Annotated in this window: 101 protein-coding genes, 5 tRNA genes and 1 other RNA gene (2 of these 107 cut by a window edge); 51 read left to right on the plus strand and 56 right to left on the minus strand. The window is 72.0% G+C overall.

The genetic code is table 11. The annotated features are described in order from the left end of the window. A protein-coding gene (gene acs, locus C7S10_RS03815) for an acetate--CoA ligase (RefSeq protein WP_108343034.1) crosses the window boundary here: on the plus strand, positions 1-1611 show its 3' portion. 336 nt of this gene lie to the left of the window's left edge; 1611 of the gene's 1947 nt are visible here — the last part of the coding sequence; its start codon lies off the left edge, out of view; it ends in the stop codon at positions 1609-1611. Positions 1612-1676: 65 nt separating this feature from the next. On the opposite strand, the gene nhaA is transcribed toward acs, so the two are convergent. Next, entirely contained in the window at positions 1677-3113 is a 1437-nt protein-coding gene (nhaA, locus tag C7S10_RS03820) for a Na+/H+ antiporter NhaA (RefSeq protein ID WP_207769213.1), read from the minus strand. Between the two features lie 118 nt (positions 3114-3231). On the opposite strand from nhaA, the gene C7S10_RS03825 reads away from it, so the two are divergent. After that, positions 3232-3642: a phage holin family protein gene (locus tag C7S10_RS03825; RefSeq protein WP_108343035.1), complete on the plus strand. Its 411-nt coding sequence runs from the start codon at positions 3232-3234 to the stop codon at positions 3640-3642. 10 nt (positions 3643-3652) lie between these two features. On the opposite strand, the gene C7S10_RS03830 is transcribed toward C7S10_RS03825, so the two are convergent. From C7S10_RS03830 to nth, 4 genes are read right to left on the minus strand one after another with little or no spacing between them, the layout of a single operon-like run. Beyond that, the gene (locus C7S10_RS03830) at positions 3653-4828 is read right to left on the minus strand and encodes a MarP family serine protease (protein ID WP_108343036.1); all 1176 of its coding nucleotides are present in this window, start codon (positions 4826-4828) and stop codon (positions 3653-3655) included. A gap of 6 nt (positions 4829-4834) precedes the next feature. After that, positions 4835-5536: an NUDIX hydrolase gene (locus tag C7S10_RS03835; RefSeq protein WP_243395182.1), complete on the minus strand. Its 702-nt coding sequence runs from the start codon at positions 5534-5536 to the stop codon at positions 4835-4837. Then, complete coding sequence (locus C7S10_RS03840; RefSeq protein ID WP_165807039.1) at positions 5533-6039, minus strand: TlpA family protein disulfide reductase; 507 nt, start codon at positions 6037-6039, stop codon at positions 5533-5535. The genes C7S10_RS03835 and C7S10_RS03840 overlap by 4 nt, the downstream gene beginning before the upstream one ends. After that, positions 6036-6752: an endonuclease III gene (gene nth, locus C7S10_RS03845; RefSeq protein ID WP_243395183.1), complete on the minus strand. Its 717-nt coding sequence runs from the start codon at positions 6750-6752 to the stop codon at positions 6036-6038. Before nth ends, C7S10_RS03840 begins: the two co-directional genes overlap by 4 nt. A gap of 162 nt (positions 6753-6914) precedes the next feature. On the opposite strand from nth, the gene C7S10_RS03850 reads away from it, so the two are divergent. Together C7S10_RS03850 and C7S10_RS03855 are read left to right on the plus strand one after the other, a co-directional pair. Next, the gene (locus C7S10_RS03850; protein WP_108343037.1) at positions 6915-7592 is read left to right on the plus strand and encodes a Crp/Fnr family transcriptional regulator; all 678 of its coding nucleotides are present in this window, start codon (positions 6915-6917) and stop codon (positions 7590-7592) included. A 7-nt stretch (positions 7593-7599) separates the two neighbouring features. Further along, positions 7600-8619, plus strand: a complete 1020-nt coding sequence (locus tag C7S10_RS03855) for an aminotransferase class V-fold PLP-dependent enzyme (protein WP_108343038.1) — start codon at positions 7600-7602, stop codon at positions 8617-8619. 100 nt (positions 8620-8719) lie between these two features. On the opposite strand, the gene C7S10_RS03860 is transcribed toward C7S10_RS03855, so the two are convergent. The 5 genes from C7S10_RS03860 to sp36 all read right to left on the minus strand — a co-directional run bounded on the left by C7S10_RS03860 (position 8720) and on the right by sp36 (position 11599). Further along, on the minus strand, positions 8720-9247 hold the full coding sequence (locus C7S10_RS03860; protein WP_108343039.1) for a TIGR03086 family metal-binding protein: 528 nt from the start codon (positions 9245-9247) through the stop codon (positions 8720-8722). A gap of 40 nt (positions 9248-9287) precedes the next feature. Next, positions 9288-10064 (minus strand): MBL fold metallo-hydrolase, encoded by a 777-nt coding sequence (locus C7S10_RS03865; RefSeq protein ID WP_243395184.1) that lies wholly within the window; start codon positions 10062-10064, stop codon positions 9288-9290. A gap of 64 nt (positions 10065-10128) precedes the next feature. After that, positions 10129-10977, minus strand: coding sequence for an NUDIX hydrolase (locus C7S10_RS03870; RefSeq protein WP_114327779.1), 849 nt, complete (start codon positions 10975-10977; stop codon positions 10129-10131). A 2-nt stretch (positions 10978-10979) separates the two neighbouring features. Further along, positions 10980-11441 (minus strand): RidA family protein, encoded by a 462-nt coding sequence (locus C7S10_RS03875; RefSeq protein ID WP_108343040.1) that lies wholly within the window; start codon positions 11439-11441, stop codon positions 10980-10982. Continuing rightward, complete coding sequence (gene sp36, locus C7S10_RS22120) at positions 11441-11599, minus strand: Sp36 family protein (RefSeq protein ID WP_165807040.1); 159 nt, start codon at positions 11597-11599, stop codon at positions 11441-11443. Before sp36 ends, C7S10_RS03875 begins: the two co-directional genes overlap by 1 nt. A gap of 81 nt (positions 11600-11680) precedes the next feature. Here sp36 and C7S10_RS03880 point away from each other — a divergent pair, with 81 nt between their 5' ends. From C7S10_RS03880 to C7S10_RS03900, 5 genes are all read left to right on the plus strand, one after another. Further along, on the plus strand, positions 11681-12844 hold the full coding sequence (locus C7S10_RS03880; RefSeq protein WP_108343041.1) for a sensor histidine kinase: 1164 nt from the start codon (positions 11681-11683) through the stop codon (positions 12842-12844). Then, positions 12841-13503, plus strand: a complete 663-nt coding sequence (locus C7S10_RS03885; RefSeq protein ID WP_108343042.1) for a response regulator — start codon at positions 12841-12843, stop codon at positions 13501-13503. The genes C7S10_RS03880 and C7S10_RS03885 overlap by 4 nt, the downstream gene beginning before the upstream one ends. Positions 13504-13812: 309 nt before the next feature. After that, the gene (locus C7S10_RS03890; protein WP_108343043.1) at positions 13813-14565 is read left to right on the plus strand and encodes an ABC transporter ATP-binding protein; all 753 of its coding nucleotides are present in this window, start codon (positions 13813-13815) and stop codon (positions 14563-14565) included. Beyond that, the gene (locus tag C7S10_RS03895) at positions 14565-16952 is read left to right on the plus strand and encodes an ABC transporter permease (protein WP_108343044.1); all 2388 of its coding nucleotides are present in this window, start codon (positions 14565-14567) and stop codon (positions 16950-16952) included. Before C7S10_RS03890 ends, C7S10_RS03895 begins: the two co-directional genes overlap by 1 nt. Before the next feature lie 9 nt (positions 16953-16961). Then, a complete protein-coding gene (locus C7S10_RS03900) occupies positions 16962-17360 on the plus strand; it encodes a low affinity iron permease family protein (RefSeq protein WP_108343045.1) in 399 nt (132 codons plus the stop codon). Positions 17361-17367: 7 nt separating this feature from the next. On the opposite strand, the gene C7S10_RS03905 is transcribed toward C7S10_RS03900, so the two are convergent. Together C7S10_RS03905 and C7S10_RS03910 are read right to left on the minus strand one after the other, a co-directional pair. Next, a complete protein-coding gene (locus C7S10_RS03905; RefSeq protein WP_108343046.1) occupies positions 17368-18792 on the minus strand; it encodes a purine-cytosine permease family protein in 1425 nt (474 codons plus the stop codon). Between the two features lie 100 nt (positions 18793-18892). Further along, entirely contained in the window at positions 18893-19930 is a 1038-nt protein-coding gene (locus C7S10_RS03910) for an LLM class flavin-dependent oxidoreductase (RefSeq protein WP_108343047.1), read from the minus strand. 85 nt (positions 19931-20015) lie between these two features. On the opposite strand from C7S10_RS03910, the gene C7S10_RS03915 reads away from it, so the two are divergent. After that, a complete protein-coding gene (locus C7S10_RS03915; protein ID WP_207769214.1) occupies positions 20016-21359 on the plus strand; it encodes an MFS transporter in 1344 nt (447 codons plus the stop codon). An 87-nt stretch (positions 21360-21446) separates the two neighbouring features. Here C7S10_RS03915 and C7S10_RS03920 read toward each other — a convergent pair whose 3' ends face one another. From C7S10_RS03920 to C7S10_RS03930, 3 genes are all read right to left on the minus strand, one after another. Continuing rightward, positions 21447-22601, minus strand: coding sequence for a DUF418 domain-containing protein (locus tag C7S10_RS03920; RefSeq protein ID WP_243395185.1), 1155 nt, complete (start codon positions 22599-22601; stop codon positions 21447-21449). Continuing rightward, entirely contained in the window at positions 22598-23266 is a 669-nt protein-coding gene (locus tag C7S10_RS03925; protein WP_108343048.1) for a 3-oxoacid CoA-transferase subunit B, read from the minus strand. Before C7S10_RS03925 ends, C7S10_RS03920 begins: the two co-directional genes overlap by 4 nt. A 79-nt stretch (positions 23267-23345) precedes the next feature. After that, complete coding sequence (locus C7S10_RS03930; RefSeq protein ID WP_108343049.1) at positions 23346-24113, minus strand: CoA transferase subunit A; 768 nt, start codon at positions 24111-24113, stop codon at positions 23346-23348. A gap of 127 nt (positions 24114-24240) precedes the next feature. On the opposite strand from C7S10_RS03930, the gene C7S10_RS03935 reads away from it, so the two are divergent. The 3 genes from C7S10_RS03935 to bagB are packed head-to-tail and all read left to right on the plus strand — an operon-like array spanning position 24241 to position 27248. Beyond that, positions 24241-25002 (plus strand): IclR family transcriptional regulator, encoded by a 762-nt coding sequence (locus C7S10_RS03935; RefSeq protein ID WP_108343050.1) that lies wholly within the window; start codon positions 24241-24243, stop codon positions 25000-25002. Positions 25003-25035: 33 nt separating this feature from the next. Beyond that, a complete protein-coding gene (gene bagA / locus C7S10_RS03940; protein WP_108343051.1) occupies positions 25036-26055 on the plus strand; it encodes an ATPase BagA in 1020 nt (339 codons plus the stop codon). Then, on the plus strand, positions 26052-27248 hold the full coding sequence (gene bagB / locus C7S10_RS03945; RefSeq protein WP_108343052.1) for an ArsA family ATPase: 1197 nt from the start codon (positions 26052-26054) through the stop codon (positions 27246-27248). The genes bagA and bagB overlap by 4 nt, the downstream gene beginning before the upstream one ends. Before the next feature lie 98 nt (positions 27249-27346). On the opposite strand, the gene C7S10_RS03950 is transcribed toward bagB, so the two are convergent. After that, positions 27347-27634, minus strand: coding sequence for a WhiB family transcriptional regulator (locus C7S10_RS03950; protein ID WP_108343318.1), 288 nt, complete (start codon positions 27632-27634; stop codon positions 27347-27349). A 242-nt stretch (positions 27635-27876) separates the two neighbouring features. Between C7S10_RS03950 and C7S10_RS03955 the strand changes: the two genes are divergently transcribed. Beyond that, complete coding sequence (locus tag C7S10_RS03955) at positions 27877-30210, plus strand: transglycosylase domain-containing protein (protein ID WP_165807041.1); 2334 nt, start codon at positions 27877-27879, stop codon at positions 30208-30210. 24 nt (positions 30211-30234) lie between these two features. Here the strand turns inward: C7S10_RS03955 and C7S10_RS03960 are convergent, their stop codons facing one another. Then, the gene (locus tag C7S10_RS03960; RefSeq protein ID WP_108343054.1) at positions 30235-30693 is read right to left on the minus strand and encodes a GatB/YqeY domain-containing protein; all 459 of its coding nucleotides are present in this window, start codon (positions 30691-30693) and stop codon (positions 30235-30237) included. A 25-nt stretch (positions 30694-30718) separates the two neighbouring features. Between C7S10_RS03960 and C7S10_RS03965 the strand changes: the two genes are divergently transcribed. The 4 genes from C7S10_RS03965 (at position 30719) to C7S10_RS03980 (ending at position 34817) form a co-directional block, all read left to right on the plus strand. After that, positions 30719-31654: a metallophosphoesterase gene (locus tag C7S10_RS03965; protein ID WP_243395186.1), complete on the plus strand. Its 936-nt coding sequence runs from the start codon at positions 30719-30721 to the stop codon at positions 31652-31654. Between the two features lie 78 nt (positions 31655-31732). Beyond that, positions 31733-31806: transfer RNA gene (locus tag C7S10_RS03970), tRNA-Pro, on the plus strand. Between the two features lie 123 nt (positions 31807-31929). Continuing rightward, the gene (locus C7S10_RS03975) at positions 31930-34017 is read left to right on the plus strand and encodes a catalase (RefSeq protein ID WP_108343056.1); all 2088 of its coding nucleotides are present in this window, start codon (positions 31930-31932) and stop codon (positions 34015-34017) included. Positions 34018-34046: 29 nt separating this feature from the next. After that, the gene (locus tag C7S10_RS03980) at positions 34047-34817 is read left to right on the plus strand and encodes a hypothetical protein (protein ID WP_108343057.1); all 771 of its coding nucleotides are present in this window, start codon (positions 34047-34049) and stop codon (positions 34815-34817) included. On the opposite strand, the gene C7S10_RS03985 is transcribed toward C7S10_RS03980, so the two are convergent. The 7 genes from C7S10_RS03985 to ffs form a co-directional block, all read right to left on the minus strand. Continuing rightward, positions 34818-35873, minus strand: coding sequence for an aspartate-semialdehyde dehydrogenase (locus C7S10_RS03985; protein ID WP_108343058.1), 1056 nt, complete (start codon positions 35871-35873; stop codon positions 34818-34820). 1 nt (position 35874) lies between these two features. Beyond that, positions 35875-37146 carry an aspartate kinase gene (locus tag C7S10_RS03990; RefSeq protein ID WP_108343059.1) on the minus strand — a complete coding sequence of 424 codons (1272 nt, stop codon included), beginning with the start codon at positions 37144-37146 and terminating at the stop codon, positions 35875-35877. Between the two features lie 74 nt (positions 37147-37220). Beyond that, complete coding sequence (locus C7S10_RS03995) at positions 37221-37835, minus strand: DUF5063 domain-containing protein (protein WP_243395187.1); 615 nt, start codon at positions 37833-37835, stop codon at positions 37221-37223. Next, on the minus strand, positions 37828-38427 hold the full coding sequence (gene recR / locus C7S10_RS04000) for a recombination mediator RecR (protein ID WP_108343060.1): 600 nt from the start codon (positions 38425-38427) through the stop codon (positions 37828-37830). Before recR ends, C7S10_RS03995 begins: the two co-directional genes overlap by 8 nt. A gap of 8 nt (positions 38428-38435) precedes the next feature. Beyond that, a complete protein-coding gene (locus C7S10_RS04005) occupies positions 38436-38846 on the minus strand; it encodes a YbaB/EbfC family nucleoid-associated protein (RefSeq protein ID WP_108343061.1) in 411 nt (136 codons plus the stop codon). A 40-nt stretch (positions 38847-38886) separates the two neighbouring features. After that, positions 38887-41142, minus strand: coding sequence for a DNA polymerase III subunit gamma and tau (locus C7S10_RS04010; RefSeq protein ID WP_279303152.1), 2256 nt, complete (start codon positions 41140-41142; stop codon positions 38887-38889). 69 nt (positions 41143-41211) lie between these two features. Next, positions 41212-41302, minus strand: an RNA gene (ffs, locus tag C7S10_RS04015) — signal recognition particle sRNA small type. Positions 41303-41418: 116 nt separating this feature from the next. Here ffs and C7S10_RS04020 point away from each other — a divergent pair. Continuing rightward, a tRNA-Ser gene (locus C7S10_RS04020) sits at positions 41419-41508 on the plus strand. Positions 41509-41520: 12 nt separating this feature from the next. On the opposite strand, the gene C7S10_RS04025 is transcribed toward C7S10_RS04020, so the two are convergent. After that, positions 41521-42564 (minus strand): helix-turn-helix transcriptional regulator, encoded by a 1044-nt coding sequence (locus C7S10_RS04025; RefSeq protein WP_207769215.1) that lies wholly within the window; start codon positions 42562-42564, stop codon positions 41521-41523. 137 nt (positions 42565-42701) lie between these two features. Here C7S10_RS04025 and C7S10_RS04030 point away from each other — a divergent pair, with 137 nt between their 5' ends. Beyond that, positions 42702-43250 carry a hypothetical protein gene (locus tag C7S10_RS04030; protein WP_108343063.1) on the plus strand — a complete coding sequence of 183 codons (549 nt, stop codon included), beginning with the start codon at positions 42702-42704 and terminating at the stop codon, positions 43248-43250. Here the strand turns inward: C7S10_RS04030 and C7S10_RS04035 are convergent. Next, on the minus strand, positions 43240-45693 hold the full coding sequence (locus C7S10_RS04035) for a GcvT family protein (protein ID WP_108343064.1): 2454 nt from the start codon (positions 45691-45693) through the stop codon (positions 43240-43242). The genes C7S10_RS04030 and C7S10_RS04035 overlap by 11 nt on opposite strands. Next, the gene (locus C7S10_RS04040; protein ID WP_108343065.1) at positions 45683-46594 is read right to left on the minus strand and encodes a choline/ethanolamine kinase family protein; all 912 of its coding nucleotides are present in this window, start codon (positions 46592-46594) and stop codon (positions 45683-45685) included. The genes C7S10_RS04035 and C7S10_RS04040 overlap by 11 nt, the downstream gene beginning before the upstream one ends. A 70-nt stretch (positions 46595-46664) precedes the next feature. On the opposite strand from C7S10_RS04040, the gene C7S10_RS04045 reads away from it, so the two are divergent. From C7S10_RS04045 to C7S10_RS04070, 6 genes are read left to right on the plus strand one after another with little or no spacing between them, the layout of a single operon-like run. Further along, positions 46665-48248, plus strand: a complete 1584-nt coding sequence (locus C7S10_RS04045; protein ID WP_108343066.1) for an amino acid permease — start codon at positions 46665-46667, stop codon at positions 48246-48248. 35 nt (positions 48249-48283) lie between these two features. After that, on the plus strand, positions 48284-49018 hold the full coding sequence (locus C7S10_RS04050) for a FadR/GntR family transcriptional regulator (RefSeq protein ID WP_108343067.1): 735 nt from the start codon (positions 48284-48286) through the stop codon (positions 49016-49018). Between the two features lie 7 nt (positions 49019-49025). Then, positions 49026-50384, plus strand: a complete 1359-nt coding sequence (locus C7S10_RS04055; protein ID WP_108343068.1) for a glutamine synthetase family protein — start codon at positions 49026-49028, stop codon at positions 50382-50384. A gap of 1 nt (position 50385) precedes the next feature. After that, on the plus strand, positions 50386-51756 hold the full coding sequence (locus tag C7S10_RS04060; RefSeq protein ID WP_108343069.1) for an aldehyde dehydrogenase family protein: 1371 nt from the start codon (positions 50386-50388) through the stop codon (positions 51754-51756). A gap of 26 nt (positions 51757-51782) precedes the next feature. Further along, positions 51783-52565 (plus strand): 3-oxoacyl-ACP reductase, encoded by a 783-nt coding sequence (locus C7S10_RS04065; RefSeq protein WP_108343070.1) that lies wholly within the window; start codon positions 51783-51785, stop codon positions 52563-52565. Continuing rightward, positions 52562-53266: a gamma-glutamyl-gamma-aminobutyrate hydrolase family protein gene (locus C7S10_RS04070; RefSeq protein ID WP_108343071.1), complete on the plus strand. Its 705-nt coding sequence runs from the start codon at positions 52562-52564 to the stop codon at positions 53264-53266. The genes C7S10_RS04065 and C7S10_RS04070 overlap by 4 nt, the downstream gene beginning before the upstream one ends. 195 nt (positions 53267-53461) lie before the next feature. Here C7S10_RS04070 and C7S10_RS04075 read toward each other — a convergent pair whose 3' ends face one another. The 6 genes from C7S10_RS04075 to C7S10_RS04100 all read right to left on the minus strand — a co-directional run bounded on the left by C7S10_RS04075 (position 53462) and on the right by C7S10_RS04100 (position 59870). Further along, positions 53462-54697 (minus strand): S8 family serine peptidase, encoded by a 1236-nt coding sequence (locus tag C7S10_RS04075; RefSeq protein ID WP_108343072.1) that lies wholly within the window; start codon positions 54695-54697, stop codon positions 53462-53464. Further along, positions 54694-56112: a type VII secretion protein EccB gene (locus C7S10_RS04080; protein ID WP_108343073.1), complete on the minus strand. Its 1419-nt coding sequence runs from the start codon at positions 56110-56112 to the stop codon at positions 54694-54696. Before C7S10_RS04080 ends, C7S10_RS04075 begins: the two co-directional genes overlap by 4 nt. 3 nt (positions 56113-56115) lie before the next feature. Beyond that, positions 56116-57498, minus strand: a complete 1383-nt coding sequence (gene eccD, locus C7S10_RS04085; RefSeq protein ID WP_108343074.1) for a type VII secretion integral membrane protein EccD — start codon at positions 57496-57498, stop codon at positions 56116-56118. A gap of 182 nt (positions 57499-57680) precedes the next feature. After that, entirely contained in the window at positions 57681-57971 is a 291-nt protein-coding gene (locus tag C7S10_RS04090; protein WP_108343075.1) for a WXG100 family type VII secretion target, read from the minus strand. A 35-nt stretch (positions 57972-58006) separates the two neighbouring features. Next, entirely contained in the window at positions 58007-58315 is a 309-nt protein-coding gene (locus tag C7S10_RS04095; protein WP_108343076.1) for a WXG100 family type VII secretion target, read from the minus strand. Between the two features lie 175 nt (positions 58316-58490). Next, on the minus strand, positions 58491-59870 hold the full coding sequence (locus C7S10_RS04100) for a hypothetical protein (protein ID WP_108343077.1): 1380 nt from the start codon (positions 59868-59870) through the stop codon (positions 58491-58493). A gap of 137 nt (positions 59871-60007) precedes the next feature. Between C7S10_RS04100 and eccCa the strand changes: the two genes are divergently transcribed. Further along, entirely contained in the window at positions 60008-64006 is a 3999-nt protein-coding gene (gene eccCa, locus C7S10_RS04105) for a type VII secretion protein EccCa (protein WP_243395188.1), read from the plus strand. Positions 64007-64094: 88 nt separating this feature from the next. Here the strand turns inward: eccCa and C7S10_RS04110 are convergent, their stop codons facing one another. Next, on the minus strand, positions 64095-65816 hold the full coding sequence (locus tag C7S10_RS04110; RefSeq protein ID WP_108343079.1) for a helicase HerA-like domain-containing protein: 1722 nt from the start codon (positions 65814-65816) through the stop codon (positions 64095-64097). A 63-nt stretch (positions 65817-65879) separates the two neighbouring features. On the opposite strand from C7S10_RS04110, the gene C7S10_RS04115 reads away from it, so the two are divergent. Together C7S10_RS04115 and C7S10_RS04120 are read left to right on the plus strand one after the other, a co-directional pair. Beyond that, complete coding sequence (locus C7S10_RS04115; protein ID WP_108343080.1) at positions 65880-66179, plus strand: type II toxin-antitoxin system VapB family antitoxin; 300 nt, start codon at positions 65880-65882, stop codon at positions 66177-66179. Continuing rightward, positions 66176-66682 carry a LytR C-terminal domain-containing protein gene (locus C7S10_RS04120; RefSeq protein WP_108343081.1) on the plus strand — a complete coding sequence of 169 codons (507 nt, stop codon included), beginning with the start codon at positions 66176-66178 and terminating at the stop codon, positions 66680-66682. Before C7S10_RS04115 ends, C7S10_RS04120 begins: the two co-directional genes overlap by 4 nt. 7 nt (positions 66683-66689) lie before the next feature. On the opposite strand, the gene C7S10_RS04125 is transcribed toward C7S10_RS04120, so the two are convergent. After that, the gene (locus C7S10_RS04125) at positions 66690-68237 is read right to left on the minus strand and encodes a potassium/proton antiporter (protein ID WP_243395189.1); all 1548 of its coding nucleotides are present in this window, start codon (positions 68235-68237) and stop codon (positions 66690-66692) included. A gap of 161 nt (positions 68238-68398) precedes the next feature. Here C7S10_RS04125 and C7S10_RS04130 point away from each other — a divergent pair, with 161 nt between their 5' ends. From C7S10_RS04130 to C7S10_RS04140, 3 genes are read left to right on the plus strand one after another with little or no spacing between them, the layout of a single operon-like run. Next, positions 68399-68830, plus strand: coding sequence for a hypothetical protein (locus C7S10_RS04130; RefSeq protein WP_108343083.1), 432 nt, complete (start codon positions 68399-68401; stop codon positions 68828-68830). A 4-nt stretch (positions 68831-68834) separates the two neighbouring features. Then, entirely contained in the window at positions 68835-69761 is a 927-nt protein-coding gene (locus tag C7S10_RS04135; RefSeq protein ID WP_133176418.1) for a hypothetical protein, read from the plus strand. Beyond that, entirely contained in the window at positions 69758-71092 is a 1335-nt protein-coding gene (locus C7S10_RS04140; protein WP_108343085.1) for a PGAP1-like alpha/beta domain-containing protein, read from the plus strand. Before C7S10_RS04135 ends, C7S10_RS04140 begins: the two co-directional genes overlap by 4 nt. Here C7S10_RS04140 and C7S10_RS04145 read toward each other — a convergent pair. The 4 genes from C7S10_RS04145 to C7S10_RS04160 form a co-directional block, all read right to left on the minus strand. Continuing rightward, positions 71077-72474 (minus strand): vWA domain-containing protein, encoded by a 1398-nt coding sequence (locus tag C7S10_RS04145; protein ID WP_108343086.1) that lies wholly within the window; start codon positions 72472-72474, stop codon positions 71077-71079. The two genes, C7S10_RS04140 and C7S10_RS04145, sit on opposite strands and share 16 nt — an antisense overlap. A gap of 10 nt (positions 72475-72484) precedes the next feature. After that, positions 72485-73351, minus strand: coding sequence for an AAA family ATPase (locus tag C7S10_RS04150; protein ID WP_108343087.1), 867 nt, complete (start codon positions 73349-73351; stop codon positions 72485-72487). Between the two features lie 52 nt (positions 73352-73403). Next, positions 73404-73491: transfer RNA gene (locus C7S10_RS04155), tRNA-Ser, on the minus strand. Positions 73492-73540: 49 nt separating this feature from the next. Then, entirely contained in the window at positions 73541-73915 is a 375-nt protein-coding gene (locus C7S10_RS04160; RefSeq protein WP_108343088.1) for a hypothetical protein, read from the minus strand. 114 nt (positions 73916-74029) lie between these two features. On the opposite strand from C7S10_RS04160, the gene C7S10_RS04165 reads away from it, so the two are divergent. From C7S10_RS04165 to C7S10_RS04175, 3 genes are all read left to right on the plus strand, one after another. Further along, complete coding sequence (locus C7S10_RS04165; RefSeq protein WP_133176419.1) at positions 74030-74479, plus strand: hypothetical protein; 450 nt, start codon at positions 74030-74032, stop codon at positions 74477-74479. Between the two features lie 70 nt (positions 74480-74549). Then, a tRNA-Ser gene (locus tag C7S10_RS04170) sits at positions 74550-74640 on the plus strand. 166 nt (positions 74641-74806) lie between these two features. Beyond that, positions 74807-75007 (plus strand): hypothetical protein, encoded by a 201-nt coding sequence (locus C7S10_RS04175; protein ID WP_108343090.1) that lies wholly within the window; start codon positions 74807-74809, stop codon positions 75005-75007. A 20-nt stretch (positions 75008-75027) separates the two neighbouring features. Here C7S10_RS04175 and C7S10_RS04180 read toward each other — a convergent pair whose 3' ends face one another. The 3 genes from C7S10_RS04180 to C7S10_RS04190 form a co-directional block, all read right to left on the minus strand. Further along, complete coding sequence (locus tag C7S10_RS04180; protein ID WP_243395190.1) at positions 75028-76077, minus strand: TrmB family transcriptional regulator; 1050 nt, start codon at positions 76075-76077, stop codon at positions 75028-75030. A 132-nt stretch (positions 76078-76209) separates the two neighbouring features. Continuing rightward, the gene (locus C7S10_RS04185) at positions 76210-78039 is read right to left on the minus strand and encodes a phosphoenolpyruvate carboxykinase (GTP) (protein ID WP_108343091.1); all 1830 of its coding nucleotides are present in this window, start codon (positions 78037-78039) and stop codon (positions 76210-76212) included. Positions 78040-78270: 231 nt separating this feature from the next. After that, a complete protein-coding gene (locus C7S10_RS04190) occupies positions 78271-80109 on the minus strand; it encodes a phosphoenolpyruvate carboxykinase (GTP) (RefSeq protein ID WP_108343092.1) in 1839 nt (612 codons plus the stop codon). A gap of 200 nt (positions 80110-80309) precedes the next feature. On the opposite strand from C7S10_RS04190, the gene C7S10_RS04195 reads away from it, so the two are divergent. Further along, positions 80310-80382 (plus strand) — tRNA-Arg (locus C7S10_RS04195). A gap of 341 nt (positions 80383-80723) precedes the next feature. After that, entirely contained in the window at positions 80724-81326 is a 603-nt protein-coding gene (locus C7S10_RS04200) for a uracil-DNA glycosylase (protein ID WP_108343322.1), read from the plus strand. A 6-nt stretch (positions 81327-81332) separates the two neighbouring features. Here C7S10_RS04200 and C7S10_RS04205 read toward each other — a convergent pair whose 3' ends face one another. Continuing rightward, on the minus strand, positions 81333-82496 hold the full coding sequence (locus C7S10_RS04205; protein ID WP_108343093.1) for a TDT family transporter: 1164 nt from the start codon (positions 82494-82496) through the stop codon (positions 81333-81335). A gap of 92 nt (positions 82497-82588) precedes the next feature. On the opposite strand from C7S10_RS04205, the gene C7S10_RS04210 reads away from it, so the two are divergent. From C7S10_RS04210 to C7S10_RS04220, 3 genes are all read left to right on the plus strand, one after another. Then, the gene (locus tag C7S10_RS04210; RefSeq protein ID WP_108343094.1) at positions 82589-83518 is read left to right on the plus strand and encodes a LysR family transcriptional regulator; all 930 of its coding nucleotides are present in this window, start codon (positions 82589-82591) and stop codon (positions 83516-83518) included. A gap of 217 nt (positions 83519-83735) precedes the next feature. Next, entirely contained in the window at positions 83736-84272 is a 537-nt protein-coding gene (locus C7S10_RS04215) for a hemerythrin domain-containing protein (protein WP_165807042.1), read from the plus strand. A gap of 69 nt (positions 84273-84341) precedes the next feature. Further along, a complete protein-coding gene (locus C7S10_RS04220; RefSeq protein WP_108343096.1) occupies positions 84342-84650 on the plus strand; it encodes a helix-turn-helix domain-containing protein in 309 nt (102 codons plus the stop codon). A 2-nt stretch (positions 84651-84652) separates the two neighbouring features. Here the strand turns inward: C7S10_RS04220 and C7S10_RS04225 are convergent, their stop codons facing one another. After that, on the minus strand, positions 84653-85255 hold the full coding sequence (locus C7S10_RS04225; RefSeq protein ID WP_108343097.1) for a ClpP family protease: 603 nt from the start codon (positions 85253-85255) through the stop codon (positions 84653-84655). Further along, complete coding sequence (locus C7S10_RS04230) at positions 85252-85866, minus strand: ClpP family protease (protein ID WP_108343323.1); 615 nt, start codon at positions 85864-85866, stop codon at positions 85252-85254. Before C7S10_RS04230 ends, C7S10_RS04225 begins: the two co-directional genes overlap by 4 nt. An 87-nt stretch (positions 85867-85953) precedes the next feature. Here C7S10_RS04230 and C7S10_RS04235 point away from each other — a divergent pair, with 87 nt between their 5' ends. Then, positions 85954-86742 carry a chitosanase gene (locus tag C7S10_RS04235; protein ID WP_279303153.1) on the plus strand — a complete coding sequence of 263 codons (789 nt, stop codon included), beginning with the start codon at positions 85954-85956 and terminating at the stop codon, positions 86740-86742. Here the strand turns inward: C7S10_RS04235 and C7S10_RS04240 are convergent. Beyond that, positions 86730-87770: a matrixin family metalloprotease gene (locus C7S10_RS04240; protein WP_108343098.1), complete on the minus strand. Its 1041-nt coding sequence runs from the start codon at positions 87768-87770 to the stop codon at positions 86730-86732. The genes C7S10_RS04235 and C7S10_RS04240 overlap by 13 nt on opposite strands. 197 nt (positions 87771-87967) lie before the next feature. Here C7S10_RS04240 and C7S10_RS04245 point away from each other — a divergent pair, with 197 nt between their 5' ends. After that, positions 87968-88696 (plus strand): AAA family ATPase, encoded by a 729-nt coding sequence (locus C7S10_RS04245; RefSeq protein WP_108343099.1) that lies wholly within the window; start codon positions 87968-87970, stop codon positions 88694-88696. Here the strand turns inward: C7S10_RS04245 and C7S10_RS04250 are convergent. Both C7S10_RS04250 and C7S10_RS04255 read right to left on the minus strand, forming a co-directional pair. Further along, a complete protein-coding gene (locus tag C7S10_RS04250; protein WP_243395220.1) occupies positions 88693-89697 on the minus strand; it encodes a thrombospondin type 3 repeat-containing protein in 1005 nt (334 codons plus the stop codon). The genes C7S10_RS04245 and C7S10_RS04250 overlap by 4 nt on opposite strands. A gap of 16 nt (positions 89698-89713) precedes the next feature. Continuing rightward, positions 89714-90457 carry an ABC transporter permease gene (locus C7S10_RS04255; RefSeq protein WP_243395191.1) on the minus strand — a complete coding sequence of 248 codons (744 nt, stop codon included), beginning with the start codon at positions 90455-90457 and terminating at the stop codon, positions 89714-89716. A 263-nt stretch (positions 90458-90720) separates the two neighbouring features. On the opposite strand from C7S10_RS04255, the gene C7S10_RS04260 reads away from it, so the two are divergent. The 5 genes from C7S10_RS04260 to C7S10_RS04280 all read left to right on the plus strand — a co-directional run bounded on the left by C7S10_RS04260 (position 90721) and on the right by C7S10_RS04280 (position 100167). After that, positions 90721-90894, plus strand: a complete 174-nt coding sequence (locus C7S10_RS04260) for a CsbD family protein (RefSeq protein WP_108343102.1) — start codon at positions 90721-90723, stop codon at positions 90892-90894. Between the two features lie 204 nt (positions 90895-91098). After that, a complete protein-coding gene (gene recC / locus C7S10_RS04265) occupies positions 91099-94446 on the plus strand; it encodes an exodeoxyribonuclease V subunit gamma (RefSeq protein ID WP_108343103.1) in 3348 nt (1115 codons plus the stop codon). Between the two features lie 3 nt (positions 94447-94449). Continuing rightward, complete coding sequence (locus C7S10_RS04270) at positions 94450-97773, plus strand: UvrD-helicase domain-containing protein (protein WP_108343104.1); 3324 nt, start codon at positions 94450-94452, stop codon at positions 97771-97773. Beyond that, complete coding sequence (recD, locus tag C7S10_RS04275; protein ID WP_243395192.1) at positions 97770-99521, plus strand: exodeoxyribonuclease V subunit alpha; 1752 nt, start codon at positions 97770-97772, stop codon at positions 99519-99521. Before C7S10_RS04270 ends, recD begins: the two co-directional genes overlap by 4 nt. Positions 99522-99567: 46 nt before the next feature. Beyond that, the gene (locus C7S10_RS04280; protein WP_108343105.1) at positions 99568-100167 is read left to right on the plus strand and encodes an ACT domain-containing protein; all 600 of its coding nucleotides are present in this window, start codon (positions 99568-99570) and stop codon (positions 100165-100167) included. A gap of 27 nt (positions 100168-100194) precedes the next feature. Here C7S10_RS04280 and C7S10_RS04285 read toward each other — a convergent pair whose 3' ends face one another. Beyond that, positions 100195-100635, minus strand: a complete 441-nt coding sequence (locus C7S10_RS04285) for a nitroreductase family deazaflavin-dependent oxidoreductase (protein ID WP_108343106.1) — start codon at positions 100633-100635, stop codon at positions 100195-100197. Between the two features lie 123 nt (positions 100636-100758). Between C7S10_RS04285 and C7S10_RS04290 the strand changes: the two genes are divergently transcribed. The 3 genes from C7S10_RS04290 (at position 100759) to C7S10_RS04295 (ending at position 102609) form a co-directional block, all read left to right on the plus strand. Next, entirely contained in the window at positions 100759-101694 is a 936-nt protein-coding gene (locus C7S10_RS04290) for a 1,4-dihydroxy-2-naphthoyl-CoA synthase (RefSeq protein ID WP_108343107.1), read from the plus strand. A gap of 89 nt (positions 101695-101783) precedes the next feature. Next, positions 101784-101915, plus strand: a complete 132-nt coding sequence (locus C7S10_RS22975) for a hypothetical protein (RefSeq protein WP_279303154.1) — start codon at positions 101784-101786, stop codon at positions 101913-101915. Between the two features lies 1 nt (position 101916). Then, positions 101917-102609, plus strand: a complete 693-nt coding sequence (locus tag C7S10_RS04295) for an NAD-dependent deacylase (RefSeq protein ID WP_207769217.1) — start codon at positions 101917-101919, stop codon at positions 102607-102609. Between the two features lie 37 nt (positions 102610-102646). On the opposite strand, the gene C7S10_RS04300 is transcribed toward C7S10_RS04295, so the two are convergent. From C7S10_RS04300 to C7S10_RS04310, 3 genes are read right to left on the minus strand one after another with little or no spacing between them, the layout of a single operon-like run. Continuing rightward, positions 102647-103687, minus strand: coding sequence for a glutathione synthetase (locus tag C7S10_RS04300; RefSeq protein WP_108343109.1), 1041 nt, complete (start codon positions 103685-103687; stop codon positions 102647-102649). A gap of 37 nt (positions 103688-103724) precedes the next feature. Then, on the minus strand, positions 103725-104882 hold the full coding sequence (locus C7S10_RS04305) for a peptidase MATCAP family protein (RefSeq protein ID WP_108343326.1): 1158 nt from the start codon (positions 104880-104882) through the stop codon (positions 103725-103727). Then, positions 104875-105681: an N-formylglutamate amidohydrolase gene (locus C7S10_RS04310; RefSeq protein ID WP_108343110.1), complete on the minus strand. Its 807-nt coding sequence runs from the start codon at positions 105679-105681 to the stop codon at positions 104875-104877. Before C7S10_RS04310 ends, C7S10_RS04305 begins: the two co-directional genes overlap by 8 nt. Before the next feature lie 171 nt (positions 105682-105852). On the opposite strand from C7S10_RS04310, the gene C7S10_RS04315 reads away from it, so the two are divergent. Then, entirely contained in the window at positions 105853-106608 is a 756-nt protein-coding gene (locus C7S10_RS04315; RefSeq protein WP_108343111.1) for a hypothetical protein, read from the plus strand. Between the two features lies 1 nt (position 106609). Here the strand turns inward: C7S10_RS04315 and C7S10_RS04320 are convergent, their stop codons facing one another. The 4 genes from C7S10_RS04320 to C7S10_RS04335 form a co-directional block, all read right to left on the minus strand. Then, complete coding sequence (locus tag C7S10_RS04320; RefSeq protein WP_108343112.1) at positions 106610-108436, minus strand: sensor histidine kinase; 1827 nt, start codon at positions 108434-108436, stop codon at positions 106610-106612. A 67-nt stretch (positions 108437-108503) separates the two neighbouring features. Then, a complete protein-coding gene (treY, locus tag C7S10_RS22700; protein ID WP_108343113.1) occupies positions 108504-112613 on the minus strand; it encodes a malto-oligosyltrehalose synthase in 4110 nt (1369 codons plus the stop codon). A gap of 30 nt (positions 112614-112643) precedes the next feature. Then, positions 112644-114866 carry a glycogen debranching protein GlgX gene (gene glgX / locus C7S10_RS04330; RefSeq protein WP_108343114.1) on the minus strand — a complete coding sequence of 741 codons (2223 nt, stop codon included), beginning with the start codon at positions 114864-114866 and terminating at the stop codon, positions 112644-112646. 70 nt (positions 114867-114936) lie between these two features. Beyond that, on the minus strand, positions 114937-115103 hold the final stretch of the coding sequence (locus C7S10_RS04335) for a M15 family metallopeptidase (RefSeq protein ID WP_108343115.1). The gene runs 685 nt beyond the window's last position; 167 of the gene's 852 nt are visible here — the last part of the coding sequence; its start codon lies beyond the right edge, outside the window — the gene reads right to left on this strand; the stop codon is at positions 114937-114939.

Genomic DNA, 115103 nt, shown 5'->3' on the forward strand with positions numbered 1-115103 from the left:
TCCCAGCTCAAGGACGAGGTGTCGAGGGCGGCCAACGCGCTGACGGAGCTCGGCGTGCAGAAGGGCGACCGGGTCGCCATCTACATGCCGATGATCCCCGAGGTCGCGATCGCGATGCTCGCGTGCGCCCGCCTCGGGGCGCCCCACACGGTGGTGTTCGGCGGCTTCTCCGCCGACGCCCTCGCCTCCCGTGTCGTCGACTGCGAGGCGAAGGTCATCATCACCGCCGACGGCGGCTACCGCCGAGGCGCGCCCAGCGCGCTCAAGCCGGCCGTCGACGAGGCCGTGGAGAAGACTGGCGACCTCGTGCGCAACGTGCTCGTCGTGCGCCGTACCGGACAGGACGTCGACTGGAACGACAGCCGCGACGTGTGGTGGCACGACGTCGTGGACGGTGCGTCGGCCGAGCACGAGGCGCAGATGCACGACTCCGAGCACCCGCTCTACGTCATGTACACCTCCGGCACCACCGGCAAGCCGAAGGGCATCCTGCACACGACCGGCGGCTACCTCACCGGCACGTCCTTCACCCACTGGTCGGTCTTCGACCTCAAGGACGACGACGTCTACTGGTGCACCGCCGACGTGGGCTGGGTGACGGGGCACAGCTACCTCGTCTACGGCCCGCTCGCCAACGGCGCGACGCAGGTGATGTACGAGGGCACGCCCGAGAAGGGCCGCTGGTGGCAGATCGTGCAGGACTACAAGGTCTCGATCTTCTACACCGCGCCCACCGCGATCCGGACCTTCATGAAGCAGGGCCGCGAGATCCCCGACGGCTACGACATGTCCTCGCTGCGGCTGCTCGGCTCGGTCGGTGAGCCGATCAACCCGGAGGCGTACGTCTGGTACCGCGAGGTCATCGGCGGCGAGCGCTGCCCGATCGTGGACACCTGGTGGCAGACCGAGACCGGCCAGATCATGATCAGCCCGCTGCCCGGCGTCACTGCCGGCAAGCCGGGGTCCGCGATGAAGGCGCTGCCCGGCACCGCCATCGATGTCGTCAACGACGAGGCGGAGTCGGTCGGCAACGGCAACGGCGGCTACCTGGTCATCAAGGAGCCCTGGCCCGCGATGCTGCGCACGCTGTGGGGCGACGACCAGCGCTTCAAGGACACCTACTGGTCGCGCTGGGAGGGCCTCTACTTCGCCGGCGACGGCGCCAAGCTCGACGAGGACGGCGACATCTGGCTGCTCGGGCGCGTCGACGACGTCATGAACGTCTCCGGCCACCGCCTGTCCACGACCGAGATCGAGTCGGCGCTGGTCTCGCACCCGAAGGTCGCCGAGGCGGCCGTCGTCGGGGCGGCCGACGACACCACCGGCCAGGCCGTGTGCGCCTTCGTCATCCTGCGCGACTCGGCGGGCGACGGCGGCGAGGACATCGTCGAGGAGCTCCGCAAGCACGTGCAGAAGGAGATCGGTGCGATCGCCAAGCCGCGCCAGATCATGGTCGTGCCCGAGCTGCCCAAGACCCGCTCCGGCAAGATCATGCGCCGCCTCCTCAAGGACGTCGCCGAGCACCGCGAGGTCGGCGACGTCACGACCCTCGCCGACTCGACGGTGATGGACCTGATCAAGGGCAAGGAGGGGTCGTCCTCCGAGGACTGACCTCCCTCACTCATCCGTCATGCGGACCCGCACGTATCGGTGCGGGTCCGTATGACGGATCGGGGTCAGGCGTCGGCGGACCCCCGGTCCTGGTCCCGCTCCTGGTCCGGCGCGCGGCGCGTGGCGAGCAGGAGCAGCAGCACCCCGAACGCGGCAGCGGCGACGGAGGCGAGCAGGATCGCGATCTTCGCCTCCTCGGTGAGCAGCTCGACGCCGGGGAAGGACAGCCCGGCGATGAAGATCGAGACGGTGAAGCCGATGCCGGCGACCGCACCGAGCCCGACCACCATCGACCACGTCGTGTCCTCGGGCAGCCGGGCCAGGCCGAGGCGTACGGCGAGGAACGAGCTCACGAGGATGCCGACCGGCTTGCCGAGCACCAGGCCGAGCATGATCCCGAGCCCCACCGGCTCGGTGAAGACCTCGCCGATGGCCCCGAGCTCGACCCCGGCGTTGGCGAGCGCGAAGACGGGGAGCACGAAATACGCCGAGAGCGGGTGCAGCGAGCTGATCAGTCGCTCCACGACGGAGACCGACTCCTTGAGCAGGAACCGCAGCTTCGCCAGCTCGTCGGGGTCGAGGCGGTTGTCGCGCAGCGCCTCGCGCGCGTGCTCGCGGGCGATCTCCTCCTTGAGCAGCGGCGTCGCCGGGGCGAGCAGGCCGATGGCCACACCGGCCAGGGTGGCGTGCACACCGGACTCGAGCAGCGCGAACCACACCCCGATCCCGAGCACCACGTAGACGCCCATGGACCAGATCCGCAGCAGGCGGGCCACGACCATCGCCGCCAGCAGCCCGAGGGAGATCGCGAGCCAGCCGAACGACAGGTCGCTGGTGTAGAACACGGCGATCACCAGGATCGCCCCGATGTCGTCGACGATCGCCAGCGTCAGCAGGAAGAGCCGGGCCGCCGAGGGGATCCGTCGCCCGAGCAGACCGAGCACGCCGACGGCGAAGGCGATGTCGGTGGCCATCGGGATCCCCCACCCCGCGCCACCGTCGCTGCCGGGCGGGTTGAGGGCGAGGTAGATGCCGGCCGGGACGGCCATCCCGCCGACCGCCGCGACGATCGGCAGCGCCGCGGTCCGGGGGTCGCGGAGGTCGCCGTTGACCAGCTCGTACTTGATCTCGAGGCCGACGACGAAGAAGAAGATGACCATCAGCGCGTCGTTGACCCAGTGCTGGAGCGACTCGTCGAGGTGCAGTGGTCCGACGTCCAGCACGAGGTGCGTGTGCCAGAGGTCGTCGTACGACGACGCCCAGGCGCTGTTGGCCCAGACCAGGGCCACGACCGCCGCGACCAGCAGGAGCACCGACCCGGCCGACTCGACACGGAGGAACTCGCGGACGGGGCGCGCGACCAGCCGGGCCAGCGGCTTGTCGCTGGCGAGGTAGGACGGGCCGGTGCTCCAGATCTCGCCGTGGATCGGCTCGGTGTCTGCGGCAGGGTCGTGCGGGTCGGTCGGCATCGAGAGGGGGCCCTTCGGGTCGCTGGCTCGCATCTCCGCGACGTCGCACGTCGCGGGCCGACCAGACTTCCCGGCACACCTGGCACCCAGCCTACTTGTGTAGGGTCAACGGGTCAGCCAGCGCCGCACCTGATCACGCGAAGGACCCCAGATGGCACCCGTTCCGGCTTCGCCCACCGACAAGGACACCGATCCGACCATCGGCGCCCTGGTCATCGACGCCAGCCGCGACATCTCGACGCTGATCTCCAAGGAGATCCAGCTCGCCAAGTCCGAGCTCAAGGTCAGCGTCCGCCACGGTGGCGTGGGCATCGGCCTCTTCGCGGGGGCCGCGTTCCTGGGCCTGCTGGCGATCATCATGCTGTCGGTCGCGATCGCCTACTTCATCGCCATGACTGGCCTCGACCTCGCCTGGTGCTTCCTGATCGTCTTCGGCGCCTACGTCCTGGTCGCCGCGATCCTCGCCTTCATCGGGATCAAGCAGGTCAAGCAGGTCAAGGCCCCCGAGCGCGCGATCTCGCAGGGCAAGGAGATCCCGGCCGCCCTCAAGGGCCGCGGCTGACGTACGCCGCTCAGCCGGCGCAGGCCCCGGTGTCGACCTCGGACTCCGAGGTGACCCCGCGCGCGGCGCTCTCGGAGACCTGCTCGGCTGTCAGCGCGTAGCCCGTGTCGGGGTCGGTGACCGACGCGGCGAAGACCATGCCGACGACGTCGCCGGACGAGTTCACGATCGGTCCGCCCGAGTTGCCCTGCCGGATCAGCGAGCGCAGCGAGAAGACGTCGCGCAGGACGGTGCCCTCGCCGTAGATGTCGGGCGAGCGCAGGCGCTGCTCGGCGCGGACCCGGCCGGTCTGGACGTCGTAGGGACCGTCCTGCGGATAGCCGAGCACGGCGACGCCGTCCTGCGCCTTCGCGTCCTGGTCGAAGACGAGGTGCGGCAGGTCGCCCTCGTCGAGCGCGAGCACCGCGACGTCGATCTCGGGGTTGTAGACGACGACCCGCGCGGGCACCGAGGACCCGTCGATCTCGACCTCGGGATCGTCGACGCCGGCGACGACGTGCGCGTTGGTCATCAGCCGGCCGGGCGCGAACAGGAACCCCGACCCCTCGACCCCGCTGCCGCAGTCGTTGCTGCCCCGCACCTTGAGCACGCTCGGCCCGGCCGCGAGGACGTCCGGGTCGGTGAGGAGACGCTGCGGGCCGGGAGCCACGCGGACGATCTGCTCGGGCGCGAAGGGCTCGAGGTAGCGCGGGAAGAAGGTGGTGCCGACCACGTTGTTGAAGGCGCCGAGCGCGTCGGAGGCCCGGTCGGGCAGCACGGAGTCGACCTCGGCGAGGACGGTGGAGTCGCGCACGATCGGGGTGATGCCGCCGATCCGCGAACCGGAGATGGCGACGCCGAGCGCCCACGAGACGAGCAGCACGGCGGCCGCGCTCAGCGCCGCGCCGCCGATCGCGTCGACCGCCCGGATGGGCTGCCACCGGATGCGGGCCCGGATCCGGGCGCCGACGTACTGCAGCAGCGCCTGGCCCAGGGACGCGGACAGGATGACGATGAAGAGCGCGCCGAGCGAGACCCACAGCGAGGGCGCCGCGTCGCCCAGCGCGATCGGCGCCAGCCAGACGCCGAGCAGCCCGCCGCACAGCAGGCCGGCGGTGGCGAAGGCGCCGGTGATGAAGCCCTGCCAGTACCCCGAGAGGGCGTAGACGCCCACCAGCGCCAGCAGGCACCAGTCGAGGATGTTCACGAGCGGCTACTCCTCGAGGCGCGTGTTGGGCCGAACGGACTCGCTCGGTGTGGGATCACCATGCAGCATGTAGTCCGGCAGGTCACGCACCTGATCGGTGTCCCACTCGCGCGACCAACCGACGAAGTCGAAGAGCCGGGCGATGATGCCGGCAGTGAAGCCCCACAGGATGACGTCGCGATCGGGCCCGATCAGGAAGCCCGGACCGAGCCAGCCGGAGGGGTGGCGCACGTTGATCCGGTTGGCGGGGTCGAGCAGGTGGTCGATCTCGACGTGGTGGATCTCGTGCACCTCGTCGGGGCTGACCACGCTGACCTCGCCGCGGTGGCGCCAGTAGCCGAGGACCGGGGTGACCGCGAAGTTGGAGGGCGGCAGCCACAGCTCGGGCAGCTCGCCGAAGACCTCGATCTCGGTCGGGTCGAGCCCGATCTCCTCCTCGGCCTCGCGCAGCGCCGCCTCGAGCGCGCTCTCGCCGGGGTCGAGGCTGCCACCGGGGAAGGAGACCTGGCCGGGGTGCGAGCGCATGTGGTGGGCGCGCTCGGTCAGGAGGATCTCGCCGCGGCCGTCGCGGTCGGTGTCGGCGAAGAGCATCAGCACGGCACCGCGCCGGGCGTCGCCGTCCTCGGGCGGCATGAAGCGGGTCAGCTCGTGCACGGTGATCGAGTCGGCGGCCTCGACGATCGGCTCCAGCCAGGCGGGCAGGGTCACAGCTGCACCCCGAGGTGCTCGTCGACCATGTCGACCAGCTCGTCGGCCGAGTCGATGACCACGGCCTCGACGTGCGTCAGGGTGCCGTCCTCGTCGACGAACGCTACATAGGGCAGCCCGCGCAGGAGGGGGAACCCGCCCTCGCCGTTGATGTCGCCGAGCTCATCGGTGACGAGCGGGTAGGTCACGCCCGACTCCTCGACGAGCGCCCGCGCGCCCGCGGCGTCGGTGTCCTGGAAGTCGATGCCGAGCATGGCCACGCGATCGCCGTACGCCGCGTTGAACTCCTCGAGGACCGGCATCTCCTTGCGGCACGGGCCGCACCACGAGGCCCACACCGAGATGACGGCCGGGCCGGTGAAGTCGCCGAGGTCGACGTCCTCGGCGCCGTCGAACCCGGCCAGGGTGAGGTCGGGGAGGCGGTCGTCCTTCTCCGGAGGCGCGTCCGAGCAGCCCGCCAGGACCAGCGCCGCGCACACCGCGACCACCGCCGCTCGGATCACGCCGGCCCCTGGGTCTTGACCAGCTTCTCGGCCTCGATCGGGTCGGTCGGCCCCTCGCCGTAGGACGGGCAGATCTTCGCGAGCGGGCAGGCGCCGCAGGCCGGCTTCTTGGCGTGGCAGCGCCGGCGGCCGTGCCAGATCAGGTGGTGGGACAGCATCGTCCAGTCGCGCTTGGGGAAGAGCGCGCCGACGGCGTGCTCGACCTTGACCGGGTCGGTCTCCTCGGTCCAGCCGAGCCGGCGGACCAGCCGGCCGAAGTGGGTGTCGACGGTGATGCCGGGGACGCCGAACGCGTTGCCCAGCACGACGTTGGCGGTCTTGCGACCGACCCCCGGCAGGGTCACCAGGTCGTCGAGTCGTCCCGGGACCTCGCCGTCGAACCGCTCGACGAGGGCCTGGCTGAGCTTGAGGAGCGACTCGGTCTTGGCCCGGAAGAAGCCGAGGGGGCCGATGATCTCCTCGAGCAGCTCGCGCGGCGCGCCGGCCATCGCGGTCGGGTCGGGGTAGGCCGCGAACAGGACCGGCCGGACCGCGTTGACCCGGCGGTCGGTGGTCTGGGCGCTCAGCACGGTGACGACGAGCAGCTGGAACGGGTCGTCGAAGTCGAGCTCGCAGTGGGCGTCGGGATAGGTCAGCGCGAGCAGCCGGTCGGCCTTGCGGGCGCGCCGCACCAGCGAGGTGTCCGGGGGCGCGGGGACGGGTCGGGCGGGCACGTGGGCAGCCTACGACCCACCACCGACGGCGGCGGGGCGGGCCGACGTGCGGTCCGATCGGCCCCCGATGGGCCGCTGTGACCCAAACCACGGCTAGGATTCCCCTCACGTGTGCCGAGGCGATCGGGACGACCAGGCAAGCCCAGAGGTTGGAGGACACCGGTGGACAACGACGTGTTGCGTCAGGCTCCGCTGTTCAGCGCGCTCGACGACGAGGCGGCCACCGCGCTGCGCAACTCGATGGCCGAGACCAGGCTGCGCCGCGGCGACGTGTTGTTCCACGAGGGCGACTCCGGCGACAAGCTCTACATCGTCGCCGAGGGCAAGGTGAAGCTCGGCCGATCCTCCGCTGACGGCCGGGAGAACCTCCTCGCGATCATGGGCCCCGGCCAGATGTTCGGCGAGCTCTCGCTCTTCGACCCCGGGCCGCGCTCGGCGACCGTCACCGCCGTCACCGACGCCACCTTCGCCTCCCTGTCCCACGAGGACCTCCTGCGCTGGCTCGACGGTCGCCCGATCGTCGCCCGCGGCCTGCTCTCGCAGCTCGCCGCCCGGCTGCGCAAGTCCAACGACGTCGTCGCCGACCTCGTCTTCTCCGACGTCCCGGGGCGCGTCGCCAAGGCGCTCCTCGACCTCGCCGACCGCTTCGGCCGCACCGCCGACGACGGCGTCCACGTCCACCACGACCTCACCCAGGAGGAGCTCGCCCAGCTGGTCGGCGCCTCCCGCGAGACGGTCAACAAGGCGCTCGCCGACTTCGCCTCGCGCGGCTGGCTGCGCCTCGAGCCCCGCTCGGTCGTGATCATGGACGTCGAGCGGCTCTCGCGCCGCGCCCGCTGACCTGCGCATGAGCCTGGCCCCCGAGGAGTTCGCTCCCGCGGGGGTCTTCCTCAACTCCGCCACGCTCGGGCTCGCGCCGCGGCGCAGCGTCACCGCGATGCGGTTGTACGAGGACTCGCGGCTGGCCGGGACGGTCGACGCGGTGTCGATCGACGCGTACGTCGAGCGCGGCCGCGCCTGCTTCGCCGCCCTGCTCGGTCGTGACCCGAGCGAGGTCGCGACCGGCTCCCAGGCCAGCCAGTTCGTCGGGCTGGTCGCCGCCTCGCTCGCCCCGGGCAGCGTGGTGCTCGCCGCCGAGGAGGACTTCACCTCGGTCCTCTTCCCGTTCCTGCGGGCCGACGTCGCCGTACGCCTCGTGCCGCTCGAGCGCCTGATCGACTCGATCACGCCCGACGTCGACCTGGTCGCTGTGTCGGCGGTGCAGTCGGCCGACGGACGGCTGCTCGACCTCTTCGCCCTCGCCACGTCCGCGGAGGCCGCGGGTGCCCTGACGCTGGTCGACGTGACCCAGGCCGCGGGCTGGCTGCCGTTGACCCACCTCCGTGCCGACTACGTCGTGGGCGGGGGCTACAAGTGGCTGCTCGGCCCGCGCGGCACCTGCTTCCTCGCGGTCGGCCCGAGCGCTCCGCCGCTGCCGGAGCTCGCCGCGGGGTGGTACGCCGGGGCATCGCGCTGGGACTCGATCTACGGTCCACCGCTCCGGCTGGCCGACGACGCCCGCCGCTACGACCTCTCCCCCGCCTGGGGATGCTGGGTCGGTCATGCGCCGGCGCTGCAGCTGCTCCTGGACATCGGGATCGACCGGATCCACACCCACGACCTCGCGCTGGCCAACGCGTTCCGCGACGGCCTCGGGCTGCCCGCCGGCGACTCCGCGATCGTCTCCGTCCCGGCGCCGTCCGACATCGCCGAGCGGCTGGCGCAGGCTGGCATCCAGGCCGCGGTCCGCGCCGGACGGCTCCGGCTGTCGTTCCACCTCTACAACTCCGAGTCCGACGTGGAGGCCGCGCTCCGCACGCTGGGCTGAGACGGCCACCTCGTCGGACGTCGTGCGGGACGTCCGACGCCCCGGTCGTCCGGGCGACCACACCGTCGGACGTCCCGGCGTGCGCCCGACGACCCGTCGCCTACGCGGAGGGGTCGCGCCCCGCGAACGCCGCGAGCCGGTCGTACGCCCCGGCGTCCTCGGCGACGGACACCGCGGGCGCGAACACCGAGCCGCGGTTGTCGTCGGTCAGTCCCTGCTGCATCGCGGCGAGCCCCGCCTCGGCGACCTCGTCGTCCAGCTCGACGTCGCGGCCCAGCGCCCGGGCGAGGTCCCACGTGTGGACCGCCATCTCCGCGACCTGGAAGCCGGCGCCGGCCGCCTGGTCGGCGGGCTGGCCGTGCCAGTGGTGGATCAGGTCGTCGGCGCCCGCCCGGAAGGTGGTCGCCCACGCGCCGTCCGGGATGGCGGCCGGGGCCGCGAAGTCGACCTCCTCGCCGCGCGCCATCTGCAGGAACCGACCCGGCCCGGAGGCGAGGTGCGAGGCGAGGTCGCGCACCGACCACTCCCCGCACGGTGTCGGCTTGTCGAGGTCCTCGGCGTGCACGGTGGCGAGCACGTCGCCGGCCTGGTCGAGTGCGCGGGAGAGGGTGACGACGGGCTCGGTCATGCTCGTCACGCTAGGCCGAGACCCGGCCGACCACAACGGGTCAGGACGACTCGAGGTGGGCCAGCTGTGCGCGCACGGAGAGCTCGGCCGCGCCCCAGAGGACCGGGTCGACGTCGGCGTACACGACCTCGACGACCCGCCGCGCCAGGTCGTCCGACGGCGGGAGCGTCGCGACGGCGTCGCGGACCTGCTCGAGGCGCGTACGGCGATGGGCGATGTAGTAGTCGAGGGCGCCGAGCGCGTCGTCGATGACGGGTCCGTGGCCCGGCCAGATCGAGCCGATGCCCTGCGAGTCGCACAGGGCGTGCAGCCGGTCGAGCGAGTCGAGGTAGGCCCCGAGCGACCCGTCGGGATGGGCCACGACCGTGGTGCCGCGACCCAGCACGGTGTCGCCGGTCAGCACGGCCGACTCCGAGGGCAGGACGAAGGAGAGCGAGTCGGCGGTGTGGCCGGGGGTCGCGACGACGTGCACCTCGAGGTCGCCGACGGTGACGACGTCACCGGCGCCCAGACCCTCGGAACCGAGGCGGAAGGCGGGATCCAGAGCCCGCACGCCGCACCCGTGCCGCTCGGCGAACTCCTTCGCCGCCTCGCTGTGGTCGAGGTGGTGGTGGGTCAGCAGCACTCCGACCACGTCCTGGCCGACGTCCGAGACCGCGGCGAGGTGGGACTCGATCGACGGCCCGGGGTCGATGACGAGTGACCGCGAGCCGGACGACAGCACCCAGGTGTTGGTGCCGTCGAGGGTCATCAGGTCGGCGTTGGGCGCCAGCACGCAGGTGGCCGCCGACCCGAAGGTCCCGCCGGTCCAGCTCACTCGGGGTCCCCGCGGCGTTGTGCGGAGGATCGCAGCGGAGGAGCAGAACGTCGTGGGGTGAAGTTCACCTGGACTCCATCAGGGACAGGTAGGCGGGCGGGGTGGAGAGCACGAAGTCGTCGCCGTCCGAGATCACCTCGGGGGTGAACATGTCGACGGTGCGCGACCCGGCCGCGGCCAGGGCGGAGGTCGAGTCGGGGTACTGACCGGCCTCCAGGCAGGTGAGGTAGGTCGGCGGCAGCATCAGCATCTCGCCGGCCTCGACCGCCTCGACGGCGGACAGGGCGGGCAGCCAGGTGACCGACGACGACTCCGACGACACGTCGCGGGTGACCTGCGAGCCCGGCAGGGCGGCGACGAAGAACCACGTGCGGTAGCGCTTCGGCTCGAAGACCGGCGTCAGCCAGCCCGACCAGGCGCCGAGCAGGTCGGTGCGCAGGACCAGCCCGCGGCGTACGAGGAAGTCGGTCATCGACAGCTCGCGCGACTCCAGCGCGAACCGGTCGGCCTCCCAGTCGTCGCCGGTGGTGTCGTCGACGACCGTGTCGGCGGACGGTCCGGCCAGCAGCACGCCCGACTCCTCGAAGGTCTCGCGCACGGCCGCGCACACCAGCGCCCGCGCCAGGGACGGCTCGCAGCCCAGCGTGGTCGCCCAGTCCTCGACCGAGGGACCGGCCCAGGCCACGTCCTCGGCGAAGTCGCGCGGGTCGACCCCGCCACCCGGGAAGACGCACATCCCGGCCGCGAAGGCCATCGTGGTCTGACGGCGCAGGAGGTAGACCTCCGGTCCCGACGCGCCGTCGCGCAGCAGCACGACAGTGGCGGCGTTGCGCGGCTCGGCCGGCGTGGCCTCACCGGCCGCGTAGGACCGCGCCTGGTCGACGAACGACTGCGGCAGCGGAGGGCGCTTCACGCTCAGTCGGCGACTTCGACGATCAGCTCGACCTCGACCGGCACGTCGAGGGGGAGCACCGACACGCCGACCGCCGAGCGGGCGTGGCGCCCGAGGTCGCCGAAGACCTCGCCGAGGAACTCCGACGCGCCGTTGGCGATCTTCGGCTGGCCGGTGAAGTCCGGCGTCGACGACACGAACACGACCGCCTTCACGACGCGGGTGATGTTGTCGAGCGAGCCGATCTCGGCGCGGATCGCGGCGAGCGCGTTGAGGGCGCACTGCCGCGCGCACTCGTAGCCCTCCTCCTCGGTGACCGAGCCGCCCAGCTTGCCGACCGCGATCATCTCGCCGTCGCGGGCCGGGAGCTGGCCGGCGGTGTAGACGAGGTTGCCGGCCCGGACGGCCGGGATGTACGCCGCGAGCGGCGGGACCACGGACGGGACCGTGATCCCCATCGACTCGAGCGTCGCCTCGGCGCCCATCAGGAGTCGGCCTTGGGTCGCTTGAGGAAGGCCACGAGACCGCCCTGGGCGTTGGTGTGGATCGCCACCAGCTCCCACCCGTCCTGGCCGAAGTTGTTGAGCATCAGCGCTTCGTTGTGGAGCGGAATCGGCGCCACCTGGTAGTCCCACTTCGTCATGGCTCGCACCCTACTCGGGACGGACCCGGGTCCTCCCGTGGGCTGACGCCGCGACCGAGCCCGTGCGTCTACCGTTCCGGCATGGACCCGCTGCACGCCCGCCCGTGGCAGCTCGGCTCGCGCGGGCGTCGGTGGTTCGACGTCACGCTGGCGCTGGGACTGCTGGGAGTCGGCCTGCTGGGCCACGTCATCTCCGGCCAGCTCGTCGCGGCCGTCCTGACCGCGGTCCAGACGGTGCCGCTCGTCCGGCGCCGTACGCACCCCTGGCCGGTCTTCCTCACCATCGCCGCCGCGAGCGCGCTGCAGGCGGTCCTCGTCGACACACCCATCGTCGGCCAGCTCGCCTTCCCGATCGCGGTCTACTCGGTGGCCCGGTGGGCGCCGCGGTGGCAGGGCGTGACCGCGCTCCTCGTCGGCTACGCCGGCGCGGGCGTCGCGTCGGTGCGCTGGATCACCGCGTTCGACACCGGGAAGATCACCGCCGGGACCCTCACGCCGTACGTCGTCACCATCGCCGCCATCGTCACGACCGCCTGGGCTCTCGGCTTCGCCGGTCAGCAGCGGGAGAGGTACGTCGCTGCGCTGGTCGAGCGCGCGGAGCTGGCCGAGCGCACGGCGGAGCGCGAGGTGCAGCTGGCCGCGCAGGACGAGCGCGCCCGGATCGCGCGCGAGATGCACGACGTGGTCGCGCACGGGTTGTCGGTGATCGTGGTGCAGGCGGACGGCGCCGGCTACGCGGCGGCGAAGGACCCGCAGGTCGCGCTCGACACGCTCGGCCGGATCGGGGCGACCGGTCGCGAGTCGCTGACCGAGATGCGGCGACTGCTCGGACTCCTGCGCAGCGGCGACTCCGGGGTCCGGCCCCAGCCCGGGCTCGCCGACGTCGCGCACCTCGTCACCGACACCCGCACGGCGGGCACGCGGGTCGAGGCGGACCTGCCCGACCCGTGGCCGGTCGTGTCCGACGGCGTCGGGCTCGCGGCGTACCGCATCGTCCAGGAAGCCCTCACCAACGTGCGCAAGCACGCCGGGCCGAGCGCCGGGGTGACTGTTCGGGTGGGCGTGCAGGCGGGTGCGGTCGAGATCGAGGTGCACGACGACGGCCGGGGCGCGGCGGCAGGCTCCGACGGCGGCGGGCTCGGGCTGCTCGGGATGCGCGAGCGCGCTGAGTCGCGCGGCGGGACCCTCACGGCCGGGCCCGCGGCCGGGGGCGGGTTCGCGGTCTCTGCGAGGATCCCGCTGTGAGCGAGCCGATCCGGGTGTTCCTGGTCGACGACCAGCAGATGGTGCGTGCCGGCTTCCGGATGCTGGTCGAGAGCCAGGACGACATGGTCGTCGTCGGCGAGGCCGGCGACGGCGGCGAGGCCCTCGCCCTGCTCGCGGTCACCGCGAGCGACGTCGTGCTGATGGACGTCCGGATGCCGCGGATGGACGGCGTCGAGGCGACCAGCCGCCTGCTCGCGACGCCCGACCCGCCTCGGGTGATCGTGCTGACGACCTTCGACCTCGACGAGTACGCCTTCGCCGCGATCCGCGCCGGCGCCTCGGCCTTCCTGCTGAAGGACGCCACGCCACCCGACCTGCTCGGCGCCATCCGCTCCGTGGTCGCGGGCGACGCCGTCGTGGCACCCAGCACCACGCGTCGGCTGCTCGACCACTTCGCCGCCCTGCCGGATCCCGTCTCGGTCGCCTCCGACCCCCGGCTGGACGTCCTCACCGAGCGCGAGCTCGAGGTGCTCACCCTGATCGCCCGCGGTCGCACCAACCCCGAGATCGCCGCCGACCTCGTCGTCGCCGAGACCACGGTCAAGACCCATGTCGGGCGGCTGCTCGCCAAGACCGGGTCCCGCGACCGCGTGCAGCTGGTGGTGCTGGCCTACGAGTCGGGGCTCGCTTCCTCCTGAGCGGTGCCTCCTTGGGCCCGGAGAACGCGTGCGCGGCGGTGCCACACCCACGTTCCCGTCCTCCGGAATGTGGCTCACACACCGTCCGCTCGCGTGCCGCCGCCGACACACCGCAGCGGCGGTGCCACACCCACGTTCCCGTCCTCCGGACTGTGGCTGACGCACCGGTGGCAGGATCCGCCGGGAGCGCCCGTCCTCCCCAGGTCGTACGCCGCGGCGCGCACCGTCCTCCCGACGGCGGACCGGCGGAGTCGCACGTTCACCCCGCGGGCCGACGATCGAGCGGCCGGAGGACGCGAGCGTTGAGCCATGACGCAGACGACCCAGAACACCCGAGTCCACACCGCGGCGAGCGCCCGCGACCTGACCAAGACCTACGGCCGCGGCGACAGCCTCGTCCACGCCCTGCGTGGCGTCGACGTCGACCTCCCCGCGGGCCGGTTCACCGCGATCATGGGGCCGTCCGGCTCCGGCAAGTCCACGCTGATGCACTGCCTGGCCGGCCTCGACGGTGCGACCAGCGGCAGCGTCACGGTCGCCGGGCGCGACCTCGCCGGCCTCGACGACACCGCGCTCACCCTGTTCCGCCGCGACCACATCGGCTTCGTCTTCCAGGCCTTCAACCTGCTGCCGATGCTCACCGCCGGGCAGAACATCCTGCTGCCGCTCGAGCTGTCCGGCCGCGCCGTCGACCGGGTGCGCTACGACCAGGTCGTCGGCGTCCTCGGGCTCGCCGACCGGCTCGGGCACCTGCCGAGCCAGCTCTCCGGCGGGCAGCAGCAGCGGGTGGCGATCGCTCGCGCGCTCGTCACGCAGCCCGACATCGTGTTCGCCGACGAGCCGACCGGCAACCTCGACAGCGAGGCCAGCGCCGAGGTGCTCGGACACCTGCGACGGTCGGTGCGCGAGCTCGGCATGACGGTGGTGATGGTGACGCACGAGCTCGACGCGGCGGCGTACGCCGATGACGTCGTCGTCATCCACGACGGCGCCATCACCGCCCACCTGAGCGACCCCGGCCAGGACGAGCTCGTGGCCGCACTGCGTGGAGGTCGGGCCTGATGCGCAGCGTGCTGCTCGCCTCGTTGCGCCATCACACGCGCAGGTACGTCGCCTCCGCGATCGCCGTCGTCATCGGGGTCGGGTTCGTGGTGGCCACCGGCATGCTGACCGGCGCCACCCGTGAGGGCCTCACCGCCGACACGGGAGCCCCGACGGCCGGCCTCGAGACGATGGTGTCGATCACCGACTCGAGGCAGGCCGACCGGCTGATGGCGGGCGCGGCCGACCGTGGCGTGCCGGCCGTGACCCTGGGCTACGCGATGGAGCCGGTCAGCAAGGACGGCATCCAGCTCACCCGGTCGGCCGACGTCGCCGAGGTCTCCACCCGCCCCGCGCTCCAGTGGCAGGACCTCGAGTCCGGCCGCTTCCCGACGGCGGACGACGAGGCCCTCGCCGACACCAACGCGGCCAAGAGCACGGGCGTCGCCGTCGGCGACGTGCTGCGGATCGGGCGCGGTGACGACGGTCGGGACGTGACGGTGGTCGGCATGGTCGACAGTCCGGTCGGCCTCGGCAACGACCTCTACGTCCCCTGGTCGACGTTGCGGACCTTCCAGGACTCGCTGTGGGTCGACGCGGTCGCGTGGGGCGGCTCGCCGTCGCTGGCTGCCGACCTGGTCCCCGACTCGACGACCCGGGCCGCCGACGACTGGGTCGCCGAGCGGCAGGCGGAGATCTCGCGCGGTGTGGACATCATCGCGGTCATGGCGCTGCTCTTCGTCGCGATCGCCTTCTTCGTCGCCGTGCTGGTCATCGCCAACACCTTCTCCATCCTCTTCGCCCAGCGGCTCCGGGAGTTCGCGCTGCTGCGCTGCGTCGGCGTCACGCGCCGCCAGCTGCGGCGCTCGGTGCGCCTCGAGGCGCTCGCGCTGGGCGTCGCCGCCTCGGTCGTCGGCGTCGTCGGCGGGGCTCTCGGCGGCGTCGCGCTGGTGGCGGTCGTGCGGCACTGGTTCGACGACATGGGCGCGCCCGCGCTCGATCCGCGCTGGGTGGGCGGGGCGTTCGCGGTCGGCGTGCTCGTGACGGTGGCGGCGGCCTGGCTGCCCACCCGGTCGGCGACCAAGGTGGCCCCGCTGGCGGCCCTGCGCCCCGACACCGGTCCCGACGTCCGCTCCACCGCCGGCCGCATCCGCCTCGCGCTGGCCGTCCTCGCCCTCGCTGCTGGTTCGGGTGCGCTGTTCCTCTCGATCGCCGCCGAGGTCGTCCCGCTGATGCTGGTCGGCGGCATGGTCACCTTCGTCGGTGTCCTGCTCCTCGGCCCGTGGCTGATCCCGGCCCTGGTCCGCCTCGCCGGCCGGCTGGTGGGCGACGGTCCGGTCCGGCGGCTCGCTGCCGGCAACGCGGTGCGCAACCCTCGGCGTACGGCGACGACGGCCGCCTCCCTCCTCGTCGGCGTGACCCTCACGACCGCCGTGCTCACCGGCCTCGCCAGCTCGCGCAGCGCCCTCGACGACGAGATGGACGCCGACCACCCGCTCGACGCGACCCTCAGCGCCACCGAGGGGCCGCTCGACGCCGGGCTGGCGGAGCGGATCGCCGCGGCGGACGGCGTCGCGGACACGCTCGCGCTCGACGGGACGATCGCGACCATCGCCGGGGACGCGATCCCGGTCGCCGCGGTCGAGAGGACCCTCGGTGTGGTTCGCGGCACCGACGACCTCTCACCCGCCGACGGCACCGTGCTGCTGCCCTACGACGAGTCCGAGCACGTCCGGAAGGACGGGACCGTGGTCGTCACCGTGGACGGCACGCGCCACGAGCTGCGCGCCGAGGTCGGCGGAGGCTTCGGGCAGGCTGCCCTGGTCTCCCCCGCCACCCTGGCCGGCCTCACGAGCGACCCGCGGCCCGTCGCCGTCTGGGCGCGCGCCGTCCCCGGCACCGACGCCGCCGACCTCGACGGCGACCTCGCCGCGCTGGCCGGAAGCTCGGCCACGCTCGAGGGCGGCTACGCCGACCGGCAGTGGGTCGACCTCCAGGTCGACGTGATGACGGGCGCCGTGGTCGGGCTGCTCGGCATCTCGGTGGTCATCGCTCTGATCGGCATCGGCAACACCCTCGGGCTCTCGGTGCTCGAGCGCAGCCGCGAGAACGCGCTGCTCCGCGCCATGGGCCTGACCCGGCAGCAGCTGCGGCGGGCGATGGCGACGGAGGGACTGCTGCTGTCGGTGGTCGCGACGGTGGTGGGTACGGCGATCGGGCTGGTGTTCGCCTGGGTCGGGGTGCAGGTGCTGCTCGGCCCGCTGCTGGACGACGCCGCGGTGACCGTCCCCGTCGCCCAGCTCGCCGGGGTGATCGGGGTGGCCGCCGTGGCCGGACTCGCGGCGTGCGTCCTGCCAGCGCGGCGAGCCGCCCGGATCACGCCCGCGGCGGGGCTCGCGCTCGACTAGCCTCCGGACATGGAGAGCAACGACGCTGCCGAGGATCGGTCCGGCGGGGACGACGGCAAGAACGGCTTCGAGCGGTTCGTCGACGCCGTCAACGAGCGGGTCAGCCGCGCCCCGTTCTTCGGGGTGATCCTGGTGGCGCTGGTGCTGTGGGCGGTGAGCTATCCGCTGTGGAAGACCACCACAAAGTGGGAGCTGGCACTCCACACCGGCTCGTCGATCCTGTCACTGCTGCTCCTCGTCCTCCTCGAGAACGCCGGTCGGCGCAGCGAGGAGACGGCTCAGGAGAAGCTCAACGTGCTCGCCAACGCCCTCGCCGCGCTGATGGACTCACGCGCGGCCGACGACCCCGACCTCCGGCAGGCGGCGCAGGAGCTCCGCGAGGCGGTCGGACTCGAGGAGCGGCACTGAGCCGTCCTCAGACGGTGGCGTCCTCCAGCTCGACCTGCTCGGCGGGGGCGCGCGGGTCGCGGCTGGCCCACACGTAGTACATGACCGCCGGCACGACCAGCCCCACGATCCAGGAGATGTCCGAGCCCCCGAGGGCCTCGGTGAACGGTCCGGTGTAGAGCGTCTGGGCGAGGAACGGGATCTGAATCAGCACGCCGACGGCGTACGTCGTGAGGGCGACGACGTTCCACGCGCCGTACCTCCCCTGCGGGTCGTAGAGCGCGGGCAGGTCGACCCGCTCCTTCGACACGAGGTAGTAGTCGGTGAGGTTGATCGCCGACCACGGCGTGAAGACCATCAGCAGCAGGAGCACGAAGTTCTTGAAGTTGTCGAGGAAGTCGGCGCTCGCCCAGAGCGCGATGCCCATCGACAGGGTCAGCATCACCAGCACGAAGGCGGCGCGGGCGTTGCTGCCCATCGTCCGGCGGCCGGTGATGGCGGTGGAGATGGTGGCCGCGCACATGAAGCTTCCGTAGGCGTTGAGGCAGGTGACGGTGAGCTTGCCGATGACCAGCAGCAGGTAGATCAGCCCCGCCACCACCGCGCCGGAGGCGAGCCCGCCGAGCCAACCGACCTGGTTGCCGAGGAACGCGTCACCGGCCACGGCCGCCACGATCGCGCCGAACGTCATCGAGAGCTGCGAGCCGAGCACGCTGCCGGCGTAGGTCCACCAGAACACGGAGGTCGGAGGCGTGGTCGCGGGCAGGTAGCGCGAGTAGTCGGCGACGTACGGACCGAAGGTGAGCTGCCAGCCCGCGGCCAGCGAGACGGCCAGCAGGAAGGTGACGACGTCGAAGCGGTTGTCCACGAAGGCCGCGCTCACGTCGTGCTGCCGCACGAGCTGGATCGCGAGGTAGCCCAGGCCGAGGATGCCGAGCACGCTGGCGACGCGGCCCACGGCGTGGATCCAGCGGTAGCCGACGATCGCGATCACCGCGACGACGGCCACGAAGATCACGATCCCGACGGCCGCGGTGTCGACCTTCAGCAGCTCGTTGATCGCCTGGCCGGCGAGGACGGTGCCCGTCGCGGTGAAGCCGAGATACATCACGATGACCAGGACCAGCGGCACGATCGCGCCGTACACGCCGAACTGCGCGCGGCTCGAGATCATCTGCGGCAGGCCGAGGCGGGGGCCCTGCGCGGAGTGCAGCGCCATTACGACGCCGCCGAGCAGGTTGCCGATGAGGAGGCCGACGATGGCCCACAGCGCGTCGGCGCCGAAGACGACCGCGAGGGCGCCGTCGACGATCGCGGTGATCTGCAGGTTGGCGCCCATCCACAGCGTGAACTGGCTGAACGGGGTGCCGTGCCGTTCGTCCGCGGGGATGACGTCGATCGTACGGCGCTCGACACCGCGGGAGGCGATGGTGCTGTCGGCCTGGGTCGTCATGAGGGGTGCTCCTTCGGTGGATATGTCCCCCATCACACGCCCCGTGCCGCCGCTCGCGACACCCCCGATCGCGAGCGCCCGTCTCACATCCGAGACAGGATCAGCCGGCAAGCAGCGCCAGCGTCTCCTCACGGGCGGGCGACGACCCGGCCTTGGTGCCGACGACGGCGCCGGCCACGGGGTGCACCATCACCTCGTCGACGCCGAACTCGCGGGCGAGCGACTCCACCCGCTCACGCGCGGCGGTGGGCTCGTCGACGACCCACTTCGCCAGCATCGACTCGGCGAGGGCCTGGTGCTGGGGCGGGAGGTCCTGCGCCTCGGCGTCCTCGACCAGCCGCTGGGGCGCCAGCCGGGCGCCGGTCCGCAGCGCGACCATCGCCTGCGCCTGCGGCAGGGCCAGCCGCCGCGCCTCCTCGCGCGTCTCGGCGACGGCAGCATTGACCGTGAGGAAGGTCCGCGGCTCGGGGTGCTCCTCGGAGGGCTGGTAGCTCGAGCGGTAGAGCTCGAGGGCCTCGGCCGTGCCCTGGCCGGCGAAGTGGTGGGCGAAGACGTAGGGCAGGCCGCGTGCGGCAGCCAGCCGGGCGGAGTAGTCGGAGGAGCCGAGCAGCCAGATCGTCGGGACGCTGGCGGCCTGCGGCGTCGCGCGCAGCGGCTCGCGGCGACCCGCGACGGTCATCTCGACGCCGTCCGGGTGCATGAGGGTGGCCACGTCCTCGACGTACTGCGGGAACTTCGCGACCGCGTCGTCGGCCGCGGCCGTCGCGCCGCCGCGCAGGACGTAGCGGGTGAGCATGTCGGTGCCGGGTGCGCGACCGATGCCGAGGTCGATCCGGCCGGGGAAGGCGGCCTCGAGCAGCGCGAACTGCTCGGCGACGACCAGCGGCTCGTGGTTGGGCAGCATCACCCCGCCGCTGCCGACCCGGATGCGCTGCGTGGCCGCGGCCAGGGTCGCGATCAGCACGGGCGGGTTGGTGGCCGCGACCGCGGGCATGTTGTGGTGCTCGGCGACCCAGTAGCGGGTGTAGCCGAGCTCGTCGGCGACCTGCGCGAGGCCTCTCGAGGCCTGGACGGCATCGGCCGTCGTCTGGTCGGAGCGGACGGGCACGAGGTCGAGCACGGAGAGAGCTGGAGTCACACCTGACCCAACGACGGAGCGGCCCCACTATTCCTGGTTGACCTCGAGTCCACGTCACCTCCTACGTTCTGCGATCGTGACCCTGATGTCCGAAACCGCCCCCGCACCGCGCCTGCTGAGCCAGGCGTACGCCGCCATCACGATCGGCATGTGCTCGCTGATCGGCTTCGTGGCGTTCGAGGCGATGGCGGTCACCACCGTGATGCCGACCGTGGCGCGCGACCTCGACGGCGCGGACCTCTACGCGCTGAGCTTCGCGGCGCCCTTGGCGAGCGGCGTGATCGGCATGGTCGCGGCCGGCCTGTGGAGCGACCGGCGCGGACCCGTGGCGCCGCTGGTCTGGTCGATGGTGCTGTTCTCGCTCGGTCTGCTGATCTGCGGCACGGCGCCGACGATGGAGGTGCTCGTCGGCGGACGGCTGGTGCAGGGACTCGGCGGCGGTGCCCTGACCGTCGGTCTCTACGTCCTCGTCGGGCTGGTGTTCCCGGCCCGGTTGCAGCCGGCGATCTTCGCCAGCTTCGCCGCGGCCTGGGTGCTGCCTGCGCTCTTCGGCCCGGCGCTCGCGGCCTTCGTCGCCGACGCCGTGGGCTGGCGCTGGGTGTTCCTCGGCGCGGTCGCCTTCGTCGCCGCCGCGGCCCTGCTGGTCGCCCCCTCGTTGCGGGGACGACGCACCGACACCGGCGGCTCCCAGTCGGGCTTCGCCCCGCTGGCGTGGGCGACGGTCGGGGCGGGCGCCGCGATGGCGCTCGAGCTCCTCGGCTCGGCCCGCGGCGTGACCGGGCTCGGCGCCCTCGTCGCCCTCGTGCTCGTCGTGCTGGCCCTGCGCAAGCTGCTCCCGGTCGGCTCGCTCGTCGGCCGTGCCGGCCTGCCCGCCGTGATCGCGACCCGCGGCCTGATGAGCGCCGGTTTCTTCTGCGTCGAGGCCTACATCGTCTACGTCCTCCAGGAGCAGTGGGGCCTGTCGCCGGCCCGGGCCGGCATCGCGCTGAGCGTGGTCGGCGTCGTCTGGGCCGCCGCCAGCCAGGCGCAGGCACGCCTCGGCGAGCGGGTCTCGCACGTCCGCGCGATGGAGATCGGCTCGGCCCTCGTGCTGGCCGGCGTGCTGTCGCTCGCGCTGACGGTGTGGCTCGACGGTCCGGCCCTGCTCGCCGGCACCACCTACGTGCTGGCCGGCGCCGGAATGGGCTTCGGCTACCCCCGCACCAGCGTGGCGATGCTCGACGCGTCGACCGACGCGGACCGCGGGTTCAACTCCGCCGCGCTCTCGATCGCCGACTCGCTCGGTGCCGCCCTCGCCCTGTCGATCTCCGGCGTGGTCTTCGCCGTCGCCGAGCGGCAGGACGCCAACCCGTTCCTCGCGGTCTTCGTCTTCGCCATCACGCTCGGCCTCGTCGGGGTCGTCACGTCACGGCGTACGGCGCCCGCCTGACCGCCGCAGCGGCTGAGGCATTCGCGGCGCAAGGACCGTGCTTGCGCGGGAAAGGGGATCACGCCTCACCCGGAGTTCGATGCCACCTCACGCAGCCAGCGGCCGCCCGTACGTCACCCGCCGGACCAGCACCTCGAACGGCCCGCGGCGCCCAGTACGCCGCATCCAGTCCGCGAGGAGCACGGTCCCCAGCCACGTCGCGACCGCGAGCAAAGCCGTCGTCGCGACGGTCAGCTCGGACGACAGCCCCAGGAAGAACGGCGTGAAGACGATCGTCCACACCACCGACTGGCAGAGATAGCACGTCATCGACCGCTGGCCGACGGCGGAGAGCGCGGTCACCACCCGACCGCGCCGAGGACCGAGACGCAGTGCGACGAGTGCGATCAGGGCGGCGTACCCGAAGCCGCCGAACACCCCGAAGGCGTCGTGCAGCGGTCCGACCACCGAGAGTGACGACGCGTCAGGCACGTCGATCACGCCGAGGTGCACCAGCGCGACGGGTTGGGCGCCGAGCACGGCAACCGTGATGCCACCCACCGCGACGAAGCGCAGGAACGTGCGGTGGCGGGAAGGCTCCTCGAGCAGGCGCCGCCGGCCGGCCCACAGCCCGAGGAGGAACGGGCAGACGAAGCCGATCGGGCCGAGCAGCGAGATGAAGCCGGAGGCGAAGGCCCGGTCGATGACCATCACTCCGAGGTCGGTCGGCAGCATCGTCGGGTCGGGACCCTCGGTGCCGATCGAGAAGGAGTCCTCGCTCGGCAGAGCGGTGAGGACCCAGAAGAGGGCCGCGACGAAGAGCAGCCAGCCGTCGCGCCAGCGCACGGTCCACGCGCCGACGAGGAGCAGCACGCCGTAGGCGCCGAGGATGTCGCCGACGTAGAGCAGGGTCGCGTGCAGGAAGCCGACCAGGACGAGGAACAGCGCGCGGCGCCAGAGCAGACGCCTCACGGTCCGAGGCGACGCGTCCCCCTGCCGGCGGACGATGTGCGCGACGCCGTACCCGAAGAGCAGGCCGAACATCGGGAACGCGCGGCCGTCGACGAAGGTGGCGATCGCCCAGGCCACGGCCGCGTCGAGCGGTCCGAGGTCGGCGGGGAAGCCGCCGAAGTAGGCGCTCGAGGAGAGGAAGTAGTGCGAGTTGGCCAGCGCGATGAAGAGCAGCATGAACCCGCGCGCCAGGTCAGGTCCCAGCGCGCGACCGCTGAGCTCGGTGGGACCGTGACCGGCCGTGACGGTCACACCAGCGTCGGCCCCGTCTTCGACCGCACCTCGTCCTCGGTGACGCCCGGTGCCAGCTCCACGAGCTTGAGCTGACGCTCGCCGAGCGTGCCCGACGGCGCGACCTCGCCGGTGGTCGGGTCGATCACGTCGATGACGCACAGGTCGGTGATGATCCGCTGCACGACGCGCTTGCCGGTGTAGGGCAGGTCGCACTCCTCGACGATCTTCAGCGACCCGTCCTTGGCGGTGTGCTCCATCAGCACGATCACGCGCTTGGCTCCGTGGACCAGGTCCATCGCGCCGCCCATGCCCTTGACCATCTTGCCGGGGATCATCCAGTTGGCGATGTCGCCGACCGCGGAGACCTGCATGGCCCCGAGGATGGCGGCGTCGATCTTGCCGCCGCGGATCATCCCGAACGAGGTCGCGGAGTCGAAGAACGACGCGCCACGGCGCACGGTGACCGTCTCCTTGCCGGCGTTGATCAGATCGGGGTCCTCCTCGCCGGCCACCGGGTAGGCGCCGACACCGAGGATGCCGTTCTCCGACTGGAGGACGAGCTCGACGTCGTCGTCGACGTAGTTGGGCACCAGCGTCGGCAGCCCGATCCCGAGGTTGACGTAGGAGCCGTCGACCAGCTCCGAGGCCGCCCGGGCGGCCATCTCCTCACGCGTCCAACTCATCGACGTACTCGCTTCGCTCCGTGCGCCGATGAGGCACATTTCGCACGGCGTTGAATTGTTCGCTCGCTTCGCTCGCTCATCAGGAACGCACCGTCCTCTTCTCGATCCGCTTGTCGGCCGCCTGCTCGGGGGTCAGCGCGACCACCCGCTGCACGTAGACCCCGGGGGTGTGGATGTCGTTGGGGTCGAGCTCGCCGGGCTCGACCAGCTCCTCGACCTCGGCGATCGTCACGCGGCCACACATGGCGGCGAGCGGGTTGAAGTTGCGGGCGGCGTCGCGGTAGACGAGGTTGCCGTGCCGGTCGCCCTTCCACGCGCGCACCAGCCCGAAGTCCGCGACGATCGCGTGCTCGAGCACGAACTCCTTCTCGCCCTCATGGGTCTCGAAGACCTGGGTCTGCTTCGGCGGTGAGGCGACCTCGATGTTGCCCGCGTCGTCGTACTTCCACGGCAGCCCGCCCTCGGCCACCTGCGTGCCGACGCCGGTCACGGTGAAGAAGGCCGGGATGCCCGAGCCGCCGGCGCGCATCCGCTCGGCCAGCGTGCCCTGCGGCGTCAGCTCGACCTCGAGCTCGCCGGAGAGGTACTGCCGGGCGAACTCCTTGTTCTCCCCGACGTACGACGACACCATCCGCCGCAGCCGCTTCTCCATGAGCAGCAGGCCGAGGCCCCAGTCGTCCACACCGCAGTTGTTCGACACGGCCTCCAGGTCGGTGGTCCCGGCCTCCAGCACCGCCTCGATCAGCACGGACGGGATGCCGCACAGCCCGAACCCGCCCACCGACAGCGTGGCGCCGTCCGGGATGTCGGCGACCGCGGCAGCGGCGCTCTCGACGACCTTGTCCATGTGTTGTCCTCCGCAGTCCTTGGGTCCCCCGATTCAAGGGCCAACCCCCGTGGGCGTCAACGCCCGGCCATCCAGCGGTCGGACTTCTCTCGCTCATCGACCTCCCGGGCGGAGTAGCGTCCACCCAATGGACGCACCCGTGGACGTCGTGGGCCGCGTGGCCACGCTGCTGCGCGCGGTGTCGGCCCGCGAGCCCGACGGCGCGACGACGTCCGAGGCCGCCCGCACCGCCGGCCTCGCGCGGCCCACCGCCCACCGGCTGCTGGCGTCGCTCGCCGCTGCCGGTCTCGTCGATCGCGACCCGACCGGGCGCTGGCTGCTCGGTCCCGAGCTGCACTTCCTCGGCCTGGCCGCGGCGACTCGTTACGACGTGACGGCGCTCGCCCAGCCGGTCGTACGCCGGCTCTCGCTCGCCACCGGGGAGAGCGCGTTCTTCTCCGCCCGCCGCGGCGACGAGACGATCTGCCTGGTGCGGGAGGACGGCAGCTTCCCGATCCGCTCGCACGTCCTGCACGAGGGCATCCGCTTCCCGCTCGGCGTCGCGTCCGCGGGCCTGGCGATCCTCTCGTTCCTCGACGACGCCGAGGTCGAGGCCTACCTCGCTCGCGCCGACCTGGCCGGGGAGTACGGCGCCGCGCACACCGCCGACGCCGTCCGCGAGCGGGTCGACCAGACCCGCGCCGCGGGGTTCGCGTTCAACCCGGGACTGATCGTGGAGGGCAGCTGGGGGATGGCGGCCGCGGTCTTCGACGCCGACGAGCGCCCGCAGTGGGCGCTCACGCTGACCGGCATCGAGCAGCGGTTCGGCGCCGCACGACGTCGCGAGCTGGGTGAGCTGCTCCTGCGCGAGGCCCATGTGCTCTCCCGCACACTGCGGCCGCGCGCCTGACGGTCACCGACTCCAGCGACCTATCCTGCAGACGTGAGCCCCCGCGCCGAGCAGCCCGTCGACTGGTCCGGCGTCCAGCTGCACGTCGTGACCGGCAAGGGCGGCACCGGCAAGTCGACCGTGGCCGCGGCCCTCGCGCTGGCGCTCGCCTCGACCGGCAAGGACGTGCTGCTCTGCGAGGTCGAGGGCCGCCAGGGCATCGCCCGGATGTTCGACGTCGACCCGCTCCCCTACGAGGAGCGGCGCATCGCCCGCGGGCTGCCTGACGGCGACGTGTCCCCCGGCGCCGTGCACGCGCTCCACATCGACGCGGAGTCCGCGCTGCTGGAGTACCTCGCGATGTACTACAAGCTCGGCCGCGCCGGTCGCGCCCTCGACCGCTTCGGGATCATCGACTTCGCGACCACGATCGCGCCCGGCGTGCGCGACGTGCTGCTGACGGGCAAGGTCTACGAGGCCGCCCGTCGCAACGCCCGCCACAAGGGCGCGCGCCGCTACGACGCGATCGTGCTCGACGCCCCGCCGACCGGGCGCATCACCCAGTTCCTCAACGTCAACGGCGAGCTGGCCGGCCTGGCCAAGGTCGGGCCGATCAAGAACCAGGCCGACACGGTGATGACCCTGTTCCGCTCGCCGAAGACGCTCGTGCACCTCGTGACCGTGCTTGAGGAGATGCCCGTGCAGGAGACCGCCGACGGGATCGCCGACCTCCGCGACGCCAAGCTGCCCGTGGGGGCGGTCATCGTCAACCTCGTGCGCCCCCGCGACCTCGGGCACGCCGCCCTCGAGGCGGCCCGCTCCGGCGACCTCGACCGCGAGCAGATCACGGCCGACCTGCAGGCGGCGAAGCTCGACGTCACCCACGAGCTGGTCGACGCCCTCGTCGCCGAGGCCCGCGACCACGCCGACCGTCGCGCCCTCGAGGACGCCCAGCGCCTCCTGGTGCGCGACCTGGACGTCCCGACCGCCGAGCTCCCGCGGCTGGCCGACGGCGTCGACCTCGGCGGGCTCTACGAGCTCGCCGCCCTCCTCGAGCAGCAGGGCCTGGCATGAGCACCTCAGGACGTACGTCGCAGCGCACCCGTCCCCGGGTCGGACCGCTGACCGCGACCACCGAGCGCGCACCGAGCCTCGACGTGGACGCCCTCCTCGACGACCGCGGCACCGGGATCATCGTGTGCTGCGGGTCGGGCGGCGTCGGCAAGACCACCACGTCCGCGGCCCTCGCCCTGCGTGCCGCGGAGCGCGGGCGCAAGGTCGTCGTTCTGACCATCGACCCCGCCCGCCGCCTGGCCCAGTCGATGGGCATCGAGGAGCTCGACAACACCCCGCGCCCCGTGCCGGGCGTCGGCGGCCCCGCGGGCGGCTCCCTCGACGCGATGATGCTCGACATGAAGCGCACCTTCGACGAGGTCGTGCTCAGCCAGGCCACCCCCGAGAAGGCGAGGTCGATCCTGGACAACCCCTTCTACATCGCCCTGTCAAGCTCGTTCTCGGGCACGCAGGAGTACATGGCGATGGAGAAGCTGGGTCAGATCCACGCCCAGGCGCAGCAGGACGGGTCCTACGACCTGATCGTCGTGGACACGCCGCCCTCACGCTCGGCGCTGGACTTCCTCGACGCACCCGAGCGGCTCAGCAGCTTCCTCGACGGTCGCTTCATCCGGCTGCTGCTGGCGCCGGCCAAGGGACCGGCCCGGCTGATGACGGCGGGGGTCGGCCTCATCACCAACGCGCTGACCAAGATCCTGGGCGCCCAGGTGCTGCGCGACATGCAGACCTTCGTGGCTGCCTTCGACACCCTGTTCGGCGGCTTCCGCCAGCGGGCGCAGAAGACGTTCTCCCTGCTGCAGGCCGACGGCACCGCCTTCCTGGTGGTGGCCGCCCCCGAGCCCGACGCGCTGCGCGAGGCGGCCTACTTCGTGGAGCGGCTGACCGAGGACGAGATGCCGCTGGCCGGGCTGGTCGTCAACCGGGCCAGCGCCCCGGTGGCGGTCGACCTCTCGGTCGAGGAGGCCACGGCCGCCGCCGACCGCCTGGTCGCGATCGAGCACGACTCGACCACCGCGGGACTGCTCAGGCTGCACGCCGACCGCGGCCGGATCGTCGCGCGCGAGGCCCACCTGCGCGAGCGCTGGGCCACCGAGCACCCCGGGGTGCCGACCACCGTCGTGGCGGCACTGTCGACCGACGTGCACGACCTCGACGGGCTCCGCCGCGTCGGCTCGCTGCTCGCCGACGGGTGAGCGAGCGCCGTACACACGACTGATCCGGCAGCGAGGCTGCCGGACCAGTGGGTACTACGGGGAGCGCCGGGGGTTCGGAGCGCGCTCAGACGGTGAGGTCAGACAGTGACCTTGGCACCGACGTGCTCGTTGCGGGCGGACTCCAGGACGGTGCGCCACGAGGCCTGCGGGCGACGACGGAGGAGGGCGCGACGCTCACGCTCGGTCATGCCGCCCCAGACCCCCCACTCGATCTGGTTGTCGAGGGCCTCGGCGAGGCACTCGGTCCGGACCGGGCACGAGGCGCAGACCTGCTTCGCCTTGTTCTGCTCGGCGCCACGGACGAAGAGCGCGTCCGGCGTGTCCTGACGGCACGCTGCCCGCGGTGCCCAATCCTCAACCCACATGATCTCCGCCATTCGGTGGGGCTCTGATGGTCGCCCCCATAGCGACCATTTCTCGACCCGAGATGACCGTAGGCAAAGTCAAGAGATTGAAGTAGAGACCATCCAGTCAATCCTTATGGTCCGTTGTGACTAGACCAGATGGTCACGCATGTCGGGTGTCATGCCCCGATCGGCACCGAAAACGGCGTCGGGTGTGGTACGGCGAATCGGCCGGTCTGGCTCGCTCCCGTACTCTGGGGCCCATGTCCAAACAGGCTTCCCCGCCCGGTCGCAAGCCCCGGATCCTGGCCCACCTCGCCGTGATGGTGGCCGTCTCGGCGATCATGGGACTGCTGGTGGCCGGGCTCGCGATCCCCTTCGCCGGCGTCGTGGGCGTCGCCGCGAAGGACGTCAGCAAGGGCATGGTCAACCTGCCCGACGAGCTCGAGGCCAAGGAGCTGGCCCAGAAGACGCGGATCTACGACGTCAACGGCAACCTCATCGCCTCGCTCTACGACCAGAACCGCATCAACGTCGGCCTCAAGCAGATCTCCCGCAAGATGGTCGAGGCCATCGTCTCCATCGAGGACGACCGCTACTACAAGCACGGCGCCCTCGACATCCGCGGCACCATCCGCGCCTTCGTCACCAACCAGGCGAGCGGCTCGGTCCAGGGTGGCTCCTCCATCACCCAGCAGATGGTCAAGCAGACCCTGCTCAACCAGGCGGAGACGAAGAAGGAAGCGGCGGCGGCGACCGACGACACCTACGCCCGCAAGCTGCGCGAGCTGCGCTACGCCATCGCGTTCGAGAAGAACTACTCCAAGGACTGGATCCTCGAGCGCTACCTCAACATCGCCTACTTCGGCGACGGCGCCTACGGCATCCAGTCGGCGGCCCAGCACTACTTCTCCAAGAACGCCAAGAACCTCAACTACCTCCAGTCCGCGACGCTGGCCGGCCTGGTGAAGAACCCCACCGGCTACGACCCGACCAACTCGCCCGAGCGCTCGCTCAACCGGCGCAACGTCGTGCTCGACCGGATGGCGCAGCTCAACGTCATCCCGACGGAGCAGGCCGACAAGCTCAAGGAGCGCCCGCTCGGCCTCAAGATCGAGAAGTCGCCCAACGGCTGCCAGCAGTCGGCGGCGCCGTTCTTCTGCGACTACGCCGTCAACTACCTCCTCAAGGACAAGTCGCTCGGCGACACCGTCAAGGACCGCAAGCGCCTGCTCCAGTCAGGCGGCCTGTCGATCTACACCACGATCGACCTCGACTACCAGGCCGGCGCCGACGCGGCCGTGAAGGCCCACGTCAACCCGACCGACAACGCCATCGGCGGCCTCGCGATGGTCGAGCCCGGCACCGGCTACGTCCGTGCCCTCGCGCAGTCGCGCCCGATGGGCAAGAACAAGGCCGCCGGCCAGACCTACCTCAACTACGTCGTCCCGCGGAAGTACGGCGACGCCAACGGCTTCCAGGCCGGCTCCACGTTCAAGGCGTTCGTGCTGGCGGCGGCGATCAACCAGAACATCCCGCTGAGCGAGTCGATCTACTCCCCGATCAAGATGGAGATCCCCGACTCGGAGTTCGAGACCTGCGACGGTCCCTACTACGGCGACGGGGGCTGGAACGTCTCCAACTCGACCGGCGGCGACCAGAGCTACAACCTCTACACCGGCACGCAGCAGTCGGTGAACACCTTCTTCGCCCAGCTCGAGACCGAGACCGGCATGTGCGAGCCGATCGAGCTCGCGCAGAAGATGGGCATCACGCTGCCGACCGCCCAGCAGGTCCCGTCGTGGGTGCTCGGCGTCTCCGACACCGACCCGCTGACGATGGCCCAGGCCTACGCCACCTTCGCCGCCCGCGGCCTGCACTGCGACGCCCTGCCCGTCACGCAGGTCCTCAAGGCCGACGGCAGCACGTTCAAGGACTACGGCACGAGCTGCGAGCAGGTCATGCCCGGCCCGACCGCGGACGCCGTCAACGACGTCCTGCGCGGCGTGATGGAGCCCGGCGGGTTCGGCCAGAACATCGCCCCGTCGGTGCCGTCGGCCGGCAAGACCGGCACCAACCAAGGCAACATGTCGGTGTGGTTCGTGGGCTACACACCGCAGGTCGCCACGGCCGCGATGGTCGCCGGCGCCAACGAGCTCGGTCACTGGGTCAGCCTGAACGGGCAGACCGTCGGCGGCGTCGGCATCGGCGAGGCGTTCGGCTCCACCGTCGCCGGCCCGATCTGGGGCGAGGCGATGGGCGCGGTCGCCGACAAGCTCGACTACGAGGACTTCCAGGCCCCGGCCGGCGACGAGATCGCCGGTGTGCTCACCCCGGTCCCCGAGGTGTTCGGCATGAGCGTCAAGGAGGCGCGAGCGACCCTGGAGTCCGCCGGCTTCAAGGCGTCGGTCGCCGGGTTCGCCAACTCCACCGCGCCGGAGGGCAGCGTCGTGTTCACGTCGCCGGCGGCCGGCACCTCGCTGGGCTCCGGTGACACCGTGGGGATCTACCAGTCCACCGGCTACGTCCCCGCGCCGCCCAAGAAGGACAAGGGCGACAAGAACAAGGGTCGCGGCCGGGGCCGCGGCAACCGCTGACCGCTCTGGTCGAGCGGGTCTCGCTCAACCGAGCTGGCGGCGGACCTCAGCAGCGACTGCGCCGCCGTCGGTGCGCCCCTTCACCTGCGGGGTCACGACCCCCATCACCTTGCCCATCGCGCGCATGCCCTCGTCGGCCGCGCCGGTCTGGGCGATGGCGGCGGTGACGAGCTCGGCGATCTCGGCCTCGCTCAGCGCTTCCGGGAGGTAGTCGGCGATCACCACGCCCTCCGCCTCCTCCTTGGCCGCCATCTCCGCACGACCGCCCTCGGCGAAGGCCACCGCCGCCTCGCGGCGTCGCTTGGCCTCGGTCGAGAGGACGCCGATGATGTCGTCGTCGGAGAGCTCGCGCTGCTCCTTGCCGGCCACCTCGGCGTTGGTGATGGCGGTCAGCACCATCCGCAGCGTGGAGGAGCGGACCTCGTCACGCGCCTTGATGGCGGTGGTGAGGTCGGCACGGAGACGGTCCTTCAGAGCACTCATGGCTCCATTGTGGCAGCCTTGCCGCGTGCCCTCCTCCGAGTTCCTCCGCCGCCGGGTGGGCCTGACGCTCGGCGCGGGCGCCGCGGCCGGGCTGGCGCTGACGACGTACGCCGCGTGGGAGGCCCGGCAGTACACGCTGCGTGAGGTCACGGTGCCGATCCTGCCCGCGGGCCGACCGGCGCTGCGCGTCCTGCACCTCAGCGACATCCACATGGCTCCCGACCAGCAGGCCAAGCAGGAGTGGCTGCGCTCGCTGGCCGACCTCGCCCCCGACCTGGTCATCGACACCGGGGACAACCTGTCGCACATGGCCTCGGTCCCGGTCGTCGTCGACTCTCTCGGCCCGCTGCTCGACCTCCCGGGCGTCTCGGTCTTCGGCTCCAACGACTACTTCTCGCCCGGCTGGCGCAACCCGATGCTCTACCTGCTGCCCGACCGCGGCAAGCGCAACACCCACACCCCCCAACTCCCCTGGCGCGAGCTCAAGCAGCGGTTCGCCGACCGCGGCTGGGTGCACCTGTGCAACGAGCGGGCGACCATCACCGCCGCCGGGACGACGTTCGCGCTGGCCGGCGTCGACGACCCGCACCTGGAGTACGACGACCTGGCGGCCGTGGCCGGGCCGGCCGACCGGGACGCCGACGTGCGACTCGGGATCACGCACGCGCCGTACCTCCGGGTGCTCGACCAGTACGCCGCCGACGGCTACGACGCCGTCATCGCCGGCCACACCCACGGCGGCCAGGTCTGCCTGCCCGGCATCGGTGCGCTGACCACCAACTGCGACCTCGAGCCCGCCCGGGCCAAGGGCCTGCACCGCCACCCCGCCGAGTCCGCGCCCGGCGACCCGGGCTCCGCCTGGCTGCACGTCTCGGCCGGGTTGGGCACCAACCCCTACGTCCGCCTCCGCGTCGCGTGCCGCCCCGAGGCGACCCTGATGACGCTCGTCCCGCGGTCCTGAGCGGCCCGATTTCAACGGCCTCCGCGCGCTCGGGTATGCTCGCCGTGCTCTGCGACAGCACGTCGGTCGCAAGCAGATCGGGCTGTGGCGCAGCTTGGTAGCGCGCCTCGTTCGGGACGAGGAGGCCGCAGGTTCAAATCCTGTCAGCCCGACCGATCGAGCTCCCGGATCCACTCGCGTGGGTCCGGGAGCTTTCTCGTCGCCGACCGTCGACGCGGCAGTGGCCACCCTCTCAGGTGGTCCGTGCGCCGATCCCACGTGCCCATGATGGCTACATGGCGACCAAGCGGACACAGCGAGCGAGCACCACCACCCCCGACCAGCGCGGCAGCGGGGACGAGCTCCACCAGGGCGTCAAGCGCGGCGAGCGGATGACGACCGCGACGGGGGTGCCGCTCGGCGACGGGCAGAACTCCCTCAAGGTGGGTGATCGCGGGCCGACCCTCCTCGAGGACTTCGCGTTCCGCGAGAAGATGTTCCACTTCGACCACGAGCGCATCCCGGAGCGGGTCGTGCACGCGCGCGGCTACAGCGCCCACGCGACCCTCGAGTGCCTCGACGCCATCCCCGACCTGACGCGGGCGGCGCCCTTCCAGCGCAAGGGCCAGAAGACCGAGGCGTTCGTCCGCTTCTCGACCGTGGCCGGCAACCTCGGCTCGCCCGACCTGGCCCGCGACGTGCGCGGCTTCGCGGTGAAGATGTACACCGAGGAGGGCAACTGGGACCTCGTCGGCAACAACATCCCGGTCTTCTTCATCCAGGACGCGACGAAGTTCCCCGACCTCGTGCACGCGGTCAAGGAGGAGCAGGACCGCGGCTGGCCGCAGGCCGCGTCGGCGCACGACACCTTCTGGGACTTCGTCTCCCTGATGCCCGAGTCCACCCACATGCTGCTGTGGGCGATGAGCGACCGGGCGATCCCGCGCTCGTTCCGCTTCATGGAGGGCTTCGGCGTCCACACCTACCGCTTCGTCAACGCCGACGGCCAGGACACCTTCGTCAAGTTCCACTGGAAGCCCCGCCAGGGCCTGCAGTCGGTGGTGTGGAACGAGGCACTCAAGATCAACGGCGCCGATCCCGACTTCCACCGGCGCGACCTCCACGCGGCGATCGACAGCGGCGACCTCCCCCAGTGGGACCTCGGCGTGCAGGTCTTCGACGAGGCCTTCGCCGACGAGTTCGACTTCGACGTCCTCGACGCCACCAAGATCATCCCCGAGGAGGTCGTGCCGGTGCGGGTCATCGCGCGGCTGACCCTCGATCGCAACGTCGACAACATGTTCGCGGAGAACGAGCAGGTCGCCTTCGGCACCCACAACGTCATCCCCGGCATCGACTTCAGCAACGACCCGCTGCTGCAGGGGCGCAACTTCTCCTACCTCGACACCCAGCTCAAGCGGCTCGGCAGCACCAACTTCACCCAGCTGCCGGTGAACGCTCCCCGCTGCCCGGTCATGCACTTCCAGCGTGACGGGCACATGCAGACGTCCCTGCAGGAGGGGCGCGGCAACTACGAGCCCAACTCCCTGACCGGTGACGACCGCGGACCGCGCGCCGACGTCGTCCAGGGCTACCAGAGCGTGGTCCGTGACGAGCAGGGGCCCGTACGCCGCCTGCGGGCCGAGTCGTTCGCCGACCACTACAGCCAGGCCCGGCAGTTCTTCCTCAGCCAGACCGAGGTCGAGCGCGAGCACATCGTGGCGGCCTTCTCGTTCGAGCTCGGCAAGGTCGAGGACCCGAAGATCCGCACCCGGATGCTCGCCAACCTGCGCAACGTCCACGACGACCTCGCCGTGGGCGTGGCCGACACCCTCGCGATGCCCCTGCCGGACCCGGCCGAGGCCGCGGTGCCCACACGCACCGACCTGCCGGAGTCGCCCGCGTTGAGCATCCTGCTCAACGGTCCCGGGTCGTTCGCCGGGCGCAAGCTCGGCGTGCTCGTCAGCAACGGGAGCGACAGGGCACTGGTCAATGCCGTCACGCAGGCGTTCGAGGACGCCGGCGCCGTGGTGGAGTACGTCGCCCCGGCGATCGGCCCCGTCAAGCTCAAGGGCGGCGGCACCATCACGCCCGACCACGCCATCGACGGCGGGCCGTCCGTCCTCTTCGACGCGGTGGCGCTGCTGCCGTCCGCGGACGGCGCGGCCGAGCTGGCTGGCCGGGCCAGCGCCCGTGACTTCGTGAGCGACGCCTTCTCCCACCACAAGCTGATCGGCACGGGCCCCGCCGCCGCGCCGCTCGTCCAGGCGGCCCGTGTCGAGCCCGACGACGGGTGCCTCGACGTCACCTCGCCCGACGACGCCGCCGCCTTCGTCGACCTCTGCGGAGGCCTGCGGTTCTGGGAGCGCGACGTCCGGCCCTGACGAGCCACTGCTCTGGCACACTTCGGCGCATGGCAGACCAGGACCGCGACGACGACGGCCCCTCCCTCGAGCTCCCCTCCTTCTTCGGCCGGAAGAAGAAGGCGCGGCCGGAGCCGGACGCGGCGCCAGAGGCGTCATCGCAGCCGGTGCCCGAGCCAGACTCCGAGCCGGAGCCGGAGTTGGCGCCGGACCCAGTGTCCGATCCCGAGCCGGAGCCCGAGACGTCATCGCAGCCGGAGCCCGCGCCGGAGTCCGAGCCGGAGCCCGCGCCGGAGCCCGAGCCCGTGGCGGTACCGCCGGTCGCCCCTCGGGCGGTCCGGGCGGAGCCGGTTGCGCCCGTCGCCGTACCCACGAACGCACCCGCACCCGGACCTGCACCGGTCGCGGAACCGGTCGCCGAGTCCCGACCCGAGCGCGAGCGACCGGCCCTCCCGGGTCTGCAGGCCGCCCTGGTCGTGGGCGCCGCGATCGGCCTGCTGGCCGTGCTGCTGACCTTCGGGTCCCTCAAGCTCTGCGAGGTCGTGCGCGGCACGGACTCCTGCGGGGGTCCCGGCCTGCTCCTGCTGGTCGCGACCCTGGTCGTGCTGACCTACGCCGGCGCCTGGCTGCTGCGCGCGTTCGGGATCGACGATCCCGGCAGCACCAGCTTCCTCGCCGTCGGCCTGCTGACGGTGGTGGCCGTGCTGTTCCTGCTCGACGTCGTCTACAGCTGGTGGATGGTCATCGTCGTCCCGCTCGTGGGGATGGCGACCTACGCGCTGTCGTGGTGGGTGACGACGAGGTTCGTCGACGTCGAGTGATCAGCCGCGCGCGGCCGCGACCAGCTCGGCGATCTGCACGGTGTTGAGGGCCGCACCCTTGCGCAGGTTGTCGTTGCTGATGAAGAGGGCGAGCCCGCGGTTGCCCGCGACGCCCTCGTCCTGCCGGATCCGGCCGACGTAGGACGGGTCCTTGCCGGCCGCGTGGAGCGGCGTGGGCACCTCGCGGAGCTCGACCCCGGGGGCACCGGACAGCGCGGCACGCGCCTCGTCGGGCGTGATGGCCGAGCCGAACTCGACGTTGATCGCCAGCGAGTGGCCGGTGAAGACCGGCACCCGCACGCACAGGCCCGAGACGGGCAGATCGGGGAGGTCGAGGATCTTGCGCGACTCGTTGCGCAGCTTCTGCTCCTCGTCGGTCTCGTTGAGGCCGTCGTCGACGATGGAGCCGGCCATCGGGAGCACGTTGTAGGCGATCGTCTCGACGTACTTCTGCGGCTCGGGGAACGCCACGGCCGAACCGTCGTAGGCCAGCTCGCGCGCCTTCTCACCCGCTGCGGTGACGCCGGCGAGCAGCTCGTCGACGCCGGCGACCCCGGAACCGGAGACCGCCTGGTAGGACGACACGATCAGCCGCTGCAGGCCGGCCACGTCGTGGAGCACCTTGAGGACCGGCATCGCGGCCATGGTGGTGCAGTTGGGGTTGGCGATGATGCCGTGCCCGGCGGCGACGACGCCGTCCATCGCGGACGGGTTGACCTCGGAGACCACCAGCGGGATCGCGGGGTCCTTGCGGAAGGCCGAGCTGTTGTCGATCACGATCACGCCGGCCTCGGCGAACTTCTCCGCCAGCGCGCGGGAGGTGGTGGCCCCGGCCGAGAAGATCGCGATGTCGAGGCCCGCCGGGTCGGCGCTCGAGGCGTCCTCGACGGTGATCTCGCGGTCGCCGAAGGACAGCACGGTGCCGGCCGAGCGGGCGGAGGCGAAGAAGCGGACCTGGCCGATCGGGAAGTCCCGCTCGAGCAGGATCTCGCGGACGGCGACGCCGACCTGCCCGGTCGCGCCGACGATGCCGAGGTTGATGCCGTTGGCTGCCATCTCAGCGACCCGTCCCGCCGTACACGACGGCCTCGATCTCGTCGGCGTCGAGGTCGAAGGCGCTGTGCGTGGCCCGGACGGCCTGGTCGACCTCGTGCTCGTTGACGACCACCGAGATGCGGATCTCGGAGGTGGAGATCATGCCGATGTTGACCCCGGCGCTCGCGAGCGAGGCGAAGAACTTCGCGGTGATGCCGGGGTGGGAGCGCATGCCGGCGCCGATCAGCGAGACCTTGCCGATCTTGTCGTCGTACAGGAGCTTGTCGTAGCCGACCTCGGCCTGGATCTTGGCCAGCGCCTCCATCGCGACCTGGCCGTCGGTGCGCGGCAGGGTGAAGGAGATGTCGGTCAGGCTCGTGGCCGCGGCGGACACGTTCTGCACGATCATGTCGAGGTTGATCTGCGCCTCGGACAGTGCCGTGAAGATGCGGGCGGCCTCGCCGACCTTGTCGGGCACGCCGACGACGGTGATCTTGGCCTCGCTGCGATCGTGCGCGACGCCGGAGATGATGGCCTGTTCCATGGTGCCTCCGTCGGTGGGGTCTTCGACGACCCACGTGCCCTCGAGCTGACTGAACGAGGAGCGGACGTGGATGGGGATGTTGTAGCGGCGGCCGTACTCGACGCACCGCAGGTGCAGGATCTTGGCCCCGCAGGCGGCCAGCTCGAGCATCTCCTCGTAGGAGACCTTGTCCAGCTTGCGGGCGGCCGGGACGATGCGCGGGTCGGCGGTGAAGACGCCGTCGACGTCGGTGTAGATCTCGCAGACGTCGGCGTCCAGCGCCGCGGCCAGCGCGACCGCGGTGGTGTCGGACCCGCCACGGCCGAGCGTGGTGATCTCCTTGGTGTCCTGGCTGACGCCCTGGAAGCCGGCCACGATCACGATGTGGCCCTCGCCGATGGCCTGGGTGACGCGGCCCGGCGTGACGTCGATGATCTTGGCCTTGCCGTGCTGGGCGTCGGTGATCACACCGGCCTGGGAGCCGGTGAAGGAGCGGGCGGTGAAGCCGAGGTCGTTGATCGCCATCGCCACCAGCGCCATCGAGATCCGCTCGCCGGCCGACTGCAGCATGTCGAGCTCGCGCGCGGGCGGGAGCGGGCTCACGGCGGCCGCGAGCTCGAGCAGCTCGTCGGTCGTGTCCCCCATGGCCGACACGGCCACCACGACGTCGTGACCCGCCTTCTTGTTCTCCACGATCCGGCGCGCGACCCGCTTGATGGCGTCGGCGTCGGCGAGCGAGGAGCCGCCGTACTTCTGCACGACAATGCCCACGGTGTGACCCTCGACGATCTGGTTGACGACTGGTGCGTCAGGTCGCGGTCCCGCGACGAGCTGACCCCCGGATTCTACCGGGGTGACTCGGTCGGCTCTTCCAACATCTCATGGGCGACGGTGAGGGCCTCGACGGTCTCGTCGAAGTCGGTGTCGAAACGGTCGTGCGCGACCACCGTCAGCAGGGCGTTGAGCGCGGCGCCGGCCAGGTTGCCCCAGCTGTTGACGTAGGAGAACTGCCACCACCACAGCGCCTCGTCGACGTTGCCGAGGCGGTAGTGCCGCAGGCCGTTGTCGAGGTCGATCGCGATCGAGGTGAGGTCGTCGGAGAGCTGGCTCTGGACGATCTCGGGGAGGTAGGGGTCGAAGACGAAGCTGTAGGTGTCGACGCTGTCGAGCATCGTGGCCAACCGCAGGCGCATCTCCTCGATGTCGGCCTCGGGGCCGACGTCGGGCTGGTACTCCTCGCGGGGCTGGAAGTCGAGCTGGGCGCCCAGGCGCGCTCCCGCCAGCAGCACCTGGCTGATCTCGAGCAGGAGCAGCGAGACGGCCTGCGAGCCGTTGCCCTCACGCGAGATCGCCCGCAGCGCGAGCAGGAAGCTCTCGATCTGGTCGGCGATCTGCGCGGCGAACTCCTCGCGCTCCGCCATGCCCGCCCGGGACGCGTCCTGCGTGGTCTGGTCAGTCATCTGCCGATCGCCTTCCTGCGAATGCTCGACCGAGGGTCACTTCGTCGGCGTACTCGAGGTCGCCGCCCACCGGCAGTCCACTCGCCAGACGCGTCACGCGCAACCCCATCGGGCTCAGCATCCGCGTGAGATACGTCGCGGTCGCCTCGCCCTCGAGGTTGGGGTCGGTGGCCAGGATGACCTCGGTGACGACGCCGTCGGCCAGCCGCACCATCAGCTCGCGGATGCGCAGCTGCTCGGGGCCGATGCCGTCGATCGGGGAGATCGCGCCGCCGAGGACGTGGTAGCGCCCCCGGAACTCGCGCGTGCGCTCGATCGCGACGACGTCCTTGTACTCCTCGACGACGCACAGCAGCGACTGGTCGCGGCGCGGGTCGCGGCAGATCCGGCACTGCTCGTCCTGCGAGACGTTGAAGCAGATCGAGCAGAACTTGACCTTGTCCTTGACCTCGACGAGGACGTCGGCGAGGCGGCGTACGTCGGTGGGCTCGGCCTGCAGGAGGTGGAACGCGATCCGCTGGGCGCTCTTGGGCCCGACGCCGGGCAGCCGCCCCAGCTCGTCGATCAGGTCCTGGACGATGCCTTCGTACAACGAGGGTCCTAGAAGCCGAGCTGGCCGCTGGGCGACCCGCCCTCGGGCCCGCCGAGGCCGGGGAGGCCGCCGCCGAGGCCCTCGAGACCGCCGGCGAGCGGACCCATCGCCTCGCTGGCCGCGGCCTCCGCCTTGGCCTTGGCGTCGCGGTAGGCCGCGACGATCATGTCGCCGAGGTCGGCGAGGTCGTCGGAGTCGGAGCCGTCGAACTGGCCGGCGGTGATGTCGACGCCGAACAGCTCGCCGACGCCGTTGACCGTGACCGTCACGGCGCCCCCGGCGATGGTGCCGGTGATCTTCTGCTCGGCCAGCTGGTCCTGGGCCTGCTGGAGCTGCTCCTGCATCTGCTGCGCCTGCTGCAGCAGGGCGTTCATGTCGAAGCCGCCGCCACCGAGGGCGTCGAACGGGTTCTGGGTCATCGGGTCTCCCGGGCTGGTCGGTCGGTGTGGGTGGTGGTGGTCACGAGTGCTTGATCTCCTCGATGACCTTCGCGCCGAGGGCCTGCTGGAGCAGGGCCGTGCTGTCGAGTCCTTGGGTGTCGGGCGCCGGGTCGTCGGGATCGGCTGCCTCATCGGCCAACGCACCGTGGTCGACAGGGGTTCCCGACTCGGGGCCGGTCTCGCGCGACCGTTCCAGGGCCTCGCGGGCCGCGCTCAGCCCGCTGGGGGCGCCGGGCTCGGGGGCCTCGGCACTGGCCCACGCGGGCGGACCGTCGGGGGCCGCCTGGGGCGGGGATGCCTGGGCGGGTGGTGGCGCCTCGCTCGCCCACGCCGGCGGCGCACTGGGTGCGTCGACCGCGGGAGGAGCGGGATCCACGGGGTCGGTGGCCGCCTGCCGCACGACCGGGCGACCGGCGTCGGGCTGGGCGCCCGGGTCGATGATCGCGTCGATGCGCCACTCCGCGCCGACGACGTCGATCGCCGCCTGGCGCAGGATCTCGTCGGACCCTCCGGCCAGGAACGAGTCCTTCGCGCCGGCGTTGGTGAAGCCGAGGGTCAGCGTCCGCGCGTCGACCCCGATCACCTGGGCGTTCTGCGTCAGGTGGATCCACGTCACGCGACGCCGGGCCTTGGTCGCCTCGACGATGTCGGGCCACAGGCGGCGTACGTCGACGAGGCTGAGGCTGCTCCCGGCGCTGGTCTCGGCCACGGGTTCCGTCGACGGTGGCGCGGACGGTGGGTCCGCGGGGGCCGCCTCGGCGGCCGCTGCGGGCTGGGCGGGGTGACTGGTCGGCGCGCTGACGGGCTCGGTGGGGGGCTCGGGGGCCTCCGGCTCCGGCTCGTCCTCGTCGAAGCGGGGCGGGGCGAACATCGGCTCGTGCTCCCCGTGCTCGACCGGCGCCGGGCCGGCGGCGGGCGGTGCCTGGGCCGGGGCCGACGACTGGCCCGCCGCGGGAGCGGGCGCCGCGGGCTCGACCGGAGCCGCGGCGGGCGCCGGAGCCGCGGCGGGCGCCGGCGCCGCGGCGGGGGCCGGCGGCACGGGGTGGTCGGGGGCGGGCCGCTGGGGACGCTCACCCACCGGGGCGCTGACCGTCCCGGAGACGTCGAGGCGGCGCTCGATCCGGTCGAGGCGCGCCATCACGCCGTCGCTGGTGTCGTCGGCGCCGGGCAGGAGCACGCGCGCGCAGATGAGCTCGAGCAGCAGCCGGGGCGCAGTGGCCCCGCGCATCTCGGTCAGCCCGGCCGCGACGATGTCGGCCGCGCGGCTCAGCTCGACCGCGCCGAAGCGCGCGGCCTGCGCGACCAGCCGCTCCCCCGCGTCCTGGGGCACGTCGAGCAGCCCGCTGGCCGGGGCGTCGGGCACGGCCGCGACGATGACGAGGTCGCGCAACCGGCGCAGCAGGTCCTCGGTGAAGCGGCGCGGGTCGCGCCCGGTCTCGACGACCTTGTCGACCACCCCGAACACCCCGGCACCGTCGACGGCGGCGAACGCGTCGACCACCTCGTCGAGCAGGGTCTCGGGCGTGAACCCCAGCAGGGCGCTGGCCAGGTCGTAGGTGACCCCGTCGGCGCCGGCCCCGCCCATCAGCTGGTCGAGCACCGACAGCGTGTCACGGGCGGACCCGCCGCCCGCCCGGACCACGAGCGGCAGCGCGGCCTGCTCGATCGCGACCTGCTCGAGCTGGCAGAGCTGGCTGAGGTAGTCGGAGAGCTGGCGCGGCGGGATCAGCCGGAACGGGTAGTGGTGGGTGCGCGACCGGATGGTCGGCAGCACCTTCTCGGGCTCGGTCGTGGCGAAGATGAACCGCAGGTGGGGCGGCGGCTCCTCGACCAGCTTGAGCAGCGCGTTGAAGCCCTGGTTGGAGACCATGTGGGCCTCGTCGATGATGTAGATCTTGTAGCGGTCGCGCACCGGCGAGAAGAACGCCTTCTCCCGCAGGTCGCGGGCGTCGTCGACGCCGCCGTGGGAGGCAGCGTCGATCTCGATCACGTCGATCGACCCGCCGCCGCCGCGGGCCAGCTCGCGGCAGCTGTCGCACTCGCCGCACGGGTCGGCGATCGGGGCGCGCGCGCAGTTGAGGGCACGCGCCAGGATCCGCGCGGAGGTCGTCTTGCCGCAGCCGCGCGGGCCGGAGAAGAGGTAGGCGTGGTTGACCCGGTCGTTCGCCAGGGCGTTGCGCAGGGGCTCGGTGACGTGCTCCTGGCCGATGACCTCCTGGAAGGTCTCGGGTCGGTAGCGGCGATACAGCGCCAACGGTGACTGGGGGGACTCCACGACTCGAACCCTACGCACCGGCACCGACAGGGACCACCGCTCTCCCACAGGCGGCCCCCCGGGAGACGAAGAGGCCCCCCACGTACCCAGCAGAGCTCGCCTGCCCTTGCTGCCTTCCGGCCCTGGGGGAGTTCGACAAGATGCCGCCACGTGGGGGGTTGGCGCAGAGTCTAGGTGAGGCGCGCTACTCGTCCCAACCGGGCCCGCCCGTCGCCGTACGCCGCCCGTGCCGACTCGATTTCACCAGCCGCTCACCCGACCGGTACGCTCCTCCGCGGAGGATTCGCCTAGTGGCCTATGGCGCTCGCTTGGAAAGCGGGTTGGGTGTGAAAGCCCTCAGGGGTTCGAATCCCCTATCCTCCGCCACGGAGCTCCCGGTCATCGACCGGGAGCTCTCGTCATGGGGGGGGTCGACGCACCACTGCCGCTCGGGGTGGACGTGCGGAGATACTCCGCCACGGCCAGCACCCGTCGGTTGTTCTCCGCACCCGAGGGCAGGCCGAGCTTGACGAAGGTGGAGCTGATCGCCGGCTCCACCGTCTTCACGCTGAGGTGCAGGCGCTCGCAGATCGCCGCGTTGGACAGGCCCTGAGCCATCAGCTGGAGGACCTCGTTCTCGCGGGGCGTCAACCCGTCGAGACGTCCCGCGGACTGCTCCGCCTCGATGACGCGCACCAGGCTGATCCGCTCGATCGCCCACCCCGCCGCCAGGGGGACCACCGGCACGAGCAGCAGTCCCGGCAGCGGTGATCCGCGGGTCACCAGACCCACCAGCAGGGCCGCGGCACACAGGCCGGTCGCGCCCACCAGCACGCTCAGCTGGCGCCGTACGACCGGGTCCGAGACCCGCCACCGCGTCGCCACGGCGACCACCCACAGCACCTGGCACGCGGCGTAGAACGGGTGCGCCACGGCAGACCAGAGGGTGGTCGCAGCGCTCGCGCCCGCGACCTGGAGCGGGTGGTCGAGCGAGATGTCGGCCGAGGCGTACTCCACCGGCCACAGCGCCGACGTGAGTGAGAGAGCAACGCCGATCGCCACCACCACGACGCACACCCGACGCCACCCCGGACCGAGTGCACGACCCTCCGGGAAGCAGACGACGGCAACGGTGATCGCCGACAGCACCAAGGCGATCGGCCAGACACCCAGCCAGGCCCACCACGCCGCCTCCGCAGCGTGCCCGACCTGGCGTCCGAGGAACATCGCCGCCTCGAGCAGGCCGATGCCGATGAAGAGCCGACCCTCCCGGTGGGCAGGACGCTGGAGCAGGATCGCGGCGCCCACGACCCCGAAGGTGAGGGCGAGCAGGCCGTTGTGCAGGTTGGCCAGCCAGACCCCCTGGGCGAAGCCCACCGCGGTCACCGCCACGACCGCGCACAGCAGCAGGAGGGTCCCCATCGCCCGGCCGCTGCTGTTCACGAGCCGATCGTGGCAGACCACCGGCTCCGTCGACCCCAGGGTTTTCCCTGCACACCGCAGATCAGGGATGGCCCCGGTGGTGCGCGCGGCAGGACGACTCGACGCTGGAGCCCGACCGACGGACCGAAGGAGACTCCATGAAGCACGACCCCACCGCGCCGCTGGGCCGCCTGCTCGACCTGGCCCTGATCGCTGGACCGCTCTGCTACCTGTTCCTCGACACGACCTATGCCGTCCGTGGCTGGTGGGACGGCCCGACCGGCGCGTTGCACGTCCTGGCCGCGGTCGTCTACGCCGCCACCGCGCTGCGGCTCGTCACCATGACCTCGGGGCGGACCCAGGCCGTGCTCGCCGTGATCGCCGTGCTGGGTGTCGTCGGCAATGCGGGTGTCGGTGAGAACACCGTCCACGTCGCTCTCGGCGGCAACGACCTGTTCATGGAGGACGCCGCACCGGCCAACCTCTTCAAGAGCATGGGCTTCTTCTTCCCGCTCACCTTCGTGGTCGCGGCCGTCGCGCTGCGCGACCGGCTGCCGCGGCGGGTCTGGGTCGCCCTGGCGGCGGGCGCGGTGCTGTTCCCGGTCGCACACGTCGCCAACATCTCGTGGCTGGCCGTCGCGGACGGCCTGCTCATGCTGGCCGCGCTCGCCGGTGTCCACGCGGCCCGGGACGCGGCTACGCCTTGATCCGCAGCCCCTCAGGGTCGACGAGCGGCCGGAGTGACACCGTGACCGGCACGCGGACACCGCCCACGTCCACGGCGTACGTCGCTGCGCGCACCCACTCCGCATCGATGGGCGCGCCACCGGGATCCCAGAGGTAGGCCAGCCCCACGCACGAGCCCAGCGTCGGGCTCCACGCGGCGGAGGTGACCTGCCCGGCGGGGGCGCCGTCCCGGAGCACGAGCTCCCCGCCCCACAGCATCGGCTCGGGGCTCGCGACGGCGAAGGAGACGAGCTTGCGGAGCGGGCCCCGGGCGCGGGCCGCCTCGAGCGCCGTACGCCCCAGGAAGTCGACGTCGGTCCGCAGCTTGCAGGCGAACAGCAGCCCGGCGTCGACCGGCGTGTGGTCGGGCGTCAGCTCGCGCCCGAACGCGCGGTAGCCCTTCTCCAGCCGCAACGACTCGATGGCGTGGTAGCCGCCGTTCATCACCCCGAGGTCCGCCCCGGCGGACATCAGGTCCTCGTGGACCCCGACCGCGAGCTCGGTCGGGACGTAGATCTCCCAGCCCAGCTCGCCGACATAGGTGATCCGGGTGGCGCGCACGGTCGCGTGCCCGAGGTCGATCTCGCGGCTGGTCCCGAACGGGAAGTCCGTCAGCGAGGCCGACGTCAGCCGGGAGAGCAGCTCGCGTGAGCGCGGTCCCATGACGCCGAGCACGGCGTAGGACGACGTCACGTCGACGACGGTCGCCGCGCAGCCGGCGGGCATCTGTCGCCGCAGGTGGTCCTGGTCGCGCACGGTCGTGGCGGCGCTGCTGACCAGGAGGTAGTCGGTGGCCGAGAGCCGGGTGACCGTCAGGTCCGACTCGTAGGTGCCACGGGCGTTGAGCAGCCCGGTGTAGACGGTGCGACCCGGAGCGACGGCGACGTCCGCCGTGCACAGCCACTGCAGCGCACGCTCGGCGTCGGGCCCGGTGACGAGGTACTTCGAGAAGGAGGTCTGGTCGAAGACCGTGACGCCCGTGCGGGTGCTCGTCACCTCGGCCTCCACCCAGGGCAGCCAGCCCGGCTTGGCCCACGTGTGCGCGACCTCCGGCGAGACCCCGGGCGGGGCGAAGAAGCTCGGTCGCTCCCAGCCCATCCTCGAGCCGAAGGAGGCGTTCGACGCGGCGAGCCGGTCGTGCAGCGGTGATCGTCGGAACGGCCGCGCGGTCCGCATCTCGCGGTGGGGCCACGGGATCTCGTAGTGCAGCCCGAGCACCTCGGCGACGCGGGCACGCAGCCACCGGTTGTTGCCGTGGAACCGCGCGAACCGGCGGATGTCGACGGCGGTCAGGTCGGAGGTCGGCTCGCCCTCCACGATCCACTCGGCGAGGGCCCGGCCTGCTCCACCGGCCGAGGCGATGCCGACGGAGTTGAAGCCGGCGCCGACGAAGACGTTCGGCACCTCGGGTGCGCGGCCGAGGATGAACTGGTTGTCGGGCGTGAAGCTCTCGGGGCCGTTGTAGAACGTGCGGATGCCCGTCTCGCGCAGCGCGGGGATGCGCTCGATCGCGCTCTCCATGAGCACCGAGAAGTGCTCCCAGTCCTCCTCGAGCAGCTGGAACTCGAACGGGTGGGGGATCTGGTCCGGCGCCACCCACGGCTTGGCCTCGGGCTCGAAGCCGCCGACGACCAGCCCGCCGACCTCCTCCTTGAAGTACGTCCAGCCGTCGGGGTCGCGCAGGATCGGCAGGTCGGGGCGTACGCCGCCGAGCTGCTCGGTCACGACGTAGAAGTGCTCGGCGGAGTGCAGGGGGACGGTCACCCCCGCCATCAGCCCGACCTGCTTGGCCCACTGGCCGGCGCAGTTGACGACCACGTCGGCCTCGACGTCGCCGGCGTCCGTGCGCACCCCCGTCGCGCGGCCGTCCGTCACGAGCACGTCCAGCACCCGCACCTTCTCGTGGATCCGCGCGCCACCCAGGCGCGCGCCGCGGGCCAGCGCCTGGGTCAGGTCGGTCGGGTTGGCGGTCCCGTCCCCGGGCAGCCAGATCGCGCCGACGAGGTCGTCGACCTGCATCACCGGCCAGCGCTCGCGCGCCTCGGCCGGGGTGAGCAGCGTGCAGTCGAGGCCGTAGGCGTCGGCACTCGCCGCCGTACGCCGCAGCTGCGTCATCCGGTCCGCGGTGCGCGCGACGGTGACACCGCCCACCGGCTTCCACCCGGTCGACAGTCCGACCTCGGCCTCCAGCGAGGCGTAGAGCTGCGCGGAGTACTGCACCAGCCGCGTGCCGCTCTCCGAGGCGCGCAGCTGGCCGACGAGGCCGGCCGCGTGCCACGTCGTGCCGGACGACAACCGTCCCTGCTCGAGCAGCAGCACGTCGGTCCAGCCGAGCTTGGTGAGGTGGTAGGCGACGCTGGTGCCGATCACGCCGCCACCGACGACGACGACCTGGGCACGGGAGGGGAGGGCGTCAGTCGGCACGGGTCACCTCCTCCAGCAGCCGCTCGAAGTCTGGCCCCTCGAACTCGGCGACGGCGCGGTCGTACTTCTCCAACGCCCACTCCCAGAAGTCGACGTCGATGTCGCTGACGGCGTCCTGGATCGATCCCCACAGCGTCCAGCCGTACTTCGACATCAGCCCCCACAGTCGCGCCCGCGCGACCCGGTGTCGCAGCAGGGTGCCGTCGTAGGCGGCCATCAGCTCGTCGAGCTGGTCGAGGGACAGGCCGGCCTCGCTCCAGACGTTGCCGAGCTCGAAGCACGCGTCGTTGTTGCCGCTGTACTCGTAGTCGATCAGCCAGATCTTCGTGCCGTCGTCGATGAAGTTGCCCGCGAGCAGGTCGTTGTTGCACGGCACGCTCGGCTCGGGGCGTACGGCGAACGCCGCCCTGATCCGGTCGCGCTGCTCCTCGAAGTCGACGTAGCGCTCGGGCAGCCGGAAGCCACGCTCGCGCACCGTGGCGAGGTAACGGGCCTGGATCGCGAACATGTCGAAGTCGTTGACGAAGCGCGGCCCCGCGTGGAGCCGGCGACAGGCGGCGGCGACGCGCGGCAGCTGCGCGCTGTCGCGCAGGTCGTCATCGGTGAAGGTGCGCCCCTCGACGTACCCCACGACCATCAGGCCGGCCTCGGGCAGGTGGTCGACCACCGGGGCACCGACCCCCGCCTCGGCGGCGGCGAGCGAGTTGAGGTGCTCGACGTCGTGGTCGATCGCCAGCAGCTCGCTGCCCGGCTGGGCGATGCGCACGACCACCGACCCGCCCGGCAGCGTGACCTTGAGGTTGACGTTGGTCAGCCCGCCCGGCAGCTGCTGCACGTCGTAGGTCCGACCCCGCAGCCACGGGATCTCGTCGAGCCGAGAGCGGTAAAGGTCTAAGGTCATGCCATTGACACCTCTCTGTGACCCGGCCCACACTGACGAGATTCAGGTCATCAGGCAAGAGGGAGATGTCATGAGCGCGACTGACGACAAGCCGATGGACGCGGATGCGAAGCGGCTCGCCGAGATGGGCTACAGCCAGGACCTGAATCGCAGCTGGTCCGGCTTCTCCAACTTCGCCATCTCCTTCTCGATCATCTCGATCCTGGCGGGCTGCTTCACCAACTTCGGCGCGGGCTGGAACAACGGTGGCCCGATCTCGATCTCGTGGTCGTGGCCGATCATCAGCGTCTTCATCCTGATCATCGGCTTCACGATGTCGGAGCTCGTCTCGGCCTACCCGACGTCGGGCGGCATCTACTGGTGGGCCGCCAAGCTCGGCGGCCCGCGCGCCGGCTTCTACACCGGCTGGCTCAACCTCGTGGGTCTCGTCGCCGTCACCGCCGGGGTGGCGTACGGCTGCGCGACCTTCATCGACCTCACGCTCAGCACCTGGTCGGAGTCGTACGCCGCCGACTACAACCTCACGCGCGTCTTCTTGATCTTCGTGGTCGTCCTGGCGATCGCCTCGCTGCTCAACATCTTCAGCAGCCACCTGATGGCGATCATGAACAACGTGTCGGTGTGGTGGCACGTCGCCGGCGCGGCGGCCATCGTGCTGATCCTGCTGATCGTCCCCGACACCCACCAGAGCTTCAGCTACGTGTTCACCGAGCGGATCAACAACTCGGGCTACTCCGACGGCAGCACGTCGAGCTTCGTCTTCCTCTTCGCCGTCATCCCGTTCGGCTTCCTGCTGACGCAGTACACGATCACCGGCTTCGACGCCTGCGCCCACCTGAGCGAGGAGACGGTCGGCGCCTCGACCGGCGCCGCGAAGGGGATCTGGCAGTCGATCCTCTACTCCGCGATCGGCGGCTACATCCTCCTGCTGTGCGTGGTCTTCGCGGTCCCCAACGGTGCCGACGGCAACCCCGACAACTCGCTGGGCGCCGGCGGCGTGGCCCCGATCTTCAACGCCGCCCTCGGCTCCAACTGGGCCGGCTTCGTGCTGTTCATCTCGTCGGCCGGCCAGCTCTTCTGCGCGGTCTCCTGCATGACGTCGGCCTCCCGCATGACCTACGCCTTCAGCCGCGACCGCGCGGTGCCGGGATCGAAGCACTGGTCCCAGCTGACGGCCAGCAAGGTGCCGGCCAAGGCCGTGCTGTTCGTGGCCGTGTGCGCCGCGATCGTCACCCTGCCGGCCCTGGTCGAGGTCAACATCGGCACCGAGGAGGCGCCGATCATCTCGCCGATCGCGTTCTTCGCCGTCACCTCGATCGCGGTCGCCGGGCTCTACCTCTCCTTCGCCATCCCGATCTGGCTGCGCTGGAAGCACGGCGAGAACTTCGAGGTGGGCGAGTGGAACAACGGCGCGAAGTACAAGTGGATGAACCCGCTCGCGGTCGCCGAGATCGTCATCGTCGTCCTCTTCCTGATGTGGCCGGCCTACATCGGCGGGCTGCCGGGCAGCGACCTGTTCGAGTGGAAGTTCGTGAACTACTCGCCGATCGTCACGCTCGGTGTCCTGATCGGCATCACGATCTGGTGGGAGGTCTCGGCCAAGAAGTGGTTCAAGGGACCGATCCGCACGATCGACCCGGCCGAGATCCCCTGAGCGTCCCTCACCTCCGCCCTGACATCCTCGCCGACATGAACGCCGCTCGGGCAGCCGACCACCTCGGCGACGTCGTCCTCCGTCCGGTGCGTGGCCACCACGCCTTCGAGGGCTGCGTCGAGCAGCTGGCGACGGCGATCCGGCTGGGGGTCTACCCCCACGGAGCGCCGTTGCCGACCGAGCGCGACCTCGCCGAGCGGATGGGCGTCTCGCGGGCCACCCTGCGCGAGGCGATCGCGGCGCTCCGGATGGCCGACATGGTCGAGACCAAGCGCGGCCGCGGCGGCGGCACGGTGGTGTCCTTCCGCCCCGAGGCGCCCTCGACGGACGGCTCGCCCGGCCTCGCCGGCCGCACCGAGCACCTGCTCGACTCGCTGACCTTCCGCCGCGTCGTGGAGCCGGGCGCCTGCCACATCGCGGCGAGCCGGACCCTGAGCGCCGCCGAGAAGATGGTGCTCACCACCGCGCTCACCGAGGTCGACCAGGCCCCCGACGAGGCCGCGCACCGCCAGGCCGACTCGCGGCTGCACCTCGCCATCGCCTCGGTGACGGGCTCCCCCATGACCATCGCCTCGGTCACCGAGGTGCAGGCGTGCCTGCACGACCTGCTCCAGGCGATCCCGGTGCTGCAGGTCAACATCGAGCACTCGACGCGCCAGCACCGGGCGATCATCCAGGCCATCCTCGGCGGCGAGCCCACCCGGGCGCGCCGGGCCATGGAACAGCACTGCGACGACACCGCCGCGCTCCTGCGCGGCCTGCTGGGATAGGACGCACATGACCCGCAACGACAGGCACCTCGACGTCGACGAGCTGACGGCCCGGATCCGGGCCGGTGAGATCGACACGGTGGTCGTCGCCTTCACCGACATGCAGGGACGCCTCCAGGGCAAGCGGCTGCACGGGCACTACTTCGTCGACGTCGTCCTCGGCCACGGCACCGAGGGCTGCAACTACCTGCTCGGTGTCGACATCGACATGAACACGGTCGGCGGCTACGCGATCACCTCGTGGGAGCGGGGGTACGGCGACATGGAGTTCGTCCTCGACCTCGACACGATCCGCGTCCTCACGCACCTGCCGGCCACCGCGATGGTGCAGTGCGACCTCGTCTGGCCCGACCACAGTCCCGTGGTGCAGTCGCCGCGGAGCATCCTCAAGGCGCAGCAGCAGCGCGCCGCCGACCTCGGCTACGACGCGGTCGCCGGCACCGAGCTGGAGTTCATCGCCTTCGAGGACACCTACGAGGAGGCGCACGACGCCGCCTACCGCGGCCTCACCCCGGTCAACCAGTACAACGTCGACTACTCCATCGTCGGCACCACCCGGGTCGAGCCGCTGCTGCGCGACATCCGCAACACCATGTACGCCGCCGGGCTCGACGTCGAGGGCGCGAAGGGCGAGTGCAACCTGGGCCAGCACGAGATCGGCTTCCTGTACGCCGACGTGCTGGTCACCGCCGACAACCACGCCGTCTACAAGACCGTCGCCAAGGAGATCGCCGCCCAGCACGGCAAGTCGCTGACCTTCATGGCGAAGTTCAACGAGCGCGAGGGCAGCTCGTGCCACATCCACCTCTCGCTGCGCGGGCGGGACGGCGACATCGTGTTCTGGGAGGACGAGAAGCGCTCACCGCTCTACGACAGCTTCGTCGCGGGGGTGCTCGCGACGATGGCCGACTTCACGCTGCTCTACGCCCCCAACATCAACTCCTACAAGCGGTTCGCCGACGGCTCGTTCGCGCCGACGGCGATCGCCTGGGGCGAGGACAACCGCACCTGCGCCGTACGCCTCGTGGGCCGCGGAGCGGGCGCCCGGATGGAGAACCGGGTGCCGGGCGGCGACGTCAACCCCTACCTCGCGATCGCCGCGATGATGGCCGGCGGCCTGCACGGGATCGAGGAGGGCCTCGAGCTCGAGCCACCGCTGGAGGGCAACGCCTACACGTCCGGTCGCCCGCGCGTGCCCGCCACGCTGCGGGACGCGCGCGACGCCTTCCATGCCTCTGGGATCGCCCGGAAGGCCTTCGGGGACGATGTCGTCGACCACTACACGAACATGGCCGACGTCGAGCTCGCGGCCTTCGGTGCCGCCGTCACCGACTGGGAGCTCCGGCGAAGCTTCGAACGGATGTGACATGACGACCTACGAAGTCATCAACCCGAGCACCGGGCAGCCGGTGGCCGAGGTCGCGCTGGCCTCCGTCGAGGAGACCGACGCCCTCATCGAGCGCGCGCACGAGGCGTTCCCCGCCTGGCGGGACGTGCCCCCGGGCGAGCGCGCGCGGCTGCTCCGCTCGTTCGCCGCGGTCGTCGACGCCCACATCGACGAGCTGGCCCAGCTCGAGGTGCGCAACGCGGGGCACACCCTCGGCAACGCGCGGTGGGAGGCGGGCAACGTCCGCGACGTCCTCAACTACTACTCCGCCGCCCCGGAGCGGCTGTTCGGCCGCCAGATCCCGGTGCCGGGTGGCATCGACGTGACCATCCACGAGCCCCTCGGCGTCGTCGGGATCATCGTGCCCTGGAACTTCCCGATGCCGATCGCCGGCTGGGGCTTCGGCCCCGCGCTGGCCGCCGGCAACACCGTCGTGCTGAAGCCGGCCGAGCTCACGCCGATGACGGCGATCCGGCTCGGCGAGCTCGCGCTGGAGGCCGGCCTGCCCGAGGGCGTGCTGACGGTCATCCCCGGCAAGGGCTCGGTCGTGGGCGAGCGCTTCGTCACCCACCCGTTGGTGCGCAAGGTCTGCTTCACCGGCTCGACCGAGGTCGGCAAGCAGATCATGCGCGGGTGCGCCGACCAGGTGAAGCGCGTGACCCTCGAGCTGGGCGGCAAGAGCGCCAACATCGTCTTCGCCGACGCCGACGTCGCGAGGGCGGCCGCGCTCGCGCCGTACGCCGTCTTCGACAACGCCGGCCAGGACTGCTGCGCGCGCTCGCGGATCCTGGTGCAGCGATCGGCGTACGACGAGTTCCTCGGCCGCCTCGAGACCGCCGTCAGGGCGATGAAGGTGATCGACCCGGCCGACCCGGCGAGCGAGATGGGACCGCTGGTCTCGGCGAGGCAGAAGGAGGTCGTCACCGGCTACCTGTCCGGCGTCGAGACCGCCTTCACCGGCACGACGCCCGACTCGGACGATCAGGCAGGCGGCTTCTGGGTGCCCCCGACGGTCGTGCTGGCCGACGACCCGGCGATGCCGATCTGGCGCGAGGAGGTCTTCGGACCGGTCGTCGCGGTGATGCCCTTCGACGACGAGGAGGACGCGATCCGGCTGGCCAACGACACCGAGTACGGTCTGTCCGGCTCGATCTTCACCCGCGACGTCGGCCGCGCCCTGCGCGTGGCTCGCGGCGTGGAGGCGGGCAACCTCAGCGTCAACTCCCACTCCTCGGTGCGCTACTGGACCCCGTTCGGCGGCTACAAGCAGTCCGGCCTCGGCCGCGAGCTCGGCCCCGACGCGCCCCAGGCGTTTACCGAGGAGAAGAACGTCTTCATCGCGCAGGACTGACCCGCGCACTTCAGGAAGGAACCACCATGGCCGGACGTCTCGAAGGCAAGGTCGCCGTCATCACCGGGGGATGCTCCGGCATCGGTCTGGCGACCGTGCGCCGCTTCCTCGAGGAGGGCGCGAAGGTGGTGATCGGTGACCTCGACGACGCGCGCGGCGCCGAGCTCGCCGACGAGCTCTCCAGAGAAGGCGGCTCAGTCACGTACGTCCACGTCGACGTCACGAGCAAGGACGAGGTCGACGCGCTCTTCACGACGGCCAAGGACACCTACGGCTCGGTCGACATCGCCTTCAACAACGCCGGCATCAGCCCGCCCGAGGACGACTCGATCCTCACCACCGAGCTCGATGCGTGGCGCAAGGTGCAGGAGGTCAACCTCACCAGCGTCTACCTCTGCTGCAAGGCTGCCCTGCCCTACATGATCGAGCAGGGCAAGGGCTCGATCATCAACACCGCCTCCTTCGTCGCGGTGATGGGCGCCGCCACCTCGCAGATCTCCTACTCCGCCTCCAAGGGCGGCGTGCTGTCGATGACCCGCGAGCTCGGGGTGCAGTTCGCCCGCGAGGGCGTGCGGGTCAACGCCCTGTGCCCCGGCCCGGTCAACACCCCGCTGCTGCAGGAGCTGTTCGCCAAGGACGCCGAGCGCGCCGCCCGCCGGCTCGTGCACGTCCCGATGGGCCGCTTCGGTGAGCCCGAGGAGATGGCCAACGCCGTGCTCTTCCTCGCCTCCGACGAGTCGTCCTTCATGACCGCCTCGACGTTCCTCGTCGACGGCGGCATCTCGGGCGCGTACGTGACCCCCCTGTGAGCCGCCCGCTCATCGGGCTCAGCACCTACCGCGAGGACGCACGCTGGGGGGTGTGGGACCAGAAGGCCGACCTCCTGCCGACGGTCTACGCCCGCTCGATCGAGGCGGCGGGGGGCGTGCCCGTCCTGCTCCCGCCGACCATGCCGTACGCCGCCGCGGCGACCTCCGTCGTCGCCCGGCTCGACGCGTTGGTGATCAGCGGCGGCGCGGACGTCTCCCCCGCGGCGTACGGGGAGGAACCGCACGAGCGCACCGCGGCCTGGCGCGACGACCGCGACGCCTGGGAGCTGGCGCTGCTCGACGCCGCGGACACGACCGGCCTGCCCGTGCTCGGCGTGTGTCGCGGCATGCAGGTGATGGCCGTGCACGCCGGTGGCGTCCTCGAGCAGCACGTGCCGGACGTGGTCGGCCACGAGCGGCACAGCCCGGGCGCCGACGCCTTCGGCTCGACCTCGGTGTCGGTCGCCCCGGACAGCAGGCTGGCCTCCCTCATCGGACCGACCGGTGTCGTCCACTGCCACCACCACCAGTCGGTGCGCGAGCACCCGGGGTTCACGGCCGCGGCCTGGTCGGACGAGGGACTGCTCGAGGCGATGGAGGCGCCGGGCGAGCGGCTGTGCGTCGCCGTGCAGTGGCACCCCGAGATGGCCGCCGACGCCGGGCTGTTCGCGGCGCTCGTCGAGGCGGCCGCCGCGCGCTGACCTCGTCCCCCGGCGGTGACCCACCCACCTTCCCCGGCCCCGGAACGTGGCTCACGCACCGGCGGGTCGGCGCGTCGCGTCCGACGCACCCGGCAGCGGTGACCCACCCACCTTCCCCGGCCACGGAACGTGGCTCACGCACCGGACCGAAGATCGCCGGCGTGAGATCAGCGGCGTGAGATCACCGAAGCGAGATCACCGGCGTGACAGGGACCGCAACATGAAGGCCAGCGCCATCAGCGCGCCACCGCCGAGGCCGAACCACAGCAGCAGGGCGCGCGAGGACCCGAACAGGTCCAGGCGGGCCGGCGGCGGGGGCGGCATCGAGTCGCGGCGGTCCTGGGCCGTCGAGCGCTCGATCTTCCCGCTTCGCCCGGGGTCGAGGGAGCGGGTCAGCGCGTCGTGGGCCTGCACGATGCCCGCACCGGTCCACGGGTTGCGCGCCTCCTCCGAACCCTCCGTGGTGGCCAGCAGCCGGGCGATCGTCTGCTTCGCCGTGTCGCGAGGGTAGTGCGCGCGCAGCATCGCGACCACGCCGCTGACCTCGGCGGCCGCCCACGAGGTCGCGACCTCGTCGAAGGTGCACCGCTGGCCGTTGGCGTTCACCGAGATCGCCTCGAGGGTCGGGGCCGCGAGGTCGGTGTCCTTGTTGGGCACCACCGAGCCGATCGGGCTGCCTCCCGGCGGCGGGGCCGCGCTCACGGCCAGCACGCCGGGGTAGTCCGCGGGATAGACCGTCGCGTCGTTGTCGGGGGTGCCCTTGAAGGTGTCCGACTCGTCGCCGGCGTTGCCGGCCGAGGCGACCACCACGACGTCCTTCGCGAGCAGGTCCTTGACCGCCGCCCGCAGGGTCGGGTCGTCGGTCGGGACCGAGAGCGAGATGTTGACGACCTGGAACTTGGTCGTCGCGTGCAGCGCGATCGCCTGCCGGATGCCGGCGGCGATCCCCTCGGACGTGACGGCCTTCTCCCCCTGCGAGACGTCCGCGTCCGTCTTGTCGAAGACCCGGATGTCGATCACCTGGGCTCCCGGAGCCACCCCGTCGGGCCCGGCGATCAGCCCTCCGACGAGGGTGCCGTGCCCGGACAGCAGCGGGCCTGACGTCTCCGGCACCGACTGAGCCGGGGCGCCGGCGTCGATGCCCAGCCCCTCGCGGATGCCGCTGTCGATGACGACGACCTTGACGCCCGTGCCGTCGGTGACCTCCTGGGCCTGCGGCACGTGCATCCGCTCCAGCGGCGGGTTGGTCTTCGCCTTGCTGCCGGCCAGCACCTCGGACTCCGGGATCACGTCCTGCAGACAGGGCGCCTCGTCGGCGGCGTACGCCGCACCCGACCCCGCGACCGACACGGACCCCGCGAGCGGCAGGACCGCCCCGACCAGACCGGCGGCCAGGAGCCCCACGCCCCGGCGCCGGGCCAGCGCGGTCATGAGCCGTCGCCGGCGGCGTCGGCCGGCGGCGCGTCCTCGGGGACCCGCCGGGCGAGGTTGGTCGACAGCTCGGTCTTGTCCTCGAAGAAGTCCATCCACGCGCTCGGCACCACGGGCGCAGTGGTGTCGCCGTAGCCGATGTAGGACGGGACCTCGGCCCCCACGAGCTCGTACTTGTAGCCGGCCGAGTCGATGACGTACGGCGTGCCCTCCGTGGCGGCGTCGTCGGACCCCGACTGCACGTAGGCGCCGCCGGCCGGCTGCACCTCGACGTCGTGGCTGCCCTTCGCGAGGCCCTGGGAGCTCGCGTCGCCCGTCGGGGTGTCGGCCAGCGTGGTGCGGGTGGTGCCGTCCGCGTCGGGGTGCAGCACGGCGCACATCTCGGGGGCCGGATCGGCGGTGGGCACCGCGTCGGGCCACTCGGCGGGATAGCCGGTGACCTGGAACTGCGCGTCGAGGTCGCCGTCGATCGGTTGGGCGGCGGAGCCCACGACGGCGTACACCATCGTGGAGAACTCGTTGAGCGACTGCGGCCCGTCGTCGCCGAGGAGGTAGCTGGCCCCGTTGGGGGTGGTGATCAGGTCGCCGATCTTGAAGCGCGAGAGGTCGGTGTCGACGATGTCGCCGTAGTCGGCCGGCTGGCCCTCGCGGGTGACGCCGAAGCCGTCCTTGGTCAAGGCGCTGCCGCTGCGGAACAGGTTGAGCCAGTCGGTGCTGACCGCGGGAGCCTGCTCGACCGCGCCGAACCCGAGGCGCTGGGCGAGGGTGCCCGCCTGGGTGAGGTCGCTCGGCATCTCGAAGCGGTAGGCGCGGCTGTCGGGTCCGACGGTGTCGGGGGCGATCAGCCACAGCTTCTTCGCGCTCCGGACGAGGAACGCCGAGCCGGTCAGCTCGTCGACGGTCGGCGTCCGGTCGATCGCCACCTGGATCCCGGTGTCGGGGGCGGTGCACGCCGTCCAGCCGTCCTGGATCAGGCCGTCGGGGTCGGGCAGGCCGGCGGGGGCGTCGTCGATGCCGAGGTCCTCGCCGAGGGTGATCTCGCGGATGTACTTGTCGCGCACCTGGAACGGCGTGAGGTCCGACTCGCCCAGCAGCAGCTGCGCGGAGATGTAGTTGGGCACCCGGCGGATGACCGGGTCGTCGCCGCCCTCGAGGACGACGTACTGCTCACCGGTGTCCTTGCTGGTGACGAAGCTGCCCGCCTCCAGCCACTGCGAGTTGGGACGACCGATCAGGAAGCCGGCGATCGCCGCCCCGGCGAGCAGCAGGAGCGAGATCGCGACCCCGCCGATGAGCACCCGGCCCGGGCGCACCGGTTCGACCTCGCGGCCTCCCGGTGCACCGCTGATGAAGGCGGTGATGAGGCGGCGCTTGCTGAAGGAGTAGGCCTCGACGAGGTCCTTCTTGGTGGCCACGCGTCAGCCCTTGATCATGTGGAAGAAGCCGGCCGCCACCACCATCAGCGGGAGCAGCGAGATCAGGGTCGCGGTCTCGATCGCGTCACCGATGCGGCCGCGTCGCACGGACGGCGAGGCGGGCACGAGCGTCGAGACGAGGAGGACGGCACCGACCACCGCGAGGGCGATCGCCGCCTCGGCCCGCCAGGCGTCGTGGATCAGCAGCATCGACAGCGCCACCGAGACGAGCCCGAGGATCCCGGACACGAGCCCCGCGAGCACCTCGGAGCCGGCGCGGTACTGACGGGTGCGGAACATGACGGCCAGGCAGCACACCGCCGCCAGGATGGTGCCGAAGACGCCGCGGCTCACCGCGAGCGGCGCCAGCAGCACGAGCAGCGTGCCGACCGTCGCCGAGACAGCCAGCAGGATCTCGTGCGCGACGCGGGCGTCGGCGCCGACCTGTGCCGGGTCGATGTCCTCGGGGTCGGCGGTGATGTCGTGCAGCGAGTAGATCTGGTCGACGCGGGTGCCGGTGACGCCCAGCGCCAGCCACGGGAAGATGCTGCCCGCCAGCACGACCAGGGTCATCAGGACCGTGAACACGACGCTGGGGTCGAACTCCGAGACCTGCATCAGCAGGCCGCTGGCCGTCAGGATCGCGCCGACCACGATGGCCGGGATCACCAGCGACCGGCCCTCGGCGAGGCCGACGACGGCGACGATGCCGACGAGCAGCATGGCGCCGCCCGCGGTGGCGATCGGCGCCCCGAAGAACTCGTTGGGCATCGGCCACGTCCAGGAACCGAGCTCGCCGGGTGCGAGCAGCAGACCGGCGACGCCGGCGTAGAGCACGGCGAGCAGCGCCACCGCGACGCCCGCGTCGGGCTCACCCTGGCCCCGGGCCAGCACGATCCCGCCCACGACCAGCAGCCCGGCGGCCGTGGCGGCGGCGATGCCGCCCATGACGCTCTCGCCCTGCAGGAGGAGGGCCAGGGCACCGAGTCCGAGGAGCAGGCCGCCCGCGCCCAGCGCCGTCCGGCGACCGGCGGTCGCCTCCCACGGCTTGAGCTCGTGCTCGACCACGTCGGCCATGGCCTCGACGATGTCGTCGTAGACGCGGGGCGCCTCGTCGTCGATGCCGGCCACGACGGTGAGGAGACCACCGTCCTCGATGCCCTGGATCAGCAGCCCGGCGTCGCTCGCGAGGCGGCGGCCGTCCTGGGCGACGAGTCGGTAGCCGCCGTAGACCGTGCTGGCGTCGAGGATGCCGACGCTGCGGGCGAGCTCGGGCACGAGCTCGGCGACCGGGACCGCTCCGGGCAGGACGAGGTCGACCCGGCGCGACCCCGAGGCGACGGTCACCCGGACCAGTCCCGATCCGACGGGCGTCGTCTGGCTCATGCTGGTGTCCCCCGTGTGCTTCGTGGTTCGGCGCTCACTGCGCGCGGGCCTCGCGTGGCCTGCCCGGCGATCGGGAGCAGACTATATGGGCGATCGACGCGTCGAGGTCGCCCCGGACACGACCGAGGCCGGCCGCCCCGAGGGGCGACCGGCCTGAGGTCGAACAGTGGTGCCGATGCGGATCAGAAGCGGCCGGCGCCACGGGCGTCGGCGGCCTTGTACTCCTGGTTGGAGGTGTCCACGTTGACGCTGGCCTGCTCGAGCAGGGCGATCATGTCGGCGATCGCCTTGTCCCAGGTGGCCTTGGCCTCGCGGTAGGCCTCCTTGGCCGCACCGGTCCAGTCGCTGGCGAGCGGCTTCAGCTCGTCCTCGAGGGTGTCGAGGCGGGTCTGGATGTCCTTGGCCGCCGTCAGGACGTCGGCCGAACCCTGGTCGAGCTTGCCGTGCTGGACGTTGATTCCGTCGAAAGACATGTGCTTCTCCTTCTGAGTCTGAGTGGTGGCGGCGGTCAGCCGAGGCGGTTCTGGAGGTTGAGGTGGGCGTCGGACTGACCCTGGTCGGTCGCGACGTTGTCCTTCTCCGTCTCCTGCATGGAGGTGGCGAGCTGGTCGAGCGCCCGGAGGATCGTCTCCTGCTTCTCCTGCCAGGCGACCATCAGGTTGCCGAAGGAGGTGGCGCCCTGGCCGCCCCATCCGCCCATCATCTCGCCGACGCGGTCGCTGAGCGTGTTGCACTTGCCCTTGACGTCGCCACGCGCGGTGTTGACGAACTCGGCTCCCTTGGAGAGCGCCTTCTCTGTCTGGCTGAGGTTGGTCATCTCAATCCTTCCCCCTCGGCGGGTGTGTCCCGCAAGAGTTCACTGGTGTGTGTAGGTCGTGCTCTGAAGTGGTGTGGTGCTGAGACCCTGCCCGCTCTAGGAGCTGTCCCGCCCGGGGAGACGTCCCGACCCCCCGCGCTGGGATCGATGTACCCGGGCGATCCGGGCCTAAACATCAGGAAGTCATTTCCCACAGGGCACGGAAGAGGCCGGACGCCACCACGGTCGAGGCGAACGCCAGGGCACCCGTGAGGCCCTCGGCGACCTCGGCCCTGCGGGACCACCACACCGAGCGCCAGCCGCGACCCGTCGCGACCGCCGCCGCCAGGCTGATCAGCCCCAGCAGGGTGAGGACCACGAGAGCCCAGGTGAGCCACGTGGTCGACAGGTCGCCGACCTCGAAGGCGATCAGCCACAGCCAGCAGGACAGACCGGCGGCGCGGAGCAGGCGCCGGGCCGCGACGTGGCGGTACTGCCGGGCGGCGAGCAGGATCGCGGCACCTGCGAAGAAGGTCAGGCACCGCGCCCCGATGCGGTCGAGGTCGATGGTGGCGCTCGACAGCAGCAGCGGCGACGCGACCGCCGTGACGAGCAGGATCGCCGCGCACGACGCGGTCACCGTACGGGTCGCGTCGGCCACCAGACGGCGCATCGCGGGCTCGGGGATCACGAGGCGCCCGCGGCGCCCGGTCGACTTGTCGCGGGCCGACCACGCCGTCACGGCGAGCCGGTCGAGGTCGAGGAGCGCCTCGTCGGGCACGTCGACGGCCAGGGACGGGGCGAACCGCGCGCCGAGCATTGCGAGCACCATGAGCACGGCCCACGAGACGCGCGCGTTCCACTCCATCAGCGGACTCATCGCGCAGACCCCGAAGACGACGGACCCGACCACGATCCACACGGTCAGCACCTGGTCGCGGCCGGGGGCCATCGCCCGTGTGATCGCTGCGGTGAGGGCCGCGGCGAGGGCGCCGACCGCGACGACGGCGGCCATGAGGTGGTCGCCCGGCTCGAAGAACGCGGCGAACGCAGCAGCGGCGGCGAACGCCGGCGCCGCCGACGTGCGCTGGCGGGCGTGCCGCCCCCAGGGCAGGGCCGCGGCGAGCGCGCTCGCCATCAGGACCCCCACCGTGACGGTGCGCAGGACGTCGTTGCCCGCCCGTGCGGCGTACCACGCGGAGAGGGCGGCGGCTCCCGCGGCCAGCACCGTCACGACCGCCGCGACCTCGGGGGTCTCGGGGACGGCCTGCGTCGCGTGGGTGTCGTCGTCGCTGGCGCGTGCCCGGCGGACGCCGGTCGCGGCGATCAGCACGGTGCCCGACTCGACGCCCATCTCGGCGAGCGCACGGTCGGCACGCAGGTGCTCGCCCAACGGGGTCTGGAGCAACGGGATGCCGCTCATGCCGGCCTGGTCGGCGTAGGCGCGGCCCACGTCGACGGGGGTCGCGCCGATCGGCACGACGAGGTCCATGACGCCGACGGGACCGTGGACGCTGATCGCGATGGTGGCGGCGGACCCCGAGGAGGGAGTCACCTCGGACACCACATCGGACACGGCTCCCCCTTGCATCTGCCTTGCGTCTGCGCCTCGACGACCTTCCGGAGCGGGTCGACCCTGTGCAGGGTAGTAGGTCGTCCGTGCCCCACCTATCATCATGGCGACTCGACCGGGCGTCACTAGGGGGAACAGGCGTGAGCACTGCACTGCGAGGCGGGCAACGGCTCGACGAGCCGGAGATGCCCGGTGGCCAGATCGTGCTCCAGCCCCCGCCGGAGCTGACGGAGAACGAGGGTGCCAGCGGCGTCTTGATGAACGCCATCCCGATGCTCGGCAGCCTCGGCTCCATCGTGCTGGTGGCGACCATGGGCGGCGGCGGCAACCGGACCCGCAGCTTCCTCGCGGCCGGCATGTTCCTCTTCGCCACCCTCGGCTTCATCATCGTGCAGATCGACCGGCAGCGTAAGCAGCGGGCCCAGCAGGTCACCGGCTCGCGCACGGAGTACCTCCGCTACCTCGCCAACATCCGCAAGGTCGCCCGTTCCGCCGCGGCGCAGCAGCGCCGGGCCCTGATGTGGCACCACCCCGAGCCGAGCGCCCTGCCGGCCCTCGCCGAGGACCGGACGCGACTGTGGGAGCACGGTCCGGGCGACGAGAACTACCTGCACGTGCGCTACGGCCTGTGCTCGCAGCCGCTGTCGATGGAGCTCGTGCCGCCGGAGAGCGCGCCGATCGACCAGGTCGACCCGGCCGCCGCATCGGCGCTGCACCGGCTCCTCGTCGTGCACCGCCTGCAGCCCAACCTGCCGGCCTCCATCGACCTGCGCGCCTTCGACCGCATCGAGCTCTGCGGTCCCGAGGAGGACGTGCGCTCGGCTGCTCGCGCGATGATCTGCTCGGCCACCGCCTTCCACAACCCCGACCAGCTCGTGGTCGCGGTGCTCAGCTCGGAGGCCAACCTGACCCACTGGGACTGGGTCAAGTGGCTGCCGCACGCCCAGAGCTCGCGCGAGGTCGACGCGGTCGGCCCCCGGCGGCTCGTCGGGACCTCGATCGACGACCTCGGCACCCTGCTGCCCCCCGACCTCAGCGACCGACCGCGCTTCGGCGCCGACGAGCGACCGCCGACGCCGCACATCCTGCTCGTGATCGACGGCGGCCACCTGCCGCCCGGCAACCACGTCGTCCCGCCCGACGGCCTGCACGGCGTGACCGTGCTCGACCTGCCCGCGCGCTGGGACGAGCTCGAGGACTCGACCCGGCTGCGGCTCCAGTTCGCCGAGGGTCGACCCGAGCTCGGCAAGCTGCCCGTGCTCGGGGTCAGGGTCCGCGAGGAGCCGGTGAAGGCGCTGATCGACCAGTGCGACCTGGCCACGGCCGAGGCGTTCGCCCGCCGGATGGCGCCCCTCAAGACCGTGTCCGCCGACGCCGCGTCCGGCTCGGCCGTCGACATCACCTCCGCCAACCCCGACCACATGGAGCTGCTCGGGCTCGGCGACATCCACACCTTCGACCCGTCGAGCTCGTGGCGACCGCGCCCCGCCCGCGACCGCTTGCGCGTGCCCATCGGCATCGGCGACTCGGGCGGCCTCGTCCACCTCGACATCAAGGAGTCCGCCCAGCAGGGCATGGGCCCGCACGGGCTCTGCATCGGCGCCACGGGGTCCGGCAAGTCGGAGTTCCTGCGCACCCTCGTGCTCGGCCTCGTGATGACCCACTCCCCCGACCAGCTCAACCTCGTGCTGGTCGACTTCAAGGGCGGCGCGACGTTCGCCGGCATGGCCGACATGCCGCACGTGTCGGCCGTCATCACCAACCTCGCCAACGAGCTCACCCTCGTCGACCGCATGCAGGACGCCCTGTCCGGCGAGATGGTGCGCCGCCAGGAGCTGCTCCGCGACGCCGGCAACTACGCCTCGATCCGCGACTACGAGAAGGCCCGCGCCAACGGCGAGGACCTCGCGCCGATGCCGTCGCTGTTCATCGTGGTCGACGAGTTCTCCGAGATGCTCTCGGCCAAGCCGGAGTTCATCGACCTCTTCGTGGCCATCGGCCGCCTCGGTCGCTCGCTCGGCCTGCACCTCCTGCTCGCCTCGCAACGCCTCGAGGAGGGCCGCCTGCGCGGGCTCGAGTCCCACCTGTCCTACCGCGTCGGCCTGCGCACCTTCTCCGCCGGCGAGTCCCGCGCGGTGCTCGGCGTCCCGGACGCCTACGAGCTGCCCGCGGTCCCCGGCCTCGGCTACCTCAAGCCCGACCAGTCGACCCTGCTGCGGTTCAAGGCGGCGTACGTCTCCGGACCGCCGAGCGGGCGCGCGCGCGTGAGCCGCGACGAGGGCGGCCACGTGCGCGGCATCCTCCCCTTCACCATCTCCGAGGTGCAGGCGCTCGAGGCCCTCGAGGGCGAGGAAGAGGTCGCCCCGGTCGCCGTGCAGCAGCAGGGCGAGCAGCCCTCGCTGCTCGACATCGCGGTCGGCCGGATGGTCGGCGTGGGCAACCCCGCCCACCAGGTCTGGCTGCCGCCGCTCGACGTGCCCGACACCCTCGACGAGCTGATGCCCGACCTGGTCGAGGACCCCGAGCTCGGCCTGGTCTCCCCCCAGTGGCGCGACCTCAACGGCCTCGTGATCCCTCTCGGCACCGTCGACCGGCCGCGCGAGCAGCGCCGCGACACGATGACGCTCAACCTGTCGGGCGCGTCGGGCCACGTCGCCATCGTGGGTGGTCCCCGCTCCGGCAAGAGCACGCTCCTGCGCACGATCGTCACGAGCATGGGCCTGGTCTCGACGCCGGCCGAGTCGCAGTTCTTCGTGCTCGACTTCGGCGGCGGCACGTTCGCCCCGCTGACGCGCTTCCCGCACGTGTCCGGTGTCGCGACGCGGTCGGAGCCCGACGTCGTGCGCCGCGTGGTGGCCGAGATCCAGGGCGTCGTCGACCGGCGCGAGGCCTACTTCCGCGAGAACGGCATCGACTCCATCGAGACCTACCGCCTGCGCCGGGCGCAGGGCCGCGCCGACGACGGCTGGGGCGACGTGTTCCTGGTGATCGACGGCTGGAGCACGCTGCGCGCGGAGTTCGACGACCTCGAGATGGAGCTCCAGCAGCTCGCCGGTCGCGGCCTGACCTTCGGCCTGCACATCGTGGCCGCCGCGACGCGGTGGGCCGACTTCCGCGCGGCCATGCGCGACGTCTTCGGTTCCAAGCTCGAGCTGCGACTCGGCGACCCCGTCGACTCGGAGATCGACCGCAAGGTGGCGGCCCTCGTGCCGACCGGTCGACCCGGTCGCGGCCTCGTGCCGAGCAAGCTGCACTTCCTCGGCGCGCTCCCGCGCGTCGACGGTGACGGTGACGCCGTCAGCCTCGGCGAGGGCGTCGACAACCTCATCGACCGCGCCAACGCCGCCTGGAAGGGAGCCCCCGGCCCCAAGCTGCGACTGCTCCCCGAGCTCATCAGCCTGGACAAGATCCGCGAGGACGCCGTGCGCCGCAAGGTGGACGAGAAGCGCATCCTCATCGGCATCAACGAGAAGGAGCTGGCGCCGGTCGCCATCGACGTCGCAGCCGAGCCGCACCTGCTGGTGTACGGCGACGGGCAGTCCGGCAAGAGCGCGCTGCTGCGCAACTACGTGCAGGAGGTCATGCGCACGCGCACCCCGAAGGAGGCGCAGATCGTCGTCGTCGACTACCGCCGCTCCCTGCTCGGCGAGGTCCCCGACGAGTACCTCCTCAACTACCTGACGTCCGCCACCCAGGCGACGCCGACGTTGAAGGACATCGCGACCTACCTCGAGAGCCGGATCCCCGGTCCCGACGTCACCCCCGACCAGCTGCGCAACCGGTCGTGGTGGACGGGTGCGGAGGTGTTCGTCGTGGTCGACGACTACGACCTCGTCGCGACCCAGCAGTCCTCGCCGGTGCAGGCGCTGCAGCCACTGATGGCGCAGGCCCGCGACACCGGGCTGCACCTCGTGGTCGCGCGCCGCGTCGGCGGGGCGTCGCGGGCGTCGTACGAACCGGTGCTCCAGTCGATGCGCGACCTCGCCATGCCGGGCATCCTGCTCTCCGGCCCGCGCGACGAGGGCGCCCTGATCGGCAATCTCCGCCCGCAGCCGGCCCCGCCCGGTCGGGCGCGCGTCGTCACCCGCGACAAGGGGATCGAGGTCGCGCAGCTCGCGTGGACCGAGCCGATGACCTGACCCGACCCACCGCGCAGCGGTGGGTGAGCCACCGTCCCGGCCCGGGGACGGTGGCTGGCTCACCGCCGCGGGCGGTCGTCCCGATGGGTCAGCGACGTCCGGACTTGAACATCCCCCGGGCGACCTCGCGGGCCGCCGTACGCATGAAGTCCTTGAACGCGCTGGACTTCACGACGTCCATGACGATCCCGTCGTCGTCCTTCTTGGCCTGCTTGGTGACGCGGGTGGCCTTCTGCTCGCGCGCCATCTCCTTGATCCTCGCGTCCTCGGCTGCCTTGCGGGCACCCTCCTCGATGCGCGCGGCGAGCTTCTCCCGGGCCGACTCGCGGTCGACGACCTCGCTGTACTTCGCGTGCAGCGGGCTCGCCTCGACCGCGGCCTGCATGGCCGTCGCGTCGGCGGCACCCATCAGCGACTCGGGGGCGCGCAGGCGCGTCCAGGCCACGGGGGTCGGGGCGCCACGCTCGTTCATCACCGTCACGACGGCCTCGCCGATGCCGAGGCTGGTGATGACCTCGCCGAGGTCGTCGTAGGCCGAGGTCGGGTAGGTGTTGACGGTCTGCTTCAGCGCCTTGGCGTCGTTGGGCGTGTGGGCGCGCAGCTGGTGCTGGATGCGGGAGCCGAGCTGGGCGAGCACGTCATCCGGGACGTCGGTGGGGCTCTGCGTCACGAAGAAGACGCCGACGCCCTTCGAGCGGATCAGCCGCACGGTCTGGGCGATCTGGTCGAGGAACGCGTCGGAGGCGTCGTTGAAGAGCAGGTGCGCCTCGTCGAAGAAGAACACGAGCTTGGGTCGGTCGATGTCGCCGACCTCGGGCAGGTCGTGGAACAGGTCGGCCAGCAGCCACATCAAGAAGGTGGAGAACAGCGCGGGGCGGTCCTGGAGGTTGGGCAGCTCGACGAGGCTGATGACGCCCTGGCCGTCGGTCACCTTGAGGAACTCGCTCGACTCGAACTCCGGCTCGCCGAAGAACGCGTCGGCGCCCTGGGCCTGGAACGAGATGAGCTCGCGCAGGATCACGCCGGCCGTCGCGCTGGAGAGCCCGCCGAGGCCCTTGAGGTCGGCCTTGCCCTCGTCGCTGGTGAGGAACTGCACCACGGCGCGCAGGTCGGCGAGGTCGAGGAGCGGCAGCCCGGCCTGGTCGGCGTAGTGGAAGACCAGCCCGAGGCTCGACTCCTGGGTCTCGTTGAGCCCGAGGACCTTGCTCAGCAGCATCGGGCCGAAGGAGGTCATGGTGACGCGGAGGGGTACGCCGATGCCCTGACCGCCGAGGGCGAAGAACTCGGTCGGGAAACCGGTCGCGGCCCACTGCTGCCCCACGGACGCAGCCCGGGCGGTGATCTTCTCGCCGCCCTCGCCCGGCACGCTGAGCCCGGACAGGTCGCCCTTGATGTCGGCGGCGAACACCGGCACGCCGTTGGCACTCAGCTGCTCGGCCAGCAGCTGCAGCGTCTTGGTCTTGCCGGTGCCGGTGGCCCCGGCAACGAGGCCGTGGCGGTTGAGCATTCCGAGCGGGATGCGGATGTGCACGTCGGAGAGGTGGGTCGCATCGAGCATCAGGCCGCCGAGCTCCAGCGCCGTCCCCTCGAAGGTGTAGCCCGGCGCGACGGCCGCGGAGATCGGGTCGAGCTCGGCCGGCGCCGCGGGCGCCGCGACCGGAGTCGCGGGGGCCTCGGGCGCCTCCGTCGGTGCCGCGGCGGGAGCCTCCGACGTGGTCACGGTGGGCGACTCCGTGGGCGACTCGGCAGGCGCCTCGGCGGGCACCTCCGTCGGCTCCGGCGTGACGGGCGGCTCGGGAGTCTGCGTCATGCTCGCAGCCTAGCCAGCCCCGCGCCCGGTGGGACCTGTCGAAGGCGTCGATATAGTCGCGCCGTGATCTTCAAGCGGGTGGGCCGGGAACGTCCCTACCCCGCGCACGGGCTGGAGCCGCGTGACTGGGCCAGGATCCCCCCGCGCCAGGTCCGCATCGACCACCTGATCACCACCAAGGACATCCTCCAGCTCGCCACCCTGCTGGACGACGACTCGACATTCTACGGCGACCTGTTCGCCCACGTCGTGGAGTGGCAGGGCGAGCTCTACCTCGAGGACGGACTGCACCGGGCGCTCCGGGCCGCCCTGCACCAGCGCAACATCCTGCACGCCCGCGTCTACCAGGGCGGGGACCGATGAGCGCGGCGCTGCGGTCCACGGTGACCCTGCTCGTGCTGGGCCTGCTGCTGGTCGTCGCCGCCCTGTGGGGCTGGAACGCGATGACCAAGCCGTTCCCCAGCTCGGAGCCGGCCCCGCTGTGCACCGAGACGACGGTCGACACGGGGACGCAGGTCTTCCGCGACCAGGTGGCCGTGAGCGTCTACAACGGGAGCAACCGCAACGGCCTGGCCGGCGCGACCATGGAGCAGCTGGAGGAGCGCGGGTTCGTCGGCGCCGACAGCGGCAACGCGCCCGCGAAGATCAACGGGGTCCAGATCTGGAGCGACGAGCCGCGCAACGCGGCGGTGCGCCTGGTGGCGCGCCAGTTCAAGAACGCCAAGGTCGTCTCGGGCGAGGAGCTCGGCCGCGGGGTCGTGGTGGTGGTCGGCGAGACCTTCAAGTCGCTGCGCAAGAAGGAGGTCGAGTCGGTCGACGCCGTCGAGGCCTCGACCTTCTGCAGTCCGCCGGAGAGCGCGGAGTAGCGACCGCTCAGTCCTTGGGCTTGCGGCCGTTGCCGAGCCACTGCGCCAGCCGGCCGCCGGACGACACCTGGCGCAGCCGCTCCTCGGTCGCCTCCCGCGCCTTGCGCGGCGTCACCACCAGCAGGTCGTCGCCGTGTCGCAGCACGGTCCGCCGCTCCGGCACCAGCGCCTGCCCCTGCCTGATCACCAGCGACACCGAGGCGCCGGGCGGCAGCCGGAGCTCGCCGACCTCGACGCCGTGCATGCGTGAGCTGTCGGCGATGGTGACCTGGAGCAGGTCGGCGGCGAGCCGCTCGAGCGGCGCCGCCTCCACCTCGAGCCCGCGAGGTTCGGAGCGCCGCGCGACGCCCAGCAACCGGGCGACCAGCGGCAGCGTCGGTCCGGTGAGCATCGTGTAGATGACCACCATGACGAAGACGATGTCGAAGAGGCGGTCGGACCCCTCGACGCCCTCGGCGAGCGGGATGGTCGTCAGCACGATCGGTACGGCGCCACGCAGCCCGGCCCACGAGATGAACCCGAGCTCGCGCCACGGCATCGGCTGGACGACCGAGCTCACCAGCACCGACAGCGGGCGCGCCACGACGGTGAGGATCAGGCCGGTCACGACCGCGTAGCCGACGATCTCCAGGGTGATCCGGCTCGGCGAGAGCAGCAGCCCGAGCATGACGAACAGCCCGATCTGCGCCAGCCACGCCAGGCCCTCGGCGAACGACCTGGTCGCCACCCGGTGGGGCAGCTCCTGGTTGCCGAGGATCAGCGCGGCGACGTACACCGCGGCGAACCCGGAGGCGTGGAGGGCCGCCGCGCCGCCGTACGCGATGAAGGTCAGGCAGAGGACGGCGAGGGGGTAGAGGCCCGACGACGGCAGGGCGGCGCGGCGCATCACCCAGGCGCCGCCGACCCCCGCGACCACGCCGATGGTCGCGCCGACGACCAGCTCGAACACGATCGTGCCGGCGACGTTGACCAGGCCGCTCTCGGCCGCCGCCCCGGTCGAGATGACGGAGACGAGGACGACCGTGGGAGCGTCGTTGAGACCCGACTCCGCCTCGAGCGCGCCGGTCAACCGCTTGGGCAGGGGGACGACGCGCAGCACCGAGAACACCGCCGCGGCGTCCGTCGGCGAGCAGACGGCGCCCAGCAGGATGGCCAGCTCCCACGGCAGGCCGAGCAGGTAGTGCGCACCGACGGCGACCACGGCCACCGAGATCGCGACGCCGAGCGTCGCGAGCGAGACCCCGAGCCTGATGGAGGGCCGCATCTCGCGCCAGCTCGTGGTGAGACCACCCTCGGCCAGGATCAGCGCGAGCGCGCCGAAGCCGAGCGCGTGCGCGAGCTGGGCGTCGTCGAAGTTGATGCCGAGTCCCGACTCACCGAGCAGCACGCCCATCAGCAGGTAGAACAGCAGGCTGGGCAGGCCGACGCCGGCGGAGAGCCGCACGGCGAGGATCGCGGCCAGCGTGACCAATGACCCCACGAGCAGGAACGAGTCGAGCTGGTGGACGTCGAAGGTCACCGGCGCCTCTTCTCTGGTCAGCTCGGGTCGGGACACGATCCTATCGGTGGCGCAGGGGCCCCTCGACCGCGCCGGGACCGCGTGGACGGCCCGTCCGGACCGCTTGAAAATTGAACGCCCTCGCCGGGTTTGGGAGCCCGCGCCCCGGGTAGGGGCGCTGAATCAAGTGCACGGGGATGACGAGAAGGGTGTGATCGATGTACGGCGACACCGCCGCATCGCGTAAGCGCGTCGCCCAGCTGCGCGAACAGGGCGGCGACATCCGCGCCGCCGCCGACCACCTGGTCGCCCAGGCCGAGAGCGTCCCCTGGCGCGGCCGGGCCGCCGACGCGATGCGCGCCCGCATCAAGGAGCGGGCCAACCAGCTCCGCGTCGCCGCCGGCCACCACGAGACGGCTGCCGACTCCCTCGCGCGCCACCTCGGCGAGATCGACGCCCGCAAGGACGCGATCGAGACGATCCGCCACAAGGCCGACTCCCTCACCGGCGACGCCGCCAGCCGGATCGCGGCCCTCGAGGCGGAGGGCGACGGAGCGCAGCCCAGCGACCAGGACGTCGTCCTCGCCGCCTTCGTGCCACCCCCGGCCGGTCACAAGGACTGGCTCAGCGTCGAGCTCCCGGGACTCTGACATGGTGACCATCGACCTCACGACCCCGCAGCCCCCGGCGGCCAACTTCCTCGACGGGCTGCCCCGTCGGCTGGCCCTCACGCTCCCCGAGCTGCGCCACGCCGCGCGCCTCGCGGGTGACGCGCCGCTCCCGTTCGACCTCGCCGAGACCGTCTCCGGCGGAGGCGGGCTCGAGGGCCGCCTCGGCCAGTCGCGCGGGACCTCCGAGGACAATGCGTACGCCGAGGCGCTCGCCTCCCTCCACGACGCCGGCGACTCGCTGCGCCGCCGCGGCCTGATCACCGACGACGGGATCGACCCCGGCCTGACCGGTGCGATCGGCCTGCTGGCCACCCCGACCCTGGCCCTCGACCTCGACGTCGCCGCGCCCGGCACCCAGGTCAAGGCCTGGCACCGACAGGCCGGCAACGCCGTGGCCACCCTCGCGACCTGTGACGGGCTCGTCTTCGAGCTCGCGTGGTTCGCCGCCGATCTCTGGCCGGGCGAGATCTCCCGCGCGGCCGACATCCCCGACGACGTGCGGCTGGGCGAGTCGGCCGTGCCGGCGGAGATCGACCTGCCCTTCCACCTCGTCGACGCGGTCGGCGAGGGCCTGCGCTCGGGCCGGTCCGACCTCGTGCCCGTCCTGATGAGCCAGCACGGCTCCGGTGTCGTCGACGGCGAGGGCGAGCCGCTCGAGGCGACGGCCGCCGCCGCGGCCGTCGCCGCGATCCACACCGAGGGGCGTGGGCGCCTGCGCGTGCTCGCCGCCCGGGTGGCCGACGACGAGACGACCGAGGTCGGCCTCGTCTCGTGGGTGCTGCTGGCCGACGGCTGGCACTCGCTGACCCCGCACCAGGCCGAGGACGATGCCCGGCTCCGCGTGCGCCGTACCCTCCCCGACGACCTCGCCGCCGAGCTGGCGCCCGTCCTCGCCCAGGTGATCGCATGAGTGACAGCCCCACCCCCCGTCCCACCCCCGACGCCACGACCGACGCGGCGGTGGACGCCGACAAGTACGCCCAGATGCTGGCGCTGGCCGACTTCTTCGACCGCTCCGGCTCCGACATGCGCGAGCGCGCCCGACTCGGGACCGCGATCCTCACCGACCCGGACGTCCTCGACACCGCCGAGCTCTCGCAGGGCACCTTCGCGCAGGCCGAGGAGGACATCCGGGCCGCGACGACCGGCAAGCAGGGGCTGCTGACCCGCTCGGTCGAGCTCGACGCCGACGCCCTGGTGGTGCGCGCGACGGTGCTGACCTACCGCTGGATCGACGAGCTCCAGGCCGCGGCCTTCAAGACGCTCGGCTCCATCGCCGGTCGCGCCATCGGCTACCTCGCGCCCGAGGTGGCCCTCGGCGGTGCGATCGTCTCCGCCGGGCTGATCGAGACCGACTCGCTCGACCGCGACGGTGTCGCGGCCTACCTCAACGAGCTCGCCGACAACCACCCCGAGCTGATGGACCACCTCACCGACGGGGGTGGCCTGCTCGAGGGCCTCGCGATGCGGTCCCTGCTCACCGCGGGGGTCATGTCGTCCGACAGCGGCGCCGCGGCGGCCCGGGGTGGACTGCGGGCGATCGGCGTCGCGCCGTTCCCCGCCGACTCCGCGTCCGCGCTGCGCGACGCGGCCGCCGGGTTCGCGGAGATCTCGACCAAGGAGCCGACGCCCGAGTCCGCGAGCGACAGCGAGCTGCCGTCCTCGATCGAGGACCTCATGGTCACGCTGACCAACGCCGACCGGCGCATCAGCGTCCAGCGCATCGGCGCCGGCCGCTACATCGCCTATCTCCCGGGCAACAGGGCCCACGAGGGTGGGCGGCTGCGGCTCGTCGGCAACGACAACGCGACGTACGTCCGTCAGGTCGTCCGGGCGATCGAGCAGGCCGTCGAGGGCGAGACGTCCACGTCCGACCCGGCTCGCGTGATGCTGGTCGGTTCGTCCTACGGCGGAGCGGCGGCCGCCGAGATCGCCTCGGCCGCCATCTCGCGGGCGTTCGTGGTCGACCAGGTCGTCACGGCCGGTGCGCCGGCGGCGCAGGTGCCCTCGATCCCCGAGCAGACCCGCGTGCTGTCGCTGGAGGACCGGGCCGACCCGGTCGCCCTCCTCGGCTCGCTGATCAACGCCGACGTCGCCAACCGGGTGACCGTGGTCTACGACGGCGACGCGGGCAGCACCCAGCCCTACGTCGCCGGCGGGCGCGCCGCCGACGAGGCCCAGCACCCGGGCCTGCGGGCGGAGATCAAGCGCATCCAGGAGCTCGGCTACCTCGCGGGCTGAGTGCCCATCGAGATCGCGGACACGAACTCCTCGAGCTGCGTGAGGTTGCGGCACTCCACCATCGGCACGATCTCGCCGTAGGTGGGCGCCGCGCTGTCGCCGGTGCCCCAGTGCCGGGCGTGCTCGGGGTTGAGCCACCATGCGTGGCGTACGGCGCCCTCCAGCTCGCGCAGGACCGGCAGCGCGAGGTCGCTGTAGTTGGACCGGGCGTCGCCCAGCACCAGCAGCGAGGTCTTCGGGCCGAGCGCGTCGGCGTGCTCCTCGGCGAACGTGGTGAAGGCGCGGCCGTAGTTGGTCCGCCCCCACAGCGCCGCGTGGGCGGTGCTGGCCGCGAGGTTCTCCATCACCTCGACGACGTCGCCGCCGGGGGTGAAGTGGTGGGTCACCTCGTGCACGGTGTCGACGAAGGTGAAGGCCCGCACCTTCTGGAACTGCTCGCGCAGCGCGAAGACCAGCAGCAGCGTGAACTGCGCGAAGTTGGCCACCGAGCCGCTGACGTCGCACAGCACGACGAGCTCCGTGCGGTGGGGACGCTTGGGTCGGTGGTGCGTCTCGAGCGGGACCCCGCCGGTGGACAGCGACGCGCGGACGGTGCGCCGGAAGTCGAGGGCCCCGCGCCGGCGAGCGTGCTGCTGCTTCGTCAGGCGGGTGGCGAGCCGCCGGGCGAGCGGATAGATCTCGCGGCGCATCTCCTCCAGGTCGGAGCGGCGGGCAGCGGTGAAGTCGAGCCGGTCGATCGTCGGCCGGACCACGACGTCGGCGACGTGCTCGGCGCCCTTCTCCTCCGCGATGCGCCGGCGCGCGTCGCCCTCCACGAGACCGGTGAAGCGTGCGACCCGGCGCCCGGCGACGCGCCGCGCGTCCTCCTCGACCATGCCCTGCGCCATCAGGCCGGCGACGAGCTGACCGACCAGCTGCTCCGGCGAGACCCGCTGGAGGGTCGTGTACGCCGACCAGCTGGACAGCCCCGGACCACGGCCCGGCATCGCGCCGAACCGGGCGACGGCCTCGACGGCGAGGTCCTGGAGCGACGGCCCCTCACCGCCCTCACCACTGTCGCCCTCGGCCAGCGCCTCGGCCAGCTGCTCGGTGAACCGTTCCAGAGCCGGGCCGCTGTCGCGGACGACCTCGCCCCCGGGCTCGCCGGCGACCCCGGACCCGACCAGCCGCGGGAAGTAGAGGTCGAAGATCGCGTCGAACGTGACGCGCTGTGCCTGCTTCTTGACCAGCGTGGCGGCGTACGCCGTGCGCACCACCTCGCGATCGCCCCACCCGATGTGGCGCATCGCGTCGATCGCGTCCAGGCCCTCGGCCAGCGAGACCGACAGGCCCGCCGTGCGGAGGGCCTCGACGAAGCCGATGTGGGTGTCGAGCAGCGTCACGGACGTGACCTCAGGCCCGGGCCAGGCGCAGTTCCTTGACCGCGCGCGCCTGGTCGGAGGCGTGCTTGAGGACCACGCCGAGGGTGCTGCGGATCGCATCCTCGTCGAGGTCGCCGATCTCCAGCGCGATCAGGGTGCGCGCCCAGTCGACCGACTCGGCGATCGAGGGCGCCTTCTTCAGCTCGAGCTCGCGCATCCTGGCCACCACCTCGACCAGCTGGCGGGCGACGGCGTCGTCGAGGCCCGGCACCTGCGAGGTGACGATCTCGCGCTCACGCTCCGCGTCGGGGTAGTCGAGGTGGAGGTAGAGGCAGCGCCGCTTGACCGCCTCGGACAGCTCGCGGGTCGCATTGGAGGTCAGGACCACGAACGGCCGACGGGTCGCCGCCACGGTGCCGAGCTCGGGGATCGTGACCTGGAAGTCGGAGAGCACCTCGAGCAGCAGGCCCTCGACCTCGACGTCGGTCTTGTCCACCTCGTCGACGAGCAGCACCGTCGGCTCGTCGCGGCGTATCGCGCTGAGCAGCGGCCGGGTGAGGAGGAACTCGTCGGTGAAGATGTCGTCGTGGGTCTCGCCCCAGGCCTGGTCGCCGGAGCTGGCCTGGATGCGGAGCAGCTGCTTCTTGTAGTTCCACTCGTAGAGCGCGCGGGCCTCGTCGAGGCCCTCGTAGCACTGGAGGCGGATCAGCTCGGCGCCCGTCGACCGGGCCACCGCCTTGGCCAGCTCGGTCTTGCCGACGCCGGCAGGCCCCTCGATGAGCAGCGGCTTCTCCAGCGCCCCGGCGAGGTAGGTCGTGGTCGCGGTGGGCGCGTCGGCGAGGTAGCCGGCCGCGTGCAGGCGGGCGCTCGCGTCGTCGGGGCTGCTGAACCAGGTCACCCGGCGGAGCCTAGCCGGGCTGTACGGCTGGCTGTCGGTCTGGAAGATCCTCTGGCAGAGAGGGCGGGATTCGAACCCGCGGTAGGTCTCCCTACGATCGCTTTCAAGGCGATTCCGATCGGCCGCTCCGGCACCTCTCCTCGCGCCGCCCGAGGACGGCACCGCAGCAGTCTAGAGGCCCGGCGGGCGCTATTCCGAGCCGCCCAGCTCCAGCTCGACGTCGTCGTAGGCCAGGTCGTGCAGGCGCTGGAGGTGGTGGTTGATGTCGGTGAGCAGCCGCAGGCCCTGGGTGCGCACGCCGTCGAGGTCGGGGTTCTCCAGCACCTCCGGACCGAGCTCGCCGATGCGGGCCAGCAGCGCCCGGCGCTCGCGCAGCGCCGAGCCACGCCGTGCGCTCAGCCAGGCGTCGTCGGGGTGCTCCGACTCGCGCATCAGCACGTCGCGGACACTGGTCATGCGCTGGCGCACCGTCCAGCGCCAGTTGCCGGTCGCGACGCCGCCGGACTCGTGGGGGGCGTCGAGCGCGCGGTGCAGGTCGGCCAAGGCGGTGGTGGCACTGGTCATCGCTGCCCTCCGAACTGGTCCCGTGACAGTGGGTGACCTCGAGTGTGGCCCGCGTCACGAGCTCGGACAAGGGCTGGATTGGCACAACCTGACGCGCCTGTGTTCAATCGACCCGTGTCGTCCGAATACCGAGTGGCCCCCTCGATCGCCGCCCGACTGATGGGGCTGCTGCTGGTCGCGATCTCGGTGCTCGTCTTCGTCGCCACGGGCCTGGTTGCCTTCCTCGACCTGCACACCGGCGTGCTCCTCGTCCCCGCGTTCCTGGGCCTCGCCGCCCTCGTCGGCGCCGCCACGCTCCTCGGCACGCGCGGGTGGGTCGTGCGCCTCAGCGACGAGGGCTACCGCGTCCAGTGGGTGCGCGGGGTCGGCGTCGCGGCGGGCCGGTGGAGGGACGTCGAGGACGCCGTCACCACCACGGTGGCCGGGTCCCCGGTCGTCGTGCTGCGCCTGCGCTCGGGCGGGTCGACGACGATCCCCGTGGAGATGCTGGCCGGCGATCGCGACGAGTTCGTCCGCGACCTCGTGCGTCACCTGCAGGACGGGCAGGGCCTGCGCCCGCTGTGACGGGGTGCGATTCGCACCATCGCGAGGCCTGCTAGTAACCTCATCCCTGCTCAGCCGTCAGGCGGGGCATGGAGGCGTCGCCTAGTCCGGTCTATGGCGCCCGCCTGCTAAGCGGGTTTGGGGCTACAACCCCATCGAGGGTTCAAATCCCTCCGCCTCCGCCCACTGCTCTGGCCTCCCCCGGGAGGCCAGAGTGCATTTCCCTGCGCTTGCGAAACCCTGCAGTGCGAATACTCGCACCCGTTCGGATGTCGACCAATCGAGTCCGTTGGTCGACAATGGGGAACGAGTCTCGGACCAGACTGAGCAGACAAGAGGACCCACTTCATGATTTCCGGACGTCGCATCGCCGCAGCGCTCGTCGCTGCGGTCCTGTCCCTGGGGGCCATCGGAGTCACCGCCGGTCCGGCGCAGGCGCTCAAGGACACCACGTGGCCCGTGCGCCCCGCCCCCGACACCACCCAGACGCCTGGCCCCACCGTCACGCCGCCCGACCAGACCGACACCACCTGGCCGGCCGGCACCTAGCTCGCAGGCAAGCCGAGCACTCAGGCGCTCTCGCCCTCGCGCGGCACGTTCCCCCGGTCGGCGGCCGGGGGGACGTCACGTCCGGTCACACCGCGCCGGCCCATCTCGTAGCCGAGCTGGAAGCGTGACTCGACCTCGAACTCCTTCTTCAGCTCCGAGATGTAGCCCGCATAGGTCCGCGGGCTGACGCCCAGGCGCTTGGCGCCCACGGGGTCGGCGTGGCCGCCGATCAGCATCCGGATCGTCATCGCCCGCTGCTCCGCCTCGATCGCGCGCACCAGCGGGGTGTCCCGGTTGGTGAACGGGCGGGCCCGCTCCCACGACCGCTCGAAGATGTCGACGAGATAGCTCACCAACGACGGTTCGCGTACGGCGAGCGCCACCGACTCCCCCGGCCCACCCTGGCCCGGGACGATGGCGATGCGCCGGTCGACCACGATGAGCCGGTTGAAGAACTCGTCGAGCGTGCGCACCTGCGCGCCCTCGGCGGTGACCGCGGCGACGTACTTGTTGGTGGCGACCTGGCGCCGGGCGGAGTGCTGGTAGAGCGTGCGCATCTGCACGCCGCGGCGCAGGGCACCGACCTCGCGCTCGATCGCCTTCGGCAGCTGTCCGATGTTGCGGCCGGTCTGCGGCTGGGCGGTCAGGAGCTCCTCGGAGGCGTCCGCGACGACCGAGGTGATGTAGGGCGCGATGGCCTCGCCACGCAGCTCGGCGAACGGGCCGCGCAGGGCCTCCGGCGAGCGGCGCCAGGCGTTGGAGAGACCGTTGAACGCCTTCGCCCAGTGGGCCGACTCGGCGATCAGCTCGGCACCCTGCTGGCCCAGCGGGGTGACCACGCGCGACTGCACGATGGAGGGGTCGACCGGCAGCCACCGCCCGGCGCTCTTGTCGAGGACGACGAGACCGATCTGCTTGAGCAGCGAGAACGGCTCGAGCAGCTCGCCGTCGTGCTCGATGCGTGGGTCTCCGACCGGCATGCCGGCCTGCGCGACCAGCTCCTCGTAGAGCTCGGACGCCGCCGTCTCGAAGACGGATCGCTCGTCGGGGCCGTACTCCACGCGCGTCACCACCTCCCTGTCATGACCGGGCGATCTTTCCACACGGACGGCTCCGGCCCGCCGGGATCGAGAGATCCCGGCGGGCCGGAGCTCCGAGGCTGGCGCCCTCGCACCTCGAGCACCGAGGTGGGCCTGGGCGGATCAGGCGCCGAGGCGCTCCTTGAGCGTGTCGAGCTCGGTCCACAGCACCGCGGGGAGGTCGTCGCCGAACTTCTCGAACCACTCCGTGATCTGCGGGATCTCGGCCTTCCACTCCTCCGGGTCGACCGCCAGGGCGGCCGCGATGGCCTCGGGGGTCATGTCCAGGCCCTCGATGTCGAGCGAGCCCGGAGCCGGCACGTGGCCGATCGGGGTCTCGACCGCGGCGGCGGTGCCCTCGAGGCGCTCGATGACCCACTTCAGGACGCGGCTGTTCTCGCCGAACCCGGGCCACAGGAAGTCACCGTCGTCGGAGCGACGGAACCAGTTGACGTAGAAGATCTTGGGCATCTTCGACTCGTCGTTGTCCTTGCCCATGTTGATCCAGTGGCCGAAGTAGTCGCCGGCGTTGTAGCCGATGAACGGCAGCATGGCCATCGGGTCGCGACGCACCACGCCCACCGCGCCCACCGCGGCGGCGGTGGTCTCCGAGGAGAGCGTGGCGCCCATGAACGTGCCGTGGGTCCAGTCGCGGGCCTCGGTCACGAGCGGGATGGTCGTCTTGCGACGGCCGCCGAAGAGGATCGCGTCGATCGGCACACCGCGCGGGTCGTCGTACTCCGCCGCGAGCATGTCGCACTGCTTGATCGGCGTGCAGTAGCGGCTGTTGGCGTGGCTGGAGAGCTCGGTGCTCTCGGGCGTCCACGGCTCGCCCTTCCACGACGTCGCGGCGGCCGGCATGTTCTCCAGGCCCTCCCACCAGACGTCGCCGTCGGGCGTCAGGGCGACGTTGGTGAAGACCGAGTTGCCCTTGTTGATCGTGGCCATGGCGTTCGGGTTGGTGTGCTCGTTGGTGCCGGGGGCGACACCGAAGAAGCCGAACTCCGGGTTGACGGCCCACAGGCGGCCGTCCTCGCCGATGCGCATCCACGCGATGTCGTCGCCGATCGCCTCGACCTTCCAGCCCGGGATGGTGGGCTGGAGCATGGCGAGGTTGGTCTTGCCACAGGCGCTCGGGAACGCGGCGGCGACGTACTTGGTGACTCCCTGCGGCGAGGTGAGCTTGAGGATGAGCATGTGCTCGGCCATCCAGCCCTCGTCGCGCGCCATGACGCTGGCGATGCGGAGCGCGTAGCACTTCTTGCCGAGCAGGGCGTTGCCGCCGTACCCCGAACCGAAGCTCCAGATCATCCGCTCCTCGGGGAACTGGACGATGTACTTGGTGTCGTTGCACGGCCAGGCGACGTCCGCCTCGCCCTCGGCGAGCGGCTTGCCGACCGAGTGCAGCGCGGGCACCCACTGGACGTCCTCGCCGATCTCCTCGATCTTGCGGAGCACGTCGGTGCCCATGCGGGCCATGACGCGCATCGAGACGGTGACGTAGGCCGAGTCGGTGATCTCGATGCCGAACATCGGCTTCTCGGCGTCGAGGTGGCCCATGACGAACGGGATGACGTACATCGTGCGGCCCTTCATGCAGCCGGCGTAGAGCCCGCGCATGAGGTCCTTCATCTTCTCCGGGTCCATCCAGTTGTTGGTGGGCCCGCAGTCCTTCTCGTCGACCGAGCAGATGTAGGTGCGGTCCTCGACACGCGCCACGTCGGTCGGGTCGGAGGCGGCGTGGAACGAGTTGGGCTTGATCTCGGGGTTCAGGCGGGTGAACGTCCCGGTGGCCACGAGGGCGGAGGTGAGCTGCTCCCACTCCTCGTCGGAGCCGGTGCACCAGTGGATGGAGTCGGGCTGGGTGAGCTCGGCGATCTCGGTGACCCAGCCCAGGATGCCCTGGTGGGTGGTCGGAGCGGTCGGCGTCGTGATGTCAGAAGTGGCGGTCATTGCCTGCGGTTTCCCTCTCGCGCATTCGCGGATGCGCTCGCCTGCTGCGAGGGCGCGTCCGGCCGTCGAGCGCATCGACGGTGGTGTCGTGGAGTGTCGTGTCGGCCCCTCCGGCAACGCTGCAGCGAGGAGTGGAGCCGAGGCTAACGGCAGCCCTGCGACGTACATATTGGATCGATCAACGAGTGAGGCGCAGGTCACGTCGGGCGCGGGTGGCGTCGGCGCGAGCGCTCAGCCCTGGTCGTCCTCGAGGGCCTTGGCCACCCGTCGGTGCGCCTCCCAGATCGCCTCGGGCATGCGCTCGAACTGCTCGAGGTGCTCGGCCCGGTTGGCCATCTCCTCCTGCCAGCGGGCGTTGTCGATGGACAAGATGGTGTCGAGGTCCTCGGGGGTGATGTCCACGCCCTCGAGGTTGAGCTCCTCCTTGGTCGGCACGATCCCGACCGGGGTCTGGCGGCCCTCGACCTCGCCGTTGCGCAGCTGGAGCAGCCACAGCAGCGGGCGCAGGTTGTCGCGGTAGCCCGGCCACAGGAAGCGGCCGTCGTCACCGCGCTGGAACCAGTTGACGTGGGCGAAGATCGGCTGGTCGGTCGCCGCCCCGACGACATCGAGGTAGTGCTGGGCGTAGTCGCCCTCGCCGTACGCCATGAAGGGGCGGTTGGACATCGGGTCGTAGCGGAGGACGCCCTCCTTGCCCTCGGCCGCGGCGGTGGCCTCGGCGCCGAGGGTCAGTCCGTCGTAGACGCCCTCGGCGAGGTCGTGGATCGCGCGGACCAGCGGCTCGCGGTCGCGGGTGCGGCCGCCGAAGATGATCGCGTCGATCGGCACGCCGGCGGCGGCGTCGAAGTCCTTCGCGATGTTGGGCACGTTGGCCAGCGTGGTGGTGAAGCGGCTGTTGGGGTGGGCCCACGGCGAGGAGTCGCTGTCCTTGCGGTCGGCGAGCGGGGAGCCGGTCCAGTCGAGCCAGCCGTGCACCTCCTCGGGCGGGCTGGGCGTGCGGCCCTCCCACCAGACCTCGCCCGTCGTCGGGTTGTAGGCGACGTTGGTGAAGATCGCGTGCGTGCCCGGGTCGATGGAGTGCAGCGCGGTCGGGTTGGTGCGCTCGTTGGTGTCCTTGGCGACCCCGAACACGCCGTACTCGGGGTTCATCCCCATCAGCCGGCCGGACTCCTCGTCGACCCACAGCCACGCGATGTCGTCGCCGTAGAAGGAGACGTGGTAGCGCTCGCCGAGCACGTCGGGGGCCAGCATCATGGCCAGGTTGGTCTTGCCCGAGGCGCTCGGGAACCCGCCGCAGATGTGGTAGTCCTTGCCGGTCTCGTTGTCGTGGATCCCGATCAGCATGTACTGCTCGGCGAGGAACTTCTTGCTCGCCCAGCCGTCGTACGCCCCCTGCCGCAGCCCGTGCGCGATCTTGCCGAGCAGCGCGTTGCCGCCGTACGACGACCCGAAGTGCAGGATCGTGCGCTCGTCGGCGACCGTGACGAAGTAGCGCTGGTCGGCCTCGGTGCCCTGGCCGAGGTTCTCCAGGTCGCCGGTCACGTGGACGGCGCGGACGAAGTGGTCGGGGTCGTCGAGCTCGTCGAGGAAGTGCGCGGCCACCCGCGACATCCGGATCATGTGGAGCACGACGGTGCGGGTGTCGGTGAGCTCGACGCCGGCGGCCCACGGCGCGAGCGCGTTGCCGGGCGGCGACATGAGGTAGGGGATGACGTACATCGTCTTGCCCGCCGACGCGCCGCGCATCCGCTCGTGCAGCATCGGCTTCATCTCCGAGGCCGGGCGCCAGTTGTTGTAGACACCCTTGTCCAGCTCGTTGTTGGTCGCGACGATGGTGCGCTCCTCGGAGCGAGCGGTGTCCTTGTAGTAGCTGCGGGAGTAGTAGAGCCCCTCGCCGGACGGGTGCAGCTCGCCCGCGTCGAGCGCCTCCTGGATCAGGCGCGCGTCGTCGGCCGCGCTGACGACCTCGATCCGCTCCGCGCCGGTGAGCTCGGCGTACTCCTTCACGAACTCGCGGACCTTCGGGTTCTTCAACCCTGCCGCATCCAGTGCCGCTTCGACATCTGCCATCAGTACTCACCTCTCGGGAGGGACCGGGGACGCCTCGTTCGCCCCCGACCGCGCTGCGTGGTGGTCACGATAACGACAGTTCACGTATTGGAACGCTCCACTGCGTGGGGACTTCATCACGTTGGTGGACGGGGCTGATTTCGGGTTGGCCGCGGGGGTCGGCTATCCTCATCCGGTCGTGCTGTTCGCAGTGGCGACATGCGCCTGTAGCTCAACGGATAGAGCATCTGACTACGGATCAGAAGGTTTGGGGTTCGAATCCCTACAGGCGCGCGAGCGAGGCCGAGAAGGCCGAAGCCCCCTGGTGACAGGGGGCTTTGCTGTTTGTCGGCTGGCTTCGAGCCTTCTCGAGCCGAGCGAGCTCGCCCAGCCGCGAGCGCAGCGAGCGGCCCAGGCGCGCACGGGGACGTCCCCCGAAGCCGCCCGTCGAGGAGCTCCGAGCCCGCCGCGCGACGTCAGCTCACGAGTCCAGACGTTCCGCCCAGACTTCCCATCCGATTGCGTCCGCCAACGTTCTTTCCGGAACGGTAGGGCGTCATGTCAGCTTCTCCGTCAGGTGCGTCGAGGTTCCGGCGCCGACCGGATCGGGTGAGGTGTCTGCGACGCTGGGTGAGATGACGGAGCACAAGCGGTCACGAGTCGACGAGTCACACGTCCATGCCCTCAACGACCTCGCGCGGTCCCTCCGCAGCGGCGGCGAGAGAAGCGAGCGGTTCGTGCCGTGGTTCGACCCGGACGGGGGTGGGACGGCGTCGCGTGTGCTGGTGCTGATGGAGACGCCGGGACCGCGCACGGTGGCTGCCGGGGACCTGGGGTTCAGCTCGGAGGACAACGAGGACCCGACGGCGGCTGCGCTGCGCGAGGCGCGCGAGGGCTCGGGCCTGGTGCGGTCGGCGTACGTGCGGTGGAACGTAGTGCCGTGGCCGTTGTACGACGACTCCGGACGCCGGCGTCCTCCGGTGGTGGCGGACCTCGACGAGGCTCGGCCGGCGTTGTCGGCGCTCCTCGGGCTGCTGCCCGATCTGGAGCTGGTGGTGGCGGTCGGATCGCCTGCACTGACGGGGGTCATGCGCCTGCTCACCTCCTCCGATGCGGTGATCGATCGGTTGCCTCGCGTGCTCGGCGTACCTCATCCGTCTCCGCGCAACGCCCGACAGCAGGTCGAGGCGCGATCGCGGCTTCGACGAGCGCTCGCCGTCGGGGCAGCTCTCGCGTAGTGGGAGTCATGCGGGGGCCTTGAGCAGGTGCCCGCGGTAGACGCCGTGGGTGGTGCGTACGGCGACCGTGCCCCACGCGACGAGCAGGCCGACGTAGAAGAGGACGGCGGCGCCGGTGAACAGGTGCGCGCCGGTCGCGGCGGCGAGGCCGGAGGTCCCGGTGACGACGGTGCCGACGGGGAAGGTGAAGGACCACCAGGTCAGCGCGAACGGCATGCCGGCGCGGGCGGTGCGAACGGTGATCGTGATGGCAAGCGCGGTCCAGAGCATGGCGAACCCCCACATCGGCACGCCGAAGACCAGACCGGCGGCCTCGAAGGCCGTGCCGTACGGGGCGGGTAGCACGCTGGTCGCGGTGGCGCCGAGGGTGTGGCCGGCGGTGATCGACTGGCCGAGCGGGCCGAGGACGATCCAGAGGGTGGGGATCGTGGAGGCGGCGCCGGCGCCGTGGCGAGCGAGGCGGCCCCAGATCAGGGCGATCACGACGAGGCTGGCGATGATGGTCAGGCCGAACATCGCCGCGCAGAGCAGCTGCATCGTCAGCTGCCACTGCCCGGCCGGCAGGTGCGGGATGAGCAGCGGACCGGTGGCCGCGCTGACCATGGGAGGCACGACCGGCATCAGCCAGCCGCCGAAGGCCGAGTCGGACTCGACCTCGTGGGTCATGAAGGTCTTGTAGGGCACGGCCACGGCGGTCCACAGTCCCAGGACCGTTCCGGCGGTCCAGAGCACGGCGTCGAGGCCGATGGCGGCGGTGCTGCCGATGACCGGCTGCCCGACGAGGATCGCGCCGGCGCCGACGGTCATCAGCGCCATCGCGGGGGCGCCGTAGAAGTGGGACATGACGGGGTTGTCGAGGTGCCCGCGGGCGGTTGCGGGGTGGTGACTCCAGTGGATCGCGGTCGCGGCCACGACGGCGACCAGCAGCACGACGTCGAGCACCCACACGGTGCGCGCGAAGGCCAGCAGACCTGGGAACTGGACGGGCAGGGTCGCCGCTGCGTTGGCGACGATGCCGGTCCCCATGACGGAGGCGAACCAGTTCGGTCCGATGAAGCCGAACGCCGGCTGACCCTCGAGGCCCGCCAAGAACGAGCCACGCCGGAACCCGGGCCGCGGGGCGGGGGATGCGTGGCGCTCGTCGTGGTCGTGGGTCAGGAGGTTGGTCATGACTCCAGCCTCGGCGCTACGGCGGCTCGGCAGTAGACGCCCCGATCCTGTGGAGTCACAACCGCAGCCTGTGGGTGTCGTACGGTGTGGCCATGGAGTCGTCCCACGTCCCGGACCTGGTAGGTCTGAGGCTGCTTGTCGCGATCGGGCGAACCGGCAGCATCGGCGCCGCGGCGCGGGGGACCGGGGTCTCGCAGCAGGCCGCGTCCAAGCGGCTGCGCAGCGTCGAGGCCCAGACCGGCCTCACGCTCGTGCAGCGGAGCGCACGAGGCTCGGAGCTCACGCCGTCGGGCGTGGTGTTCACCGAATGGGCCGCCCGGCTGATCGACCTGACAGACGAGGTCGAGACGGCCATCGTCGGCCTGCGGGGCAAGCGTTCACGTGACCTGTCGGTGTGGGCCAGCATGACCATCGCGGACGCGCTCATGCCGCGCTGGCTGGTCCAGCTCCGCAGGCGTCAGGCCGCCGAGGGAGTGCCGGTCACGTCCGTCAGCCTGACGGCATCGAACAGCCACCAGGTCGAGGACGCCGTGCGCGACGGCACCGCGCACCTCGGGTTCGTCGAGGGCGTCGAGCCGCCGCACCACCTACGCTCGACGGTCGTGGCCCACGACGAGCTCGTCCTCGTCGTCTCGCCCGACGACCCGCTGGCCCGTCGCAAGCGGGTGCTCGACGCATCCGCGGTCGCCGACCTGCCGCTGACCAGTCGTGAGCCCGGGTCGGGGACGCGCGACGTGGTCGAGCAGGCCCTCGCCGCCCACGGGCTGACCATGCACGAGTCGGTCATCGAGCTCACCACCACCACCGCCGTGCGCGAGTCGGTGCTCGCCGGCGGGGCGCCCGCATTCCTCAGTCGCCGCGTCGTCGACCGAGAGGTCGACGACGGCCACCTGGTCGCAGTCGCCACCACGCTCGACCTGCGCCGCGAGTTCCGCGCCGTCTGGGCCGGGAACGCGCACCCGCCCGCCGGACCTGCGCGCGACCTCGTCGCCATCGCACGACGACCACGGTCGACCGACTAGCGCGACCGATCAGAAGCCGCGGAGAGCGTCCGGGTTCGGCCGGCAGCGGTCCCAAGGCCTTCACGACGGGCTCATGAACGCCATCCGCCGACTCAGTCTGATTCTGGCTACGCATCCCAAGGTTGGGGGTTCGAATCCCTACGGCGCGAGCGGAGCGAGCGGCCCAGGCGCGCAGCAGGCGGCTGGCGGGCTGGCGTCTCGCCGTACGCTGACGCCCGTGCCCATCGACGACGCAACCCGTCCTCGCGTGGCGGGGTCGGTGGAGCTGACGCCGGCGCAGCGCGCGGGCGGCGAGCACCTGCGGATGATCCACGACCACTTCCGCCAGCAGTTGCGGGCGGTGACGGCCGCGGTCGAAGAGCTGCACGCAGGGACGGGTGACGTCGGCGCCGTACGCGAGGGAGTGCACCGCCTCGGGCCGGCGCTGACCGCGCAGCAGGTCGCCGGGGTGTGCGGGCAGGTCTGCCGGTTCCTGACGATGCACCACACGATCGAGGACCAGTCGATGTTCCCGGCGGTGGCGACGCTGGAGGCGTACGCCCCGGTCGCGGCGCGCCTGGCCGAGGAGCACGTGGTCGTGCACCACCACCTCGAGCGCGTCGACGACCTGGCCCTCGCCGTGCTCGTCGACCCGTCGCGGAGCGGGGAGCTGGTCGAGGCGGTCGAGGCGCTGCGCGCCGACCTGGAGTCGCACTTCACCTACGAGGAGACCGAGATGGCCGAGCCGCTCGGGCTGCTGGGTCTCGGCGTCTAGCACTGACGTCGTTCTGCTGTGAGCGGAACGGGTAGGAACGGACCCGGTCAGCCGCCTACCGTCGACCACATGGGCGAGATCCTGGCGTTTCCCGACCGCGTGTCCGACCGGCCCGGCCATTCTGCCGAGGTCCCCGAGCCCCTGTGGCGCGAGCTCGTCGGGCGTGAGCTGCACCGCGAGCGGCGGCAGCGCGGCGAGCGACTCGTCGACGTGGCCGGGCGGGCCGGGGTCTCGATGCAGTACCTCTCCGAGGTCGAGCGTGGGCTCAAGGACCCGTCGTCGGAGATGCTGCACGCGATCGCCGGCGCGCTCGACCTGTCGGTCCGCGAGCTCGCGGGCCGGGTGACCCGCTCCGACGTCCTCGCTCTCGCCGCCTGAGGTCAGGCGAGCGCCGTACGCTCCTGCGACATCACGCTGTCGACGATGCCGTAGTCGACGGCCTCGGCCCCTGACAGGACGAGCGTGCGGTCCGTGTCCTGCCGGACCTGCTCGGTCGTGCGCCCGGTGTGGTCGGCCAGGATCTCCTCGAGCTGGAGGCGGACCCGGGCGACCTCGCCGGCCTCGAGGATGAGGTCGGGGATCGTGCCCCTCCCCTGCGTCGCAGGCTGGTGGAGGACGACCCGGCCGTGCGGCAGGATCGCCCGCTTCTCGGGCGCACCGCCGGCCAGCAGCACGGCCGCCGTCCACGCCGCCTGGCCGACGCACACGGTCTCCACCGCGGGCTTCACGAACTGCATCGCGTCGTAGACCGCGAGCATCGCGGAGATCGAACCGCCCGGTGAGTTGATGTAGAGGCTGATCGGGATCTCGGGGCTCTCCGAGGACAGGTGCAGGAGCTGGGCGATGACGGCATTGGCGACACCGTCGTCGATCTCGGTGCCGAGGTAGATGATGCGCTCGGACAGCAGGCGGGAGTAGAGGTCCAGTGTCCGCTCGCCCCGCGGGGTCTGCTGGACGACGTAGGGGATCGTGTAGGAGCTCATCGCGCACCCGCCAGCCCGACGACGTGCGACCGCGCGGGCGTGACGTGGTCGACGCTGCTGATCAGCTGGTCGACGAAGCCGTAGTCGAGCGCCTGCTCCGCGCTGAACCACCGGTCACGCCGCGAGTCGCGCTCGACGGTGTCGCGGTCCTGGCCCGTGTGCTCGGAGATCAGGCCCAGCACGGTGTCGCGGGTCTGCCGCAGGTCCTCGGCCTGGATCTCGATGTCGACGGCGGTCCCGCCGATGCCGGCCGACCCCTGGTGCAGCAGCACGCGGGCGTGCGGCAGGGCGTATCTCTTGCCCGGCGTGCCCGCCGAGAGGAGGAACTGCCCGGCGCTGGCCGCCATCCCCATCGCGACGGTCGACACGTCGTTGGGGATCAGGCGCATGACGTCGTGGATGGCCAGCATCGAGGAGACGGAGCCGCCGGGCGAGTTGATCCAGAGGCTGATGTCGGCGCGCGGGTCGTCGGTCGACAGGAGCAGCAGCTGGTGCATGAGGCGGTTGCCGTTGCCCTCGCCCAACTCCTCGCCGAGCACGATGATGCGTTGGTGCATGAGGCGACGTACGAGCTCGTCCTCGATGCGATCGGATGTCCTGTGGGTGCTCATGTCCCCAGCGTCACCCGGTGACGACCGGATCCACAGGGCGCTCTGCGTACGGCGGATCCGCCCGCAGCAGAGTCGTACGGTGACCCGGTGAACCGTCTCGTCGCGGCCGTCGTCGTGCTGCTCCTCGCCGCCCTCGCGCCCGGTCCGGCGCACGCCTCGACCGGAGACCTCACGGACCCCGCCACCAAGGAGATCGCCATGGAGCTGGTCTCCAGCGCGGAGAACTCCTCGCTCGACTGGCGCGCCCAGTACTCCTACATCGAGGACATCGGCGACGGGCGCGGCTACACCGCCGGGATCATCGGGTTCTGCTCGGGCACCGGAGACATGCTCCAGGTGGTGCGCGCCTACACGCGGGTCAGGCCGCGCAACCGGCTGGCCCGGTTCATCCCCGCACTGCGTCGCGTCGACGGCGCCGACTCGCACCGCGGGCTCGGTCGACCGTTCGTGCGCGCCTGGCGCGCTGCCGCCCACGATCGAGCCTTCCAACGGGCCCAGGAGCACGAGCGCGACACGGGCTACTTCCGCCCGGCCGTCCGGCTCGCCAGGTCTGACGGCCTCGGCGCCCTCGGCCAGTTCGCCTACTACGACGCGGCCGTGGTCCACGGCGTCAACGGGATGCGCGCGGTCCGCCGTCGGGCGCTCACGACCGCGGCAACTCCTGCTGCGGGCGGCGACGAGACGACGTACCTCGACGCCTTCCTGGACGAGCGCGTCGTGGAGATGCAGAAGGAGGCCGCGCACGAGAACGTCGACCGCGTCGAGCTCGCACAACGACGGTTCCTGCGCGAGGGCAACCTCGGACTGGTCCCGCCCCTGCGCTGGAGCGTGTACGGCGATGCGTACGAGATCCTCGAAGCGCCTCAGTCGACGTAGTCGACGGTGCGCGCCTGGACCGAGGTCCGGCCCTGCACCGGGCTCGTGAAGCAGCCCTGACCGGCGCCGACGGCGGCGAGGCCGGTCAGGTCGCCCGCGCCGAGCTCGGCGGGGCTGAGCACCACCTGGGGATACATGATCTGCTCGATGCCGGCCGCGTGGCCGAGCCCGAGGGCGTGGCTGGTCTCGTGGAGGAGCACCTTGCCCCACGAGGAGCCGACGGTCGTGAAGCCGCCCGGGATGGTGTGCTCCTGGTCGAGCAGCACGTAGCCGGAGGCGATCTGGCTCGGGCCGATGGGCGGCGCGTAGGACGAGAAGCCGCCCAGCCCCACCACGGTCCCGGCGAGGCGCGGCTCGGCGGCCGCGTTGGTCCAGGTGATGTCGAGCGTGCTGGTCCCGGCGTCGGCCACCTGCACGAAGCGCAGCCCGGTCGCGGTCGCGAGGCGATCGAGCGCGGTCTGGATGTCGGTCGACGCCTCGGCGTACGGCGCGGTGCCGGTCACCGACCAGGTGATCGCGCTGCAGGGGTCCCAGCGGGCGACGCGGGTGCCGCCGAGGTAGGTCCAGTCGTTCGGGTCGCCCTGGGAGAACGTGGGGGCCGGCGTCGTGGTGGTGGTGATGGGCGCCTTGGTGCCGGACACGACGGAGATGGTGAACCGCTTCACGGTCCGCGCCTTCCCAGACCGGGCGACGCGGACATCGTGGGCGTAGCTCCCGGTCGCGAGCGGGGCGTGGGTCTCGAGGACGTAGCGACCCCGCGCGTCGGCGCGTCCCGAGGCGACGGTCGCGGTCGTGCCCCCGTCGTGCCGCAGCACGGTGACCCGACCGCGCGCCAACGCGGCCGGCACGCGACCGCGCACGGTCACCGTCTGTCCCGGGTCCACCTGGAAGGCCGCGCGGAGCATGCCGGTGGACTCGACGAGGCCGGGGGAAGCCTGTGTCGAGTCCACCGGCACTGGTGCGACCGCCACCGCGAGCACGATCGCCACGACAGCGCACAAGCGCGTCACGGCGTCGGAGATCTTCACGGTTGGCCTCGTCCAGCGGAGTGTCAGCGACCACAGGGGGCCACCGCCGACACAGCGAGAACCGCGGTCGACAATCGAAATTAACGAGCGGCGGGCCACGGATTCCGAACGCGAAGTCCACCATTCAACCAATTGAGCGGACCCGCGATCCACAACTTGACCGGTCGGTAACAACGGCCCGTCGTACGCTCGCTGCCGTGGACGCGCGCTGGGACCGACGGCCGGTGCGCCGCGTGGTCGCCGGGCCCGACGCGCCCGCCCCGGGCAGCGGCTGGCCGCTCACGATCCCGGCCGTCTCGCAAGTGCTGGCGACCGGGCTCGACCTGCCCGCGGGGGTGACGCTGCTGATCGGCGAGAACGGCTCGGGGAAGTCGACCCTGGTCGAGGCGATCGCGATGGCCTACGGGCTCTCGCCCGAGGGCGGCTCGATCCACGCACGCCACTCGACCCGTCGCACCGAGTCGGACCTGCACGCTTGGCTGCGCCTCGAGCGGTCGGCGGGCGCGAAGAAGTGGGGGTTCTTCGTGCGGGCCGAGACGATGCACGGCTTCTACAGCTACCTCGCCGACAACCCGGGCACCATGCCCGAGCCCGACTTCCACGCCCTCAGCCACGGCGAGTCGTTCCTCGCCCTCCTCCGCACCCGCTTCGACTCACCCGGCTTCTACGTCCTCGACGAGCCGGAGTCCGGGCTGTCGTTCTCGGCGCAGGTCGCCCTCGTCGGCACCCTGTCCGAGCTGGCGCAGGAGGGCGCGCAGGTGCTGTGCGCCACCCACTCGCCGCTGCTGGCGGCGATCCCGGGCGCCACGGTGCTCGAGGTCGGACCGTGGGGGTTGCGGCAGGCGGCGTACGACGACCTCGAGGTCGTCGGGCACTGGCGCGCCTACCTCGCGGACCCGATGCGCTACCTGCGCCACGTCCTCTAGCGGCGGCGCACCTTCACGACCCGGGACCTCGCCGCGCCGCACTCGGCCTGCCCGGCGGCGTACGACGACGCGACGGTGACGTAGTAGCGGCCCGCGCGCCTCGGCGCCCTCGTCGACGCCTTGCCCCGGGTGTCGGTGCTGGCGAGGACGATCCGGGCGTCGCGGCCCTTCTTCTTCCGCCACACGGTGACCTCGGCGTCCGCGCGGCAGCCGGCGACCGTCGAGGCCACCGTGGTCACCAGTCGGTTCCTGCGTCGTGCGAGCGCCGCGGTGCGGGTCGCCGACGGGCAGCCGGTGGCGGTCCGACCAGCGGTGGTCGCGCAGCCGTCGACGTCGTCGAGCACGAGGTCCCCGTCGACGTCGACGTCGCAGGCGTTGCCGAACGCGTCGGCGTCCAGGTCGGCCTGGTCGGCGTTGGCCACCGGGCAGTTGTCGACCCGGTCCTCGATCCCGTCGCCGTCGGTGTCGCAGGTGGTGAAGGTCAGCGTGATCGAGAAGCTGCGCAAGGTGCCGGGCGATGCATTGGTGTTGCCGACGTGGAGGCGCCAGGTGCCGGCCGCGGGCTTCGTCTCCAGGGCGGTGAGCGGGGTGAAGGGCTTGTAGCGACCCGCGGGCGGGCTGGCTCCCGACCACGCGGTCGTCGCCTCGTCGTCGAAGGTGTAGGCCGCGTTCAGCGGCCCGGTCGTGAGGCCACCGCTCGCCATGGCGAGGGGCCCCTGCGTCCCGGCGTTGACCGCCTCCGGGGTGACGAGGCGGAAGCTGACCTCGGCGCCGTTGGGCACCGTGACGTCCATCGAGAAGTCGACGTCGGCGACGATGCGCGCGTCGGGCACCACGATGTCGAAGAAGTTGTAGCCGAACGAGCCCGGTGCCGGGTTGGCCGGGATCGCGCCCCCGGCCGCCGACTGGTACGTCACCACGCACGGTGCGGGGGCGGCCTGCGCCGTACTGCCCGAGACGACGACCAGCGAGGACACCGTCACGAGGAGGGCGAGCAGCATCTTCACGGGCGTCATCCTAGGACGAGGCGGGCGCGATGAAGACGTACGGCGAACGGCCGGCCAGCCGCGTCACGACGACCGCAGTGGTCAGCATCGTCAGGGCGATCCCGGCGAGGACGACGAGCTGGAACTGTGCCGCCACGATCGGCGAGGCGCCGCCGAACAGCGCGCCCACGAACGCGCCGGGCAGCGTGACCAGCCCGGTGGAGCGGGTCTGGTCGAGGGTGGGGAGCAGGGCCTCGCGGGCGGCCTGCCGGCCGATGTCGTCGTAGGCCTGGGCGGGGGTCGCACCGAGCGAGAGCCACGCCTCCGTCTCGTCCCGCCGGGCGCGGGCGTCGCGGACGAAGTTGCGCCCCGACAAGGTGGCGGCGCTCATCGCGTTGCCGACGATGATACCGGCCACCGCGACGACGTACCTCGCGTCGAGCTCGACCAGGCCCAGCACGAGGATCAGGGCCAGCGACACGGACGCCCCCGCGAGGACGCCGACGACCGCCAGCAGGCGCCCGCGGGGGATCTCCGCGATGCGGCCCCCGGCGGTCCACGACGCGGTGCTCAGCATCAGGAGGACGAACAGCAGCACCGTCCACGGCACCGCGAGCACTCCTCGCAGGATCGTCGCGACGATCGCGAGCTGGACGACGGCGCGCAGCATCGCGGTGAGCGGCATCCAGCCGAGCGGGACCCGGGCCAGCCGCGCGAGGCCGAGCGTCGCCAGCGTGACGACGAGGAGACCGAGCCCCCACCACAGGTGATCCACGGGGTCGATGGTGCCCGATGGCGTGACCAGACGGTGCCGCCGTCGTTGAACAGAGGGTCCTGGCACGGCGAGAACCGCTGGGCCGGGGCGTGCTCCGAGAGCGAGTACGACCCGTGTCGGGGGGCACCTGGACGGCCGGCGCATCCAAGGGGGGTGCGCCGGCCACTTCCACGTCGGACACCCGTTGGGGTGTTGGGTCGTCGGGTGCGGCGTGACAGATTCGAAGGGCGTCTCGGACGAGGCGCCCGACGAAGGGATCCAGCATGGGACTCGACGACAAGATCAAGAACAAGGCCGAAGACCTCACCGGCAAGGGCAAGGAAGCCACCGGCAAGGCCACCGACAACGAACGGCTCGAGGCCGAGGGCAAGGCCGACCAGACCTCCGCCGACATCAAGTCGGCCGGCGAGAAGGTCAAGGACGCCTTCAAGCACTGACCGTCGCACCGGCGACGAGCCGGCACGAGCCGCCGAACGGGGCACCGACCATGGGGTAGGTGTCCCGTTCGGTGCGTCCCGGGGCACGATCGCCGGCTCGTGCAGTCCGGCCGGTCCCGTCCGGCCGCGTCCGGCCGGTCCCGTCCGGCCGCGTCCGGCCGGTCGCGTCGCGCGAGTGTCGGTGCCGGATGGCAGGCTGCCGCCATGGCAGTCCACGTCCACGTCGCCGAGCGGACCGACGCCCTGGCCGACGGCCTGGCGTCGCTGCTGGCGACCGCGCTGCCCGATCCGTTCGCCCGCGAGGTCGTGGTCGTGCCGGCTCGCGGGGTCGAGCGCTGGCTGACCCAGCGGCTGTCCCACCGCCTCGGCGTCGGTCCCCGCGAGGGCGACGGGGTGTGCGCCGGCGTCGACTTCGTGACGCCGTCCTCGCTGGTCGCGATGCTCCTCGCCAAGGACGCGGACGACCCGTGGGACCCCGACCGGCTGGCCTGGCCGCTGCTCGAGGTCGTCGACTCGGTGATGGGTGAGACCGGTTTCGCCGACCTCACCGCCCACCTCGGCGGTGGCGATCCCGCCGACGAGCGGTCGACGCGTCGCTACGCGGTGGCCCGGCGACTGGCCGGCCTGTTCTCCTCCTACGCCACCCAGCGGCCGAGGTTGATCGCCGACTGGCGAGCCGGTCGCGACACCGACGGGGCCGGCGAGGAGCTGGAGCGCGACCTCCGGTGGCAGGCCGACCTGTGGCGACGGCTGGTCGACCGGATGGACCTGCCCCCGCCCGACGCCCGGCAGGCGACCACGCTCGAACGGCTCCGTGCCGGCGGCGGCGACCTGGACCTGCCGCCGCGACTCTCGCTCTTCGGGCACACGCGGTTGCCCGAGACGGAGGTCGAGCTGCTGCACGCGCTCGGTGCCCTGCGCGACGTGCACCTGTGGCTCCCGCAGGCCTCGCCGTCGTTGTGGGCCTCGCTCGAGCCCGCGGCACGGGTCGGTCCGGTGCCGCGCGACGACGACGACTCCGCCTCGGTCGTCGGCCACCCGCTGCTCGGCTCGCTGGGGCGCGACTCGCGCGAGCTCCGGCGGTCGCTGGGCGACGTACCGACCGAGCACACGCCGGGTGCGCCCGCGCCGCCCGACACCCTGCTCGGCTGGCTCCAGGCCGACCTGCGGGCCAACGCCGCGCCGGACGCGGCGACGCGTGCCGGGCGCACGGGGGTCGACGACTCGGTGCAGATCCACGCCTGCCACGGCGCTGCTCGCCAGGTCGACGTGCTCCGCGAGGTCCTCGTCGGGCTGCTCGCCGACGACTCGACCCTCGAGCCCCGCGACATCCTGGTGATGTGCCCCGACATCGAGGCCTACGCGCCGCTCATCTCGGCCGGCTTCGGGCTCGCCGACATCGCCGGCCCGGGGCAGGGGCACCCCGCCCACCAGCTCCGCGTCCGGCTGGCCGACCGCTCCCTCGGCTCCACCAACCCGCTCCTCGGCGTCGCCGCCCAGCTCGTCGAGCTCGTGCACGGCCGGTTGAGCGCGACCCAGGTCCTCGACCTGGCGAACGCCGACCCGGTCCGGGCCCGCTTCGGGTTCGGCGACGACGAGATGGAACGGATCGCCCACTGGGTCGCCGAGGCCGGCATCCGGTGGGGGTACGACGCCGACCACCGCGCCTCCTTCGGCCTCGGCGGACTGGGGGCCAACACGTGGGCGGCCGGGATCCAGCGGGTGCTGCTGGGAGCGGCGATGTCGGGCCTCGACCACCGCCAGGTCGCGGGTGCGCTGCCCGTCGACGACGTCAGCGACGGCGACCTCGAGCTGGCCGGCCGGTTCGCCGAGCTCGTCGACCGGCTGCACACCTTCCTGGCCGGCGCGGAGGCCGCGCGCACGGTCGCCGACTGGACCCGCGTCCTAGGCGACGGCGTGCACCAGCTGACGGCGACCGCGCTCGACGACGTCTGGCAGGTCGCCCAGCTCGACCGCGAGCTCGCCCGGATCGCCGCGGGGGCGGCCGACCAGGACACCCTGCTCCGCCAGGCCGACGTGCGGGCGCTGCTGCAGCAGCGGCTGCGCGGGCGCCCGACACGGTCCAACTTCCGCACCGGCACGCTCACCGTGTGCACGATGGTGCCGATGCGCTCGGTGCCGCACCGGGTGGTCTGCCTCGTCGGCCTCGACGACGGCGTCTTCCCGCGCGCGACCGGGGTCGACGGCGACGACGTGCTGGCCCGGCGACCTCGCACCGGCGAGCGCGACCTGCGATCCGAGGACCGCCAGCTGCTGCTCGACGCGATCGCCGCCACCACCCAGACCCTGGTGATCACCTACACCGGCCACGGCGAGCACAACGGCGCGCAGCGCCCGCCCGCGGTCCCGCTCGGCGAGCTGATCGACGCGCTCGACCGCACCGCGGCCGGGCCGGTGAGCGAGCGCGTCATCACCCGCCACCCGCTCCAGCCCTTCGACGAGGCCAACCTCGTGCCGGGACGCCTGCGGGGATCGCGGCCCTTCACCTTCGACCGGTCCGCCCTCGCCGGGGCGAGCGCCGCGCGGACCGACCGGACCGTGGTGCGCGAGCTGGTGCCCGCTCCCCTGCCGGCGATCGTGCCGCCGGCCACCGAGGTGGAGCTCGCCGACCTGCAGGACTTCTTCCGCCACCCCGTGCAGGGGTTCCTGCGACGGCGGCTGCGCATCACCAAGCCCTACGACGCCGACGAGGTGAAGGACGCCATCCCGATCACGCTCGACGCCCTCGAGCAGTGGGCGGTCGGCGACCACCTCGCGATGGCCGTGCTGGGCGGCGCCGACGCGATGGCCGTCGGCGAGGCCCTCAAGGTCAGCGGGCTGCTGCCACCCGGCGCCCTCGGCAAGGGGGTGCTCGACGGCATCATCACCAAGGTCCGCCCGCTCGTGATCAGCGCGCTCGGCCTCCAGGGCGGCCCGGCCCGCACCCTCGACGTCGACATCGACCTCGGGGACCGGCGGGTGACGGGCACCGTCGGCGACGTGTTCGGCAACAACCCGGTCGCGGTGTCGTTCTCCAACCTCGGCGCCAAGCAGCGGCTGGCCGCCTGGATCAACGCGCTCGCCCTGGCCGCCGGCCGCCCCGACGAGAACTGGACCGCACACACCATCGGCAAGCACCGGTCGGGCGGTCAGATCGCGATGGTGCGTCCGCTCGCCGAGCACGACGCCCGCCGGTGGCTGCGTGACCTCGTCGCGCTGCACGAGGCGGGGATGCGAGAGCCGCTGCCGCTCCCGGTCAAGACGTCGCTGGCGTGGGCCGAGGAGTTCCGCCGCACCCAGGGCGGCAGCGACGGCAGCCCCGACGGGCGGGCGCGCGCCGAGTGGACCAGCCCCCGCTTCAACGACTCGGGCTTCCCCAAGGAGGACGCCGACGTCTGGCACGTCCGCGCCTTCGGTCCCCACCCCGACTTCGAGCTGCTCGCCGCTCCGCTCCGAGACGGCGAGGACGGTCCCGCGCCGCACCGGTTGGGTCACCACGCCTGGCGGCTGTGGGGCCCGATGATCGCCAACGAGCAGATCCGGGGGCTGTAGACAGTGGACACCTTCGACATCACCCGCGACCTCGCGCCCGGCATCACCCTGCTCGAGGCCAGCGCCGGCACCGGCAAGACGTGGACGATCGCTGCCCTCGTCGCCAAGCACGTGGCGTCCGGCCAGGTCGGTCTCGACGAGATGCTCGTCGTCACCTTCACCCGCGCCGCCAGCCAGGAGCTGCGCGAGCGGGTGCGCGGCCAGCTCGACCAGGCCGTGCAGGTGCTGACCGACCCGACGACCCGCGAGCCCGGCAACCGCCTGCACGACTGGCTGCTCGACGCCGACCCCGCCGTGCTCGACACCCGGCGCGAGCGGCTGACCACCGCCCTCGTCGCCTTCGACGGCGCCACCATCGCGACCATCCACCAGTTCTGCCAGCTGGTGCTGCGCAGCCTGGGCGTCGCCGGCGACACCGACGCGGGCGCCACGCTGGTCGAGGACCTCGAGCAGCTGACGACCGAGGTCGTCGACGACCTCTACCTCGCCCGCTTCGGCGACCAGGAGAGCCCCGCCTGGACCCGCACCCAGGCGCTCGCGCTGGCCCGGGAGGTGGTCGGTGACCCGCGCGCGGTCATCGAGCCGGTCGCGGTGCTCGCCGAGGCGCCCGACTCCCCCGCCGCGACGCGCGTGCGGTTCGCGACCGAGGTCCTCGAGGAGGTCGAGCGCCGCAAGCGTCGACTCGGCATCCTCAGCTACGACGACCTCCTCAGCCAGCTCGCCGATGCGCTCCGGGAGGAGGACTCGCCGGCACGGGTGCGCATGCGCCGCCGCTGGAAGTTCGTGCTGATCGACGAGTTCCAGGACACCGACCCGGTCCAGTGGCAGGTCTTCCAGCGCGCCTTCGCCGACACGACCACCATGGTGCTGATCGGCGACCCCAAGCAGGCGATCTACGCCTTCCGGGGCGGCGACATCGTGACCTACCTCGAGGCCGCCGACGCCGCGAGCACCACCCAGACGCTGGGGGTCAACTGGCGCTCCGACCAGCAGCTGCTCGACCGGCTCCAGGCGGTGCTCCAGGGCGCGGCGCTCGGCGACCCGCGCATCGCCGTACACCCCGTCGAGGCGCACCACACCGAGTCGCGGCTCGAGGGTGCCGGTGAGCCGTTCCGGCTCCGGGTCGTACGCCGCCACGAGCTCGGCGCAGGTCCGCGCGCCAAGCCCGGTGTCGCCCAGTGGCGCGAGCACGTCATCGCCGACGCCGCCCACGACATCAAGCGGCTCATCCAGTGCCGCCCCACGTTCGACGGGCGCGAGCTGCTGCCCGGCGACATCGCCGTGCTCGCCGCCCGGCGCAGCGAGCTGGAGGCGACGCAGGAGGCGCTGCTGGCGATCGGCGTGCCGTCGGTCATCAACGCCGGCGGCTCGGTCTTCCACACCCCGGCGGCCGGCGAGTGGCTGACGCTGCTCGAGGCGCTGGAGCAGCCGCACCGCGCCGACCGGGTGCGCGCCGCCGCGCTCACCTCCTTCTTCCCGCACGACGCGGCGTCGCTCGACGCGGGCGGCGACGAGCTGACCGACGAGCTGGCCGAGCGCGTGCGGATGATGGCCGACGTCCTGACGACCCGCGGCGTGGCAGCGGTCCTCGAGGTGACCGTGGTCGCCGGGCTGACCGCTCGGGTGCTGGGCCGCGTGGGCGGCGAGCGGACCCTGACCGACCTGCGCCACATCGGGGAGTCACTCCACCGCGTCAGCGTCGAGGACCGGCTCGGCGTGGTCGGGCTTCTCAGCTGGCTGCGCGAGCAGGTCGCCGACGACAAGCTCGAGGTCGCCTCCGAACGGACCCGGCGGCTCGACTCCGACGCCGCCGCCGTGCAGCTGGTGACGATCCACGGGAGCAAGGGCCTGGAATATCCCGTCGTCTACCTCCCGACGCTGTGGAACCGCTACGTCGGCAACGACCCCGAGATCCCGCTCTTCCACGACGACGAGGGACGCCGGTGCCGCGACGTCGGGGGACGCAGCCCGTTCCACCGGCACTCCGTCGCACGCCACTGGCGCGAGGACGCCGGGGAGTCGCTGCGGCTGCTCTACGTCGCGCTGACGCGCGCCCAGTCGCAGGTCGTCGCGTGGTATGCACCCGCCGAGCGCAACACCCCGGCCTCCCCCCTGCACCGGATGCTGCTGGGGCGGCGGCCGCAGGGCGCCGACGTGCCCGACGAGCAGCCGCTCGTGGACGAGGACCGCCTGGTCGACATCCTCGGCCAGTGGGAGGCCGCGGGCGGCGCCGCCGTCGAGCTCGCCACCCTGACGCCGCCCGATGCGACCCCGCTGGAGCGATCGAGCGACGAGCTCGCCGTCCGGGCGTTCGACCGCTCGGTGGACACCGCGTGGCGTCGTACGTCCTACTCGTCCCTCTCGGCCGCCGGTGCGGCCCACGCCGACGCGGGCTCCTGGGCCGAGCCGCTGTCGGAGCCGGAGGACCCGCCCGAGATCGGCGACGCCCTCCTGCTGGCCGAGGACGACGCACCGGCGGACATCGAGCTGGCGGCGGTCCGTTCCCCGATGGCCGGGCTGCCGGTGGGCGCGACGTTCGGGTCGCTGGTCCACGCCGTCCTCGAGCACGCCGACCCCGCCGCGTCCGACTTCCGTGCCGAGCTGCTCGAGCACATCGCCGACCAGCTGGTCTGGTGGCCGGTCGACCTCGACCCGGACGAGCTCGCCGACGCCCTCGTCCAGGTCTGCACGAGCCCACTCGGCCCGCTGGCCGACGACCTCACCCTGCTCGACCTCCGCCTGCCCGACCGGCTGCGCGAGCTCGACTTCGAGCTGCCGCTGGCCGGCGGTGACGTCGCCGACTACCCGACGACCGCGGTCCGCCTCGGCGACCTCGCGCCGGTGCTGCGCCGCCACCTGCCCGCCGGCGACCCGGTGCTCTCCTACGCCGAGACGCTCGACCACGACGCGGACCTCGCCGACCAGCCGCTGCGCGGCTACCTCACCGGCTCGATCGACGTGGTCCTCCGCGTGGGTGACCGCTTCCTCACCGTCGACTACAAGACCAACTGGCTGGGCGACCTCGACGCGCCGTTGTCCGCCCACGACTACCGGCCGGCGGTCCTCGACGAGGCGATGGGCCACTCCGACTACCCGCTCCAGGCGCTGCTCTACACGGTGGTCCTGCACCGGTTCCTGCGGTGGCGACTGCCGACGTACGAGCCGGCGGCCCACCTCGGCGGCGTGCTCTACCTCTACCTCCGCGGCATGTGCGGCCCCGAGACGCCGCGCGTCGACGGCGCGCCGTGCGGGGTCTTCGCCTGGCGTCCGCCGGTCGCCCTCGTCGAGGAGCTGTCGGCCCTGCTGGACGGAGCGCTGGTCCCGTGAGCGACCTGTTCTCGCCGGTCGACGAGCACGACCGCGACCTCGCTCTCACCGCCCCGCCCGCCCTGCGCACGGCCAACGAGGCGGGCGTCCTGACGGCCGCCGACGTCCACGTCGCGACCACGCTGGGCCGGCTCGGGGGCGAGGGCGACCCCGACGTGCTGCTCGCCGTCGCCCTGGCGGCACGCGCCGTACGCCACGGGTCGGTGTGCCTGGAGCTCGCCGCCGTCGGCACCCAGCTCGACGACCTCGACCTGACTTGGCCCGACCTGGCGGCGTGGTCGGCGGCGATCGAGCGCAGCCCGCTGCTCGACGCCGGGGTGCTGCACTGGGAGCACGGCCTGCTCTACCTCGATCGCTACCACGAGCAGGAGAGCCAGGTCCTCGACGACCTGACCACCCGAGCGGCCACGACGCCGCCGACCGACCCCGACCTCCTGGCCCGGTCGCTGGCCCGGGTGTTCCCGGACGCGGGCTACGCCGAGCAGGTGGCCGCGTGCACGCACGCCGCCAGCCAGTGGACGACCGTCATCACCGGCGGGCCGGGCACGGGCAAGACCACGGCCGTGGCGGGGCTCCTGGTCGCCCTGCACGAGCAGGCGCAGGCTCGTGGCGAGCGGCTGCGGATCGCCATGGCGGCGCCGACGGGCAAGGCGGCCGCCCGCCTCGAGCAGGCCGTGCACGACAACGCGCGCGCCTTCGACCCGGCTGACCGCGCCCGGTTGGACGGGGTGGGCGCGATGACGCTGCACCGGCTGCTGAAGACCCACCCCGGCAACCGCACACGGTTCCGCCACCACCGCGGCAACCGGCTCCCCCACGACCTCGTCGTGGTCGACGAGACGTCGATGGTCTCGCTGACGATGATGGCCCGCCTGCTCGAGGCCGTGCGCCCCGACGCGCGCCTGGTCTTCGTCGGCGACCCCGACCAGCTCTCCTCGGTCGACGCGGGCGCCGTGCTCACCGACCTCGTGCGCGGCTTCGAGGACCGGTCCGACAGCCCGGTCGCCGCCCTGACCACGGCCCACCGCTACGGCGAGGAGATCGGCGCGCTCGCCCGGGCGCTGCGCGACGGCGACGCCGACGCGGCGATCGCGGCCCTCCGCGCGGGTCACGACCAGGTCGAGTGGATCACCGACGCCGACCCGGCCTCGGCGATCCGCGCGACGGCGCTGCCGGCGGCCCTCGCCGTCCGCGACGCTGCGGCCGCCGGCGACGGCACCCGTGCCCTGGCCGCCCTCGACCGGCACCGGTTGCTGTGCGCCCACCGGGACGGGCCCTTCGGGGTGCGGCACTGGAACCGGCGGGTCGAGCAGTGGCTGACCCAGGAAACGGGTGACCCGTTGCACGAGTCGGCCTACCTCGGGCGCCCGGTCCTGGTGAACGCCAACGACTACACGCTCGGGATCTTCAACGGTGACACCGGCGTCGTCCTCGACACCGCGGGCGGGCGGCGGGTGGCCGTCGCGTCCAGCGCCGGGGTGCTCGACCTGGCCCCGTCGCGGCTCGGCGACGTCGAGACGATGCACGCGATGACGATCCACAAGAGCCAGGGCAGCCAGGCCGACGTCGTGAGCGTGCTGCTGCCCGACGAGGACTCGCGGCTGCTGACGCGCGAGCTCTTCTACACCGCGGTCACCCGCGCCAGGCACAAGGTCCGGGTGATCGGCCCCGAGGCGGCCGTCCGGGCCGCGATCGCGCGGCAGGCCCAGCGCGCCAGCGGCCTGCGCGCCCGGCTGGCCGAGGGATGAGACGCGACGCAACACCAGCGCAACAAGCCACGACTAGCCTGTCGGGGTGCCCTTCCTCCTGCGTGTCTCGCTGCCCGACGTCCCGGGGTCGCTGGGTCGCGTCGCGACCGCGATCGGCCAGGCGGGTGGCGACATCGAGGCCATCGAGATCGTCGAGAAGTCGGGCGGCGGCGAGGCGGTCGACGACGTGCTCCTCGAGATGGCGCCGGGCGCCATGCCCGACTCCATCGTCTCGGCCTGCAACGCCCTCGACGGCGTCGAGGTGCTGTGGATCAGCCGCTACGCCGCTGGCGGCAACCTGTTCCTCGACCTCGAGGTGGTCGAGGAGCTGACGGCACACCCGGCCGAGGCGCTCGACCGCGTCCTCGACCTGCTGCCGGTCACCTTCCGCGTCGACTGGGCCGCCCGCGTCAAGCCCGACGGCACGGTGCGTCGCGCGACCGACGCCGCCCCGTCCGAGGTGGCGTGGATGGCGCTCGAGCGGCCGAGCCGGCTCCCCGACGACGACGTGACCCTGCTGTGCGGGGCGCCGCTCGGCAAGGACTCCGTCGTGCTCGGACGCCGTGGCGGACCGGAGTTCCTCGACTCCGAGCTCGCCCGGCTGGGGCACCTGCTCGGGCTCGCGCGCTCGATCAGCCGCGCCTGAGCCGCGACCGACCCAGGCGCAGCCGACTCAGACGCGCTCGAGCAGGAAGAGCGGGATCTCGCGCTCGGTCTTCTCCTGGTAGCTCGCGTAGGTCGGCCACGTGGCCACGGCGTGCTCCCACCAGTCGGCACGCTCCTCACCCTCGAGGACGCGGGCGGAGTAGTCGTGCTTCTCCGCCTTGTCCTGCACCTCGACCGTGGGGTGGGCCAGGAAGTTGGCGTACCACTCCGGGTTGTCGTCGGCGCCGCCCTTCGAGGCGACCGCGAGGTAGGCCCCGTCGCGCTCGACCCGCATCACCGGGTTCTTGCGCAGGTGGCCGGACTTGCGGCCGACCGAGGTCACGACGACGACGGGGTAGTTCGTGCCCGGCAGGTTGCCGCCCTTCTCGCCGTTGGACGCCTCGTACTCCTCGACGTTGTCGCGGACCCACTTGGTCGCGCTCGGGACATAGGTTCCGTTCAGTGCCATACCGCCCACAACACCACCCCGATCCAAGCCATTCCGGCGCTGGCTAGGCTCCCGACACATGAACACCCCACGACGTTCTTCTCCTCCGCTGCGCTCCCCCGGACAACGCCGCGGGGGCCCCGCGTGAGTGCGATCGACGGCGTGTCCGAGACGTTCGACCCCGCGGCCTGGGACGAGGTGCCCGGCTTCGAGGACCTCACCGACCTCACCTACCACCGGGCGAAGGCCCACGGCACCGTGCGGATCGCCTTCGACCGCCCCGACGTGCTCAACGCGTTCCGGCCGCACACGGTCGACGAGCTGCTGCGGGTCCTCGACCACGCCCGGATGTCGGCCGACGTCGGCTGCGTGCTGCTGACCGGCAACGGACCGAGCGCGAAGAACGGCAAGTGGGCCTTCTGCACCGGCGGCGACCAGCGCATCCGCGGCAAGGCGGGCTACCAGTACGAGACCGACGGACACACCGACGCCGGCGCGGAGCCCAACCCCATCGACAAGGCCAGGCTGGCCCGGCTCCACATCCTCGAGTGCCAGCGGCTGATCCGGTTCATGCCCAAGGTCGTCATCTGCGTCGTCCCCGGCTGGGCGGCCGGGGGCGGCCACAGCCTCCACGTCGTGGCCGACCTGACCCTCGCCAGCCGGGAGCACGCCCGCTTCAAGCAGACCGACGCCGACGTCGGCTCGTTCGACGGCGGCTACGGCTCGGCCTACCTCGCGCGCCAGGTCGGCCAGAAGTTCGCCCGCGAGATCTTCTTCCTCGCCGAGGAGTACGACGCCGAGGAGATGCACCGGATGGGCGCGGTCAACCGGGTGGTGGACCACGCCGACCTCGAGGCCACGGCGCTCGAGTGGGGCCGCAAGATCAACGGCAAGTCGCCGACCGCGCAGCGGATGCTGAAGTACTCCTTCAACCTCCTCGACGACGGCCTCGTCGGGCAGCAGCTCTTCGCCGGCGAGACCACCCGCCTGGCCTACATGACCGACGAGGCCCAGGAGGGCCGCGACCAGTTCCTGGAGAAGCGCGACCCCGACTGGTCGCCGTACCCCTGGTACTACTGACGTGCGGGGCAGTCGCTACCGGTCAGTCGGGTTGCCTCGAGCCCCGTGGGCCAACCCGACCGTCCGGTAGCGGCTGGGACACTGGGTGCGTGATCCGCGCCGACGATGTGATGCCGCTCGTGCTGGCCGCCCTGCCGTCCTTCGCCGGGACGTGGCACGAGATCACGTCGCACGAGACCCACGTCGGTGAGGACGGCGTCCGGGCGAAGGAGGGCGAGTGACGTGCGCATCGTCGTCCTGACCGGCGCGGGGGTGTCGGCCGAGAGCGGGCTGGCGACCTTCCGGGACGCGGGCGGGCTCTGGGAGGGCCACGACCCGATGGTCGTCGCGACCCCCGAGGCGTTCGCCGAGGACCCCGACCTCGTGCAGCGGTTCTACGACGAGCGACGGCAGGCGCTCGCGAGCGTGCGGCCCAACGCCGCCCACGAGGCGCTGGCCCGCCTCGAGGCCGCGCTGGGACGCGACCTCTACCTCGTGACGCAGAACATCGACGACCTGCACGAGCGGGCCGGGTCGACCCGGGTCCACCACATGCACGGGCGCCTGCGCGCCGCGTGGTGCACGGCCTGCGACGAGCGGGTCGAGTGGACGCAGGGGCTGGTCGGGCGACCCCCGTGCCCGGGATGCGGGTCGGCCAGCCTGCGCCCGGACGTGGTCTGGTTCGGCGAGGTGCCCTACGACATGGACGCCATCGAGGAGGCGCTGTGGGCGTGCGACCTCTTCGTCTCGATCGGCACGTCCGGGCTGGTCTACCCCGCCGCCGCGTTCGTCCACCACGCGATCGGCCACGGCAAGCGCACCCTCGAGCTCAACCTCGACGCCAGCGACGGCAGCAGCGACTTCCACGAGTCGCGGCGCGGTCCCGCCACCGCGCTGGTGCCGGCCTGGGTCGACGAGGTGCTCGCGGGTCGATGACCGGTTCGATCAGTCCACGGGCCCGCGAGCACCCGGCTCACGACGTGGCGAGGGTCCGGTTCTCGATCTCCGGGTAGTGCTGGCGCGTGTTCACCTTGCGCTCGAGGTCGGCGATGATCGCCGGCGCGAAGTTGGTCTCGTAGAGCGCCTGCGCGCTGCCGAGCCCGCCCGGGCTGAAGACGTTGATCTCCATCAGCTTGTCGCCGACGATGTCGAGCCCGACGAGGAACATGCCGTCGCTGACCAGCTTGGGTCGCACGATCTCGACCATCTGCAGCATCTCGTCGGTGACGGCGACCTTGGTGGCCTTGCCTCCCGCCGACATGTTGGAGCGGATGTCCTTGGTGGAGTTCGTGCGCCGGAAGGCGGCGTACGACCCGTTCACCATGAGCGGCTGCCCGTTCATCACGAACATCCGGACGTCACCCTTGGCGGCCTCGGGGAGGTACTCCTGCGCCACCACGTAGCCGTCGCGGGAGATCGCCTCGATGATCTGCTTGAGGTTGGGCCCTTCCTTGCGGTCGACGAGGAAGACGCCGGCGCCGCCGGAGCCCTGCAGCGGCTTGAGCACCGCCTTGCCGCCGAGGTCCTTGATGAACTCCTCGATCATCGCCTCGTCGCGCGAGATCAGCGTCCGGGGCCGCACGATCTCCGGGAAGTGCTGGAAGTAGGCCTTGGACAACGCGTTGGCCAGGCTCGTCGGGTCGTTGACCACGAGCACCCCGGACGAGGCGATCAGCTGGCCGAAGGCGACGCCGGCGTTGTTGCGCCACGGGTCGGTCTCCGCGTCGTCGGCCGGGTCGTTGCGCAGCATCACCACGTCGAACTCGTCCATCCCGATCAGCTGCTCGACGTCGGGCTTCTTGACGTCGGACAGGTGGCGCTCGAGGGAGCGATAGGTCTTGGCGTGACCGGCGCGGGCCTTGGTGCTCAGCGACCCGTCGGGCTCGTAGGCGAAGTCGCCGATGCCCATGTACCACGCCTCGTGGCCCATCTCCTTGGCGGCCATGGCCAGCCGGTTGGTGGTGTACTCGGCCTTTTCCGTCTCGATGTCGTTGACGACGAATCCGATCTTCAACGTGCTCCCTCTCCGTGGGTGGTGCGGTCTGTGTGTGTCACGCCAGCAGGCGCTCGAGCCCCTCGACCGTCGCGGCGCGCTCGATGCGCTGCCTCGCCTGCGGGTCGTCGAGGTAGCGCGGACGGATCCGCGCCGGTCTCACCAGCCCGCGCTCGGCCAGGTCGGCGACGAGCGGCAGGTCCCCCAGCGCGAACTTGCCGCGCCAGAGCAGCTCGAGGTCGCCCCCTCCGGCGACGTGCTCGAGCAGGTCGACGAGGCCGCGCAGGTAGATCGCGTCCTTGGTCATGCCGCCGGAGCGGTAGACCCGCATCACGGTGGTGAAGGCACTCCCCTCGGGGAACCCCGCGGCCACGAGGGCGGCGTGCGCCTCGGCGAAGTCGGCACCCGCGACGAGCCGGTGCACGGTCACGACCCGGCCGGCGAGCTGGCGCAGGCGGAAGGCGGTCAGCCCCCCGCACGCGACCTCCGCCAGGACGGCGAGGCCCTCCTGCGTCTCGTCGTAGCCGGCGAGGCCGGCCCCGAGCACCTTGAACGGCTGGGCCGTCCCGTTGACCTGGGTCACCAGGTGCGTGCCGACCTCGTGGTGCAGCAGTCCCTCGGCGCGCACGCGCTGCACCGTTGAGTCGGGCCCGATGAGCAGCGTGTCACCCGAGACCATGACGCCGTTGACGTCGGGGCGGACCTCGGCGTGCATCTCGATGTCGGGGTCCTGCTCGCGGTAGTGGGCGATCTCGGCGATCGCGAGCTGGAGGAACTCCTCCGCGTCGAGCGACTCGCCCGGGCCCTCCGCGCCGGGCACGGCGACCAGCAGCGCCTCGGCCTGCTCGCGCAGCGTGGGCGACACACCGCCGTACAGCTCGATCGAGAGGCCGAGGAAATCGGCCGTGTCGCGAGCACGCAGCATCTCGAGCTGCAGCTCCATCTCCCGGTGCTTGGCCCGGAGCAGGTGCGCCAGCGTCGGGTCCTCCACCGAGGACACGTCGATCGCCGCGAGCTGCTCGGCGGCGACGTCCGGCTCGACCTCGAGGGTGCGGTAGGTGAACTCGGGCTCGGCGGTGTCGCCGGCGAGGAACTCGTCGCGCACGTCGTCGGCGTCGACGGGCGTGACCTCCAGCAGGAAGCGCATGCTGGCCGACAGCTGCGCCAGGGCGTGGTCGACCGCCCGGTCGGCCGGGCTCGGCGCGGGATCACCCATCGAGTCGGCCCAGCTCCTCCGCCAGCCCCGGGAGGGCGGCGGCGAGCGCCAGGCGCGCACGCTCGAGCGCGGTCTCGTCCACGTCGCCGGTCCACTCGTCCATGAAGGTCTTCTTGAACTCGAGTGCGAGGACGCACCCGAGGCGGGGGTAGCGATCGTGCACGAACCACGCGATGTTGCGGCCCTCGAAGGCGACGTTCTCCCGGGCGTCCACGGGACCCGCGGCGAGGTCGCCGGCCCGCAGGTCGGACAGGAAGCGGGCGACCAGCGGCTCGAACAGGTCGTGGTCGACGCTGCCGGTGCCGACGTTGACCTCGGGGTTGTCGGCCACCGGCGCGGGCGGCGCCTGGGCCCCGTCGCGACGGTGGTTGTAGGAGTGCACGTCGAGGAGCACGAACGGCCCACGCTCGGCGACGCGGTCGAGCCGCTCGCCGAGGGCATCGTAGAAGGCGTCGTACGTCGCGAGGCTGCCCTCGAACTGGGCGTCGGGGAGCTCGGCGTCGCGCCAGACCTTCAGCCCCCAGCAGTCGTCGGGGGTGCGGTAGACCGCCTCGCGGCGAGGTCGGTTGAGGTCGCACTCGAACCGCGAGCGGTGGGTCACCACGCGGTCGGGCACGACCGCCGCGATCCGGTCGGTGTGGGGGTCCTCCTCGCGGTAGCGCTCCGCCTCGTCGAGGACCATCAGGTCGGCGAGGTCGGGGCGGACGTCGTGACCGGCGTGGACGGAGGTGGCGACCACCTGTCCCTGCCAGTCACCGACGAACTCCACGATCCGGTCGGCTGCTCCCTGGTCTCCCATGCGCCCCTGCCTACCCGGTCACGGTGCGGGCACGCAACAGCCCTGGGGCGGGTAGACCAGCCGTCAGTGGTTGCTGTAGTGGGGCCCGCCCACCGCTCCGGTCGCGGCGGTCCTCACACTTTCGCCGAACGCCGGAAACGCGCCGCGGAACCTGATGGACTGGGCGACGCCATGAACGTCATCGCCTCCAGCCGGACCATCGCCTTCGTCGGCACCGCCCTCGTCGGCACCGCCCTGCTCACCTCCTGCGGGAGCACCACGACTCCTGACGACCCCTTCCTCGACCAGAGCCCGCGCGCCATCACCCGGACCGCGATGGCCGCGATGGACGACGTGACGTCAGTGCGGCTGCTGGGCACGTTGCACACCGACCGCGGCCGCGTGCGCATCGACGTCCGGGTCGACGACGGAGGCCGGTGCGCCGGCAGCTTCGACGGCGACCGGGGCGGCGCACGGTTCGTCAGCTCCGACGACGGCACCTGGGCCCAGCCCGACGAGACGTTCTGGCGCACGTCGACGGCAACGTCGCGCGAGGCCGAGAAGGTGATGCGCGAGGTCGGCACGTCGTGGGTCAGCCTCGCCGACGGCGCGGTCGACGTCGACGAGCTGTGCGGGACGAAGGCGATCCTGGGTGGCTTCAAGGGCCGCAAGGACGGCGGCGAGGGCCGCCTCAGCAAGGGAGACGTCGAGCTGGTCGGCGACACGCAGGCCGTCGCCGTACGCGCGAAGGGTCGCGGTCAGGCCGCGACCATGTGGGTCGAGGTGGAGGAGCCCCACCGGGTCGTGAAGATCATCTCCCGCGACCACGGCCGACCGCAGAGCATCTCCTTCGAGGAGTTCGGCACCGAGGTCACCGCCGAGGCCCCGCCCGCGGACGAGGTCCTCGACATGACGGCGTACGGCGCAGGCGGCACGCCGAGGCGCTGACTCACCAGGTCGTGGTCAGCGACTCGGGCGCCGCCTGCGGGACGACCAGCCGGAACGTTGCTCCCGCGCCGCGGGCCGACTCGACCGTGATGGTGCCACCGTGTCGGACCGCGACCTGGCGGGCGATCGTCAGCCCGAGCCCGTAGCCCGACCGCGACAGGGCCGCCGGGTCGTCGGAGCGGAAGAACTCACCGAACAGCCGACCCTGGTCGGTCGAGGAGATGCCGATCCCGTGGTCACGCACGCTCAGCTCGACCTGCTGGTCGTCGCCGCGGAGCTCGACCTCGACGGTGCCACCGAGGTGCGAGAACTTCACGGCGTTGTCGAGCAGGCCGCCGATGCACCGGGAGAGCTCGAGCGGGTGGCCGTGGACGTGGCAGGTCCCGACCACCGTCTGCACGATCCGGACGTCACGGTGCGCGGCCATCGGCCGCACCGCCTCGACCGCCTCGGCGGCCAGCTCGGCCAGGTCGAGGGTCGCCTCGCTGACCGCGCCGGTGGAGTCGGCCAGCCGGGAGACCAGGGCGAGGTCCTGCGCCAGGCTCGTGAGCCGGGCGGTGTTGCGGATCATCGGGACCACCGAGCGACGGGCGTCCTCGGGGAGCTCCATCGCGTCGAGGAGCTCGAGGTGGCCGGCCACCAGGGCGAGGGGGTTCTGCAGCTCGCGGGCGACCAGGTCGATCAGGCTGCGGCGGTGGTCCCCCACCTCGCGGAGCTGGTCCATCACGGCGTGCTCGCGCTCGTTGGCCTGGGCGTTGAGGATGGCCCGGCCCAGGTCGTGCGCGACGTCGAGGGCGGCCGAGCTCTCGTCGTCGGTCCACCGGGGACCGTCCGCGTCGCGTGCCACGGCCAGCATCCCGAGCGCCGTCGCACCAGCGCCGACGGGCACCAGGACGACCTCGCGCAGCCCGCGCTCGGTCACGTGCGGGGTCAGCGAGTCGCGGTAGTGCTCGTCGAGGACGTCGTCGCCCCACACGCGCTCGGAGTCGATGATCAGGACCTCCTGGCGCGCCCAGGCGTCGGTCATCGCGGCCCTCATCGCCGCCCGGACGCCGTACGACAGGTCGAAGCCGCTGCCGGGCGCGAACGGGATGATCAGCTCGCCGTCGAAGGAGTCGAGGGTGGCGATCCAGATGCCGTGCGCCCGGAAGGGCTCGCGGAACTCCTCGCGCATCGTGCTGAGCAGCTCGCGCAGGTCGGCGCTCGGTGACGCCGACCTGACCACGGCCCGGGTGGCGCTCGAGATCCTGATGCGCTGGGCGAACTCCTCGCGCTCGATCTGGACGAGGGCGAGGTGGAGCGCCGGACGGATCACCCGGTCGAGCTCGACGAGGTCGGCCGCGGACGGTCGCTTCCCGTCCAGCGGGTTGTCGAGGTAGATGAGGCCACGCAGCCGGTCCTCGTCGTCGCGGACCTCCGCGATCAGCATGTCCTCCCGGTGCCACCGGCTCCGGTCCTCGTGCCGCGCGATGTCGGGGAAGACGCTGTAGGGCGCGAGGTTCTCGAACGCCTCACGCGTCATGTCCTCGGCGCGGAGGAAGCGCAGCGCGCCCGTCACGACACCCTGGTCGAGGGCGGGATACATCGCCGAGAGCGGGGACCCGGTCCCGTCGCGCTCGCTGCGCGTGACCGGGTTGTCGGTGGCGATCGCCACGAACTCGAGCATCCCGTCGCCGCGCAGCACCTCGATCGCGCAGGACTCGAAGCCGCCCAGGACCCGCAGGCGCTCGGCGATCGCCGCCATCGACGTCCGGGCGGCGACGTCGCCCCAGCCGTGCCGGCGCGGCCGGACGAGGTCGGTGGCCGAGATCGGCCCCTGACTGGTCATCTCGCCCCCTTCCTTCCCGCCCACGATCCCACGCCCGCAGCGGCCCGACAGCCGAACGGCGCAGGCTTTACCGCGTCCGCCGCAGCAGCGCTCCCGCGTGCGGGGGCAGCGCCAGCCCGTCGGCGGCCACCGTCGCCCCGGCCGGGGTCGCGAAGAGCACCTCGTGCTCGCCCGCCAGCGGCACCTCGGCCGGCTCGCTGCCGACGTTGACGACGACACTGACCGACCCGCGGCGCATCACCAGCGTGCGCGCCTCCTCGTCGACGTCCACCTCGACGCGACGCAGGTCGGGGTCCGTGAGCTCCGGGACCTCACGGCGCAGCGTCGCGAGGCGGCGGTAGACGTCGAGCAGCACGGCGTGGCGCCCGGTGCCGACCTCGTCCCACGCGAGCTTGGACCGGTCGTACGTCGCCGGGTCCTGCGGGTCCGGGACCACGGCCGGGTCCCAGCCCATCCGCTCGAACTCGCTCAGGCGTCCGGTGGCCGTCGCCTCGCCCAGGTCGGGCTCGGGGTGGGAGGTGAAGAACGCGAACGGCGTGGAGGCCGCCCACTCCTCGCCCTGGAAGAGCATCGGCGTGAAGGGGGACGCCAGCGTGAGGAGCGCGGCGCAGGCGAGCTGGTCGTCGTCGAGGGCCTCGGTGACCCGGTCGCCGCGGGCGCGGTTGCCGATCTGGTCGTGGTTCTGGCTCGCCACCACGAGCCGCCACCCGGGCATCCTCTCCACGTCGACCGGCACGCCGTGCTGGCGGTTGCGGAACGAGCTGAACGTGCCGTCGTGGAAGAACCCGCGGGTCAGCACCTTGCCCAGCGCGGACAGGGGCTCGAAGTCGGCGTAGTAGCCGTCGGTCTCCCCGGTCAGGGCGACGTGCACGGCGTGGTGGAAGTCGTCGCTCCACTGGGCGTCGAGCCCGTAGCCGCCGGCCTCGCGCGGCGTCACGAGGTGCGGGTCGTTGAGGTCCGACTCCGCGATCAGGGTCAGCGGTCGCCGCTGGTGGGCGGAGAGGGCGGCCACCTCGGTGGCCATCTCCTCCAGGAGGTGGACCGGGGACTCGTCGGAGAGGGCGTGCACCGCGTCGAGCCGCAGCCCGTCGACGTGCATGTCGGTGAACCACATGCGCACGCTGTCGAGGATCAGCCGCCGCACCTCGTGGCTGTCCTCCCCGTCGAGGTTGACCAGGTCGCCCCACGTGTTGGAACCCTGCTTGAGGTAGGGCCCGAAGACCGGCAGGTAGTTGCCCGACGGCCCGAGGTGGTTGTGCACGACGTCCTGGATGACCCCGAGGCCGGCCGCGTGGCAGCCGTCGACAAAGCGCTGGTAGGCCGCGGGACCGCCGTACTGCTCGTGCACGGCCGACCACAGGACGCCGTCGTAGCCCCAGTTGTGGGTGCCGTTGAACGCGTTGACCGGCATCAGCTCGACGAGGTCCACGCCGATCGAGCGCAGGTGGTCGAGCTTGCCGAGCGCGGCGTCGAGCGTGCCCTCGGGGGTGAAGGTGCCGACGTGGAGCTCGTAGATCACCGATCCCCCGAGCTGGCGCCCGGTCCAGTCGTCGTCGCTCCACGCGTGGGCGGTGGCGTCGAAGGTGCGGGAGAGGCCGTGCACCCCGTCGGGCTGGCGGCGCGAGCGCGGGTCGGGCAGCGGCGTCTCGGAGTCGTCGACGAGGTAGCCGTAGTCGACCTCGCCGGTGGGCACCGGTCCCTCCGGCGTCCACCAGTCGTCGGCGCGGCGCGTCATCGGCACCCGCTTGCCGCCAACCTGGAGGGTCAGCGACGTGGCGCGCGGAGCCCAGACGTCGAAGCGGTCGTGGACCGCCTCCAGCGGCGCCGAGCTCCGCAGGAGCAGCGCGGCGGGCAGGTCGGCGAGCACGTCGCCGACAGGGGCGTCGCCGGAGAACGGCCGGCCGGAGACGGCGTCGACCCACTCGCCGGCCGGCAGGGCGACGGTGGTCTCGCCCCAGCCGCCGCGCGCGGCGAGACCGAGCGGGAGGCGGGTGGCCACGGTCACGGCACCACCGCGGTCGAACGCGACCGCGTGCTCGCTCGCCTCGCCGGTGACCTCGACGGGGGCGTAGGACTCGAAGAGCTCCGGCCGGTCGCGACGGGCCAGCAGGCCGGCGCGGGTGAGCAGCAGCTTGGCCGCCCCCGGGTCGTCGACGCCGCCGGCCAGCCCCGGCCGGGCGCCGCCCGCGACCTCGTCGAGCAGGCTGCGGCGTACGTCGAAGTCGACCGGTCGCCGGTTGTCGGGGTCGACCAGGCTCTGCTCCCACAGCTCACTGCCCTGGTAGACGTCGGGCACGCCGGGCATCGTGATCGCGAGGAGCTTGGCGCCCAGGGCGTTGCTCCAGCCCGCCTCGGCGACGGCAGCGAGCACCTCGTCGACGACGGCGCGCACGTCGGGGCGGTCGAGCGCCGCGTCGACCGCCGCGTGCACGGCCGCCTCGTAGTCCTCGTCGGGTGCGGTCCAGGTCGTGCGGTCGCCGGCCTCGCGCATCGCCTTCTCGGCGTATCCGTGCAGCCGCTCGCGCCAGTCGCCGTCGAGGCCGGACGCGGGCCAGGCGCCCACGATCGCCTGCCAGAGCAGGTTGCCGAAGCCGGCGTCGGGCAGCGGGACGAGGTCCAGCAGCCGGTCGAGGGCGTCGGCCCAGAGGTCGGGCACCTCGGCCAGCGCCGTGATCCGGGCGCGGACGTCCTCGCCGCGCTTGGTGTCGTGGGTCGACAGCGCCGTCATCGCGTGCGGCCAGTCGCGCTGGCGGGCAGACATGGCGTCGTGCCAGTCGTCGAGGGTGATGCTGAAGACGGACGGGTCGGCGCCGACCTCGTTGAGCGACGTGAGCCGCGACCAACGGTAGAACGAGCAGTCCTCAACGCCCTTCGCCATCACCATGCCCGAGGTCTGCTGGAAGCGGAGGGCGGGCGGCTGCTGCGGGTCCGACAGCACCGGCTGGAGCACGTCGAGGGTGGTGGCCAGGTCGGGACGCAGCTCGCGGGCGAGGGCGAACGCCTCGTCGAGGTGCTCACGCCCGCCGGGCAGGTAGGAGCGGTAGACCGGGAAGCAGGCGACGAGCTCGCCGACCGCGTCCTCGGTGTCAGCAGGCGCGTCCGGGATCGCGACCCGCAGCTCGCGCCCGATGCGCAGCACCTCCGAGCGCAGGATGCCGTCGGCCACGGCGCGCTTGTTGTCGTGGACCATCGCGGCCCAGTCGACGGGCCCGCCTCGCAGCCGCTCGTCGAGGGCGCCGAGCGCCTCGGCCGCCGTGGGGTCGGTGAGGACGCGGTCGACCAGCGCCATGGCGTCGTAGCCCGTGGTGCCCGAGGTGGGCCAGTCCGACGGGAGCTCCTCACCGGGCTCCAGGATCTTCTCGACGAGGACGTAGGCGTCGCCGGTCAGGTCGGCGAGGTCGCGGAGGTAGCCCTCCGGGTCCCGGAGCCCGTCGGGGTGATCGACGCGGAGGCCGTCGACGAGGCCCTCGCTGAACCAGCGGGCGATCTCGTCGTGCGAGCGGTCGAACCACTCGCGGTCCTCCACCCGGATCGCCGCGAGGCTGTTGACGGCGAAGAAGCGGCGGTAGTTGAGGCCGGCGTCGGCGAGGCGCCACGAGACCAGCTCGTAGTGCTGGCGGCGGTGCACCTCGTCGGCGTCGGCCCCGCCGTCGTGGAAGTCGTCGGCGCTGCCGGGAGCCAGCGGGAAGGCGTGGTCGTGGTAGAGCAGCTGGCCGGCCTCGACCGACAGGTGCGCGATGGCGCCGCCGTCGAGCAGGTCGTCGTCGCCGACCACCGGGATGCGCACCCGACCGCCCCCCGCGGCCCAGTCGATGTCGAACGCGTCGGCGAAGTCGGAGGCCTGGCCGTGGGTCAGCACCGACCACCACCACGCGTTGTCGCTGGCGGAGGCGACCCCCACGTGGTTGGGCACGATGTCGACGAGCACGCCCATCCCGAGCCGGTGCGCCTCGGCCGAGACCGCCGACAGCCCGGACACCCCGCCCCTGGCCGCGTCGATGCGGCCGTGGTCGGAGACGTCGTAGCCGTGGTTGCTGTGCGCCTCGGCCGCGAGCAGCGGCGAGAGGTAGACCCAGTCCACGCCCAGGTCGTGGAGGTAGGGCAGCACGTGCGCCGCCGCGTGCAGGTCGAAGTCCTCGGTGATCTGGAGCCGGTAGGTGCTGACGGGCGTGCGCATGGTGCCTCTCGCTGGTGGGTCGCGGGTCGGTCAGGTCTGCTCGCGCTGGTGACGCTGGTCGGCGGCCGGGGTCGCCTCCGCCTCGGTCGCGGCGTCGGCCAGCGACGCCAGGGACGCGGCGACCGAGTGGTCGGGGCTCGCCTCGGGCTCGGCGTGCTCACGCAGCACGACGAGGCTGTGCGTGCCGAGGTCGAAGGTCGCGCCGGCGGTCAGCGTGCGGGCAGTGTCGGCCCCACCGCCGGTGTCGATGACCACGTCCCACGCAGCGGCGTACTCGTCGGTGGGCAGGCTCACCGTCGCGGGCCCGTCGGCGTTGAAGTAGAGCAGGAAGTGGTCGTCGGTGATGGTGCCCCCGCGGGCGTCCTTGCCGGCGATGCCGTCGCCGTTGAGGTACATCCCGATGGCCTTGGCGCCCTCGTCCCAGCCGTCGTCCTCCATCGGGGTGCCGTCGAGGGCGAGCCACACGATGTCGTTGAGGCGCTGGCCGTCACCGGTGCGCACGGTGTTGCCGGTGAAGAACCGCTTGCGGTGGAAGGTCGGGTGGCTCGCGCGGAGCTTGGCGACCGCGGCCGTGAACTCGATCAGCGGCTTGTCGGCACGGTCCCAGTGCACCCAGCTGATCTCGCTGTCCTGGGCGTAGGTGTTGTTGTTGCCGTCCTGCGTGCGGCTCAGCTCGTCGCCGTGCAGCAGCATCGGCACGCCCTGGCTCAGCAGCAGCGTGGCGATGAAGTTGCGCTGCTCGCGGGCCCGCGCCTCGAGGATCTCCGGGTCGTCCGTCGGCCCCTCGACGCCGTGGTTCCAGGACCGGTTGTGGCTCTCGCCGTCGTTGTTGTCCTCGCCGTTGGCGTCGTTGTGCTTCTCGTTGTAGGACACGAGGTCGCGCAGGGTGAAGCCGTCGTGCGCGGTGACGAAGTTGATGGACGCGAACGGGCGCCGTCCGGAGTGCTCGTAGAGGTCGGAGGAGCCCGAGAGCCGGGAGGCGAAGTCGCCCAGGGACGGCTCGCCGCGCCAGAAGTCGCGCACGGTGTCGCGGTAGTCGCCGTTCCACTCGGTCCACTGGGGCGGGAAGCCGCCGACCTGGTAGCCGCCCGGGCCGATGTCCCACGGCTCGGCGATCAGCTTGACCTGGCTGACGACCGGGTCCTGCTGCACCATCTCGAAGAAGGTCGAGAGCTTGTCGACGTCGTAGAACTCGCGGGCGAGGGTCGCGGCGAGGTCGAAGCGGAAGCCGTCGACGTGCATCTCGGTGACCCAGTAGCGCAGCGAGTCCATGATCAGCTGGACCGAGTGCGGGTGGCGGACGTTGAGGCTGTTGCCGGTGCCCGTGTAGTCCATGTAGTAGCGCTGGTCGTCCTCGACGAGGCGGTAGTAGGCCGGGTTGTCGATGCCCTTGAAGCTCAGCGTCGGCCCGAGGTGGTTGCCCTCGGCCGTGTGGTTGTAGACGACGTCGAGGATGACCTCGATGCCGGCGACGTGCATGGCCTTGACCATCGCCTTGAACTCCTGGACCTGCTGGCCCTGGTTGCTCGAGGCGTAGTCGGCGTGCGGGGCGAAGAAGCCGAGGGTGTTGTAGCCCCAGTAGTTGCGCAGCCCCTGGTCGAGGAGCGTGGAGTCCTGGACGAACTGGTGGACCGGCATCAGCTCGATCGCCGTGATGCCGAGCTTGGTGAGGTGGTCGGTGATGGCCGGGTGCGCGAGACCGGCGTAGGTCCCGCGCTGCTCCTCCGGCACGTCGGGGTGCAGCTGCGTGAGTCCCTTGACATGGGCCTCGTAGATGATCGACTCGTTGTAGGGGATGTTGAGCCGGCGGTCGCCCTCCCAGTCGAAGAACGGGTTGATCACGACGCCGTGGGTCATGTGGGCGGCCGAGTCGTCGTCGTTCCTGCTGTCCTCGTCGCCGAAGTCGTAGCCGAACAGTGACTGGTCCCAGTCGATCTCGCCCGCGGTCGCCTTGGCGTAGGGGTCGAGCAGCAGCTTGTTGGGGTTGCAGCGCAACCCCTGCGTCGGGTCCCACGGACCGTGGACGCGGTAGCCGTAGCGCTGGCCGGGCTGCACGGTCGGCAGGTAGCAGTGCCACACGTAGGCGTCGACCTCGGTGACCTCCAGGCGGGTCTCGGTCAGCTTCCCGCGGGGGCCGACGTCGAACAGGCACAGCTCGACGCGCTCGGCCACCTCGCTGAACAGCGCGAAGTTGGTGCCGCTGCCGTCGAACGTGGCGCCGAGCGGGTAGGGGGTTCCAGGCCAGATCTGCACGGGGCTCCTCGGTTGTTGGATCGTTCCAAGACTACCTGTACCCGCGATCGGGTGACCCCACCCGCAGGGGTTACAGACCGTTCTGGCTGAAGTGCTGGTAGTCCTTGGACTGGTTCCAGTCCCCGCCCCACTCCCACCCGATGCGCGCGAACGCCGCGACGACCGGCCCCGCGGGCACGATCATCCCGGGCCTCACGGCGTCGCGCCGGAGGTAGGAGCCGGCGAGCTCCGGCAGCA

The sequence above is a fragment of the Nocardioides currus genome (genome assembly GCF_003057875.1).
GTDB classification, from domain to species: Bacteria; Actinomycetota; Actinomycetes; order Propionibacteriales; family Nocardioidaceae; genus Nocardioides; species Nocardioides currus.

Excerpts from the sequence above, each read along its gene's own strand:
- nhaA (WP_207769213.1), bottom strand. The coding sequence starts at position 3,113 with ATGCGAGCCAGCGACCCGAAGGGCCCCCTCTCGATGCCGACCGACCCG.
- C7S10_RS03825 (WP_108343035.1), top strand. The coding sequence starts at position 3,232 with ATGGCACCCGTTCCGGCTTCGCCCACCGACAAGGACACCGATCCGACC.
- C7S10_RS03855 (WP_108343038.1), top strand. The coding sequence starts at position 7,600 with ATGAGCCTGGCCCCCGAGGAGTTCGCTCCCGCGGGGGTCTTCCTCAAC.
- C7S10_RS03860 (WP_108343039.1), bottom strand. The coding sequence starts at position 9,247 with ATGACCGAGCCCGTCGTCACCCTCTCCCGCGCACTCGACCAGGCCGGC.
- C7S10_RS03875 (WP_108343040.1), bottom strand. The coding sequence starts at position 11,441 with ATGGGCGCCGAGGCGACGCTCGAGTCGATGGGGATCACGGTCCCGTCC.
- sp36 (WP_165807040.1), bottom strand. The coding sequence starts at position 11,599 with ATGACGAAGTGGGACTACCAGGTGGCGCCGATTCCGCTCCACAACGAA.
- C7S10_RS03880 (WP_108343041.1), top strand. The coding sequence starts at position 11,681 with ATGGACCCGCTGCACGCCCGCCCGTGGCAGCTCGGCTCGCGCGGGCGT.
- C7S10_RS03890 (WP_108343043.1), top strand. The coding sequence starts at position 13,813 with ATGACGCAGACGACCCAGAACACCCGAGTCCACACCGCGGCGAGCGCC.
- C7S10_RS03895 (WP_108343044.1), top strand. The coding sequence starts at position 14,565 with ATGCGCAGCGTGCTGCTCGCCTCGTTGCGCCATCACACGCGCAGGTAC.
- C7S10_RS03900 (WP_108343045.1), top strand. The coding sequence starts at position 16,962 with ATGGAGAGCAACGACGCTGCCGAGGATCGGTCCGGCGGGGACGACGGC.
- C7S10_RS03905 (WP_108343046.1), bottom strand. The coding sequence starts at position 18,792 with ATGACGACCCAGGCCGACAGCACCATCGCCTCCCGCGGTGTCGAGCGC.
- C7S10_RS03915 (WP_207769214.1), top strand. The coding sequence starts at position 20,016 with ATGTCCGAAACCGCCCCCGCACCGCGCCTGCTGAGCCAGGCGTACGCC.
- C7S10_RS03925 (WP_108343048.1), bottom strand. The coding sequence starts at position 23,266 with ATGAGTTGGACGCGTGAGGAGATGGCCGCCCGGGCGGCCTCGGAGCTG.
- C7S10_RS03930 (WP_108343049.1), bottom strand. The coding sequence starts at position 24,113 with ATGGACAAGGTCGTCGAGAGCGCCGCTGCCGCGGTCGCCGACATCCCG.
- C7S10_RS03935 (WP_108343050.1), top strand. The coding sequence starts at position 24,241 with ATGGACGCACCCGTGGACGTCGTGGGCCGCGTGGCCACGCTGCTGCGC.
- bagB (WP_108343052.1), top strand. The coding sequence starts at position 26,052 with ATGAGCACCTCAGGACGTACGTCGCAGCGCACCCGTCCCCGGGTCGGA.
- C7S10_RS03950 (WP_108343318.1), bottom strand. The coding sequence starts at position 27,634 with ATGTGGGTTGAGGATTGGGCACCGCGGGCAGCGTGCCGTCAGGACACG.
- C7S10_RS03955 (WP_165807041.1), top strand. The coding sequence starts at position 27,877 with ATGTCCAAACAGGCTTCCCCGCCCGGTCGCAAGCCCCGGATCCTGGCC.
- C7S10_RS03960 (WP_108343054.1), bottom strand. The coding sequence starts at position 30,693 with ATGAGTGCTCTGAAGGACCGTCTCCGTGCCGACCTCACCACCGCCATC.
- C7S10_RS03975 (WP_108343056.1), top strand. The coding sequence starts at position 31,930 with ATGGCGACCAAGCGGACACAGCGAGCGAGCACCACCACCCCCGACCAG.
- C7S10_RS03980 (WP_108343057.1), top strand. The coding sequence starts at position 34,047 with ATGGCAGACCAGGACCGCGACGACGACGGCCCCTCCCTCGAGCTCCCC.
- C7S10_RS03985 (WP_108343058.1), bottom strand. The coding sequence starts at position 35,873 with ATGGCAGCCAACGGCATCAACCTCGGCATCGTCGGCGCGACCGGGCAG.
- C7S10_RS03995 (WP_243395187.1), bottom strand. The coding sequence starts at position 37,835 with ATGACTGACCAGACCACGCAGGACGCGTCCCGGGCGGGCATGGCGGAG.
- C7S10_RS04005 (WP_108343061.1), bottom strand. The coding sequence starts at position 38,846 with ATGACCCAGAACCCGTTCGACGCCCTCGGTGGCGGCGGCTTCGACATG.
- C7S10_RS04030 (WP_108343063.1), top strand. The coding sequence starts at position 42,702 with ATGAAGCACGACCCCACCGCGCCGCTGGGCCGCCTGCTCGACCTGGCC.
- C7S10_RS04040 (WP_108343065.1), bottom strand. The coding sequence starts at position 46,594 with ATGACCTTAGACCTTTACCGCTCTCGGCTCGACGAGATCCCGTGGCTG.
- C7S10_RS04045 (WP_108343066.1), top strand. The coding sequence starts at position 46,665 with ATGAGCGCGACTGACGACAAGCCGATGGACGCGGATGCGAAGCGGCTC.
- C7S10_RS04050 (WP_108343067.1), top strand. The coding sequence starts at position 48,284 with ATGAACGCCGCTCGGGCAGCCGACCACCTCGGCGACGTCGTCCTCCGT.
- C7S10_RS04055 (WP_108343068.1), top strand. The coding sequence starts at position 49,026 with ATGACCCGCAACGACAGGCACCTCGACGTCGACGAGCTGACGGCCCGG.
- C7S10_RS04060 (WP_108343069.1), top strand. The coding sequence starts at position 50,386 with ATGACGACCTACGAAGTCATCAACCCGAGCACCGGGCAGCCGGTGGCC.
- C7S10_RS04065 (WP_108343070.1), top strand. The coding sequence starts at position 51,783 with ATGGCCGGACGTCTCGAAGGCAAGGTCGCCGTCATCACCGGGGGATGC.
- C7S10_RS04075 (WP_108343072.1), bottom strand. The coding sequence starts at position 54,697 with ATGACCGCGCTGGCCCGGCGCCGGGGCGTGGGGCTCCTGGCCGCCGGT.
- eccD (WP_108343074.1), bottom strand. The coding sequence starts at position 57,498 with ATGAGCCAGACGACGCCCGTCGGATCGGGACTGGTCCGGGTGACCGTC.
- C7S10_RS04090 (WP_108343075.1), bottom strand. The coding sequence starts at position 57,971 with ATGTCTTTCGACGGAATCAACGTCCAGCACGGCAAGCTCGACCAGGGT.
- C7S10_RS04095 (WP_108343076.1), bottom strand. The coding sequence starts at position 58,315 with ATGACCAACCTCAGCCAGACAGAGAAGGCGCTCTCCAAGGGAGCCGAG.
- C7S10_RS04110 (WP_108343079.1), bottom strand. The coding sequence starts at position 65,816 with ATGACGCAGACTCCCGAGCCGCCCGTCACGCCGGAGCCGACGGAGGTG.
- C7S10_RS04120 (WP_108343081.1), top strand. The coding sequence starts at position 66,176 with ATGAGCGCGGCGCTGCGGTCCACGGTGACCCTGCTCGTGCTGGGCCTG.
- C7S10_RS04130 (WP_108343083.1), top strand. The coding sequence starts at position 68,399 with ATGTACGGCGACACCGCCGCATCGCGTAAGCGCGTCGCCCAGCTGCGC.
- C7S10_RS04140 (WP_108343085.1), top strand. The coding sequence starts at position 69,758 with ATGAGTGACAGCCCCACCCCCCGTCCCACCCCCGACGCCACGACCGAC.
- C7S10_RS04160 (WP_108343088.1), bottom strand. The coding sequence starts at position 73,915 with ATGACCAGTGCCACCACCGCCTTGGCCGACCTGCACCGCGCGCTCGAC.
- C7S10_RS04175 (WP_108343090.1), top strand. The coding sequence starts at position 74,807 with ATGATTTCCGGACGTCGCATCGCCGCAGCGCTCGTCGCTGCGGTCCTG.
- C7S10_RS04185 (WP_108343091.1), bottom strand. The coding sequence starts at position 78,039 with ATGACCGCCACTTCTGACATCACGACGCCGACCGCTCCGACCACCCAC.
- C7S10_RS04190 (WP_108343092.1), bottom strand. The coding sequence starts at position 80,109 with ATGGCAGATGTCGAAGCGGCACTGGATGCGGCAGGGTTGAAGAACCCG.
- C7S10_RS04200 (WP_108343322.1), top strand. The coding sequence starts at position 80,724 with ATGACGGAGCACAAGCGGTCACGAGTCGACGAGTCACACGTCCATGCC.
- C7S10_RS04205 (WP_108343093.1), bottom strand. The coding sequence starts at position 82,496 with ATGACCAACCTCCTGACCCACGACCACGACGAGCGCCACGCATCCCCC.
- C7S10_RS04210 (WP_108343094.1), top strand. The coding sequence starts at position 82,589 with ATGGAGTCGTCCCACGTCCCGGACCTGGTAGGTCTGAGGCTGCTTGTC.
- C7S10_RS04220 (WP_108343096.1), top strand. The coding sequence starts at position 84,342 with ATGGGCGAGATCCTGGCGTTTCCCGACCGCGTGTCCGACCGGCCCGGC.
- C7S10_RS04225 (WP_108343097.1), bottom strand. The coding sequence starts at position 85,255 with ATGAGCTCCTACACGATCCCCTACGTCGTCCAGCAGACCCCGCGGGGC.
- C7S10_RS04230 (WP_108343323.1), bottom strand. The coding sequence starts at position 85,866 with ATGAGCACCCACAGGACATCCGATCGCATCGAGGACGAGCTCGTACGT.
- C7S10_RS04250 (WP_243395220.1), bottom strand. The coding sequence starts at position 89,697 with ATGCTGCTCGCCCTCCTCGTGACGGTGTCCTCGCTGGTCGTCGTCTCG.
- C7S10_RS04260 (WP_108343102.1), top strand. The coding sequence starts at position 90,721 with ATGGGACTCGACGACAAGATCAAGAACAAGGCCGAAGACCTCACCGGC.
- recC (WP_108343103.1), top strand. The coding sequence starts at position 91,099 with ATGGCAGTCCACGTCCACGTCGCCGAGCGGACCGACGCCCTGGCCGAC.
- C7S10_RS04285 (WP_108343106.1), bottom strand. The coding sequence starts at position 100,635 with ATGGCACTGAACGGAACCTATGTCCCGAGCGCGACCAAGTGGGTCCGC.
- C7S10_RS04305 (WP_108343326.1), bottom strand. The coding sequence starts at position 104,882 with ATGGGTGATCCCGCGCCGAGCCCGGCCGACCGGGCGGTCGACCACGCC.
- C7S10_RS04310 (WP_108343110.1), bottom strand. The coding sequence starts at position 105,681 with ATGGGAGACCAGGGAGCAGCCGACCGGATCGTGGAGTTCGTCGGTGAC.
- C7S10_RS04315 (WP_108343111.1), top strand. The coding sequence starts at position 105,853 with ATGAACGTCATCGCCTCCAGCCGGACCATCGCCTTCGTCGGCACCGCC.
- C7S10_RS04320 (WP_108343112.1), bottom strand. The coding sequence starts at position 108,436 with ATGACCAGTCAGGGGCCGATCTCGGCCACCGACCTCGTCCGGCCGCGC.
- treY (WP_108343113.1), bottom strand. The coding sequence starts at position 112,613 with ATGCGCACGCCCGTCAGCACCTACCGGCTCCAGATCACCGAGGACTTC.